The following is an 87,484-nucleotide window of genomic DNA, read 5'->3' as shown; positions in this document are numbered from 1 at the left end:
CATCTCTACCTGACGAGTCAGACATCAATACCGGAGGCGGCGTAAAGCTGATATAGTCCAACTATCGCGTGTCCGTGAAACGGGCAGCACCTCACCTCCACCTACTGGGTCGGCCGGGTCCGCTGACCCTGTCCCGGCGCAGAAGGATCGGACCCATGGCCTGCCAGCCGACCAGCTCCCCGTCAGGCAGACTGGACCCGTGAGCGCCCGGCCCCATGGAAAGACCACCGCTGCCGGGCTGCCGCTGTTCCTGCTCGCCGTACCCGTCCTGCTGGGCATTCTGCTCATGCATGGCGGCCTGTCCGCGCACCTGGCGCACGGCCTGCACGCCGACACCACCGACCAGATCGGGTCGTCGGTGATGTACGGGGCGGACATGTACCCCCCACCGTCGGCCCTGCCGGTGAGCCACCCCGATCCACGGCACGTCATGACACCGCCCGCAACAGAGATGGATCACGACGGGCACGGTGGTGCGATGTGCCTGGCGTTTCTCCGCCTGACGCTCCTGCTGGTCATCGCGTTGCTGCTCACCCGGCTGCTCTCCTCGACGTCGGTGAGACGTGCAGTCCTACGCGCAGCGTCCCCCCACCGCGGGCGGGCGCCCCCAGATCGCTCGTTGCTCCACCGACCCTCACTCGCCTCGCTCTGCGTGCTCCGTCTGTAGACCGACACGTCCTGCCCGGGCCACCCGGGCTCCTGCGACGTGCGCCGAACTTCTTCGGACTACAGACCTCCGGCAGACGAGGAACCAGCATGAGACGACTGACACTGCTCATCGCGGCGGCCCTGGCCGCGATCGTTCTCACCGCCTGCGGCAACGACGGAAGCAACGGCAGCACGAGCACCGGTGCCGCCGATCACAACGCCGCCGACGTCACCTTCGCCCAGAACATGATCCCCCACCACCGACAGGCCATCGACATGGCCGATCTGGCCGAAACCCGCGCCAGTCACCCGGAGGTGAAAACCCTCGCCCGCCAGATCCGCGCGGCGCAGGCCCCGGAAATCGCCACCATGGTCGGGTGGCTCAACGCCTGGAAGCAGCCCACAGTGCCCCCCGGCGGCGACAGCGGTTCCGGGCACGGTATGGGTGACCACGGCTCGACCACCATGATGCCGGGCGGCACCATGACCGGGATGATGCCGGGCGGGCCCATGGCCGGCATGATGAGCGACGATGACATGGCGAGATTGAAGATGGGGACCGGACCCGCCTTCGACAAAATGTTCCTCACCATGATGATCGCGCATCATCGAGGTGCCATCACCATGGCGAAGACGGAAACCCGCGACGGACTTTACACACCGGCGAAACGACTCGCCGAGAATATCCAGAACACCCAGAACACCCAGATCACGACCATGCAGACCCTGCTCACCAAGGTCTGACGCCCACGGAGGTGGTGGCGCGCACCATGAATCCGCGCCACCACCTCATCTCCGTGGACTGCACTCGCGGGGTTACTCGGCAAGGTGCTACTGATAGCCAGGTGCGACACGGTGGCAGCCGCCGTCACACCGCATTGATCGTTTCCGGCTACCGCCGAGACATGCACACCGGTCAAGGTCATGATCTCGGCACGCATGCCCACGCCCACGGCCGCTCTGATCACACCCGGCCTGGTGGGTTTCGTCGGGAACGAGATCGTGGCCTGCAGCCGTCTCAAGGTAGGCCGCCAGATCGGTTCGGACGCACTCGTCGCCGCTGGGCTGCACGCCCGAACGGATGGATTCACCAGCCTCGCGGTCCTGCTCGGCGTGTCCCGCCCAGCACCATTCCGCCGCCCCTCGGCCCCGTAAAGCAGTGCGATCCGGTCAACGCCGCCAGCACACAGCGCAAAGATGATCGTGATCGCTTCAGTCTGCGTTTCTGATCATCACATCGCCAGCAAACCGGCCACCGTACACTCGGATTCCGATATCGGTTTCATCACTGCCGGGCCGGCGGCGTGGAGGCGGGTGGGGTGCGGGAGTTCCAGCGAGGCGCGGTGCGGCTGCACATCCTTCATCACGCGGCCGAACAGGAGATCCACGGTGCGTGGATGACCGAGGAGCTGGCCCGGCACGGCCATCACATCAGCCCCGGCACGCTGTATCCGACGCTGCACCGGCTGGAAGCCGACGGTCTGTTGGCTTCCGAGCAGCGGGTGATTGACGGACGCACCCGGCGAATGTACCGGGCGACCGAGGCCGGGAAGCGTGCTTTGGCTGAAGATCGTAGAGCGTTGGCGGAGCTGGCCCGTGAGGTCCTCGGCCGCGACACTTCTCCCTGACGGCGCCAGAGATTGGCGTCGCGCCGAGTCCACTGGACGGGGTGACGCAGCGTTCCTGTGCAAGGAGGCCCCGTCGGGTGCCCGCACGTCGGGTGCCTGCGCGTCGGGTGCCTGCGCGTCGGGTGCCTGCGCGTCGGGTGGGGCTCTATGTCCGCGTCTGGGCGATGGTGATCCGGCGAATGCCGTAGGCGGCGGCGCCGACGACGAGCACCGTGGCCCCGGAGACCACCGAGGACAGTGGCAGGGCGAAGGCCAGGGTCAGGCAGCCGGCGAGCCCGACCGCGGGCACGACGCGCGGTGGACGCCCTTCGTCCGGGGTGAGGGTCCAGGCACTCGCGTTGGCGATGGCGTAGTAGCCCAGCACGCCGAAGGAGGAGAAACCGATCGCCCCACGCACGTCCGTGGTCGCGGTGAGGACCGCCACCACAGCGCCGATCAGAAGCTCAGCACGGTGCGGCACCGCGAACCGGGGATGGACCGCAGCCAGGGCATGAGGCAGGTGCCGGTCACGGGCCATCGCCAGGGTGGTGCGCGAAACCCCGAGAATCAGCGCGAGCAGGGAACCCAGCGCGGCGACCGCCGCACCGCCCCGGACGATCGGCGCCAGCCAGCCGACGCCTGCGGCGCGCACCGTGTCCGACAGCGGCGCGGTGGCCTCCGCCAGCCGCTGGGGACCCAACACCATCAGGGCCCCGACCGCCACAGCGGCATAGACGGCCAAGGTGATGCCGAGGGCGGTCGGGATGGCGCGGGGGATGGTTCGGGCCGGGTCACGGACCTCCTCGCCGAGGGTGGCGACGCGGGCGTATCCCGCGAACGCGAAGAACAGCAGGCCAGCCGCCTGAAGCACCCCGCCGAACGTGGCGTCCGCGCCGATGTCCAACCGGGCAGCGTCCGACGTGGCCGAGGTGACGGCGGCGACCACCACCGCGGCGAGCACGGTCAGGACGACCGCGACGATCACACGGGTGAGCCAGGCGGACTTCTGTACCCCGACGTAGTTCACCGCGGTCAGCGCCACCACCGCCACCACCGCCACCGCATGGGCCTGGCCTGGCCAGACGTAGAAGCCGACGGTGAGAGCCATCGCCGCACAGGAAGCGGTCTTTCCGACGACGAAAGCCCACCCGGCCAGATAGCCCCAGAAGACACCGAGCCGTTCACGGCCGTAAACGTAAGTGCCGCCCGAGGCCGGATAGCAGGCTGCCAACCGTGCGGACGACGTCGCGTTGCAGTAGGCGACCACTGCGGCGAAGGCCAGCCCGAGCAGCAGCCCGGATCCGGCCGCCTGCGCCGCCGGTCCCACCGCGGCGAAGACCCCCGCGCCGATCATCGCCCCCAGGCCGATCATCACCGCGTCGAACATCCCCAACCGCCGCTGCAACTCCTGCGGCATCGCTGTCGACGGCACGCTCATGGCCACCCCTCCGCGGCACGCGGCAAACTTACGTCTGCCGATATCGGCAGACGATATGCCATTCGGGGGTGGGAGCCGCCATGCGACGGCCCCTCGAACTCGGCCGGGAAAGCCGTCACCGGATGGTCGAGCGGCGGCCCTCGATTCACCGACCATGCAGATGCCGATCCAGATGCTGTCCGTCGACCGGTAGCGCCCGCCGGGGCGTGCACGGCACCCGGCCCGTCCCAGCGCCCACTCGCAAGAGAGATGCTCACCCGGGCGCGCGGCACACGGGAAATCCTCCGGGCCCGACGGTAGCGGTGTACGCAGCGCTGTAGCTTCGCGAGGAAGTCGTCCGTCCAGAGCGGCCTGCTGGACGGTCATCGTCCAGCAGGCCGATTCCACAGACCGGGGGCACACCGGTCGCCGTCTCGCCTCAGCACGTCCCTTCGGTGTTCGTGGCGCACGCTCAGTCGCACACACGGCGTTGGCGGGGCTCCGGCCGCACGTCGGCGGAAGCGTCATCAAACCGACGCCTGCCGGCGTATGGCAACGGAAAGTACCACCGAGGTCCCCTTCTGATCCAGCCACGGACTGATAAACGGCGGGGTGGCCGAGTTGAGCCACGTGGCCTGGTACTGGACCTGGAAACTGCCTCCGGCGCTCGGCGACCAGACTCCCGACAGATACACCTGCCTCCACCGAGCGCGCGTAATGTCGCCTTGTGAGCCACCTCGTGCGGACAGTGGCCGGACCTCGTCGCGAGCCCGCTGTCCCGCCCCCGGAACTGCGCGATGCCCTGTCCGCGGTGGACGGCGCCTGGACGCAGTGGGAGGCGCAGTCCACCTCCTTGCGGGGGCTTTACATCGCCTGGATGGACGGCTCGCGGCTCGGCCCCGTGCGCCGCCGCCGAGCCCGGCGGACCGCCGAGTACGCCGCCCGTGGCACGCTCGAACGCTCCTTGCAACCCGCAACCGGTGGCGCCCGCGAGCACCTGATCGGCGGAGTTGTCGCCGCGCTCTTCGCTGGCGCCGCCGAGCTGACAGCCGGTGTTGTCGGCGACGAAGTCGAGGATCCCGGCCTCGCCCCCGCCGTCATTCTCGTCACCGCGGTGATCCTCTTCTGGATCCGCCGGTGCCGGCAACGAGCATGTGGCCCCAGCGCCGAGGGCACCTGACCGAGCACCGTCTGCGGACACCCCCGGTGGATCTCGCCACGTGGCCGCGTCGCTCTGCCGCGTCGCCGCAGCGGCCCTCGGTCGCCGGCGCCCAGCCTCGTAGGTGTTAACAGTCCTTCCGAGCGCAGTGCACTGCGCTTGACGAACGAGTGTGGCGTCCGTAATCTGCATACGTCGGACGGAGTGCGCAGGTTCGGCCCGAAGCGAACACCGACACCAGCCACGCGCAGCGAAGGCGCCGCAGTGGGCCGTCGAGGCTGCCCAACGCGCCCAAAAAAGCCGTGCCCCGGGCGGCATGCATAGCAGAGGCGTGCCCGGGGCCTACGAGGTCCACTCTACCAAGCACCGCCCGGCCGCGAGCCGTCGATCCGCGGGAGTGTTCCATGATCACCGAACAACCTGACTGGATCCACCGCCTGCTTTCGCCCCCACGACTGCGTTCCTACTTGCATGCGACCGACGGTTCGTCGGACGCGGCGATACGCCTCTACTGGTGGAACGCGGCGGTCTCCGCTGCTTTCTACGGGCCCTTGCACTGCCTGGAGATAGGGCTGCGGAACGCGCTGCACGGCCGGCTCTGCACGCACTATGGGCGACCCGACTGGTGGTCCGTCGCGAAACTTGCCGACGAGGACGCTCGTAAGGTCAGGCAGGCCGGTGACAAGCTCCGCCGGGCAAACACCCGACCGCCGACTTCCGACGATGTCGTCGCCGCCCTGACATTCGGCTTCTGGGTCGCGCTGCTGAGCCGCGGCAGGTCGTACGACCGGACGCTGTGGGTCCCGGCTCTCCACCAGGCGTTCCCGTACTACACGGGAAGGCGCGATGAGTTGCACCGAAATCTGGTGACGATGCTCTATCTCCGAAACCGGGTCATGCACTACGAACCGATCCATCACCGGGATCTCGGCGCCGACCGCGCGAAGATCTACCGCCTGCTGGGCTACCTGTCGCCCGAGGCAGTGCGAGAGGTCGAGCTGCTTGATCGCATACCCGAGATCCTGGCCCGCCGGGACGGAATCTGGAGTGGGGACGATCATGTACGGTTCTGACCACCGGGATGGGTCTTACGGACCGCGTAGTAGAGGCGGGCCACCTGAAGCTCCGATCAAACAGTGCACGCCCGGATGGGACTTCGGTGCGCAGTGACCGGATCCGTGCGCCTCGTCACGGCCGCCGAGATCGCCCGGCTCGCCGAGGTGAAACCGGCGGCGGTCAGCAACTGGAGACGTCGGCATCCGGATTTTCCCGCGGCCGAACGGCGTATGGGACGGGAGGTCTACCCCGCCCCAGAGGTAGCCGCCTGGCTCGATCATCGGATCGTTGCGGAAAAAGATCGACAGCCTACTGAGGATGCGGGGATCACCTATGGGATCCGGTTCCGTCGAAACCTGGGATCGCCCGAGCGGGTCGCCCCTCCCCCGGATACCGGTCGACGGCTCTGGCGGGCGTTCGCAGCCTACCGCAACTTCGGCGGGATCAATGGGACCGAGGCGTCGATGTTGGCTTTCGGGCTGCTCTACCTCCGCTTTCACGACGCGTCACGATGGTCGGAGCTCAGGGAACTCAGGTACGCCCCCGACCGTGACCTGCCCCGACGAGCGGATGATCTGGTCAACAGCGCGCTGTTGGCAGGCGGGCATGAACCGCTGCCGCGGCATGCGTGGACCACTGGCGGGCCCTCTGCCGACCACGCAGATCTGGCGACGGCCATCCAGATCCTAGATCGTCTGGATCCGTCGTCGGGGCCGGATGGCATCCGAGACGCGCCGATCGCCGGCTGGCTCGCCGATGATCTGCTGTCCCGGTTCGCGGCTGCCGACGGCCGGCGGGGGCATCTCACGCCGGACTCGGTGGTTCGGTTGGCAGTTCGCCTGACGAACCCGATCGGCGGCGAGCGAATTCATGATCCATTCTGTCATCTGGGCGAGTTCCTCGTAGGCGCCGTCGACCATGTCCGGACCCGGTGCGGAGCGCCCGCGAAGCTGAAGGTCAGCGGTGGCACGGTTGGCCACCTGGGATGGCTCGCGGGGATGAACCTGACGCTGCACGACATCGCTACCCGCGAGGTGCGGGTCGAGCCGCCCCTGTACCGCTGGGACACACAGCGGCGCTTCGATCTGGTGCTGACCAATCCACCGTTCAACATGTCGGACTGGACTGACGGTTACCACGTCGGTGACCTGCGCTGGCGATATGGCATTCCGCCGCGACACAACGCGAACTTCGCCTGGCTGCAGCACGCCTTGGCCCTGCTCACCGAGGGCGGCCGTGCCGCCGTCCTCATGCCCCACGGCGCCGGATCATCCGAGAACTCCCGGGAGCGGGCCATCCGGGCCGCCATGGTCGAGGACGGTGTGGTCGATGCCGTCATCGCGCTGCCACCTCAACTGTTCCACTCCACCGCGATCGCCGTGACGCTCTGGCTGCTGCGGGGTCGGGGGTCGGACGGTGACGACGATGTCTTCTTCGTTGACGCTCACGCGGCCGGCACCATGGACGGCCGCAACCATCGGGTCCTGCGCGAGGAGGATCTGGAGCGCATCACGGCGGCGTACCGCGATCGATCGACGTTCACCTCGGGTGACGTGCTGTCGCGGGCCGTGGCCCGAGATCGGCTACGAGACGACGGATACGTGCTGAATCCCGGCCGCTATCTGATCGCCGCCTCGGCTCCCGTCGATCTCGATCGGAACCGGGCCGACGCCGATGACCTGCGCCACAGCCTACGCAACCTGCTACAGCGGTCGATCGACTCGCACGAGCGGGCGGAACGTCAGATAGATACCGCCGCCGATCTGCTCTACGGGACTCCCGCCGGTTGGAGCCGGTGCCAGTTGGGTGAGGTGTGCGACGTGCTCGCCGGCCCTTCCGGCGCGGTGAGCTCCGGGGGAGGGAACTCCTCCGATGTTCCCGTCATCAAGCCGAGGAACATCAGCGAGAACCGGATCGTGCGGGATCACCTCGACTTCGTCGATCCGTCAGTGGCCGAGACGCTGGATCGTTACCTGCTGGCACCGGGCGACGTCGTATGTACCAGAACCGGCGAGATCGGCCGGTGCGGGCTGGTGACCGAGGAGCACGACGGCTGGTTGCTCGGCACGTCCTGCCTGCGTCTGCGACCGGACGCGTCCCTCGACCCGAGCTATCTGGTCTTTTATCTGGGACATCCCCGCGTACAGCGGTGGCTGGTCGGCAATGCCGGCGGCTCGACCGTTCGATCGCTGACCGCCGCGACCATGCGCGCCCTGCCGCTCCTCCTTCCGGACACCGACCGGCAGCGGCGCATCGGCGCGGCGATGGGCGCACTGGACGAACAGTTGGCGATCCACGATCGGATCCGGCGCACCACATCGGCGCTGCGGGAGTCGCTGGTACCGCTGTACCTCCAGGACACGCTCCTTGACGAGGCGCCCGAGGAGATCTGAGTCCGCTGCTTTCGGCCACCGGCATCGCGGCAGATCGTCCCACGGCTGCCACTGCGCGCAGAGTGGCGCACCGGCCACAGACCGGCGCGGACGCGAATACAATCACCAACCTAGGTGCATTATTTTCACCTTTGGCTGCCGGCAGCCGCGGACGAGTATCGGAGACCCATGACGCAAGGCGACGCCCACCCACATCCGTTGGCACAGGCGAGCAGCCAGCCGCCCGTCGACTGGGCCTCGGAATGAGATGAGACGATCGCGGCCACATCTGTTCATATCACTGGGCGTACCGATGGCAGTTTACGGCTGCATCGTGCTCGTGATTCGACATGAGCTCCTTCTGGGCTCCATGCACTGCGCGTTCGGACTCTCCCTCCTCTTTCAGGGAACAAGAGCGAGGAACAGTTCGCACCCACGAGGCCCGGCTTCGTAAGGATGGCCAAACGGTTGGACACCAGGAAACGCGCCAGAATCTGCGGCACACTTCTCCTGCTACTCACCGCGGTCATAGTCTCCTTCGAAATCTTTGCGTTCGACGACACGAGGTCCGCCATCACCGCCGGCAGCTCCGGGATTCTTGCGTGCACCCTGATCTTCAAAGCAGCAAAATCACCAACCAGATAGGTCGAAGCTCCAGCGGACTGTGCGGTGGTAGGACGCCTGGTCGGGCGGGGGAGGACGTCACGGTGAGACGAGCGACGGGCGTGCGGGCGAGGTGGTGGGCGGCCGGGCCGGTTCGCGCAGGTCGTAGGTGACTCCGGTGAGCCGCTCGGACTCCTCCCACAGCCGGCGCTGCCGGCGGACGTCCGCAGCGCGCGCGCTGGCCTCGGTGACGACGGGCAGACCGGTGCTGCCCAGCAGTCCGCCGGGGCCGTAGTACTCGCCGCCGCGGGCACCCGGATCGACCGCGGCCCGGACCGTCGCCAACGCGCCGACCCGCGGACCCTGGATGAGCCAGGACATCACCGGTGCCATGCGCGCGCCCAGGAACACCCGGGCCGCGGGCGTGAGACCGCGGCCCAGTTCGGTCCGGGCGATGCCCGGATGCGCGGCCACCGCGATGGTCGACCCGCCGGCCTGCGCAAGGCGGCGTTGCAGCTCGAAGGTGAACATCACGTTGGCGAGCTTCGAATCCGGGTAGGGCCGACGGGAGCGCCTGCGACCGCCCGGCCGCTCGCCCGACGGCAGCCGGCGCAGGTGATCGACGTCGATCCGCCCGTACCGGTGAACGAGGCTGCTCACGGTGACAATCCGCGATCCCGCCGTCGCCACCAGCCGGTCGAGCAGCAGGCCGGTCAGGGCGAAGTGACCGAGATGATTGATGCCGAACGTCGGCTCGAAGCCGTCCTCGGTGCGCCCCGGGGGCGGACACATGACCCCGGCGTTGTTGATGAGCAGATCCAGGCGCGGGTGTGCCGCCCGGATCCGCTCGGCCGCCGAGCGCACGGAGGCAAGGGAGGCCAGATCCAGCTGTTCCACCCGGACATCCGACGCGGGAATGCCGACCCGGATGCGCGCCGCGGCCAGTCGGGCCCGCGCCGCGTCGCGGCAGACCAGGATGACGGTGGCGCCATGCTCGGCGAGCACCCTCGCCGTCTCGAAGCCGAGGCCGGAGTTGGCGCCGGTGACGATGGCCGTGCGTCCACGCTGATCGGGCACGTCGGCCACGGTCCAGCGCGGGTTGTCGGTGTGGAGAACCTTCCTCACTCCCTCGGTCTCACGCTGTCCACCGGAACCCCGGGCAGCGTACGGTTCGGCCGGTCGATCAGCTCGGTTCCAGCAGGACCAGCGGGATCACCCGGTCCGTCCTCGACTGGTAGCCCCTGTACCAGCGGTTGTCGGCGATGACGCGCGGCCACAGTCGTTCGCGCTCCGCCGGGGTGGCCGCCCGGGCCCGCATCGGCCGCCACGGGCCGCCCCCGGCTCGCACCGTCACCTCCGGGTTCGCACAGACATTCAGGAACCAGTCCGGATGACGGTCATCGCCTGCCCGCGACGCAACCAGGACGATGGTCGATCCCTCGCGCAGCGGCGAGGTCACCAGGAGGGTGTGGGGGTGGCCGCTGCGGCGGCCCGTGGTGGTCAGTTCCAGGACGGGCATCCCGCCCGCCCGCCAGCCGAGCCGGCCACGGGTGACCTTCACGAGAGCCCGGTGCACGGTGTTCAGCGTCTTCAGCGTCCGAGTGGTCGGCATGCCTCGCCCCTCGTTCCGTCCTCGTCCTGTCCCGGCCTTCCGGACCCGGCGATCCTGCGCACGTCCGCCCGGATGTCCACCTGGCGCCCGGATGTCCGCCTAGCGCCCGGATGTCCATCTGCGCGAGAGCATGCCGTCTCCGGGGGACATCGTGCACGAACCGTCGTGAACCGGACGGCAACCGCTGATCATTTTCCGTGTGCACTCAGCCACTCGACGACTCCGCCGACGGTGTCCCCCGGTATTCATGGGAGTAAGGCGCCGGGTCGGGCGGCAGAGGGCGAGGACATCGACGTGGCAGAGCTCACGAACGAGATCATCGTCGCTGCGCAGGCCGGCGGCGGGCACGATCTCGCCGCCGCTGACGTGGCCGCTGCGCGCTACGAGCCGGACTGGGTGCAGACGTTGTTCACCCTCCCGGAGCTGCTGCGGGTGCTCGACCTGACGCCGGCGCTGCCCACGACGGCGGCGCGGTGCGTGCCGAGCGGGCACGGGGGTGTCCTCGGCGCGCAGCAGCTCGGCCAGCAGGTCGTCCTCGCCGAGCGGCTGGCGTCCGGCAAGCGGCTGCACACCCTGCAGACGGTCTTCATCCATGGCGGCCGCGCCGACCTGCCGCTGGAGATCGACGTGGAGCGGCTCGCCGGAGGCCGGTCGGTGGAGTCGTTCGCCCTGTCCCTGCGCCAGGGCGGCGACCAGCTCAGCCGGGCGCAGGTGATGCTCACCGGGGACGCCCCCGACTTGCACCGGTTCGACTCCCCCGCCGCGGACCTCGGACGCCCGGCCGACGCCGAACCCGTCCGCCGCGCGCTGCTGCCCTGGGAGGCGGCGATCATGCCGCGCCGGGCGCCACGCCAGCTCGACCTGTGGACCCGCATCGCCGACGCCCCGGAGGACCCGACCTTCTGGCGGGCCCTGATCGCGCACACCGTGGAAACGCTCGCCATCGCCGACGGGATGCTCCACGGCGGGATACCGCTGCCACCCCGCGCCGAGCTGCAGGCGGTGGTCCTCACGCAGACCGTCACCTACCTCGACGACCTCGACGTCCGCGACTGGCACCTCTACCGGGTCCACACTCCGCAGGCGGCCCGGGGACGGATCCTCGGCCGCGGCGAGCTCTACGGCGCCGACGGCGGGCTGCGGGCGGTCTTCGAGACCGTCAACCTCGTGCGGCCCGCCCGAACCCGGCCGGGTCAGGCAGGGCAGGCGGGTCAGGCAGAGCAGCCGGGTCAGTAGCGACGGTTGGTGTTGCCCTGGTCGACGGGCAGGACGACGCCACTGATCCAGCGGGCCTCGTCGCTGGACAGGAACACCACGGCCTGCGAGATGTCCTCGGGTTCGAGCCACGGCCGGCCCATCGGCATCGACGCGGCGAAGCCCTCCCGGCAGTCGTCCACCGTCGGGTTCGGCAGGTCCGGGCGGAACAGGTGGAACTGCTGGGTGTTCTCGGTGACCATCGGGGTGTTCACCGTGCCCGGTGCGATGACGTTCACCCGGATCTGGCGGTGGGCCACCTCGTTGGCCAGTGACATCGCCATCCCGATCACGCCGTTCTTCGTGGTGACGTAGTCGGACAGGTTCGGGACGCGGTTGAGCGCCGCGCCCGAGCTGATGACGATGATCGACCCGCCCCTGCGCCCGGCGAGCAGGTGCGGGACGGACGCGGCGAGGGTGTGGAAGACGCCGGTGAGGTTGATGCCGATCACGTCGTCCCACTGCTCCGGCGGGATCTCCCACAGCCGGCGCGCGGGCGGGGAGATTCCGGCGCTCGCCACGACGATGTCCAGACCGCCGAGTTCGCGCACGCCGGTGGCGAGCAGATCCACGATCGCCGCCCGGTCGCGCACGTCGCCCACCCGGGCGATGATCCGCCGGCCGGCCTTCTCGACCAGGGCGACGGTCTCGGCGAGCTCGTCGGCGGTGCCCAGCGGGTAGCCCATCGTCGCGACGTCGGCGGCCCGGTCGATGCCGATGATGTCCGCGCCCTCGCGGGCGAGCGCGACCGCGTGGGAGCGGCCCTGCCCGCGGGCGATTCCGGTGATGAAGGCGACCTTGCCGGCGAGGCGTCCCGCGGCGGCGGGCGCCGTCACCGCCGCGCTCCCGGCCAGGTCGTCGCCGCGCGTCCCATCGTCATGGTGTCCTCCCGCTTGCGTCGTCACCGGGCCGTTCGCGTCGCACGCACCCCTCCGATAGTCATATCGTTTAAACATTCGCCCGTCACCCGAAGGAGCCCCGGCGGTGGAAGAACCCAAGTTCGTCCGGGTCGAGATCGCTGACCGCATCGCCACGGTCACGCTCGCCCGCCCCCCGCGCAACGCGCTGAGCGCGCCGATGATGCGCGAGATCGGGCAGGTGTTCACCGAGCTCGGTCGGGGGGATGAGGCCGCCGTCGCGATCCTCGCCTCGGACTTCGAGCGTGTCTTCTGCGCCGGCGCCGACATCACCGAGTCCGAACGCCGCTACACCCGCCGGGAGCTGCTGCCCGAGGAGAGCCTGACCGACCTGATCGATCCCGGCTCCGTCGTGCGCGGCTGCCTCGCCGGCATCCGCGACGGCGGGCTGCCGGTCGTCGCGGCGGTCGGCGGCGCGTGCGTCGGCGCCGGGGCCGCCCTGGTCGGCTGCTGCGACCTGGTGGTCCTCGCCGAGGAGGCGTTCTTCTCCCTGCCGGAGATCGACGTGGGCGTCCTCGGTGGCACCCGGCACGTGCAGCGCCTCGTCGGGCCGATGAAGACCCGCGAGATGGCGCTGACGGGCCGGCGCGTGCCCGCGGCCGAGTTCTACCGGCTCGGCGCCGCCGCCGCGTTGGTGCCCCGCGCGGAGCTCGCCGCCACCGCGCGCGCCCTGGCCGCGGAGGTCGCGGCGAAGAGCCCGCTGGCGCTGCGGCTGTCCAAGGAGTCGATGAACCGGGTCGAGGACCTCCCCCTCGACGAGGGCTACCGGCTGGAGCAGGACTACACCGCGCGGGTCAGCCGCCTCGACGACGCCGGGGAGGCTCGCCGCGCCTACCTGGAGAAGCGCGAGCCGCACTGGACCTGGCGCTGACGCTGTTCGCCGGGCGGCGCCGCGGCAACGTCGGCGGCGCCGCCCGGCGTTCGGTCAGGCGACGTGCCAGCCGGTGTCCGCGGCGATCCTGGCGGCGTTGACGAGCACGGCGGCGTCCGAGCACAGCCAGACGACGACCTCGGCGATCTCCTCGGGGCGGCTGAGCCGGCGGATCGGCTGGGCCTGCTCCATCGCCCGCAACTGCTCCGGCGTCAGGTACTGGCGGGCCCGCTCGACGATGCCGGTGTCCACGTTGCCGGGCGCCACGGCGTTGACCCGGATGTTGCGCCGGGCGTACTGCAGGGCGGCGGCCGTGGTCAGGCCCACCACGCCGTGCTTGCTGGCCGTGTAGCCGATGTCGGCGACGTTGCCCTTGTAGGTGGACTCCGACGCCACGTTGACGATGGCCCCGCCGCCGCGCTCCAGCATCCGCGGGATCTCGTACTTCAGGCACAGGAAGACGCTGGTCAGGTTGGTGCGCAGGATCCGCTCCCAGAGCTGTTCCGGGTAGCTGACGACCGGGTCCTGGGACTCGACGATGCCGGCGTTGTTGTGGGCGTAGTCCAGGCCCCCGTAGGTGGCGACGGTGCGGTCGACCATGTCCCGCACGGCGTCCGGCTCACCGACGTCGGCGTGGACGAACGTCGCCTGCCCACCCGCGGCCCGGATCAGCTCGACCGTCTCCGCCCCCGTGTCCGGGTTGATGTCGGCGACGACCACCGCCGCGCCGCACTCGGCGAACCGCCGGGCCGAGGCCCGTCCCATCCCGTAGCCGCCGCCGGTGACCAGCGCGACCTTGCCAGACATGTCGATGTGCACCGTGGCCGTCATCGGGGTCTCCTTCTGCTGGTCAGGACCGGCTCACGGCGCCGGACGGGTCGAAGTCCAGCTCGGGCAGGGGGGCGCCGGTGATCGCGGCCGGGTCGAGGTCGTCGGCGAGCGGGGGGAACGACGCGGGACGCTTCGCCAGGAAGCTGTCGATGCCCTCGCGGAAGTCCGGGCCGACGGCGGCGGCGGCCATCGCCCGGTAGGTGCGGCCGAGCGCCGCGTCGAGCTCGCCGGTGCTGTCCGTGCGCAGCTGGTGGCGGATCAGCGCCAGCGACACCGGCGAGCAGTTCGCCGCGATGTCCGCGGCATAGGCGCGCGCGGCGGGCAGGAGCTGCGCGGGCTCCACGACCCGGGTGACGACGCCGAGCTCGCGGGCCTCGTCGGCGTCGAACACCCGCGACGACAGCAGCAGGTCCGCCGCCCGTTCCTGCCCGATGAGGCGGGGCAGCAGCCAGGTGATGCCGAACTCGCCGGCCAGCCCGCGGCGGGCGAAGGCGGTGGTGAACCGCGCACCGCGGGCGGCGAACCGCACGTCGCACAGCAGGGCCTGGACCAGGCCCATGCCGGCGCAGGCCCCGTTGACAGCGGCGATCATGGGCTTGCGCACCGACCAGGCCCGCACCGGTGAGCGGCGGCCGGTGGTGTCCATCGGCTTGCCGGCGATCTGGCCGAGCCGGCCGGTGTCGACCCCCGGGCAGAACGTGGTGCCCGCGCCGGTGACGATCAGCACGCGGATCGCCGGGTCGCGATCGGCCTGCGCGAGGACGTCGAAGTACCGGTTCTCCATCTCGGGGTTCCAGCCGTTGCGCCGCTCCGGCCGGTTCAGCGTCACCACCCCGACGCCGTCGCCGCCCACGTCGAGCAGCACCGGCCCCTCGGCCACCACCGACCGGTCCGCCGCCGCCTCGCCCGCCGCCGCCTTGTCCGCCGCCGCCTCGCCCGCCGCCGTCTCGCCCGCCGCCGTCTCGCCCGCGGTCGTCTCGCCCGCGGTCGTCGTCGATTCCGTCGTCACCGCCGCCTCCCACCTGTAGCTGTAGCGCGAGGGCCAGCATTTCCCGTCGACGGGCGCAGTGTCGAGCGATGCGCATAATTCACTACATTCTTTAGCGATCGAGTCCCATCGGGCCTCCCCCGGCCCCCTCCCGGGCCGCCGCCATGGGCACCGCCTCGGCCGGTCGGCGGCGATCTCTCGCCGGCCGGTGGGCCCCGTGCGCCGCCTACGATGGCGTGATGATCAGTTATCCGTCAGCGGGGCACCCGACCGGCCCGCCCGCACTGGTGGGCGAGACGCACGCGTGCGCCGACTGCGGCTTCTCCTACCCGACGCGCACCGTGGACGATGTCCTGGCGGAACTCGCGACGCTGCCGGCGCGGGTGGCGCAGGCCGTCACCGCCGCCGGCCCCGATCTGCTGCGGCAACGGCTCTCGCCCGGCACGTGGTCCGTCCTCGAGTACGCCTGCCACCTGCGGGACGTCCTCGCGACCTCCACCATCCGGCTGCACCGGGCCCGCACCGAGGTCCGGCCCGTCGTCGAGCCGATGCTCAACGACCTGCGCGCCCGCCGGTTCCGCTACAACGAGCTCGACCCGGCGGCGGTGCTGGCCGAGCTCGCCGCCAACGCTCAGGGCCTGCGCGACGAAGCCGGCCGGGTCGAGCCGCAGGACTGGGAACGGACGGTGGCGCGCCTACCCGGCGAGGAACGCACCGCCCGCTGGCTGCTCCGCAACGCGCTGCACGAGGGGATCCATCACCTGGCCGACATCCAGCGGGGGTCAGGGGCGGCGTAGCGCGTCGATGGCGACGTCGAGGGCCGCCTCGAGATGGGTGGTGCTGCCGGTGGACAGCAGCATGAGCACGCCGCCCTGAATGCCGGCGATCAGCGCCGCGGCGTGGCGCTCGGCGTCCAGCAGCGGGGAGATCTCGCCTGCCCGCGCCATCGCGCGGATGCCGGTGGCGATCTGCGCCTGCCACTGGTTCATCAGCTCCGTGACGACCGCCTGAGCGCCGGGGGTGCTCCGCCCGAGCTGCGACACCAGGACGCTCAGCGGGCAGTGCCGCCCCTGCTCGCGGTAGCGGGCGACGACCTTGTCCCGCCACACGAGCCACGCCGGCCACGAGGTGAGCTCGCCGAGCTGGGGCTGCTGGTCGGCGAGGACCCGGTCGGCCTCGAAGCGGGCCACGGCCAGCAGTAGCTCCTCCTTGCCGGTCGGGAAGTAGTGGAAGAGCTGGCTCTTGCTGGTGCCGGTGCGGGCGCGGACGTCGTCCAGCGTGGTCGCCATGACCCCGCGCTCGCGGATCTCGGCCGCCGCCCCCTCGATGATCCGTTGCCGGGTCGCGCTGCCCTTCGACGTCAGCCTGGTCGGCACGTCCGCTCCTCCCGCCAGCCATTTCTGGACTTGCGGGTCCAGTTTATCCCGGGCAGATTGGGCCGCGCACCAGCCGACGCCCACGACCTGCAGCGGTGGAGCAGACCACCGCCGGAAGGAACCCCGAATGTCGATCACACCCCTGGCCGGACGCAGCGCTCTCGTCACCGGCTCGACCGACGGCATCGGCGCGGCGATCGCCGCCGAGCTCGCCGCAGCCGGTGCCCACGTGGTGGTCAGCGGTCGTGACGCCGGGCGCGGCGCCGAGGTCACCCGGGCGATCTGCGCGGCCGGTGGGCGGGCCACGTTCGTCCCCGCCGACCTCGCCGCCGGTGCGCCCGCCGTGCAGGCGCTCGCCGACGCCGCCCGCGACGCCGTCGGTGGCGTGCCGGACATCCTCGTCAACAACGCGGCTATGATCATCTCGCCGAAGCCCACCGCGGAGGTGGGCGAGGCATTCATCACCGCCGCGCTCGCCCTCAACGTCACGGCGACGTTCCTGCTCACCGGCGTCGTCGCACCCGCCATGGCGGCCCGCGGCAGCGGAGCCGTCATCAACATCGGCTCCATCAACGGCCTGGTCGGGATGGGCGGGTCGGCCCTGTACAGCGCGACGAAGGCGGCCGTGCACTCGCTGACGAAGTCGTGGGCCGCCGAGTACGGTCCGGCGGGCGTGCGGGTGAACACCGTCGCACCCGGCCCCACGCTGACCCGCCGCATCGAGCAGTACGCCGACCGCATCGCGCCCCTGGTCGCGCGGGCGCCCTCGCGGCGACCCAGCAGGCCGGCGGAGATCGGCCGCGCGGTGGTGTTCCTCGCCGGCGACGACGCCGCCAACATTCACGGGGCGACGCTGAGCGTCGACGGCGGCTGGTCNGCCGTCTGACGATGTGCACCGCAGGAAATCTGACGATGTGCACCGCAGGAAAGAGGAAGCCTCCGCGGCGGAGGGGATCCACGGAGGCTTCGTGATGCCGCGACTCCCGGACGGAAGCAGGCCGCGGTCCGCGGCGGGCTACCGGGAGGAACGGAGAACCGGAAAAGCGAGGTCGGGCCTGACGGTGGGCCTTCTCCGGCGCAGCGCTCAGGCGGAGTGCTCAGGCGGAGCGGAACGACCCCGCGTCGGCGTGCTCGCGCGACGCCCCCCCGCGCCGCTGCGACGGAACGGCGACGGAAGTCCGAACGTCCTCGTCGCGGGTGAGGATCGCCACCATCTCCTGACGGGTGGACGGCGAGAGCTCGGGGTCGGACAGCAGCATCGCCACTTCGCGACGCTGGGCCCGCGCAGCACGGTGCGAGGTGAGCGACGTACGCAGGGAGGAAACAACGGAATTCTGGGTACGCATGAAGAACTCCTTGAAGTTATTGCCACGGGAGGGTGGGCCACTGTCACCCTCCGGCTTCCATTGTGCGCCCGCTGGGCGACTTTCGACAGCGCCGTGGACGTGATCTGGACTGCAGTCCGACACTTCCGGACAGCCGCTATGACCCGGCCCACAGTAATGGCGCTCACAATCGCTGCGATTCGTAACACCGGTCACACCCATTAAGGCAGGGACAATGTGTCCGCGTCGCGCGGGTCACAATTCCCCCCTCGGCCGGGCCGGTCGGCATCGCACCGGCCGGCCATTCGGCTCGTAGTCCAGGTCACATTCCCCCACACCGGAGCAACCTTGCGACCGGGAATCGCGTCGGGCCTTCTTGACCGCAAGCAGCCAGCCGGACGCCTGGCGGTCGCCAGCACCAGGGATCGGTGCTGCGGCACCAGGCCGGCGTCACAGCACCAGGCCGGGTGGTGCGAGGGTCCTGGCCGGGCCCCGGCGGCCCCCGCCATGCCCGGAAAGCCCGTCGGCGGCCGAGCCGGACAATCACGAACAAATGAATGAAGACCCGGGTCGTGCACTGCACCCCGAAGACGCCCCACCGGCCCGTCCCCGCACCTAATGCCGTGACGGCGAAAGGCGGTCGCACCATGGATGTCCGGGATGCGCGAAGGCGAGCGCGTCAACGAGCCATCGGCGCCGCGCCGCGGTGAGGACCGGCGGCGCCGCGACCAGGTCGCGCTCGCCCTTCGGCTGCAGTGCCGCCGCCTTGTAGAACAACTGCACCTCGGGGGCGAGATAGGGGGCGAGGTAGAGAATGCCGTCCGGGGTGACGTTCCTCAGCGCTGCGACCGTACGGCGGACCCGCCGGTCACACCGGCCTTCCCAGTAACCGTCCCGCGCCGCAGGACGGCCACGTCGATATCTCCGTGCTCACGGAGACCCCGGCCGACCGCGCTTTGAATCGCGTAGCCACCCGCGATCCACCACGGCTCGGCCAGCACCGCGAACAGCACCGTCACCTCCGGCGGATCCGTCGGCTCCCATCGCCCCCAGGGGCCCTCGGTGCGCATCCGACGATCCCGCGCTCCAGGCCCGCCGTCCGCTCCGGGCCCGCGTCGACGGCACCGGCCGGTCGGACTCCCCCGCACCGCACAGCGCCGCGGGTGAGGCAGGTGCGACGCGCCACCGAGGAGGATCACCAAGAGATCAACCGGTGACGCCCGCCGCGACGATCAGCCCACGCCTCCATAGACTCTCGTGCTAACGTCCCTCTGCAGGGGGCCTCGTCAACCCATGATGGGGTGACGAGGGCGGGTCGGTAGCACTGCAGTGATCTTCGTACGCAGCGTTACCCAAGAAGATCATCTTCACCCGCGGAGATCATCGTTACACGCGGAGCACGCGGAGATCGTCGTTACCCGAGGAGGTCGTCCGATGCTCACGTCCGGCACGATGACCGAGTTCGACCGGGGGGCGGGCAGTCTCTGTCTCGACTTCGTCGCGACCGTGCGCGACTGGCCGGGGCGCCGCGTCGAGCTGCTCGCCACCCCGGCGGAGCTGACCGGCTGGTTCGAGGAACAGGGGCTGCCGGCCGCCGCCGGCGGACTCACCGAGCCGGACCTGCTCGCCGCACGTGACCTGCGGGGGGCGGTGAACGAGACCACCCGCGGTCTGATCGCCAGCCGGCCGCCCACCCCCGAGGACATCCGGCTGATCAACGCGGCGGGCCGGCGTCCGACACCGGTGTTCCTGCTCGGCCCGGGGGGCCGGACACGGACCCCGGTCCCGGAACCCGACGCGGGCGCCGCGCTCTCCGTCATCGCCCGCGACGCGATCAACCTGCTCACCGGGCCGGATCTCGGTCGCGTCCGGGCCTGCGACAGCGACGGCTGCGCGACGCTGTTCCTCGACCGTTCGCCCTCCGGGCGGCGGCGCTGGTGTTCGATGCGCCGCTGCGGGGGCAGGGCCGCCGCAGCGAACTACCGACGCCGGCGCGCCGCACGCTCCCAGCCCTGACCGTCGACCCCGAACCGACTCCCTCTCGGAGGTTCTCATGTCCACGCCGCCCGCGGACAGCTTCCATCAGCGGCTGCATCAGGTCACGCCCGCCGGCCTGTCCAACCGGACCTCGCAGACCGCCGGGATGAGCCGGGTCGAGGCGTTGTCCGGGAAGACCGTCGGGTCCGTCGACCTGTGGATGGGGCAGACCCACGTCGCCGCGGCGACCTCCTCCGCAAACCACCATCACGGCCGCTCGGAAACGGGCATCTACGTCGTCTCCGGCCACCCGAGCTTCGTCTTCCTGGAGCACGAGGAGGAGATCCGGCTCGACACGAACCCGGGCGACTACATCTACGTGCCGCCGTGGGTGCCGCACCGGGAGGAGAACCCGGACCCCGACGAGGAGGCCGTCGTCGTCATCGCCCGGACCACCCAGGAGGCGATCGTCGTGAACCTCCCGGACCTGCGTTGGGTCGGGCCCGTCGCCACCGGCAACGTCGGCCCCGCCCGTCGGAAGTGGCACACCTACTGACCGCGGTTCAGCGGGGGGTGCCCGTCGCTCGCGACGGGTCGGCGGCGGGCGCGCCGCCGGGGAAGGGCGGCTCGGCCGCGGGCTTGTCCCGGCCGCGGCGGATCGCCGCGATCTGCGCGAGCAGGCGCGTGCGCGCCTCGTCGGCGGCCAGGCCGAACAGGTCGAACGACACCACGCCGCCGAGCAGGCCGGGCCGAGGGCAGTCCTCCACCCGAACCGGGACCAGCCGGCGGGCGAAGCCGGCGGGGTCCGCCTGGTACGCCCCCTCCCACTCGGCCTGCCCGTAGACCGAGCGCAGGTAGGCGCGGGACAGCACCGCCAGGGTGCGGGCACAGGCGCGAATGCCCTCGTCCATCCGGCTCGCCCAATGGCTGCCGGGCACGAAGTCCCAGGCCTGCACCAGCACCGTGTACCCCGCGACCTCGAGGTGCCAGGCGATCCACTCCGCCCACTCCCGGTCAGCGGCGGTGTAGGAGATGAAGAAGTCCCATCGCGCCGCGGATTCGGTCGACTCCGCATCCATACCGGACGGCCGTTCGCCGCCGCGTCCAGGCGCATTCATCGCACAATCTTGCCACGATTCGTCACCACGCCCCAGACACGCTGGTCGCCGTCGTCAGCACCCCGGTTGCGGCGGGTCGACGGCTCTGCGGCTTCGGTTTCCCGACCGACATGGCGCATCGACAACGATTGGGTGTCAGTTGAGCTAAAAGCCTGCGCCGGGATGGTCAAGGTCGATGTGCTGTGACAAAGGCGGCCCGCCCGGGCCGCCCGGACGGGGGCGGGCGACATGACGGTGAAACGGTCCCGGGACGCGGTGCGCACCGCGATGGCCAGCGGGTGGCGGCGGATCTGTCTGCTCGTGGCGGGGCTGCTCGCGCTCGTGGTCACGCAGCCGGGCACGGCGCGGGCCGCGGACACCATCGGGTTCACCGGCGACGCCGGCCGGGGCAACGGTGTCGCCGTGCCGTTCGAGGGGTTCACCGACCGGCGCGGCGGCCCCGTCCCGATCGGCGGCGCGGTCGGCGTCGACCTGGTGCTCGGCTCGACGGCCCGGCCCTACCTGCCCTGCCAGCACTACGACCCGCGGACCCGGACCGGGGACACGTTCGTCAACGCCTGCCAGGAGCGGGGCAGCTACGCCACCTACACCCGGTTCCCGGCCGGTGGCGGGCTGGTCTTCCCGGCCGGCTACTTCATGGGCAACGTCCAACCCGACCTGGTCCGCGGGGGCGGCCTGTCGACCGGCTGGGGGTCGCGCACGGCGGGGCTGTCGTTCGAGTTCTACCCGGAGCTGCGTCGCGACGGCGACTACGTCCACTCCCGGTTCTACCTCGACCGCTTCACCCACCGGGCCAACGGCTGGGCCTACTCCGCGGCCGTCGGTCGGATCGCGCTCACCACGCTCGCCGACCCGGGCACTGCCCGCCTCGGCGGCCGGATGACCGTCGGCGGCCGGGCGCCCGCCCCCGGCCGGGCGAAGGTCGTCATCTTCGGCGGGGCGGCCCGCTCGTCGACGGGCTACCCGATCTCCTCGTTCGCCGTTCACACCGGCAGCGGGGCGCCCACCTGGATCTCCAGCCCGCTCTACGCGGGCAACCAGCGGATCACCGTCACCGACACCACGACCGGCCGCAGTTGCGTCCTGGATCGCTACGGCGTCCGCGGACCGAACAACGTCGTCGACTTCGACCTGGCCGCCCCGGGCTTCGGCCACCCGGACAGCGTCTGCACGTCCTGACCGCCGCCCCCGCCCGCCGACTCCGCCCCCCGCCCCCAGGCCCCCCGTCGTCCCACCGGGTGCGGGTCACCAGGTGACCGGCAGCGACCGCAGGCCGTAGACCACGGAGTGCGGGCGGAACTCGACCTGCTCGTACGGCACCGCGAGCGCGAGCCCCGGAAACCGGCGCAGCAGCGCCGGCAGGCCGACGCGCAGCTCCAACCGGGCCAGCGGCGCGCCGAGGCAGTGGTGCAGCCCGAAGCCGAAGGCGACATGGCCGACGGCACCGCGGGTGATGTCGAGGCGGTCGGGATCGTCGAGGAACGCCGGATCCCGGTTGGCGGCCGGCAGCGACAGCAGGACGTGATCGCCCTTCGCGATCGTGCGCCCCGCGATCGTCACGTCGGCCCGCGCCGTGCGTGGCGCGCCGGCGTGCACGATCGACAGCCAGCGCAGCAGCTCCTCCACGGCCGGGCCGACGCGGGCCGGGTCGTCGCGCACCACGGCAAGCTGGTCGGGATGGCGCAGCAGGGCCAGGGTGCCGAGCGCGAGCATGTTCGCCGTGGTCTCGTGCCCGGCGATGAGCAGCAGGTTGGCGATGCCGACGAGTTCGGCGGTGCTCAGCTCGTCGCCGTGCTCGCGCACCAGCATGCCGAGCATGTCCTCGCCCGGCGCGTTACGGGCCCGCGCGACGAGGTGGGCCATGTACTCCCGGTTCTCGCCGATCAGCGCGAGCCGCTGCGCGGCGGGCAGCGACGCGTCGAGCTGACGGCGCGTGCGGCCCTGGAACTGCGCCCGGTCGGCGTACGGCACGCCGAGCAGCTCGCAGATCACCAGGGACGGCACCGGCAGGGCGAAGGTGGACACCAGGTCCGCCGGGCGACCGGCGCGTTCGGTGTCGTCGAGGGCACCCTCGACGATGGCGGCGACGCGGGGTTCCAGCCGGCGCATCCGCTGGCCGGTGAACTCCGGCGTCAGCATCCGGCGCAGCCGCGTGTGGTCGGGCGGATCGTAGGCGAGCAGGTGACCGGCGCGCAGATCCGCCAGCCGCTCCCCGTGCGGCCCGCGCCCGGTGTGCTGGCCGGCTTCGGCGACGGCGGCGGCCGCGGCGCCGAAGACGCCCGTCTCGGCGTTGCTGAACCGGGACGCGTTGGCGAGCACCGCGCGGACGTCGTCGTACCGGCTCACCAGCTCGGCGGACAGCCCGAACGGGGTCATCACCGGGCAGCCGCCGCCGGCGTCCCGGGAACGAATGATCTCGGGATNGGGATCGANCCCCNCCCGCCGCAGGTAGAGCGGCGCCGTCTGCTGATCGGTCATGGTGATCGCGTCCCCCCCACGGTCCGTCGACTCCAGGCCTACTACCCTCGGTACCGACGCAGACACCTCTCGCGTTCGGGACGGTGGGGGCGTCACCCGTCCAGACGGCAACCGGGTCGACGTCGGGCCGCCTCCAGAGGGCTCCTCGCAGGCGCCCAACGATTCCTGTCCACCACCTCAGTCCAACCCGTCTTGAGATCTGCAGGTCTAACCCATTCGAACCCTTACCAGCACTCCTCGCCCCTTGGACCCGATCGAAGCTCGACGACGCGAGTCGACAGCCTGACAGCGAGATAGTCGACGTCATAGGCTGCTCAGTGCAGAGTTTCTGCGTAGAGTCGCTCACGACGCGACCAGCGACCGTGTCAGCCGGGAGGGTGACCATGCTCCTCCACTTTCGAGTGACCAACCACCGGTCGATCCGCGACGAACACGAGCTCTCCTTGATCAGCACCGAGTTCAACGAGGGCACGGCGCGCGCCACGCCGCTGCGCTCCCAGGGACGGTCGGTGAGCGTGCTCCCCGTTCTCGGCGTCTTCGGGGCCAACGCGTCCGGGAAGTCGAACCTCCTCAACGCCTTCCGCTTCATGCGCGAGGCGGTCCGCAGTTCGGTCGCCGACTGGGCGAAGGCTCCCGGGGCCGTCCCGCGTGAACCGTTCGGACTCGACCCGAGTTGCCGAGAGGAAACGAGCCTCTTCGAAGTGGATCTTCTACTCGGTAGCGAACCCATCCGCTACACCTATGGATTCGAGCTGTCCGACGAGCGCGTAGAAGCCGAATGGCTCCACGCGTACCCGCGAGGGAAGCGCAATGTCTGGTTCGACCGAGAAGCCGGGCGGGCCGACGACGGCGGGGAGGAATTCGTTTTCAAAGGAAGCGGATTCAAGGGCACGCGTGATGCCCTCGTCCAGTTCACCCGCCCCAACGCGCTTTTCCTCACGGTCGGGGCGACTCTCAACGATCCGCAGCTCTCGGCGCTGTACCGCTGGTTCACGGACAACCTGTGGCTGGTGACACCGGGCGCCGACATCGCCGCACGTACCCAGTGGACGCAGCGCCTACTGACCGACGCGAAGAAGTCCGCCAGCTACCGAGATCGGATCATTCGCCTGCTGGCCGTGGCGGACCTCGGCCTCACCGGCATCGACGTCGACCGGGATAGCGGGAAGGTGAGTCTTCGTCATCGCGCGCCGCACGGCGGTGAGGTCTCGCTGGACTTCCTCACCGAGGAGTCGCTGGGGACCCACGCCTGGTTCGCCTTCCTCGGCCCTCTGCTGACCGTCCTGGACGAAGGAACGGTGCTTTTGGTCGACGAACTGGACTCCAGCCTTCATCCGACGTTGGCCGCCGAGGTCGTAAGGATCTTCCAGGATCCCGAATCCAACCCCCGCGATGCCCAGCTGATCTTCACGACGCATGACGCGACGCTGCTGGGTAACGCGGTGCTGGACCGCCCCCTCGACCGCGACCAGGTGTGGATTACGACGAAGCGACGCTCCGGAGAGACCGAGCTCTACGCCCTGACCGAGGCCAAGCCGCGCAAGGAGGAGAACCTGGAACGCGGCTATCTGCGCGGCCGGTACGGTGGGACTCCGCGGCTCACAGCGGGAGAGTTGATGCGTGAACTGGCCCGGCAGGAGGCGAGGGCGTCGGCGTGAGTGCGCGAGGTGGGCGGGGTGCCCGTCACGCCGGCGGAGCGTCGCAGCGGCGGCGCCGACGCGGGTCAGTCGACGACGAACGCTCTCTGGATCGCGGACCGGGTCTCAGGTCCCGGCGAGTCCGGGTCATCTACGTCGCTGTCGAGGGAGAGTCCACCGAACCCGGCTATCTGGACTATCTGAACAAGGAGTTCGGAGACGGCGACAAGGACCGCCCGCCCTTCCGCATCCAACCGATCTGGCAGCGCAACGGCATGCTGCCCACCGCGACGGTGGCAGCGGCCCGTCAGCATGCGGAGCCGGAGGACGAGGCGTGGGTGCTCTTCGACCGGGACGGCACCGACCGTGACGCCGACATCCAGCGAGCCTTCCAGGACGCCGCCGAGGCCAAGGCCGAGATCGGTTTCTCCCATCCGTCCTTCGATCTCTGGCTGCTCCTGCACTTCCAGCCGTTCTCCGGCGCACAGAGCGGCAGCAGTAAGATCGTGGTCGAGAAGCTACGCAGCGCTCTGGGCGCCGAAGCGTTCCAAGATTACGACAAGCGAAACGATAAGAGCATCACGTCTCGACGGCGCGATGCCCTTCGCGGCAGAGAGCGGGCAGCGGTCGCCAACGCGCGAGCACTCGTCAACGCCTGTGCGCACAGCGGTTGCAGCGCCAGCCAGGCAAGCGTCGACCGGGTGGATCATGGTTCTGCCGGTGCCCCGCCGCTGGCCTGGCCGGCGTGGTCTGCGCGTTCCGGCCACGCTCTGGACTGTCCGCCGCTGCGACAGGACCCGTCGACCGGTGTCTGGCGGCTGCTGGTCTCGCTCGGCATCGTCCCCGCTGCCCGCTGACGAAGGCCACGGGTGGATGGCATACCTTCGCGGACGGTCGCCATCCGGACTCGTCAGAGCCCCCTCTGTTCAGAAGTGATCAGCCAAAGGACATCGCGCGTGGTTCTGCTCACTCTCCCCCAGCTGGAGCGCCATCTCTTCGGTGCCGCCGACGTCCTTCGCGGGCGCATGACCGGCCCGGAGTACCGGGACTACATCTTCGGGATGCTCTTCCTCAAGCGCAGCTCGGACGAGTTCCAGGAGGAGTACGAACGCCGCTACCAGAAGCGCCTCGAAGACACCGGCTCCGCCGAGACAGCCAGGAAGCACGCCGAGCGCCACTCGACCTACCCGGATCACTTGTTTGTGCCGGCGAGGGCACGGTGGTGGGCAGGGCCGAAGTCTAAGCATCCGGCCCTCTACGAGACCCGGGGCGGTTCAGTGTCGACGTACTGGCTGGCCTGGAGGGTGAACAGTTCGCGGTAGATGCCGGGTCGGGACATCAGCTCGGCGTGATTGCCCTGGTCCGTGACGAGGCCGCCGTCGAGGACGTAGATGCGGTCGGCGGTGCGGACGCTGGCGAGGCGGTGGGTGATGAGCAGGACGGTGCGGTCCCGGCCCAGCTCGCGGATGAGGGTGAACAGGGTCTGTTCGGCGCGGGCGTCGAGGGCGGCGGACGGCTCGTCGGCGATGAGGACCGGGGCGTCCCGGTAGACCGCCCGCGCGCAGGCGATCCGCTGCCACTGGCCCCCGGACAGGTCGTGGCCGGAGTTGTACTGGCGGGCCAGCGACGTGTCGTAGCCGTGCGGAAGCTTCTCGATCACCTCGTCGGCCTCGGTCGCGCGGGCCGCGGGGATGACGCTGTCCGGGCCGTCCGCGAGGAGCCGGCCGATCCGGCCGACGGCGATGTTGAGCCGGGCCGACATCGGCCACTGCGTGTAGTCCTGCGGGATCACGGAGATGCTCTCCCGGACGCTGTCCGGGTCGACGCCGGCGAGGTCGACGCCGTCCCAGCTCACCGTCCCGGTGTCCGGTTCGTACAGGCCGGCGAGGATCTTCGCCAGGGTCGACTTGCCGCTGCCGTTCACCCCGACGAAGGCGACGACCTCGCCGCGGCGCAGCTCGACGGTGACGCCGCGCAGGGCCGGGGTGTCGGTGCGCGGGTAGGTGTAGGCGACGTTCTCGGCCCGGACGACCGCCGGCCGCGGCGGCGCCGCATGGTCGCGCGGCTCGGGCACCAGCCCGCTGGCCTGCGCGATCCAGGCGCGATACTCATCGAAGTAGAGGAAGTTCTCGTACGCGGTGTTGAGGGTGGTCAGCGCCGAGGCGAGTGCGCTGCGGCCGGTGCGGATCGCGAGCACCGCGGTGCCGCCGGCGGCCAGTGGCATCACCCCGGCGTTGAGCAACAGGATCAGCGTCCCGTAGACGACGCCGAGGGCGAGCCCGGACACCGCCTCCCCGGTCAGCCGGTACCGCGCCTGTCCGCGGCCCACGCGGACCTGCTCGGCCTCCTGCTCGCGGGCAAGGATCGTGTACTCGTCGAGCAGGAAACGACCGAGCCCGAACGAGCGGATCTCCGCGGCACACTCCCGCGCGGTCATGTGGTACCGGAGCATGTACTGGCGCCGGACCTGGCGCAGCCGGCCCAGCCAGGAGGCGTGGGCGAGCCGAGCCGAGCGCATCGACGCCCAGCCGTCCGGCAGGATCGACAGCACCAGCAGGGGCAGCAGCACCGGGTGCAGCACGCCCAGCACACCTCCCGCGGCGGCGATATGGACGGCGGACGTCAGCATCTCGATCGCGTTGTCGACGAGCTGGCGCCCGCTGGCGGCGCCCCGCTCCGCGGCGTCAAGGTCGTCGACGAAGCGCGGATCGTCGAAGGCCATGATCGACGTGCGGGTGGACAGGTCGAGCAGCCGAACGTGGCAGACCCGGTCCACCCGGGGGCCCAGACGGACCCGCACCAGGTTGGTCGCCGCCGCCAGGCCGCTGCGCAGCGTTCCGGCGGCGACGACGAGGATGAGGGCGGGCAGGGCGTCGTGCAGCCGCTGCGGCGTCGGGCCGTCGCGCAGCACGGCGGTCAGCACGCCGGCGACCGCGAGCAGGCCGGCCGCCTCGATCACCCCGGCGAGCACCCGCAGGACGACCATGACGACGAGGCCGCGCCGATCGGCCTCCCAGGCCAGCGACCAGGCGAGCCGCAGCAGTCCGGGCAGCCGCCGGGCCATCGTGCGCACCCCGGTCTGCGCCATCGTCCGGTCGTGGCGCGCCCACGGCCGGACCCCGTCGTCGTCCTCCTTGCCGTAGGTGAGCACCGGATCGTGTTCGGCGGCGAGCGGCGCCGACGGTGCCTTCCGCTGGGTGGGAACCGGGCCGTTCTCGGAAGTGCGTTCCACATCCGCGAGGGTCGCCCTTCCCGCGCCCGCTCACCCCCGCTTTGGAGGGGATCGGCGTGTCTTCGCGTGGATCGGCGGCTGTTACGCCGAGCCGGCCCGCCTCCCGGTGCCGATACCCCGAACGGGCGGCACCGCCGAGCATTTCGCCGGTGCCGGATAATGAAGCGATGGACGGGCCGGACGAGCGGGCGCTGGACGCCTACGAGCGGCTGGCGGCCCGCTGCGCGCGAACCTGAACACCGGCGCATGGCCACGAGAATCGACAGGCCATGGCTTTCGATCGCCCGCCGGGGCTGCCAGACCGGCACGATTGTGGAAGCCTGATACCGGCTGACTAGACTTCACCAGAGGCAGCCTATGAAATAGATTTATGCGCGCCCGACAATAGCAGGGATGGGGCCGGTTTGTCAACAGATGACATTGCATCCGAGCAGGCATACGTCTCTGCTCTCTACGATCGGCTCGACGGGATTCGCCGGCGCACCACGTCCCGGCTGCGGACGGTTCTCCGGCACTCCGAGAGCCTGCCCCGGGCCCGGTTCGAGCGGGACGCGGCCAGCGCCGAGTGCGCGGCGACGCTGGCCCGGATCACCGCCGCGGAGAACGGCCTGTGCTTCGGCCGGCTGGACCTCGACGGCGGCGAGCGGCGCTACGTCGGCCGGATGGGCATCTTCGACGAGGACGCGGACTACGAGCCCCTGCTGATCGACTGGCGCACCCCGGCCGCCCGGCCGTTCTACGTGGCGACCGGGGCCGCGCGGCTCGGCGTCCGGCGCCGGCGGCACATCACGACCCGCCGCCGGGAGGTGACCGGCCTCGACGACGACGTCTTCGAGCTGGCCGTCCGGGAGCCGAGTGCCACCGAGCTGGTCGGCGAGCCGGCGCTGTTCGCCACCCTCAACGCCGCGCGCACCGGCCGGATGAGCGACATCGTCGAGACCATCCAGGCCGAGCAGGACCGGATCATCCGCTCGGACCACCGCGGGATCCTCGTCGTGCAGGGCGGGCCGGGGACCGGCAAGACCGCGGTCGCCCTGCACCGCGCCGCCTACCTGCTCTACACCCACCGCGACCGGCTCGCCCGCAGCGGCGTGCTGGTCGTCGGGCCGCACCCGACGTTCCTGCGCTACATCGAGAACGTGCTGCCGTCGCTGGGCGAGACCAGCGTGGTCAGTGCGACGGTCGAGGCGCTCTACCCGGGAGCGCGGGCCGACCGGCCGGAGGAGCCGGCGCTGGCCGAGCTCAAGGGCCGGGCGGTGCTGGCCGACGTCCTCGCCGCGGCCGTCCGCGACCGACAGCGGCTGCCCCGCGGGCAGACGCTGGAGATCCACACCGAGGAACGCCTGCTGCTGCTCGAGCGCAGCACCTGTGCCCGGGCCCGCGCGCTCGCCCGGGAATCCGGTGAGCTGCACAACCAGGCCCGGACCATCTTCGTGCGGGCCGTGATCGAGGCGCTGGCCCGCCAGGTCGCCGACGGCTACGCCGCCGAGACGATCACCGTGCAGGTGCTGGAGGCGGACCCGGAGGCGCTCGACCTGCTGGCCCCGGCCGGCTTCGGCGGCACCAGCCTGCTCGACGACGAGGACCTGGCCCAGTTGCGCCGGGAGCTGCGCGCCGATCCGGCCGTGCGGGCGGCGCTGGACGAGCTGTGGCCGGTGCTGAGCCCCGAGCAGCTCGTCGCCGAGCTGTACGCGGACCCCGGCACGCTGGCGTCCGCGGCGCCGGAGCTGACCGCCGCCGAACGCCGCCTGCTGCACCGGCCGCTCGCCGAGGACGGCACCGACCCGGACGACGCCTGGCTGCGCGACCTGCGCGACGCCACCGCCGGCGCCGCGGCGTCGACGGGCCCCGGCGCGGACGGCACGACCGGCGCTGACCCCGGCGCGGACGGCGGACCCGCGGCCGGCACCGGCACCGGCACCGGCACCGAGAGTGTCAGCGGCGATGTCAGCGGCGACGGCGNTGAGCCCGGCCCCGGCGAGGGGCCGCGACCGGCCGGCGGTTGGACGGCGGCGGACATCCCGCTGCTCGACGAGGCGGCGGAGCTGCTCGGTGAGGACGACCGCGCGGCCCGCGCCGCGGCGCTGCGCGACCGGCTGGCCCGGGTGGCCTACGCCCAGGGCGTGCTCGACATCATCTCCCGCGACGTCGAGGACGACCCCGAGATCATGATGGCGACCGACCTGATCGACGCGTCCCGGCTCGCCGACCGGCACGAGGACGCCGACCTGCGGACGATCGCCGAGCGGGCGCTGGCGGACCGGACGTGGACGTTCGGTCACGTCGTCGTCGACGAGGCGCAGGAGCTGTCGCAGATGGCGTGGCGGATGGTGATGCGCCGCTGCCCGACCCGGTCGATGACGATCGTCGGGGACATTGCCCAGACCGGCGACCCGGCCGGCACGACGTCGTGGGAACGGGTCCTCGCCCCCTACACGGCGTCGGGCCCACGTCCGCGGCAGGAGTCGCTGACGGTGAACTACCGGACTCCCGCGGAGATCATGGCGGTGGCCGCCGACGTGCTCGCGACGCTGCGACCGCCGCAGCAGCCGCCGCGGTCGGTGCGCGCGCTCGGCCTCGAGCCCTGGCGGCTGCGGGTCAGCGAGGGTGAACTCGGCCCGGTACTCGCCCGGACGGTCCTGGCCGAGTTGGACCGGCTGACCGCCGGCCAGCTTGCCGTGCTGGTGCCGGCGGGGCGGCTCGCCGAGCTGACCGCCGCGGTGCGGGCGGCCGTGCCGGACGCCGAGACCGGCGGCGGCGCCCGGTTGTCCGCGCCGGTCGTCGTGCTCGGGATCCGGGAGGCCAAGGGGCTGGAGTTCGACACGGTGCTCGTCGTGGATCCGGACCGGATCCTCGCCGAGTCCCCGCGCGGCGCGCACGACCTCTACGTCGCGCTGACCCGGGCGACGCGGTCCCTCGGCGTCCTGCACACCAGCGAGGTGCCGGCGATGCTTGACCGCCTGTCCGCGGCTGGGCCGCCGCCGGACCTGCCGTCACCGGGGCTCGCGACACCGGAGCTGGCGACACCGGAGCGGCGTGCGTCCACGTCCCCGACGGCGGTCCCGGGCCGCGGGGACGTGGACGCCTGAGCGCCGGCTATCCCGTCGGAGCCGACCTGCGCCCGCGGCGAGCGCCCGACGCGGCCGGTGACGCCTGCTCGACGGCGGCGGTGTCCTGGCCGTCGAGTGCTGTCATTCCGCGTGCCGGCGTGTCCCAGCGCCGACCCGGGCCCTGGTCGGCGGGTGCCTTGGCCCGGGCATCCGCCGGGTCGACGAAGCGTCCGGTCTCCTCGTCGAGGACCGAGATCTGTGCGGCGCCGATGTCGAAGTACATGCCGACGAGCTCGAGCGTGCCGTCCTCGAGGGCCCGGCGCACGGCCGGATGCTCGCGCAGGTTGTCGAGCTGCTGCGCGACGTTGGCCCGGCCGAGGCGCTCGACCGGCGCGAGGTCCTCCGTCCCCGCCGGGGGCGTGCGGGTCAGCGACGCGGCGGCGTGGGACAGCCAGCCGGCGAGCGCCGACTCCGGCTGACCGTGCAGCGCGCCGGTCAGCAGCGCGTTCATGGCGCCACAGCCGGAGTGGCCGCAGACGACGATCGCGGGTACCCGCAGCACGTCGACGGCGTAGTCGAGCGCGGCCGTGACGGACAGGTCGCCGGACACCGGCAGGCCGAAGCGGAGCCCCGAGGCGGCACCGGGTGGCAGTTCCACCCCGGGCGCGATGCTCACGCCGGCGGCCATGCCGACGCCCGAGGCCATGCCGACGCCGGTGCCGGTCGGGCTGGCTGAGGCGAGTCGGCCCAGGTCGCGGGCGAGGGGCCGGCCAAGCGGCGGACGGTGACTCGCGTGCCGCGGAACGATGTTGCCGACGTTGCGGACGGTGAACAGGTCGCCGGGCCCGCTGCTGGTGATGATGTTGGGGACGATGCGCGAGTCGGCGCAGGTGAGGAACAGCGCGGAGGGCTGCTGTCCTTCGGCGAGGCCGTCGAAGGTGCCGCGCAGCAGCGGCGCGGCGCGGCGGTGGAACTCGTTGACGCCGACGAGCATCGTGCCGACGTGGTCGACCTGGACCGCCGCGGACGGCGCGTGGTCGGCCGTCCCGGCCTCCTGGTGGTCGATCTCGTCCAGCTCCTGCCACTGCGACCAGGGGGCGAACCAGCGCGGCAGGTTCGGCGTCACCGAACGGCGCCGTTCGGTGTGGTCGGACCGACGGAACCAGACCTGGCCGATCTCGTCGATGCTGACCACTCCGCCGGACGCCTCGTGGTTGGCGCACCAGCCGCGCAGGTGCTCGAAGGCGGCGTGGTCGAGGTAGTCGACGATGAGCTCGATCGAGACGGGTGCGCCGAGCGGGATCCGGCCGAGGACGCGGGCCAGGCGCGGCAGCGACAGGAAGCTCAGCGTCCCCTCGACCTCCACCTGCCACAGCTCACCGGAGCGCACCAGGCGGACGCTCGACCACAGGACCCGACGCAGGACCAGCCCCAGCGCGGTGACCAGCCCGAGCGCGACACCCTGCAGCAGGTCCAGCGAGACGACGCCGACCAGCGTCACCAGGTAGACGGGCAGCTCGCCGTGCCGGCGGACATGACGCAGGTGGGCCACGTCGACCAGGCGCAGCCCGACGACGACGAGCAGGCCGGCCAGGGCCGCCAGCGGAATCCACTCCACGGCGAACCCGAGGAACAGCGCGAACGCCAGCACCCAGAGGCCGTGCAGGATCGCCGAGGCGCGGGTGCGCCCGCCGGAGATGACATTGGTCGAGCTGCGCACGATGACGCCGGTGATCGGCAGACCGCCGATGAGGCCGGAGACGAGGTTGGCCGTGCCCTGGCCCAGCAGCTCGCGGTCCAGGTCGGCCCGCGGCCCCCGCCAGCCCTTCGAGGTCGCGAGCTGGTCGACGGCGACGGCGGACAGCAGCGACTCCACGCTGGCGACGATCGCCACGGTGAAGATCCCCAGCGCGATGCCGGACCAGTCGCCGTGGGGGAACTCGGGCAGGGCTATCGAGTCGAACAGGGAGGCGGGCAGCTCGACGCGTGGGACGTCGAAGCCGACGGCGGCGGCGAACGCGGTGCCCACGACGACGGCGACGAGGTAGGCCGGGATGCGGCGGAGGGCACCCGGGACGGCCTGCGGCAGCCGCGGCCAGAGCAGGATCGTCGCGATCGTGACCAGGCCGACGACGGTCGCCGGGCCGTGCGGGCTCATGATCGCCTCGGGTATCGCCCGGATGTTCTCCAGGGCGTGACTGTCGGCCTTCCCGCCGAGCACGACGTGGATCTGGCCGAGGACGATGGTGAGGCCGATGCCGCCGAGCATGCCGTGGACGATGGCGGGTGAGACGGCGAGGGAGGCCCGGGCGACGCGGCACAGGCCAAGCAGGATCTGCAGCAGGCCGGCGGCCGCGGTGATCATGCAGGTGACCCGCCACCCGTAGGTGTTGACGAGATCGGCGACGATCACGGTCAGACCCGCGGCGGGCCCACTGACCTGCAACGGGGCGCCACCGAGGGCCCCCGCGACGATGCCGCCGACCACCGCGGCGAGCAGGCCGGCCGCGACCGGGGCACCGGAGGCGACGGCGATGCCCAGCGACAGCGGCAGGGCGACGACGAAGACGACGAGGGAGGCCTGCAGGTCGGGACGCCACCCCTCCCGGCGGGCCGCCTCCCGCCGCGACCGGCGCGAGCCGCGCGGCGGGGTCTTCCGGCTCGCCTCGACCGGCGGCGAGTGGCTGTGCCGCGACGGCGACGGCGGGGTGACCGGTGGGGTCATGTCCAAACTCCTCGAGGATCGGCGCAATGAAGGGGGTCACCCAAACGGGCGGCCCGAGGGTGGCGTCGTAGCCGATGGTTCTCGTTCTGGTCACTACCAGCAGTCAGCGGTGCACGACGCCCACCTGGTCTACCGCGGATGGTGACGGGGTTTGCACTGAACCCAACGATCCGGACGGCGGACGAGTTTCTTTCTGTGATGGTCCACCCAGTCGCGCGTAACCATTGGACAGCAACGCCCGGCGCTGTCCCAGGGATCGGGCGGACCGCCGTCATAGGACATCAGGTATATATTTCCCAAGTAGGAACGTATGGGACATATATGACAGAAGGCTATAGAAGTCGCCGCCCTCGGCGGGTTCGCGCCGCCCGAAATGGGCGGGTCCGGGTCCCCACCTGGCGACCGATCCGTCGCTGTCGCCCATACTTGTCGTGACATGGGTGAGAATTTCGCCCCGGACGGCAGTCTGCGCGCCCGCCGGGGCGCGGGCGGGGGACGTCGCGCATGCATCGTCGTGGCCGGCTCGCCCGGCTCCTGCTCGTGGCGGGGTTCGGCCTGCTGCTCGCGGCGTGGGTCGGCAGCAACGCGCCGGGCTTCGGGCCGGACGAGCCGGCGAACTTCGTCAAGGAGGTCGGCGCCGGCACCGGCCAGTGGTCGGGCACGCCCGGGCGGCTCGCGCATCCGGCGTTCGGGGCGCAGCCCGGGGCCCCGGAGCGCATCGACTGGATCAACCGCAACAGCCGGGTCTTCCGACTGCCGGCCGGGCTCGACCCGGGCCGGGCCGGTTTCCCCTGCAACCTGTTCCGCAACTGGCTGTCGGTGAGCTGCCTGGACCGGCCGCACCCCCGCCCACCGGCGACGCGAGCCCTGAGCTATGTCGGGACCTACGAGCCGTATGTCTACGCCGTCCCGGGCGCGGCGATGGCGCACACCGACACGGCGCTCGGCGCGCTCTACACCGGGCGGGCGGTCACCGCCGCCCTCGTGGCCGGGCTGCTCGCCGTCGCGGTCGCCGCGGCGTGGAGCGGGCCGGCCGGCCCGCTCTCGGTCGCCGGGGTGCTGCTGGCCGCGTCGCCCATGGTGCTGTTCATGGGCTCCGTGCTCGGCACCAACGGCATCGAGATCGCGGCCTGCACCGCGCTGTTCGCGCTGGTGCTGCGGATGGGCCGCGCGACGGGTCCGCCCCGCTGGGCCTGGCCGGCGGTGGGCGTCGTCGGCGCACTGCTGGCGCTGTCGCGACCCACCGGACCCGCCTGGGTGCTGCTCGCCCCGCTCGTCGGCCTGGTGCTCGCCCAGCGGCGCGCGGGCCGGTGGCGGAGCGCGGACCGGTGGCGGAGCGCGGACCGGTGGCGGAGCGCGACCCGGTGGCGGCGGGCGTGGCCGGTGCTCTGGCTGGGGCTGGCTGCCGGCGGCGTCGTGGCGACGGCGCTGTGGGAACGGGCCGTGCAGCCGCATCCGGGGATCCGCCGGGCGCTGGTCGTCGAGGGGCTGCATCGCCTGCCCCACGACGCCGACGCCTGGGTGCGGCAGTGGGTCGGCGTGTTCGGCTGGGCGAGCCTGCCGATGCCCACGTACGCGTACCGGATCTGGTGGCTCGCCGTCGTCGTCCTCGCCCTGGTGGCGCTGGCCACCGGTCCGTGGCGGGCCCGGCTGGGGTTCGTGGCCGTGCTCGTCGGCGCCGCGGTGGTGGCCGTCGGCCTCGACGTCGTGGTGCTGCGCCAGACCCGCTTCCCGGTGTATGGGCGTTACCTGCTGCCCCTCGCGGTGTTGCTGCCGCTCGCCGCCGGGGAGATCGTCACCCGGCAGGCGGCCCGGCTGCCGGGGGCGGTCCGCCGGCTGATCCAGGTCGCGGTGCCGCTGGCGGTCGCCGCGGTCCACCTCGTCGGGCTGTGGGCGAACGCCCGCCGTTACGCCGTCGGCACGGGCGGACCCGTCTGGTTCCTCGGCCGGTCGCAGTGGAACCCCCCGGGCGGCTGGTCGCCGTGGTTCGCGCTCGCCGCGGCCGGAACCCTCTGTCTGGTCGCATTCGCCCTGACCGGCCTGCGCGCGACCCCGGCCACGCCCGGGGCGCAGACCGCCGGCGGGCCCGACACCGGCGACCTCACCGCCTACCCGACCGAGACCGGCGACGGCCACACAAGCGACGACGGCTACGCAAGCGACGACGGCTACGCAAGCGACGACGGCTACGCAAGCGACGACGGCTACGCAAGTGACGACGACTACGCAAGCGACGACGGCTACGCAAGTGACGACGACTATTCGACCAACGACGGCTACGCAGGCGACGACCACCGAGCCTCCCGTCACGAGGACGCGGCCCGAAGGGCATCCGGTGCGGAGGTGGCGGGCACCACCGGCCGAACTGCCCCGGGGAAACCGACCGACCCCGGCAGGCACCGAGCCTTCCCGACGGGCGACGACTGAAAGCAGGATCGACGTGGACTACCGGACGATGGGCCGGTCCGGCCTCAAGGTCTCCCAGGCGTGCCTCGGCGCGATGAACTTCGGCGCGGTCGGCCTCGCGTCCTGCGACGAGACCGAGGCCACCCGGATCATCAATGCCTTCCTGGACGCCGGGCACAATTTCATCGACACCGCCGACATCTACAGCGGCGGGCAGTCGGAGCAGATCGTCGGACGCGCCATCGCCGCCCGCCGTGACGAGGTCGTCCTCGCCACCAAGGGACACATGCCCGCCGGCCCCGGCCCGAACGGCCGCGGCTCGTCCCGGGTGCACCTGACCCGCGCCCTGGACGCGAGCCTGAGCCGGCTCGGCACCGACTACGTCGACCTGTACCAGGTGCACCAGCCGGACGACGAGACGCCCATCGAGGAGACGATGGCGACCCTGGACGGATTCGTCCGCGCCGGCAAGGTGCGCTACCTCGGCTGCTCGAACTACAGCGCCAGCCGGATCGTCGAGGCGCAGTGGGCGGCCGAACGCATTCACGGAACGGCGTTCGTGAGCCTTCAGCCGCAGTACTCCCTCGTCGCGCGCGGCATCGAGGCCGAGGTCCTGCCCGTCTGCGCCCGCCACGGCGTGGGCACCCTGATCTACAGTCCCCTGGCCGGCGGGATCCTCGCCGGGCGCTATCGCCGCGGCGCAGATCCGGACGCCGACACCCGCGTCGCCCGCCTGCGCGCGTGGGGCGCCCCGGCCGCCCGGCGTTTCGCCGATGGGATCGTCACCGAGCGCGGGCTGGGCATCGCCGAGGCGGTGGCCGTGGTCGCCGCCGAGCTCGACACGACGCCCGCGGCGGTGGCGCTCGCCTGGGCCGCCGCCCGTCCCGGCGTCACATCGGTCATCATCGGACCGCGCACCTTCGCACAGTACGAACAGAATCTCGCCGGATTCGACCTTGCCCTGCCCGAGGAGCACGCCGCCCGCCTCGAGGAGATCTCCGGTCCCGCGCCGGGCCCGCTGGACGGCCGCGACGCCGACCGCTGAAACGCCCGGCCAACCGGCCGCACCGCCGGCCGCATCGCCGGCGTGGTCGCCGCCTGGCAGATCGGCGACGGTGGGCGGCGGCCGGACGTCGGCTCAGAGATGGCCGGCGTCCGTCGGCTCGGGGTGACCGGTGCTGAGCTCGGTGCGAGCGTGCGCGAGGGTCTCCTGGACGTGCCGTTCGATCTCGGCGGGGTCCAGGCCGAGGGCGCGGCCGATGTGCACGGACCAGATCTCGGCGCGCAGGTTGGTCTCGAAGTCCAGATCGGCGCGCAGGTTCTGCCGGGTGGCCTCCCGGTTCTGGCTGACCATGACGAACGTCGACAGGAAGATCGCCTCCAAGCTGACGATCATCGTGAGGAGGCCGAACGGGTAGCGGTCGAACACCGCGCCGTCACCGAACACGCCCTCGTTGAGCAGGATCCAGCCGGTGAACCAGACGGCGTGCAGGTACACGAAGGGCAGCGATCCGGCGAACGCCGTGATCAGGTCCGCCGCGCGGTCCTGGGGGGAGCTCATCCGGGTGAAGACGACCCGCTCGTTGCGGATGCGGGCGCGGGAACGGGAACGGCCGGCAGCGCCAGGGTGTCGGTGCTGGTCGTGAGCGTCGGCGGGGGAACTCATGGCCTCCATGCTGATGTCCGACCGGCCGGACACCGCCCCCGGCCCCGCGGCGGCGGCCGGGGGGCGCCCGGCCTCCCGCCGCGGGGCCCGCCCGGGCACCGATGCCGACCCGTGACCGGGCGACATCGCCAGGTTGCGGAAGGTAATGATCACTCCTACAGTTCAGAGGTGCCGATCGGCCGAGGCGGATATCGACCTCTGTATTCGGCCGACCTTTTCGCCCGGCGCGGTCCGGAGCCGGCCGGTGCATCGATCCGCGCGCGCGTCGCGCACCCGAGCGATCCGAACGGAGCCAGATGATGAGCACCGGCAGCGGACTGAACGCCGCCGACCTGGCCCGGGAACAGGCGGAGCTGCTACCCGACCGCCTCACCCTCGCCGCCGTCGAGATCAACCGCAACGAGTTCGATCCGAGCAACTACCCGGTCAATTCGCCGGGCAGCAACAACTCCTACATCGAGAACCACAGCGAACCCCAAATCGCCTACAGCAGCGGATCGGTCGTCGAGTCCATCGTCAACAGTTGGAGCCAGGTCAACCAGTGGTGACACTGTCCACCGACGCGCGTGCCGGCCACAGTGCAATTAAACCGTACGCAGATGACCGCGTGACACGCCCGGCTGAAATCCCCGCCGCCAGGTTCTCGTGCGGCTAGCGTGCCACCCGTCCGAGCAGTCATAAAGACTGGATCACGACGGGGGAAGAATGCGCTATAATTCACCTGATGGGCTCGGCGTGGAACACCCGGAGTTCATCCTGGAGAAGGCGGAGCTGCTACCCGAAAGACTGACTCTGGCGGCCGTGGAGATCGGCCGCCGGGAATTCGATCCCACCTTTTTCCCGGTCAACTCGCCCTGGTCGAACATGGCCCACATCGACGCGCACGGCGAACCACAGATCCTCGGCGGGATCCTGCCGATCCTCATCTCGCTGGTACCCAGCATCAACATCATCTTCCAGTTCGACAAATCCTGACCAACCTGCGACGACGGACGGCCGAGAATGACCGAGATCCGCCCGCTGTCCACGCCCGGCACGGTGCCCGCCCGACCGTGCCGGGCGGACGGCCTGGCCCTGCTCGGCGAGTTCGCCGGCTCCGGCCTGGACCGACCGGTCCAGCTCGCCCGCCGCGGCGACGGCCAGGTCGTCGCGCTCACCGAGCTGCTCGCACACATCCTGGCGGCGGCCGACGGCACCCGCGACATCGAGGCGATCGCCGGCCGGGTGGCCGCGCGCGACGGGCGAACGGTCAGCGGGGCCGACGTCCGCTACCTGATCGCCGACCGGCTGATGCCGCTGGGCCTCATCGCCGCCGCGGCCGGTGCCACCCCGACGCCCCGGGCGGCGGCGATGTTCACCCTCGCCGGACGGCGGACCCTGCTGCCCGCGCCGGTGGTGACCCGGTTGGGCGGGGTCCTCGCCGTGCTGTTCCGGCCGCCGGTCGTCGCCGGACTGCTCACCCTGCTGGTGGCGGCGGACGGCTGGATGCTGCGCCGGCACAGCGTCGCCGACAGCGCGGCCACGGTGCTGGCCACCCCGACGCTGATGCTGGCCGTCGTCGGGCTGACCCTGGCCGGCGCCCTGGTCCACGAGTGTGGGCACGCCGCCGCCTGCCGCTACGGCGGCGCCCGGCCCGGGGTGATCGGCTTCGGCATGTACCTGGTGTGGCCGGCGTTCTTCACCGACGTCACGGACTCCTACCGGCTCTCCCGGCGTGGCCGCCTGCGCACCGACCTCGGCGGCATCTACTTCAACGGGCTGTACGCGCTGATGCTGTGCGGCGCGCTCGCGGTCAGCCACGCCGAGGTCCTGGTGACCGCGATCGTGCTCGCCCACCTCGACGCCGCCCGCCAGCTCGCGCCGTTCGTCCGACTGGACGGCTACTACATCATGGGCGACCTCGCCGGCGTCCCCGACCTGTTCAGCCGGATGATCCCGGCGCTGCGCTCCGCCCGGCCCGCCCGGCGCCGGCCGCCGTCCCCCGGAGAGCCGGCCGGCGGCAGCGCCACCCCGGCGGGCGGTGCCAGCGGTGCCGGGCAGGCCGGCGGCGCGGGGTCTGCCGGACCGGGCGGCGGTGCGCGGTTGACCGGCCTGACCCGGCGCGCTCGGCTGGTGGTGACCGCCTGGGCGCTGCTGGCCGCGCCCGCGATTCTGGTCAACCTGGTGCTGCTCCTCGTGTCGGTGCCGTTCGTCGTGCCCCGCACCGCGCGTGCCGTCTGGGCGCAGCTCGCGCCGGCGGGTTCGGCACTCGGTGACGGGCAGGTGCTGACCGCCGTCGCCGACGCCGCAGCCGCCGTCATCCTGGCGCTGCCGGCCGCCGGCATGCTGTTCGTGCTGTTCCTGCTCGGCCGGGCGGTGGCCCGCGGCCTCGCCGCGCACCACCACCGTGGCCGCGATCGCCGGCCCCGCAGGGTCAGGCGTCGCGGCGTTGCAGGCAGCGACAGGCGGCACCGAGAAACAAGGCCAGCCACGCCGCGACCACGGGCACGGCGACACCGGGCGACAGAAAGCCGGCGTCGTCCGACCCGGTCAGGGAGAGGCTGTCGCTCGCCGGGCCCGGCAGATAGCTGAGCACGTGTGCCGCCCACCAGGCCGGAAGCAGCCCGCCTGCGATCGCGGGGGCGAACAGCAAGGCGAGCACCGAGGTGAGGGCCCCGGCCGCGCTGCGGGTGAGGACTGCCAGGGCCAGCCCGATCAACGGAAAGACCGGGGCCAGCCCGATGGCCGCGGCGAGCGTGCGCACCTCGCTGCCGGCGGCGAGGTCGGCGTTGGTCACGTACGGCAGGCCGTAGGCGTGAAACACCGGCTGCGCCGCGAGCGCCGCCAGCGCGGTGACGGCCGTGAAGCCCACCCAGCTCGCCACCGCGATCACGACGATCTTGGCCAGCAACACCCGACCACGGCGCGGCGTCACCGTGAGGGTCAGTCGCACCAGCCCCGCCCGGTACTCGCAGGCGCCGGCCCGCACCCCGAGAACGACGAGCAGGACGCCACTGACAATCCCCGAGACCAACGGGAACAGGACGGGGTCGAACTCGGCGCGGTCCTGCTCGGACCAGCCGTCCGACTCGAGGCCGACCGCGACGGCGAGCAGCACGCACAGCGCCGTCCCGAGGATCGGGCCGAGACAGGCGATCACCAGGGTCCCGCGCATCGCGCGCAGCTTAAGCCATTCCCCGGCGACCGTGGCCGTCCACCGCGGCGGGGCGGCGGGGGCCCGGCTCATGGTTTCTCCCCCCGGCGGCCGACCTCCCGGTGACCGGTCCCCTGGTGGTTGACAACTCGCCGGTCGACGGCTTGGTACTCGACGGTGTCGTCGGTGAGCTCGATGAAGGCGTCCTCCAGCGTTGCCCGCCGCTCGGTCAGCTCGTGCAGGGCGAACCCGCGGCCGGCGGCGAGATCGCCGATGGCCGGCGCCGTCATGCCGGTGACCAGTAGCGCGCCGTCGGCGTCCGGTGCCGGGGTCACCGAGGCACCGGCTGCCCGCAGCGCCGCCGCGAGCTCGGGGGCACGCGGCGATGCCACCCGGATGTGGGTGCCGGCACCCGCCCGGGTGATCTCGGTGACGCTGCCATGGGCGAGCAGGCGGCCGCGGCCGAGGACCAGGACCTCGTCGGCGGTCTGGTCCATCTCGCTGAGCAGATGGCTGGAGACGACCACGGTGCGCCCCTCGGCGGCGCAGCGCCGCAGCAGCCCGCGGACCCAGCGGACGCCGTCGAGGTCGAGGCCGTTCACCGGCTCGTCCAGGATCAGCACCGCCGGGTCGCCGAGAAGCGCGGCGGCGATGCCGAGCCGTTGGAGCATGCCGAGCGAGAACCCGCCGACACGGCGCCTGCCGAGGTCGGCAAGGCCGACCTCGGCGAGCACCTCGTCGACCCTCCGGGCGGGCACGCCGCCAGCCCGGGCGAGCCAGGCCAGGTGCTGGCGGGCCCGCAGGCCGGCCGGCGCGGCCCTCGCGTCGAGGAGCACCCCGACCTCGTGCATCGGCGCGGCGAGATCGCGCAACGCGCGGCCTCCGATCGTCGCCCGGCCGCTGGTGGGCCGGTCAAGGCCGACTATCAGGCGCAAGGTGGTTGACTTGCCGGAGCCGTTCGGGCCGAGGAACCCGGTCACGACGCCAGGCGTCACGTCGAAGGTCAACCGGTCCACCGCGACCGTGTCGCCGTGCACCTTCGTCAGCTCGCGTACCTGGATCACCGCTCGGCGTTCCCGTCCCACGGGTCGTCGCCGTCCGGCGCGGGAGAACCCGACGCCGGCAGCGTGGGAGAACCCGGCAGCGTGGGAGAACCCGACGGCGGGGCGGACGGGGCAGGCAGCGCCGGTCCGGGGGACGCGTTCGGAGCCGACGGGCCGCGGGGCGCAGGCGAGTGCCGGCCGGCGGAACGGTCCGCCGACCTGCGGTGCCGGCTGTACTCACCGAACGCGGCGGCGAGCACGAACAGCCCGAGCAGGGCGATCCGCACCGGCCGGAGCGCGTCGAAGGTTCCGCGGACCCAGTCGGGCGGCTCGATATCTGGCAGGTCGATCGCGGGCAGGCCGACGTGCGGCAGGTCGCCGGCCAGCCTGGGCAGAATGTTGACGGCGGCGACGAGCAGCCCGACCACGACGGCCGAGGCGACCCTGGCAAGCCGCCAACGCGCCCAATCGGCCGGGCGACCGAACCAACCGAGGCCGCCCGGCCGCGGACCGTTGGCAGTCGCAGGCGGGTCGACCGATCCTGAACCGGCAGGCACGGGCGGCACGGAACGCACGGGCGGCACGGCAGGCACGGGCAAGACGGCTGGCACCGGCTCGTGGGCGGCGGGGTCGTCGGGTTCGTCCATGCTCGGGAAGCTAGATCCACGGTGGTCCGGGCACATCCGCCGCAGGTATGGACCTGCCTCCTACTACAGTCGCAGTCCGCCGGTCGGATGCCCCGAGGCGCCGGGCCGCTCGGGCGAGGTCGCCCACGGCCGGTCGCCCACGGCGGGTCAGTTCGGCCGGGGGCGCACCAGCCCGTGGTCGTAGGCGAAGACGACGGCCTGTACGCGGTCGCGCAGGCCGAGCTTGCGCAGCACGGCCGACACATGCGTCTTGACGGTCGCCTCGGTGAGCACGAGCTCGGCGGCGATCTCGGCGTTCGACAGGGCGAGCGCGACGAGCCGGAGCACCACCGCCTCCCGCTCGGTCAGTTCCTCCAGCCCGATCCGGATCCGGGCGCCCCGCCCGGCTTCCCCGCCGACTTCGGGCGGGGAGACCGCACGGACCGGGCGGTCGAGGGAGCCGGCGCCGGCGCGGCGGCGCCCGGCCGGACCGTCGGGAGACGGGGCATCGGCGACGGACGGCAGCGTCTGCGCGAAGCGGTCGAGCAGCCGCCGCGTCACCGTGGGCGCGAGCAGCGCGTCCCCACGGGCGACGACGCGGACGGCGTCGACGAGCTCGGCGGGCCGCACGTCCTTGAGCATGAACCCGCTGGCGCCCGCCCGCAGCGCCGCGAAGACGTACTCGTCGAGGTCATACGTGGTCAGGATGATGACCCGCGCCGCGCTGCCCGAGGCGGCGATGCGCCGGGTCGCCTCGACGCCGTCCATCGTCGGCATCCGCACGTCCATGAGCACGACATCGGGTGTGCTCCCGCCGACGAGCTCGACCGCCTCGGCCCCGTCGCCGGCCTCACCAACCACCTCGATACCGGGCCGCGCATCGAGGATCATGCGGAACCCGCCTCGGACAAGCGCCTGGTCATCGGCCAGCAGCACCCGAATCGCCGGGGTCGCCTCGGTCGTCATACCGGTCTCCCGCCGAGTTCGGTCGGCAGCGGAAGGCTCGCCCGGACCCGGAATCCGCCGCCGTCACGCGGGCCGACCTCCAGGCTTCCGCCGAGCATGGCCGCGCGTTCCCGCATGCCGATGATGCCGTGCCCGCCGCCCCTGCCTGTCGGCGCCGGCGCCGTCGTGATCGTCGCGGCGCGCCGGCCGGCGCGGACGACCGGTTCAGGGCCGCCTTCGGAACCAGCACCGGTGCCGATGGCCGCACCGGTGCTGATGGCCGCACCGGTTGCGGCACCTGTGGTGGGCCACGGGGTCGGCGCGCCTCCGCCGGAGAACCCCGTGCCCGGCGTGCCGACGCCGTCGTCGACGATCTCCAGGTCGAGGGTGGCCGCGGTGTAGGCGAGAGTGACCTCGACGTGGGACGCGCGTGCGTGGCGCAGGGTGTTGGTCAGCGCCTCGCCGACGATGCGGTAGGACGAGACGTCCACCCCGGCGGGCAGCGGGCGTGCCGCGCCGATCACGCGAATCGCGACCTGCAGCCCGGCGGCGCGCAGCGGCTCACCCAGCTCGTCCACCCGGGCCAGGCCGGGCTGCGGGCGCACCGGGCCCACCTCGTCGCCGCCGGGACGGACGACGGCGAGCAGGCGGCGTAGCTCCGCCAGCGCATCCCGCCCGGTGGTCTCGATCGAGCGCAGGGCGCGGCGGGCCTGGTCGGGACGGGTGTCGAAGACGTCGTCGGCGGCCGCTGCCTGCACGATGATCACCGACACGCTGTGCGCGACGACATCGTGGATCTCCCGGGCGATGCGGGCCCGCTCCTCGGCGACCGCCCGCCGGGCCTCCCCCTCGATGGCGGCCCGGCGATTACGGGCGATCTCTCCGATGGCCCAGGCGGCGATGGCCAGGACGATCGTGAAGTACGTGTCCTCGCGGCTGGCGGAAGCGAAGTCGACCGCGCACACGCCGAGCAGCGCTGTCAGCGCGGGCAGGGATCGCAGTGGCGGTCGGGCGGCGGCGAACGAGCTGATGGCGATCAGGGCCGCGATCGGGATCACGACCGAGGGGACGAGGATCTGGATGATGAGGCCGCCGACCAGCGCGGCGGCGAGCGTGGCTCCGGGCCGGGTACGGCGCCAGTACAGCGCGAGCGACTGGCCGACCCCGAGCGGCAGGCCAAGGACGATCAACAGCGGCTCACGGGTGCGGTCGTGCTCGTCCAGCACCACCGCGACCAGGAACAGGCCGATCAGGAGCACGATCCCGACGTCGGTGGCGCGCCGCAGCCGCCCGCGCCATCTCCCGCCCACCGTCCGATCATGCCCGACGCTCCCGCCGGCGGACACGGTGTCGCGCCGTGGCTTGAGACCCGCCGCGGCTTGAGACCCGCCGCCAGCGAAAGCTGGTCACCGTCGATCGCGAACCGACGTGTCGGAACGGCTCCACTCAGTAGGTGTTCTGGGAAAGCATGGCGGCGACCTTCTGCGCGCCACCGAGATGCACTCGGGGCACCTCGAAACGCCATGCCGTCCCGTCGTGAAGGTGAATCTCGAACACGCCGGCCACCTTTGCCTTGTTGAGCTGGGCGAGTCGCACTGCGGGTCGCGGCGCCGCCGCGATCATCGTTTCGGTGGGCTTCGGCCGGAAGGCGCCCCGCTTGGCGGCAAACAGGATGACCTCGCCGGGGAACACTCCGAGGTAGCCGATCTGGCCTCGGGCCAGCATCGCGCCGTCCGCGGAGCCGCTCGCGGCCACGGCCGCGCCCACGGCACCCCCGATCGCGCCGCCCACCGCCGACCGGACCATGCCGATCGGCTCGACAAACGTGCCCACGATCGCCACCCGATGATTCGCCACAACAGCCCTCCTGTTTCTCGTCCTGATGCTCGTCCGGCCGAGGCCGCGCCTGACGGCCGTCGCCGACCGGTTCCGACCTCGGCCGTCGTCCGTCTGGGCGTGCCGCGGATGTGCCACGGGTGTGCCGCCGCCGGCGCGTCGCGCTGACGACAGGGCGATCCACGGGCGCCCGGGCGTTCCTAGGATCGGCGGGAGTGGCCGCGTTCGGCCGCGTCGGCGTGCTGCGCAGGGGCATGGTGGGGAGAGGGCGACGTTGGCACTGGACCGCCTGGGCGCCGCCGTCGTGCTGTCCCACCCCGCGCTGTCCCAGCCGGTGCTGCCCCAGCCGGTGCCGCCCCAACCCGTGTTGCTCCGCCCGGTCGCGCGTCCCGCCGACGAGAACCCGGCCCGGGAGCCGGGCGCCGCGGGGGTGTTCGTCGGACGCCGGGAGGAGTTGGCGCTGCTGGCCCGGCTCGCGGCGCGGGCGGCGGCGGGGCGGCGTCAGGTCGTCGTCGTCTCCGGCGAGGCGGGGATCGGCAAGACGTACCTGTGCGAACGGGCCGCCGAGCAGGCCGAGCAGGCCGGTCTGCGGGTCGAGTGGGGACGCTGCTGGCCCTACGGTGGCGCGCCGCCCCTGTGGCCCTGGCCTGCGGTGCTGGCGGCGGTGAGCGGCACGCCGGGCGGCCATTCGCTGGCCGAGGGACTCGGCGGCGAGGCGGCCGCCCCGGAGCGGTTCACCCGGTTCCAGGCGGTCGCCGATCTGGTGGCGCGGCGACTGGCCGGCCGGCCCACCATGATCGTGCTGGACGATGTGCACGCTGCCGACGCCGACGCCTTGCTGCTGACCCGTTTCCTCGCCCGGGCGCTGGACCGGGTTCCGCTGCTGCTGGTGCTCACGCGCCGCCCCGACGACCAGGGCGACCCGGCGCTGGCCCGGCTCGCCGCCGACGTGGAGCGCGAGGCGACGGTCCTCGCCCTGCGCCGGTTCACCCTCCCCGACGCGGAGGACTACCTCGCCGCGCACGGCCTGCACGACCTACGGGCGGCCGACGCCCCTCCGGTCGGCTCCCTCGACCTGATCAGTGCCGGCGACCCGATCAGTGCCGGCGACCCGATCAGTGCCGGCCACCGGGTGGGTGCCGGCGACCCCGCCCGTACCACCGGTGCAGGCGGCGGGGGGCACCGCGCGGGACAGGACCTGGCCCGGACGGTACTCGCCATCACCGGCGGCAATCCGCTGTACGTCAGCCGGGTCGTCACGCACGGCTCCCCGCAGTCGGGCCTCGCCGGCGTGGAGCAGGCGGTGGCGGACAGTATCGGCCGGCTCGGCGCGGACAGCCGCCGAACGCTGGCCCTGGCCGCCGTGCTCGGCCGGATCGTGGCCATCCACGACGTCGCCGCGCTGGCCGATCGGCCCGTCCCCGCCGTCCTTGACGCCCTCGCCGACGCGCGGCGGATCGGGCTCGTCGAGCCGGCGGGCACCGACCGCTTCCGGTTCGGGCACGACGTCATCCTCGGCGCCGCTGCCGCGACGCTGCGACCACGGGAGCGCCTGGACGCCCATGCCACCGCCGCGGCTCTGATCGGCGCGTCGGACCGGGCGGACCGGCTGGCGCTGCGTGCCCATCACGCGTTGCGGGCGGCCGCCCGCTCCGGCGAGGACGCGCAGCGCGCCGTGGGCGCCTGCCGGGCGGCGGCCCGATCCATGCGCCGCGGCTCCGACTATCAGCAGGCCGCGGCGTTGCTCGACGCCGCCGTCGCCGTGTCCGATCCGTGGCCGGCCGTAGCGGGGCGGGCCGCGCTGCTGGTCGAGCGGGCCGAGGCGATCCTCGCCTGCGGTCGGCTGTCCGCCGCCCGCGACGCCTTCGCCCGCGCGGCCGAGGCCCTCGACGGATCCGACGACCCGATCCTGCTGGCCCGCGCGGCGCTGGGCCTGGGCGGCGTCTGGCTCAACGAGCACCGCGATCCCATTGACCGTCGACGCGTGCTGGCCCTGCAACGCAGCGCCCTCGACGCCCTGGCCGCGGCCGTCCCCGCAGCCGGCGCGTCAGCCCGCTGCGCGACCGTGACGGCGCACGGCGGAGCAGCGGTGACCAGTGGGACAGCGGTGACCAGTGGGACAGCGGTGACCAGTGGGACAGCGGTGGACGGCGCGGCGACGGGTTCGGGGGCGGTGAGTGACTCGTCTCTGCGGCAGGTGGTGTCGCTGCGGGGGCGGCTGGCGGTCCGGCTCGCCGCCGAGTCGGTCTACGACGGCGCGACGCCCGCGCGGGCGCTGGCGGAGCTGGCGGCGATCCGGGCGACGGGCGACGCCCCGGCCCTGGCGGAGGCGCTGTCGCTGACCCATCACGCGATGCTCGGACCCGAGCACAACCCGGTGAAGCTGGCCCTCGCGCAGGAGCTGCTCACGGTCGCCGCGAGCACCGGGGACGGCATGCTGGCGCTGCTGGGACTGCTGTGGCGGACGGTGGACCTGTTCCACCTCGGCGACGCGCGGGCCGAGCGGTCGCTCGCCGAGCTGCGGGCGCGGGCCGACGCCCTGGCCTGCCAGAGCGTCCTCTACATCGTCGCGGCGATGGACGTCATGCGGCTGGTGCGCGCGGGCCGGCTGGCGCAGGCCGAGGCCGCGGCCGGCACCTGCCTGGAGCTCGGCCTCGCCGTCGGGGACGCGGACGCCGAGGCGTTCTACGGCGCGCAGCTCGCCAGCATCCGCTGGATGCAGGGCCGCGACGGGGAGCTGCTCGATCTCGCGGCCGAGGCGGCCGCCTCCCCGACGCTGGCCGCGGGCGACTTCGCCTTCGCCGCCGGCGCCGCGATGATGGCGGCCCGCGCCGGCCGACTCGACGAGGCCCGCGCCGCGCTGCACCGGCTCGTAGCCGGCGACGGTGGGCTGGCCGCCCTGCCCACGTCCAGCAGTTGGCTGACCGGGATGGTCGCCGTCGCCGAGGCCGCCGGCCTGCTCGGCGAGCGGGCGATCGCGGAGCAGGTCCGCGGGCTCGTGGAACCGTTCGCCGACCTGCCGGTCATGCCGTCGCTCGCCGTCACCTGCTTCGGCTCCACCGAGCGGGCCCTCGGTCTGATCGCCCTGGCACTCGGCGACGCCGACGGGGCCGTGCGCCACCACGAACGCGCCGTGGCCGCGAACCGGCGGTTCGGCAACCGTCCGGGCACCGCTCTGTCCCGCGTCGACCTCGCCGCCGCCCTCACCGCCCGGGCCGGCTCCGGGGACCGCCCGCGGGCACGTACGCTCCTGGCCGCTGCCCACGCCGAGGCGGAGGCGATGGACCTGCCGGTCCGCGCCGCCCAGTGGGCCGCCCTGCTACGCGCGGCCGACGCCTCCGCCGACGCCGACGCCAAGCCCGCCGACGCCAAGCCCGCCGACGCCAAGCCCGCCGACGCCGAGGCCGAGGCCGAGGCCGCCGAGACGACCGCCGGGTCGTCGATCCCCACGGCCGAGGCGGGGCGCACCGGTCGCACGGGGACGCTGACACGCCAGGGCGACGGGTGGACGCTGGCCGCCGACGGCCGGCGACTGTTCCTGGCCGACCTGCAGGGGCTGCACCATCTCGCGGTGCTGCTGGAACGCCCCGGCGAGGGGGTGACGGCGCTGGCCCTCTGCGGCGCGGCGCCGTTCGACGCCGGCCACCACGAGGTGGTCGACCGGCAGGCCCTGGACGCCTACCGGCGGCGGCTGCGCGAACTCGACGAGGAACGTCAGGACGCCGAGGCCGACGGCGACACCGACCGAGCCCGCACACTCCAGGCCGACTGGGATGCCCTGACCGACCACCTGCGCACCGTCGCCGGCCTCGGCGGGCGCAGCCGGGCGTTCCGCACCTCGGCCGAACGCGCTCGCACCGCCGTGCGCAAGACGGTCAGGCGCGCCCTGGACGCGATCACCGCCGCCGATCCGGACCTCGGCGCCGAACTGCAGGCCACCATCACCACCGGCCTGACCTGCCGCCACATCCCGACGACGACCAACCCCCGCCGCTGGACCGTCCGCCGCTGACCGGGACCGCATCGCAGCACACATCCGGACGTGTCGCGGGCCCTGCCGGTCAGGCCTCGTCCGCCGGGGAACCTCCGCCCACCTGGCCGTTCCACTCGCGAAGATTCTGCACGACCTCCTCGTAGAACTTCTCCAACGTCTCCGTCACGGACGTGACGAACGTTCCCTTCCCGACCCCGCGTTTTGTCCCGAGCGGAGCGCTCAGGGAAATGCGGAAAGCACGTATCTCGCGCCCGGAGTCGGAAATCATGATCTCCGGCTTCTGGCGGACGAGGGCGAGCAGCTCGGCGCGGGCCGCCTCCCGCGAGCCCTGTTCGAAGGACTCGATGCGCAGGTTTCCATTCGCATCGCCGAGCTGTCGCAGAATCCACCTGATCCGTGTCGTCGGGCGACCCTGCCGTGGTGCGTCGATGTTCACCGCCCAGACGAGCCGACCGGCCCGCAGGTCCGCGCTGACCGCCAGCGGACCGACCGTTCCGGGAATCCGCAGCGCGGCGGAGAGCGTTCCTTGCCGGCACAGCTCGTCAGCCAGCGCCTGCCGCCGCACCGCGGCGTCGGCGCGACGGCCCGCCTGCGGAAGCACCTCGACGCCGAGCAACCCGCCGAGGTGCAGACACAGGAAGTGGACAAGTTGATCGAAGCGTTCCGCGACCGACGGCAGACCCCGATCGGTCGGCAGCAGCGTGCCCGCCGCCACACTGTCCCGCACCGGCACCCACGAAGATCCCATGTCCTCAAACGTCTGCGCGCCGGAGCGGGCGTGGTCCAGATAGCGGAAGAATTCCCCCAGAACATACTCCTGGGTGCGATCCGCCACCAGGTCGTTTTCAAGGAGAAGCTGACAGCGGAATCGGATGTCGGCCCATGAGAGGTGGTGCACCGCCACCTTTCTGGTCCTGCGCCCATCGATGCCGACCGGATGCCTCTCATCCGCGGTCGTAATCAGGTTCGAGATGGTGATCACCGCGTCGAACTGCTGGTCCCGGGCGATGTCGAGATACGCGCCGACCTGATCCGCGGTGAGTTCGCCGGCTCCGGTCTTGACCTCGACCAGCGCCGTCCAGCTCCGCTGGCCTCTCGTGACTCTGATCAGTCCATCCGGAATGTAGGGCTTGTCATCCCGATTGAAGGGCACCTCGATGAACGTCGTTATCTGACCGGCGGGCGCACCGAACCGCGTCGTCATCGAGCGTCCGAACTCCCGGACCGAGCCGATCACGGCAAGCAACGCGGAGGTCGCGCGCCGTTCCTGCTCCGCAGCCCCCCCGATGCCCGCCACCGGAAAGAGCCGGGCGGGCTGCCACCGGTCCTCCGAACCCGCCTCGAGGGCCCGCCGTCCCTTGGAGGCCGACAGTCGACGAGCGGGCAGTCGCTTACGCGTCGTCACCGTGTGGGCGCGACGTCCTCCAGCCCGCGTCTCCCGCGCCGCGGCGGCACCCGAGTCGACCGGACCCGACACGCCGGCGATCTCTCGCGGCTCGACGACTGGAGGGTCCACCGGGGCCGGATCCGTGCGGCCCGCGCCCGGTTCGCCGCCCTCGGCCACGCCACCGTCGCTCGCCTCGTCCTCGGTGTCGACCTCGACGCCGTATTCCGTGACGAGGGTACCGAGCCCGGTGTCATAGCCCTGTCCCACCGCGCGGAACTTCCACTGCCCGGCGCGGCGGTAGATCTCGCCGAGAACGAAGGCGGTCTCCCGATGGGCAGCCGCGACAGTAAAACTGAGCAGCTCTACCGCGTCCGAGCCACGCAGCATACGAAGTCGGAGATAGTCGAGTTCCTGAATGGACCCCTCGGCGCCGTCGAGGCTCGCCGCAAGCAGTACCCGCTCGACGCTGTCGGGCACGTCGTCCATGTCGACGTCGACAATGTCGGAGTACGCCACCGAAGGACCTTCCGGGGTCCGGGTCTTGCCCCGCAGCCTGACCGCACCACCCGCCCCCGACGGCTGATTGTAAAAAATCAGATCGTCGTTGGAACGAACCTTGCCATCATCCCCCAGCAGGAGAACGCTGACATCGGCATCGAGCGGATACTCCGCCCTGATGGCCCATTCCAGGATGACCGAGATGGAACCGAGTTCGTCGGCCAGGGCACTGAGGACAACGTTTTCCCCCTTGCGCGTGGCCGCAACCGTCGCAGCGCACATGTCGGGATGTTATCCCCGCAGCAAGCGAGACCGGCATTGTCATCGCAAGAACAACGGACCACCTCGGTCATCTACGGTTGGCCACGCACATCGCACCCGATGGGGGTTGTCCGGAATCCGACCGACGTCAACGTCAGAAGGCCGAATGTGAACCGATTAGGACAATTCGGNCATTCACCGCACCTGCTCGGTGGGGCGGATGAGGATCTCGTTGACGGCGACGCGGCGGGGGCGGGTGACGATGTAAGCGATCGCGTCGGCGATGTCCTCCGCCTCGAGTTTCTCGACGTCGGTGAACACGCGCATCGCCGTCTCGCGGATCTCCTCGCGCAGGTGGTCGGCGAGCTCGGTGACGGTCGCGCCGGGCTCGACCACGGACACCCGCACGTGCCGTTCGGTGACCTCCTGGCGCAGCGACTCGGTGAAGGCGTTCACGCCGAACTTGGTGAGGTTGTAGACGCCGGAGTTCGGCGTCGCCCGCCGGCCCGCCACGGAGCTGACGTTGACCAGGTCCGCCACGTTGCGGGGGCCGGAGTCGGCGGCGGTGAGCAGGTGGGGCAGCGCGGCGTGCGCGACGTACAGCAGCCCCTGCAGGTTGAGCGCGACCATCCGGTCCCACTCCGCGGTGGGGGCGTCGACGATCGGGCCGAGCAGCATGACCCCGGCGTTGTTCACGACGGTGTCCAGCCGGCCGAGTTCGGCGACGGTCCGCTCGACCGCGTCGATCGCCTGCCGCTGGTCGGTGATGTCGGTATCGAGGACGAGCGCCTTCCCGCCCTCGCCCTGGATCTCGGCGGCGAGCTGCTCCAGCCGCTCCTTGCGGCGCGCGACGAGCGCGACCGCCGCACCCCGGCGGGCCAGCTCCCGACCGGTCGCGGCTCCGATGCCGCTGCTCGCCCCGGTCACGAGTGCGACGGTGCCAGTCAGATGTTCAGCCATCATGTCCTCCTGCGCCTGCTCGCTGGCACGAATGCGTGCTCGGTGAGGACGCTATTGATTCGAGCGCACGCCAAGTCAACGCAGGCAAAGACGCTGTGCGCCGAAAAGAGCCATGCGTACGTCACGTCATTGCGGGCGGCGGGCCTCGATGAGGAAGCGGGTGGTACGGGCGGTGAACGGGCCGGTCGTGCGGATCCGCTCGTGCAGTGCGGCGAGGCGCTCGCGGTACCGCTCGATGGTGAATCCGGGAACGATCCAGATCACCTTGCGCAGGAAGTAGATGACGGCGCCGATGTCGCGGAACTCGGTGTGCAGCGACTCCATCCGCAGGTCGACGACCTCCAGTCCGGCGGCGCGGGCGGCGTCGCGCGCGCCGTCAGGATGGCGCCGGCCACGTACGGCGGCCGGCTGGGGCCCGAGGAAGTACTCGGACAGCTCGCCGACGCTGGCCGGGCCGACCTGCTGGGACAGATAACCGCCGCCGGGGCGCAGCACCCGGGCGATCTCCGACCAGCAGGTGGCCACCGGGTGCCGGCTGACGACGAGATCGAACGTCGCGTCGGCGAACGGAAGGGTGTGATCACTGTCCGCGGCGACGAGATGGACGCCGCGGGGGCGTAGCAGCGCCGCCGCCCGGGCGATGTTCGGCGGCCAGGACTCGACGGCGACCGTGTGCCGCGCCAGGTGCTCGACCCCGGCGAGCACCTCACCGCCGCCGGTCTGCACGTCGAGGGCGACATCGGCGCGGGCCATCCGCTCGCCCATCAGGCGGGCATACCCCCACGACGGCCGCTGCTCGCTGGCCCGGCCGTCCAGCCAGGAGAAGTCCCACCCATCGACGGGCGCTGCGGCGGCCTCGTCGACCAGCTCCTCGAACCCGCGCGGCATCGCCCGATCATGGCAGACAGGTCGACCGCTGACGACCGAGTTTCCGCCGGTCACCGGTCACGCCATGCAGCGGCCCACGACCACGACCACGCCCCGGCCACGACCATGGCCGGACCGGACCGGACCCACGAACCGGCGGTTCCGCGGAACCGCGGAACCGCGGAACCGGCGGCCAGTGGCCGGTGGCGCGCTCAGTCGCGGCGCAGTGCGGCGATCACCGGGGCGAACGCCTCCAGCGCGGGCTGCAGCACGGTGAAGTAGGTGATGCCGAACCGCTCGCGCAGGCCGCGCACCTGGTCGGCGATCTGCTCGACGGAGCCGACCAGTAGCGCCGGCACCGTGGGGATCTCCTTGGCGCTCAGGTACGGCAGCCGGGACGCCCAGGCCGCCAGTGCCGCCTCCTGGTCGTCGGTGACGGCGACATCCTGGAAGAGCAGGTTGCGCTCCACCTCGCCGGCCCGGTCGCCGGCGACCTTCTCGAAGAACGCGATCCGCTCGGCGAACGCGGCGCCGGACAGCAGCCGCAGGTTCGTCGGGTTCGCCGGGTCGGAGGAGGCGCCGGTGAACGCGGCGATGTTCGCCCGGCGCGCCGCCAGGGTGAGCATCCGGTTTCCGTTGCAGCCAATGACCAGCGGCACCGGCCGCTGCACCGGCTGCGGCGCGCTGGCGGGGTCGCCCAGCACGCCGTACACCGCGTCGATGACCCGCTCGAGGGTATCGACGCGGTCCCGCGCGGTGCCGAACGGGATGCCGGCGGCGGTGAACTCCTCGGCGACGTAACCCGTGCCGACGCCGAGCTCCAGGCGCCCCGCCGTCAGCACGTCGGTGGTCGCGACCTCGCGGGCCAGCAGCACCGGATTGTGGAAGGCCGCGTTGAGGACGAAGGTGCCAAGCCGCAGGCCGGTGGCGGCCCCGGCCGCGACCAGCGCGGGGAAAGGCGCGGGCAGCCCGAGGTGGTCGGGGATGAGCAGAACGTCGTAGCCCAGCTCCTCGGCCCGGCGGGCAGCCGTCGACCACTCCCCCGGCGCCGAGACCGCGAACATGTTCACTCCGAACCGGAACGGCCGCACGGTCGACTTCCCCTCTGGCCCGCCTGCCGTCGTCGCGCCGGTTCCCGGGGCTCCCCGCCCGCGCATCCACACCGATCGGCAGCGTCACGATTACCCTACTGCGCCAACGACCGCAGCATGATCATCGTCTGCCACGGGCCGACAGGGACATCCGTCGCATCACCCGCCGAACCGACGCACAGCGGTCGGGCTCGGTGTTGTATACCGGCGTGACCGCGACCCGCGCCGCCCGGCTCCGACCATGGGCACGACGGCTGAGCGTCGCCGTCGCCGTCGCCTCCACCCCGGTCGTCCTCGCCGAGGCGCTGAGCTGGGTGGCGTCGCGCCAGCTGCGCGGCGATGGACGGGCCCACCCGGCGGGGCGGGGCGCTCAGGCGGTCATCGTCCTCGGTTTCCCGTCGACCCGCGCGGGCACGCTGCATCCGCTCCAACGCTGGCGCACGGAGATCGGCGTGCGCTCCCTCGCCCCGGACGCGGACAGCCTGCTGATCTTCACCGGCGGCGGGCCGCCCGGCGCGGTGACCGAGGCACAGGCCATGGCCGGGTACGCACGGGACACGCTCGGCGTGCCCGCGGCGAAGATCCGGCTGGAGACCGCGGCCCGCACCACCTGGGAGAACATCACGTTCGCGGTGCCGATCGCCGAGTCGGCACGGACGCTCACGATCGCCTCGGATCCGCTGCACGCGGCGCGCGGGCGGCGGTACCTGCACCGGCTACGGCCCGACCTCGCTGACCGGCTCGTGCCCGCCGACGACTACCAGGTGCTCGACCACTGGTGGCTCAAACTGCCCATCGCCGGCTACGAGCTCGCCCGGGCGGCGCTGCGCGCGGCCCAGCGGCACGCACCGGCCACGCTGCCCAAGGCCCATCGCCCTCGGGGTTCGTAGAGTCGCGCCTATGGCGCCACCGGAGGACTCCGTCCGGGCCGACACGTGGATCTGGTGCGTGCGGCTGGTCAAGACCCGCGCGCAGGCAACGGAGGCCTGCCGCGCCGGCCACGTCCGACTCAACGGCGAGCGGATCAAGCCCGCGCACCTGGTGCGCGCGGGAGACGAGATCCGGATCCGGCTCGCCGGGCGGGAACGGATCGTCGTCATCACGAAGGTGCTGCGCAAGCGGGTCGGGGCGCCGGTCGCGGCCGAGTGCTTCGTCGACCACAGCCCCCCGGTGCTGCGCGATCCGACCCCGACGGTGGCCGTGCGCGACCGGGGCGCGGGCCGGCCGACCAAGCGCGACCGCCGGGTGCTGGAACGGCTGCGCGACCAGCCCCGCCCGCCGGGACCGCTCTGACCGTCCAGCGCCCCCGGACGGTCGGGGGCGAGGTGCAGGATTACGGCCTGCGGGAATGTCCCAGGGCGATGTTCCGTGCCGCGTTCACGTCGGCATTCGCCTGACACCCGCAGGCCCGGCGAGCGCGGTCACCTGGCTGAGTCGAGTCGAGTTGCATCGAGTTGCGTCGGATCAGGTGTCGGCCAGCCGCTGCGTTCGAGCCGGTCGAGGATGCCGGTCATTGTGGCCGGGTGTAGCCCGACGCGGCGCGCGAGGGCGTTCGGGCTGAGCGGACCAAACCGATCGGCGAGGTCGAGGCAGTCGAGATCGATGTCCTTGCGCTCAGGGTGCGTTCCGACGTGATCGTTGAGCACCGACGACTGGATGCCCAGCTCCCGCAGTAATTCCTTGATCGAAACGTCCAGCCGTCGTCGGTGACACTTCACGTCCGCGTCTGGCCTCCTATGGTGATACCGTGCCCATATCGCCCATATCGTATCGTATGGGGTGTTAAGGACAAGGTACCCGGATCACCGATACCGGCGCGGGTCCAGCGGCAGGAAGAACATTTCATGATCTTGCTTGCCGGAGTTCTTCACCTCGACGCACGGAAAGGCACCGACCATGTCTGTTTCGCAGCAAGAAGAGCTCGATTTCAGCATGATGTACGCGACGCACGACGCCTTCCGGCGGGACCTCAAGCGTTTCGAGGCCGCGGCTGCCGCAGGGAAGGGCGGCAACCCCAAGATCCTGGCCGGCTGGGAGAACTTCAAGACCCAGCTCCTCATCCACCACGGCGTCGAGGATTCCTACCTGTGGCCGCGCGTGGAAAACGCCGTGGCGGGACGGGCCCACGACCTGGCCCTGCTGAAGGACATGAAGGACGAGCATGCCCAGCTCGACCCGTTGCTCGCCAGAGTCGACGAGGCGCTGGCCGGCCGGGCGGCCGACCTCGCCGACCGGATCCGCGATGTCGCGGCGGTACTCGGCGATCATCTGACGCACGAGGAGGATAGTGCCCTTCCGCTCATCCAGGCCGTCCTGCCGCGTGCGGAATGGGACGGGATGAGTGGCGCCATGGCTCGCCGCGAGGGCGTCAAGGGGGCTGCCTATTTCGTTCCGTGGGTCCTCGAGGAGAAATCACCGGCCGAGCGGCAGCGGATCCTCGCGAGGCTGCCCGCCCCCGCCCGGCTCCTCAACCGACTGCTGTGGCAGCCGCGTTACCTGCGGCGCAATCTTTGGAACGGCTGACCCGCGGAACCCGTCGGAACGGCTGGCCCGCAGTTCCCGTCGACCACGACTGCAATGCCGGGACCCGCGATCCCACGCCGGCGATGCGCATCGGCCTTCGGCGACCGCGGCTGGTCCTTCGATGATGACGAGAACCGGCTGAGTCGGACCACTGCGGACGCGCTTCTCGCCTGACGGTCCACCGGTGGCGGCCAAAGGTCAGCCGATCCCGCCCACGTGGTCGGGATGCCGGACCGGACCGGCCCGGCCGGTCAGATCAGGCCGACCGCGCCGCGCACAAGCCGCTGGGTGGCCCGGACAAGGCGGTCGTCGCTGAGCCGGTAGTCATGCCGGAACGCCCTGTCGAAGGCGTGCATGGTCGTGAAGAACAGCACCGCGGTCGCCTCCACGTCCTCGACGTGGTACGCGCCGGCGGCAACACCGGCGGTGAGCAGAGCGGCGATCGCCTCGACGAGGCGGTGATGGGCGGCGGTGTGGCCCAACTCCTGCGCGGCGGGACCCTCCCGGGGGTCCGCGTGGGCGCCGGGCAGATGCTGGAACAGCACGTCGTGCAGCTTCTCTTCGGCCCGGAAATGCTCGCAGCACACCAGAACCGCGGCGTCGAGCTTGCCCGGCCAGTCCGACCGCTCGGCTGCCGCGGTCGTGACGTGCGCGGCGAACTCGATGGCGAACTTCTCCTGTAGCGCGAAGACCAGTCCGTCCTTGGACGGGAAGTACTGGTAGAACAGGCCCTTGGAGACTCCGGCCCGCCGGGTGATGTCGTCAAGCGTGGCCGCCGCGACCCCCTTGGCCATGAAGATCTCGGCTCCCGCAGCCAGCAGGTCCGCCCGCCGCTCGTCGGCTGGCTTGGTTCTGGGCATCGGCCCACCTCCACCCACGCCCGCCCATGATACGGAGCCCGACTGACCGCCGGTCATTCCATTGACTGACGGTCAGTCGGACCGTAGTCTGCACCCGACGGAGATCAGTTCGTCGCGGACCGCAGCCAGCAGGCAACCTTCGGCCAGGCAAGCCACCGGCCGCAGAACCACCAACCACAGAACCACCGACCGCAGAACCACCGACCCAGGGCAGGACAGCCATGGACGAACGTCTCGCGCGATTCATCGGTGACCACCCGGACGCCGCCATGATCACGTTGCGGCCGGACGGGTCGGCGCACGCCGCGCGCATCGAGGTGGCGCTCGTGGAGGGCCGCCTGTGGAGTTCCGGCGCCCAGGCCCTGACACGGACCGGGAACCTGCGCCGCGACCCGCGCGGGACGCTGTTCGTTTTTGCCCCGCCGCCGGATCCTCGCTGGGCCGGACTGGCGACGACCGTTCGGCTGCTCGACGATCCGGACGCGCCGGACCTGCATGTCCGCCTCATGCGGGCCCGCCACGGCGACGCCGCCCCCGCCGGGATGCTCCTCGCCCACGACGACGCGGTCGGCGGCGACCGTCCCTGGCTGCCGGACGAGTACCGGACGCACGTCCAGGCCGAGCGGCGACTCATCTATGACTTCACCGTGACCCGGGCATACGGGAACTACTGATCTCACCTTCGCCGACCCCACCGTCACGGCCCTGCCACCGCCGCACCCGGTCCCCGGTCACCTCGGGCCGGCGCGAAACGTCAGACCATCACCGTCCGCCGCCGCGGGCGCTCCGGCCGGTTCCGGCAGTCCGGACGCGGCGCGCGGCAAACGATGTTCCAGGCCTCAGGGAGAGCTATGGATCGGAAGTGGTGGACGCTGCTGGTCGTCTGCGGCGCCACGTTCATGCTGTTGCTCGACGTGACGATCGTGATCGTCGCGCTGCCCGAGATCCAGAGCGGTCTGCACGCCGGCTTCGCCGACGTCCAGTGGGTCATCGACGCCTATGCGCTGACCCTGGCGGCGCTGCTGCTGACCGCCGGCTCGCTCGCCGATCTCTACGGGCGCCGGCTGCTGTTCACCATCGGGTTCACGATCTTCACGGCGGGGTCGCTGCTGTGCGGGCTCTCGCAGTCGGCGATCATGCTGATCATCTCGCGGGGCGTGCAGGGCGTGGGCGGCGCCGTGCTGTTCGCGACGTCGCTGGCGCTGCTCGCCCACAGCTTCCGCGGCCGGGACCGGGGAATCGCGTTCGGGGTGTGGGGTGCGGTCACCGGCGTCGCCACGTCGCTGGGGCCCATCCTCGGCGGCCTGATCACCAGCGGCATCAGCTGGCGGGGCATCTTCCTGGTCAACGTGCCGATCGGGATCGTCGCCGTCGCCCTGACAGTGTGGAAGGTCGAGGAGTCCCGGCCGCCGGCGGCGCACCGCCCCGACTGGCCCGGTTTCGCGGTGCTCACCGCGGGGCTCGCCGGCGTGGTCTACGGCCTGATCCGGGCGGGCGAGACGGCCTGGTCGGACACCGGCGTCGTGATCAGCCTGGGCCTGGGCGTCGCGTTCCTCGTCGCGTTCATCGCCGTGGAGGCCAGGGTCGCGCACCCGATGTTCGACCTGTCGCTGCTGCGCACCCCGACGTTCCTCGGCGGGTCGCTCGCGGCGGTCGCGATGAACGGTTCGCTGTTCGCGATGTTCGTCTACCTCGTCCTCTACCTGCAGAACGACCTGGGCTACTCCGCACTCGGGTCGGGCGTGCGGCTGCTGATCGTGAGCGCGGGCAGCTTCGTCGCCGCGACCGCGGCCGGGCGGCTGAGCAGCGTGGTGCCGGCGCGCTGGCTCATCGGTCCCGGCCTGGCGTTGGTCGGCGTCGGCCTGCTGCTCATGTCCGGCCTGGACGCGGGCAGCTCCTGGACGCACCTGATCCCGGGCTTCGTCCTGGCGGGCATCGGCAGCGGGATGGTGAATCCGCCGCTGGCCTCCACCGCCGTCGGGGTGGTGCCGCCGGCGCGTTCCGGCATGGCGTCGGGCGCGAACACCACGTTCCGCCAGATCGGCATGGCGATCAGCATCGCGGCCCTGGGTTCGATCTTCGCGGCCCGGTTGGAAAGCGGCATCAACGGTGCCCTGCGCGGGGTCCCGGCGCTGCGCGGGCAGGGTGGGCGGATCGCCGACACGCTGCGCCGCGGCGACACCGACCAGCTCTTCGCCGCCACGCCCCCGAGCGCCCGCGGCCCGCTGGCCGGCGCGGTCAAGGCCGGCTTCGCCGGTGCGATCAACGACCTGCTCCTCGTCACCGGGATCGTCGCGCTCGTGGGCGCGGTCTGCGCGCTCATCCTCATCCGCCGCAAGGACTTCGTCGCCCAGGGCCAGGCCGACCCCGCTCCGGCCGGCCCCACCTCGACCGGCGGCACGCCCGAGGATTCCCGGACGCCCTCGACCGTCGGTCCCGGGCCGCGACCGGGCGGCTGACCCGCTCACCGGTACCCGGCGTCCGGCCGGACGCCGGCCCGCTCAGCGGATGGGGTCGGGGATGACCGCGACCGGGCATCGCGCGTGGTGCACGCACTGGTGGGCGACCGAGCCCAGCAGCAGGCCGGCGAAACCGCCCTGACCACGGGCGCCGAGGACGAGCAGCCGGGCGTCGGCGGCCTCGGCGAGCAGGCTCCGCGCCGGCCCGCCGAGCGCCAGCCGGGTGTCGAGGGTGACGTCCGCCAGCCCCTCGTCGACCAGTCCCTTGCTGACGCTGTCGTCGAGGACGGCGTGCGCGGACTGTTCGAGCGCCGCCCGGTCGCGCGCGGCGCGGTGACCGGTGGGCAGCAGTGGTGGCTGCCAGGCGTGCACGACCCGCAGCGGTGCCGCGTGCAGCGCGGCCTGCTCGGCGGCCCAGCGCAACGCGGCCAGCGACGCCGCCGATCCGTCCACGCCGACCAGCACGGGCCGGCCGCTGCGGTCGTCCTCGGCGCTGCGGCCGTCCTCGGCGCTGCGGCCGTCCTCGGCGCTGCGGCCGTCCGCCCGGACGACGACGACCGGCCGGGTCGCCTGATGCAGGCAGGCGGCGGAGACCGACCCGACCAGGTACCGGCGCAGCCGGCTGGTCCCCCGGTAGCCGACGACGATCATGTCTGCGCCCGCGCCGGCCGACAGCAACGCCTCGACGGCGTCGGCGTAGACGGCCCGCTCGGTGACGGGCACCGGCCGGCGCGGGTCCTGGGTCCGCTGGACGCACTCCCGCAGCAGCGCCAGGGCGGTTTCCTCGATCGTGTGGGGGCCCGGCGCATAGGCGCGGTCGAGTACCTCGCGCGGGCAGTCGTCCGGGGTCCAGGCCAGGATCGCCTCGAGGCGGTCGCGGCGCAGCCACGCCTCTCCGGCGGCCCAGCGCAGCGCCGCGTCGGCGTCTCTGGATCCGTCCACTCCCACCACGATGCAGCCCGACACCACAAGCTCCAGATCCCCGATTGCCGGCTCCCCGGTCTCCATTCCAGGATGCCTGCCGCGACCCGGGCCGGCGAGTGCGCGGTGGCCCCCGCGGGGGATCCGAACGGCCCGCCGCCGGGGGTGCGTTCGGCCGCCGTCTCCTCCCCGTTCGGGGGGTACCGTGCGGCCGCGAGACCACCTCGGCTGGCCCGATCGGGGCAGGCAGTCCACTCCCCCGCCCGGTCGGGCGGGGCGGCGGCCCGTCCGGGGCATGGTCCGACGACCCGGCCGGTGAAGCCGGCGTCCGCAACGGACGCCCTGGCAGCGAGGGGTGGCAGGCCGCCCTGGGCCGGTCTGGGCCGGTCTGCGGCCGGCACGGTGCGGATCGCAGGGTAGGAAGTGCTCCACGATGTGCGCCTAAGGTCCCTGGGCGCCGGGGTGGGGCGGGGCCGAACATGGCAGATGACGTGTTGACCCGCCGCAGGTCGACCCGGGGCGCGCTGAGGCCGACCGCGCAGCGGCGAAACGGCGAAAGGCGCGCGGCGGGCCGGGATGGCTGACCCGGTGCCTTGGCCGCCGGTCCGGGCTCCGGTCGGTCGACGTGGTGGACAGGAGGCTACCCGTTGAGGGTGCGCGAAGTGAGGACGACGCGGATGCATGCCGTCGAGGCCACGGGACGAACCGCGCAAGCCGAACAGGCCGGGCGTGCCGGGCGTGCCGGGCGTGCCGGGCAGACGCGAACCCCCGCGGAACCGCCCGCGCCAACTCCACGATGACGTGGCGCCCACCACGGACGGATGGCCCCCGCCGGGACCCGCGGCCCATCCTCGCCGGGAACGTCTCGGCCGCGATCCGGATCTCGGCCGCCGCTCGGCGCGGATCGGTTATCGTGCTGGAAGCATGGAGTCCGAACGGGACCTCGCGCCGGCCGGCGCAGGGACCTCCGGGGCGGCCTGCGGGCAGACCTCCCCGTCAGGGTCGTCGGGAGATCTGATCTTCCCCGCTGTCGCTCGGCTCGAACTGGACGAGCTTCTCTCCCAACTGGTGGAGCGGGCCCAGGATGTGTTGGCCACCCAGGGCCGGCTGCGAGGTCTGCTGCGGGCCAACCGGATGGTCACCGCCGACCTCAGCCTCGACGTGGTGCTGCGACGCATCGTCGAGTCCGCCTGCGAGCTGGTCGACGCCCGCTACGGCGCGCTCGGCGTCATCGCCCGCGACGGTCACCTCGAACAGTTCATCCACGTCGGGATGGACCCGGGCCGCGTCGAGGCGATCGGCCGGACCCCCCGCGGCGACGGGGTGCTCGGCCTGCTCATCGCCGAGCCGGGGCCGGTGCGCCTCGACGACATCGCCGACCATCCCCGTGCCGTCGGCTTCCCCGCGGGGCACCCGCCGATGCGGGCGTTCCTCGGCGTGCCGATCAGGGTCCGCAACGAGGTCTTCGGCAACCTCTACCTGACCGAGAAGCGCGGCGGGCGGATCTTCACGGCCGAGGACGAGGAGCTCGTGCTGGCGCTCGCCGCCAACGCCGGCGTGGCGATCGACAACGCCCGCCTGTTCGGCGAGGCCCAGCACCGTCAGCAGTGGTCGCAGGCGTCGGCGGACATCACCCGCCACCTGCTCGCCGACGGCGACGACCCGTTGGAGCTGATCGTCCAACGGGCCCGCGACGTCGCCAGGGCGGACACGACGGCGCTGGCCCTGTGCGACCCGACGGCGCGGGAGCTGTCCTTCGACGTCGCCGAGGGCAACGACGCCGACCTGCTGCGCGGCCAGCGGGTGCCGCTGGAGACGTCGCTGGCGGGGCGGGCGGTGCACGACCGGGCCCCGCTCGTCGTCGCCGATGTGCGCACGCTGGGCGGCTCCGAGATCGACAAGCTCGACGTCGGCCCGATCATGATCGTGCCGCTGATCGCCTCACAGGTCACCTCCGGGGCGCTGATCCTCGGCCGGCGCCGCGGCGGCATCCTGTTCAGCGACGAGGACCTCGAACTCGCCGCCGCGTTCGCCGCCCACGTGGCGCTCGCTCTGGAACTGGCCCGCTCGCGGGCGGCGCGAGGCCGGCTGTCGCTGCTGGAGGACCGCGACCGGATCGCCCGCGACCTGCACGACCACGTGATGCAGCGATTGTTCGCGGTGGCGATGGGCCTGCAGGGCCTGGCCGCCAGCGAGGAGCGGGCGGCGCGCGCGGAGCGGATGAGCACCTATGTCGAGGACCTCGACGAGACCGTGCGGGAGATCCGCCAGACGATCTTCGAGCTGCGCGGCCGGGCCACCCCGGCCACGGGCAGCGGGCTGCGGGCGCAGATCCTCGGGATCATCGACGACATGGCCGGGGCGTTCGGCTTCACCCCGCGGCTGCACCTCGACGGCCCTGTCGACACGGCGATCGACGCCGCCGTCGGCGACCACCTCATCGCCGTGGTGCGCGAGACCCTGTCGAACGCCGCCCGCCACGCCCACGCCCGCGCCGTCGAGGTGACGGTGGCCGTCGCGGACGGCCGGGTGAGCGTGGACGTGGTGGACGACGGGGTCGGCCTGGGACCGACGACGCGGCGCAGCGGGCTGGCGAACCTGCGCGGCCGGGCCGAGAGCCTGGGCGGAACCTTCGCCGTGGAGCCCGGCCCCGCCGGCGGCACCCGGGTGCGCTGGTCGGCGCCCACCGGCTGAACCGGGCGCACCCGCCCCCCGGGCTGCGCCGGCGCGAGTCGCCCGCCGAAACGCCGCCACCCCGCCCCTCCCCCTCGGGCGGAACGGGGAAGGGACGGGGTGCGACGGGGTCGGCTGCGGAGTCGGGTGTCAGGCGCTGCCGCTGCCCGCCGCTGCGCCCGAGACGGCGGCCGCATCGGACTCGACCTCTTCGTCTGCGAACTCGTTGTCACGGGACTCGCCGTCCCGCCGCGGGCCCGCGTTCGTGGTGACGCCGTTCGTGGTGGCGCCGCTGGCGGGGGCGCCGCTGGCGGGGGCATCGCTGGCGGGGGCATCGCTCGTGGTGACGTGGTGCGGGCGGGTGCCGGCGGCGGCCTCGGCCTGCTCGGCCTGGCGGGCCGCCATCGCCGCGCCCTGCGCGGCCAGCATCATCGAGACCGGCTTGCCGCGCTCGGCCCGCAGCCGGGTGCGGCGGTTGAAGAACGGCCGGCCGACCGCGGTGAGCACGATGCCGACCGCCGCGTAGACGCCGATGACCGTCGCGCCGCGGCCGATCCCCGGCCCGGCGTCGTACACGATGCCGCGCAGCACGTCGAGGACACCGGTGCCGAACACGTACGGATGCAGCCACTTGAAGGGCTCCGGCACGAACGCGGCCGGGAACGCCCCGCCCGACGCCGGGATGTTGAGGAAGACGAACAGGATGAGCGCGGCGCCGGTGACGAACCGGCCGATGAAGTAGGACAGGCCGTTGACCACCAGGCCGACCGAGATCGTCGTCAGCCAGCCGAGCAGCCACAGCGACAGGAAGTGGCCGTGCACGGCGCCCACCACCGGACCGGCGAACAGCGTGCCAAGCAGCGAGAACACGAAGCCGGATCCGACGATCAGGCCGAGGCGGACGTGGTGCTTGAGCGTCTGGCCCATCATCCCGATGAACATGCCGACCATGTAGCCGGCGATGGTCCAGACCAGCGCGAGGTAGAAGCCCGAGGTGCCGTAGGAGTCGTGCTTGGGCAGCGGGGCGAGGTCGTCGACGGCGAGGGTGGTGCCCTCGGCCGCCGCCACGGGGGCGAACGTCTGCTGGACGACCTCGGCGAGCTGGAACTGCGCGCCGCTGGCGATGAGCAGCCGGGCCGGCTGGTTCGCCGCGCCGGGGGTGAAGGCCGCCGCCAGGTCGCCGTCGCGCACGTCGCTGCGGGCGGCGTCGACCGAGCCCGCCATCGACACCGACAGCATGCCGTTGCTCGTGCCCTCCAGCCGATCGGCGAGGGTCGCCGCCGCCGGGCCCGTCCCGACCACCGCGACCTTGATGTCCTTCGGCGTCGGCTGGTGGAAGGCGTTGATGTAGCACAGGCAGAAGGCGATGACGAAGACCAGCGGCAGCCAGAGCTGCAGGCCGATCATCTGGACCGGCGGCGAGAGCCGGGAGTACTGCCGCCGGAAGCGCATCCACGGGCCGAGCCCGGTCGCGGGCGCCCCGCTGGACGCCATGGTCTCCGCAGTCATAGGTCACTTTCCCGCGCGTGAAGTCCGATGAGGGGTACAGGAGGGCCAGCGGGCCGGCGCTGTGCCCGGGATGTCGCCCGGGGCTCGGTTCGCTGGGAGGTTCGAGTTCGCTGGGGAGGTTCGACCGGTGGTCGCAGCGAAACTGTAGCCCAAAGATGAGACTCAGTCCAACATGTGAGCCGGGATGCCGGATCTGGTATCCTCGTTTCGTGGTGAAGAACCCCGCGGCAGTCCCCGCCGACGCCGCAACCCCCGCGCGGGGCACCGATCTGCGCAGCCGGACGAGGCGGGCGTTGCAGGCGGAGATCACGGCCGTCGCCTTCGACCTGTTCGACCGACAGGGCTTCGAATGCACGACGATCAACCAGATCGCCGCCGAGGCCGGCCTGTCGCGCAGCAGCTTCTTCCGCTACTTCGCCACCAAGGAGGACGTGGTCCTGCTCGGGGTGGAGGAACGCGGCCTGGTCCTGCGCGACGCGCTCGCCGGCCGTCCCGCGGACGAGACGCCGTGGCAGGCGCTGCGTCAGGCGCTCAACGCGATCATCGGTTTCAACGTCGAGAACCCCGAACGGGCCCTGCGGCTGTCCCGGATGATGGTCGACANGCCGTCGTTGCAGGGCCGCCAGTTGCAGCGCCAGAACAGTTGGCAGCGGCTACTCGCCCCCGAGCTCGCCCGGCGCCTCGCCATCCCGCCGACGGACACGGCCGACCCGCGCCCACGCGCACTGGCCTCCGCGGCGCTCGGCTGCTACGACGCCGCCCTGACGGTCTGGCGCGACTGCGACGGGACGGCCGACCTCGCCGCCCTGCTCGATCAGGCGATGTCCGTCCTGACCGGCTGAGTCCCTGACCGGCTGACCGCGACGGTCAGGGATGCGTGGGCACGCCGTCGACGGACACCGTCACGCGTTCGTCGTAGAAGCAGACCAGGCCGGTGATCCGGGCGCTCTCCGGCAGCGGCGTGCGGTAGGTCCACACGACGTCGTCGTGGCGCCGGCCGTCGACCTCCACCGAGAAGTACTCGGCGTTGCCCTTGTACGGGCAGTGCGTGCGGGTGTCCGAGGGGCGCAGCAGCTCCTGACGGACGTCGACCAGGGGCAGGTAGTAGCGCGGCACCAGGCCGGTCTCGAACAGGATGACCGGGCGGTGGGAGTCTGCGACGACCACCCCGTCGATCTCGACCCGGACGTGCCGGGAGCTGGGCAACGCGTCGATGCGGGTGTAGGGGCTGCGCGGGTGGACGTAGACGGGCTCGTCCTCCTCCAGCCAGCGGTCCATTGCGGCCCAGTCGAAGCGGACCAGGTCCCGCAGTCCCTCCAGCGGGGACTGCGGGTACGCCCAGGCCGCCGCCGGCGCGGTGTGCCCCTCGACGACCACGTCGTAGTAGACGGCCTCGCCGCGGCTCGGGGAGTGCTCCGTGCGGGCGGTAGGCACCAGTTCGGCGACGACGTCGACCCGCGGCAGGTAGTAGGCCGGATAGTGCGGGTTCTCCCAGACCAGCGCCGGGCTGGTGGTGTCGACGACCAGCCGCCCGGCGAGGTAGGCGCGGACCCGCTTGCGCCCCTGCTCCAGCCGGACCCGGCCCCGCGCCTGCTGCGTCGTCGTCATCGGATCTCCCTCCCGTCGCCTCGCCTCAGCGCGCTCGCGTCGGCCCGCTGGTGGGCCTGTCCGCGCCGCGGCGGCGGGCGTCATCGGCCTCGTTCCGAGCAACCGGCGACAGGCCGGGAGCCTTCCCGTGATCCGGCCGGCGCCGGCCACGGGGAACCGGTGCCCGCCCGGGCGGGCTGGTCGGCGACGGGGGCCGTGGCCCGCGTGGGCGGGGCGAACTCGGCGGCCAGCAGGGCGACGTCGTCCCCCAGGGTCGCCTCGGTCCAGCGCCGCAGCGCCGCGACGAGATCGGCCAGTCCCGCGTCGAGCCGCCGGGCCGGGGCGAAGGCGGCCTGGGCGGCCGGCAGCATCGGGAAGAACTCCCGGGTTCGTGGGTGGCGGGCCTCGGCCAGGCCGTCGGTGTAGAACAGGAGCCGGTCGCCCGCGACGAGGCGGCTGCGTACGACGGTGGTGCCGGCCGCACCCAGGCCGAGCGGGGTACGCCGACCGGTCGCGTCGAGCAGGCGCGGCGCGCCCCGGCGCAGCAGCACCGGGTCGGGATGGCCCGCGTTGACCATCTCCAGCCGGGCGCCGTCGATCTGCGCGAACACGGCGGTGACGAAGTCCTCCGGCCCGCCCGAGCGGACCACCTCGGCGTCGAGGGCGGCCACGATCTCCTCCGGGTCGGCCAGGTGGCGGGCGAGAACCCGGAAGGTGGCCATCACCCGGCTGGCAAGCCGGACGGCGTCGAGCCCCTTGCCCCGGGCGTCGCCGACGAGGATCCGCACCCCCCACCGGGTCTGGGTCACCTCGTAGAGATCCCCGCCGACCCGGGCCTGCGCGGCGGCGCTGTCGTAGTTCACGGCCAGGCGCAGATCGCCCAGTCGGGCGGGGACGACGCCGAGGATGGCCCGCTGCGCCACGTCGGCCACCCGGGTGACGTCGCGCAGCTGCGCCTCGCGCAGCTGCCGGTCCCGGCTGGCGGCGACCGCGATGGCGCCGCCGACCGCGATCACCGCCAGCCGGATCAGCTGGGCAACGGGGCTCTCGTGGCCGACCCCGGTGTAGTAGCCGAGCGGGATGGCCTGCAGCGCGCCGAACAGCAGTGCCGCGCCGGCATAGGCGGCGGTCACCCGCGGCCCGGTCAGCGCCGCGGCGAGCAGCGGGCTGATCACCAGACTGGTGATGATCACATAGCGCCGGTCGCCGGTGAGGTCCATGACGACCACGGCGAGCAGGACGACCAGGGGGATGAGCGACCGCCCCCAGCTCGCCTCGGACGAGCCCACCGGCCGCCGCTCGGCGCCACGGCGGCTCGCTGACCTTCTGTCACGAATCACTACTACGAGTATGCGCGCCCCCGCCGCGGCGAGCCCGCCCGAACGGTGGCGAGGTTGCGCCGAGTGGCACGTCTACGGACGAAAATCCGCAATGGCCGTCGGCCCTCGGATGCGCAAGTCTGGCGGGACGGCAGCCGGCGTGGCGCCGGGCTGTGGGTGTCACCGCGCGTCGGGCCCGGCTACATCCGGCACCGAGCGACCAGCGGCTCGACGTCCCTGGAGGGCACCACCATGCAGACCGAGAAGACGCTCGACGCCACCGACGCCGCGAAGATCTTCGATGCGCAACGCCGGCACCGCTGGGTTACGAAGACGTCGACTGTCGAGGAGCGCACCGCGCATCTCACCCGACTGCGGACGGCGATCACCGATCATCTCGACGAGATCCGGGCCGCGCTGCACGCCGACCTGCTGCGCCCCCCGCGCCCGCGAATCCCGTCCGAGGTGGCGGCGGTGCTCGCCGACATCGACGACGCCGTCGCCCACCTCGCCGAGTGGACGGCGCCCACCCCGCTGACCCCGCCGCCGTACCTCGGCACCGGGGCCGCGGAGTTCGTGCAGTACGAGGCCCGCGGGATCTGCCTGCTGTTCGCGCCGTGGAACTTCCCGTTCGGCCTGCTGTTCCAGCCGCTGGTACCGATCATCGCCGCTGGGAACACCGCCATCGTCAAGCCGAACGAGCTCGCCCCGGCCACCTCCGCCATCAGCGCGCGGATCATCCGGGAGGTCTTCGACCCGGAGCACGTCGCCGTGTTCACCGGCGGGGTCGAGCTGGCGAACACGCTGCTGGAGCTGCCCGTCGACCACGTCTTCTTCACCGGCAGCCCCACGGTGGGGCGGGTGGTGATGGCCGGCGCGGCCCGCCATCTCGCCTCGGTCACCCTCGAACTCGGCGGGAAGTGTCCGGCGATCGTCGACGGGACCACCGACCTCGCGACGGCCGCGGCCCAGATCGCGCAGGCCAAGCACACCAACGCCGGGCAGATCTGTCTGTCGCCGGACCATCTGTGGGTGCGCCCGGAAGTCCGCGACGCATTCCTCCGCCATTACCAGACGTGGGTCGACCAGAACCTCTACCGCGAGGGGAGCCTCGTGCCCGAGGCTCTCGGGCGGATCGTCGACCGGCGCAACCTGGAGCGGCTGACCGGCTACCTCGACGACGCGGTCGCCCGGGGCGCGACGCTGGTCGGCGGCGGGGCGCCGGATCCCACCGGGACCGTCCTGCCGCCCTCGGTCCTGCTCGACGTGACCCCCGACATGAAGATCATGACCGAGGAGATCTTCGGGCCGATCCTGCCCGTGCTGACCTTCACCGACCCGGCGCAGGTCGTCGAGCATGTCCGCGCGGGTGGCAAGCCGCTGGCGATGTACGTCTACAGCGACGACCGGGGCCTGGTCGACGCGGTGCTCGCGGGCACGTCATCCGGCGGGGTCACCGTCAACGGCTGGGCACTGCACTTCGTCGACAGCCAGCTCCCCTTCGGCGGGATCGGCACCAGCGGGATGGGCAGCTACCACGGCGTACACGGATTCCGGGAGCTCTCCCACGCCCGATCGGTGTTCCTCGCGCCCGCCCCGCCCGCGCCGACGCCGGCCGGTACGGCGGCATGACCACCGTTCCGCCGCTCGCCGACCCTGTCGGCCCGGCCGGCCCCGCAGTCCCCACCGATCCCGCCGACCTGCGGCTCGATCACCAGCGCAGTGCGCCGAGGCGGTGCGCGGGCTGCTGACCGGCCCGGGTGCCGGCCCGGCTGCCGGCCCGGTCCTGCTGACCCGGGCCGAGCCCGACCAGGCTCGCGCGGCGCTCGCCGCCAACCCCGGCGGGACGGCCACCGGCACCGGGCCGCGGCACGTCCTGCTCGCCTGGCGGCCCGCACCGGCCCGGCCCGGCTTCGTGCCGGTGCTGACGGCCGGCACCGCGGACCTGCCGGTCGCCCGCGAGGTCGCCACCGGGCTCGGCGCCTACGGCTACGAGCCCCAGCTGGTCGGCGACGTCGGCGACGTCGGCGTGGCCGGGCTGCACCGGGTGCTCGCCGAGGCCGACCGCATCCGCGACGCCGACGTGCTGGTCGTCGTGGCCGGCATGGAGGGCGCGCTCGCCAGCGTCGCGGCCGGGCTGACGGCCGCGCCCGTCATCGCGGTCCCACGAGCACGGGGTACGGATCGGGGCTGGACGGTGTCATCGCCCTGCTCGCGATGCACGCCTCGTGCAGCCAAGGCTCAGGTGCGGGCGGCGTCGCGGGCCTGGGGGCTGGTGACGGCAGACAAGCCGGCCGCGGCCTGCCTGTCCAGCCGGATCGCCTACGGGCTGAGCACGCCCACAACCCGGACGCCGACGGCCGATGAACGTGTCATCAGGTGTCATCTTCGGCGTAAGGTGACACGTCGGGCGTCGCGCGATCCCGCCTTCGCGGCTGCACGCCCAGCAGACAGCCAACCCACAGCGGACAGGAGCGGCCGTGCGAGTTCTGGTCACCGGATCCCGAGGCAAGATCGGCTCCCGCGTCGTGGCGCGGCTGGGCGCCGACGGCCACCAGGTCGCCGGGACGGACATCGTCGCCGCCCACTACGGCCCGCCGTTCGACCCCTACCTGCGCGCCGACCTCACCGACTACGGGCAGGCCATCGCCGTTGTCCTGCGCACCCGTCCCGACGTCGTCATCCACACCGCGGGCATCCCCGAGCCCTCGCACGACCCCGGGCACGTCATCTTCGCGACCAACACCCAGTCGACGTACAACATCGCCGAGGCGATCGCCCGGACCGGCGTGCGCCGCCTGATCTACACCTCCAGCGAGACCGCCCCCGGCTTCGTCACCGCCGAGCGGCCGTTCCTACCCGACTACCTGCCCGTCGACGAGGACCACCCGCTGCGCCCCCAGGACGCCTACGGCCTGTCCAAGGCCCTCGGGGAGAACATCTGCGATGCGCTCGTCCGCCGCAGCGACGCCACCGCCGTCTCCGTGCGCCCCAGCCTCGTGCTGACCCCCGACGCCTACGAGTCCGTCCACGCCGGCGTGACCACCGATCCGCGCCGGGGTGCGTTCAACCAGTGGTCCTACGTCGACGCCGACGACCTCGCCGACCTGATCGCCCTCGCCGCGACCGCCGACACCGCCGGCCACGAGGTCGTCTACGCCGCCCAACCCGACAACATCGCCGGCCGCCCGCTCGCCGAGCTCGCCGCCGAGGTGTTCGGCCCGGACGCCCCACCGCTGCGGGAGCTGGACCGCCCCGACGCCGGCGGCATCTCCATCACGAAGGCCCGCGCCCTGTTCGGCTGGAAGCCCGGCCGCTCGTGGCGCGACCACGCGCACGACGGCGGCTGATCCCCCGACCCGACCCGTGATCCCCCGACCCGACCCGCGGACGCTCCGACGAAGGATGACGCCGATGAAGCACGTACGGCTAGGCCGGACCGGCCTGCACGTCTCCCGCCTGTGCCTGGGCACGATGACCTTCGGCCTGCAGTGCGACGAGGAACGCTCCCGGGCCATCCTCGTCGTCCGCGCGGGCAAGGTCCGCTACGTCGGTGTCTCGAACTACCTCGCCTACCAGCTCGCCCGCGCGATCGGCCGCAGCGAGACGCTCAACCTCGTCCGCTTCGACTCCGCCCAGCCCCGCCACAGCCTGCTGTTCCGCGAGGTCGAACGCGAGCTGTTCCCCCTGTGCCAGGAGGAGGGCGTCGGGGTCATCCCCTACAACCCGCTGGCCGGCGGACTGCTGTCCGGCAAGCACGACCGCACGAAGCCCCCGGCCGACGGCAGCCGGTTCACCCTCGGCACCGCCGCCGACCGCTACCAGCAGCGCTACTGGCAGGAGCGGATGTTCGACACCATCGACGAACTCGCCGCCGTCGCCGCGGACCTCGGCGTGACCCTGCCGACCCTGGCGGTCGCCTGGTCGCTGAGCCAGCCCGCGATCATCGCGCCGATCATCGGCGCCAGCCGCCCCGAGCAACTCGACGCCACCCTCGCCGCCGTGGACCTGCACCTCGACGACGCGACCCGGGAACGCCTCGACAAGATCACCATCGAATACCGCCGCGGTGACGCCGGGATCTGACCGCCGCGGGCGCCCCGTCCCCGATGGCCGTCCCCGGTCGGTGTCCCGGACCACCCCGATGGCAACCCGACGGCGACCCGTTCAGCGACCCCTTCGGCAATCCAATGGCTGACCCCTTCGGCAACAAGGAGTGACGATGAAGGTCGGTGACCTGAACGTTCAGCCCGTGTGGGACGGCGACGCCCGGGTGCGAGCCCGCGACGTACTCACCCCGCCTGGCGGCGACGAGGCCCACTGGGAGTGCAACGCCGAGCACTTCACCGCCGCCGGCGAGTTCGAGATGGCGCTCGGCGGCTTCCTGATCCGCACCGGCGACCAGGTCGTCCTCGTCGACGCCGGACTCGGCCCGCTCTCCGCCCGCGGCTTCCACGGCGGCCACCTCCTCGACAGCCTCACCGCGCTCGGCGTGCGGCCCGCCGACGTCACCGACGTGCTGCTCACCCACCTGCACGGTGACCACACCGGCTGGACCGCGCTCGAGGACCGGCCGGTCTTCCCGAACGCCACCTACCGCTGCCACGCCGCCGACTGGCACCACTTCGTCGACGGGCCGCAGCCCGACCGGCGCACCGCGGCGAAGCTGGCGCCGATCACCGGACAGGTCGAGCTGTTCGACACCGACCTCACCCTCGCCCCCGGCATCGACGCCCGCCACACCCCCGGCCACACCCCCGGCTCGACGATCTTCGTCGTCTCCAGCGGCCAGCACCGCGCCCTGCTGCTCGGCGACGTCGCCCACTCCCCCCTCGAACTCCTCGACGCCGGCTGGGAGACCGTCTACGACACCGACAGCCTCGCCGCCCAGGCCGCCCGCGCCCGCCTCATCGACGAGATCGAGTCCGACGGCACCCCCGTCGCCTCCCCGCACTTCGCCGGCCTGCGCTTCGGCCGCGTCCTCGCCGGCACCACCAGCCGCCGCTGGCTCTACCTCGACCACTGACGATCTTCGACTCCCGACGGCCTCGCCCCACCGACGCCGATCGCGGTGGGGCGGCCGGTTTTGACAGCGGGTCGCCGCTCATGGTCCCGTGAGACCGCTATGGAGATCGGACAGCTCAGAGCCTTCGTCACCGTCGCCGAGGAGGGCAACGTCGGCCGCGCGGCGACGCGGCTGCACCTGACTCCGTCGCCGGTCAGCCGCAGCATCCGCGCGCTGGAGCATGAACTGGGCGTGGAGCTGTTCGCCCGCGGCCATCACTCGCTGACGCTCACCGAGGCGGGCCGAGCCGCACTGCCTCGGATCGAGGCGGCGCTGCGCAGTCTGGAGGAGGCGCGCTTCGCCGCCCGCCAGGCCGCCGGCCACGTCGCGCCGCTGCGCCTGGGATCCACCCACTTCGCGCCGCCGCACGTCGTCGACCGCGTCGTCGACCGCGTCGTCGCGACCATCACCGCGTTCCCGACCGGCGCGCCGGGCCAGACCCCCACCTCGGACGTCCCGGACGCTCCGAGCGGCGGTCTGGCGGAGCTGGTCCACGGCCCGTCCAGCGAACTGCTGCCGACCCTGGCCCGTGGCGAGCTCGACCTCGCCCTGGTGCACCTGCCCGTCGACGATCCGTCACTGGATGTGCTGCCCCTGGTCACCTACCGGTTCCGCGTCGCGATGCGCGCCGACGATGAGCTGGCGGCCCGCACCTGCCTGTACCTGGCCGACCTGCGCGACCGGGAGATCCTGCTGACCCCCACCCGACTGCAGCCCATCGCCATGCGCCGGCTGCAGGACCGACTGGAGCAGGCGGGTCACGCGCACGTCGTCACCATGCGCGAGCAGGACCTGCTGCTGCTCGCGACCACCATCCGCCGATCCCGTCAGCTCACCCTGACCGGCTCGGCCAACTCCGGGCCCGCCGGACGGGTGTTCGCCGACCCGGCGTTCGCCCTGGTCCCACTGGCTCCCGGCGAGATCGACTTCCAGCTCGGCCTGGTCTGGTCGCGCGCCACGGCCGCCCGTGATCCACGGATCACCGCCGCCGTCGACCACCTGCGCGCCGCGTTCCCGTCCCGGTAGGACCGCCGCGCCGCACTGCGTCGGTCCGGAGTCCCTGCGGGCCGATCCGCCGGGTACGTCAAGCAGGCAGGCCGCCAACGCGTCGACAGACGTCACGGAACGCCGTCGTCATCGAGGTGATCGGCGGATGGATCCCGGCCTGACGCCACCCCCATCGCGCCACGTATACGGGGAATCTCGTCGACACCCCTCAAGGTAAGCCAATAACCCATACGTGTTACTTTCCGCACTACGTCGGACCCTGCCCGCAGGGCCCCTCGAGGAAAGGCGGGAAGTGACCGCACCGCACCTGCAGTACGACGCCGTGGACAGCGCGAGGGTCCTCCCGCCCCGGTTGGATCCGCGGGGGTCAGGACCCGGCCGGTCGGGACGTGGCGCGGGGCCCGGCGGGCCTCCCCCCCGGCGCCGACGCGGGTTGCTGGCCTTCCTCTCTCTCGTGTCCTGCTGCGTGCTGCTGGTCACGGTCGGCGGCTGGGCCGCCTACTCGTTCATCAACGGCAAGGTCAACCGCATCGATCTCGGCCTCTCCGACGGCGGCTCGAGCGGGGTGGGGGTGGCGAACTACCTGCTGGTCGGCACCGACAGCCGGGCCGGCACCGGTGGGGAGTACGGCGACGTCGAGGGGCAGCGCTCCGACACGACGATCCTCGCCCACCTGGACAAGGACGGGACCACGACGATGATCTCGTTCCCCCGGGACATGTACGTGACGATCCCCGAGTACACCGACACGAACGGCAAGCGCCACGCGTCGACGAAGGACAAGTTCAACGCGGCCATCTCCTCGGGCGGCCCGCCGCTGCTGGTCAGGACCATCGAGAGCCTCACGGGCATGCAGGTGGACCACTACATCTCGATGGACCTGCAGGGCTTCAAGAAGATCACCGATGCCATCGGCGGCGTCGAGGTCTGCATCAAACCGTCGAACGCGCCGCCCCAGCGCTTCCAGGACGACAACGGCCGGTGGCGGGTCAGCACGAACACCAACGACCCGATGAGCGGCTTCCGCGGAGGCCCGGGAACCATCCAGGTCAACGGGGACCAGGCGTTGGCCTTCGTCCGCCAGCGCCACGGCCTGCCCGCCGGCGACACCGACCGGATCAGCCGCCAGCAGCAGTTCATCGGCGCCATGTTCCACAAGATCATGAATGGCGACACGCTGTCGAATCCCATCAAGGCCGAACGGCTGGTGTCGACCGCGGCGGGCGCGCTCACCCTCGACGAGCACACGACCATCGCCGACCTGCGCGGCCTCGCGACCCGCATCAAGGGCCTCACCAACGGCGGGATCCGGATGCAGACCGTGCCCACCCACGCCCCGACCCGCGCCGAGGGCGCCGTCGACGACATGGGCGACATCCGCCTGCACGGCACCCGCGCGTCGGTGCAGTTCTACCAGCCCGACGACCTGCTGCGGATCGTCAGCCCACTCGGCGGCCGCGTCGAGGGCGCCAGCTCCTCGGGCGACGCGGGCGCGGGCGCGGGCCCCGCGCTCGCCCCGGGCGCCACCGCGGCCCCGTCGCAGGTGCGCGTCACCGTCTACAACGGCTCCTCCCGCTCCGGGCTTGCCTCCCAGGTCACCGGCGCGCTGACCAGCAAGGGCTTCCACGCGCGCAACGCCGGCAACGCCTCGGCGCTCACCCACGTGACGTCCCGGGTCATCTACGGACCGGGCCAGGATGCCGAGGCGCGCACCGTCGCCGCGGCTGTGCCGGGATCGAGCGTGCTGGCCGACTCCAGCGTGACCGGCGTCCAGCTCGTCCTCGGTTCCGGGTTCACCGAGGTCGTCACGCCGAGTGTCTCGTCGAGCGTCGGGACCTCCGGCGCCGCCCCAGCCCCGGCGGCCGGAACCGCGGCCGGCGGCGCGACGGCCGGCGTCCAAGGCCCGACCGCCCCGCCCGAGGCCCCCACCTGCACCTACTGACCAATCCCGCGCGGCCGGCGACATCGTCGCCGGGCCATTACCCCGGACATTCCTCGGGCAATGCGAAAACGGGCAATGGGAAAACTGCGACCGGATCCCATTGACGATTGGCCGAAAGTGCACCGGCGGCCACCCCGAAAAGGTAATGACGACCGCCTTACCGGCGGTTCTTCCGCGCCGGAAATCGCACGCCGAGTACGGGGCCGGCGGCGGGGGTGTCCGCGCGTCCGCTCGCCCGCGTCAGCGGCCGCCCACCGGGGTCGGGTGGGGCACCTCGGAGGGCGTGAACACCCGGCCGCGCTCGGCGGCGGCGACGAGGGTGAGCACGCCGTCGCGCCAGACGGGTCGCACGTGGTTGCGGGTGCGCAGGAGGTCCGACCGGCGGGGCTCCGCCTGCCCGGTGGGCACGACGACCCGGCCCACCGCGGTCTGCCCGAGCACGGTCTCCACCAGCACGGTGCCGCGCAGTCGGCCGACCCCCGGGTAGACGACGGCTCGCCCGCCCTGCCGGCCGGCGTGGTCCGCGACGGCCTGCGCGGCGCCGTCCGCGAGCTCGGGCGGCCCGATCCGCTCAGCCCCGCAGGCCAGCCCCACCGGCCCCGAGACCAGCGCACCGATGCCGAGGAACTCGACCATCGGCCCGGCCACCGCACCGGGCGCGCCGGCGCTGTCAAGCCCGCCGACCAGGTGTCCCGCGACCAGGTGTCCCCCGATCGGGTGCCCCCCGACCGGGTCTGCCCCGACCAGCGCGGCCGCGGCGGCGCGTCGGGCCGCCGCCAGCTCCACGATCGCGAGCTCACCGGCAAGGTGCGCCACGCGCCGCCAGCTGCCCGGCTCGCGCCACGTCGGCGGCAGCGCGAACGACAGGGCCACGTGTACACGGTGCGCGTCGACGAGGTGGGTGCAGGCGACGGTGTCCCCCGGCAGGTCCAGCAGCTCCACCAGCCGGTGGATCAGCAGGTCGGCGTCGTGCAGGGAGGCGCAGCCGGCGTCGACCCCGACGATGAGCGACCCGGTCATCGCGCGGGCGCCAGCACGGCCGGCGCCGCGGTGTCGGGCGGCGTCAGCCCACCGGCCGCGGCGGCCGGGCCCGGACGCCGACGCCCACCGCGACGATCCGCCCGGTGCTCGTGATCCCCCATGTCGATCCTTTCGATGACCGCCGCGCCGCACGTGAGCATCCGGCGCGCCGAGCAGAGGGTGGCAGCGCTGGATGAACGTCCGGCCAACAGGAGAGGGCCACACCGTTGTGACCACATCCTTTTTAGTCAGAAAACGGCAATGCGACTCGTTCCGTAGCCCATCTCGGCTATGACAAAGAGGCCGTTCCTAGTCACCTCACCTTTTGGTCAGTAGTTCCACGGATTCCGCCGGCCGATGGGGGACCACGATCGGGGGGGCGAGCCGGCGGCGCGCCACCGTGCGTCCGGTGGCACGCCCAGTCGGCACGCAACGCAATGGCGTCGACGCGACTACCGGGTGTTCGCTGGATCCGGCGCACACGATCGAGCGACGGCTCGGCCGGCAGGCGGGGATTCGTCCCCGCTCAGACCTCCTGCCAGCCGAGCGGCCAGGCAGCCGCGCGCGGTTCGCACCGCCGGCGCGGCGAAGGGAGACCCCATGACCGGTCGAACTGGGCCCCCCGGCGTGGACCTACCGCTGGCGGGGGTGCGGGTGCTGGACCTGGCGGACGGCCGCTGCGAGTCGACCGGCCGCTACCTGGCCGACCTCGGCGCCGAGGTGCTGCGAATCGAACCGCCGGGCGGCGCGGCGTCGCGACGGGTGGGGCCGTTCACCGAGGACGGGACGAGCCTGTCGTTCGCGGTCCACTCGATCAACAAGCGCGGCGTGGTGGTGGACCTGACCACGGCGGCGGGTCGGGAGCTCCTGGGCACGCTGGCGACGACCGCGGACATCCTGCTGCACACCGCCCGTCCGGACCGGCAGGCGGCGCTTGGCCTCGACCCCGAGGGCCTGCTGGCCGCCCACCCGGGCCTCGTCGTCGTCTCCATCACCGATTTCGGGCTGACGGGTCCGTACCGGGACTGGACGGGCAGCAGCGACGTGCACGTGGCGATCGGCGGCCTGCTGTCCCGCTCGGGTCTGCCCGGCCTGCCGCCGCTGCTGCCGCCGGCGTTCCTGGCCGACGAGTGCGCCGCCGCGCAGGCCGCCTGGGCCGCGCTGGTCGCGTACGCCAGCCGGCTGGACACGGGGCGCGGCGACGTCGTCGACTTCTCGGTGCTCACCGCGGTCGCCCAGGTCCTCGACCCGGGCTACGGCATCTCGGGCAGCGCCCGCGCGGGGGCGACGGTGCGCGACCTCCCGCGGGGGCGACCCGACGCCCGCCACCTGTACCCGATCTTCCCGGCGGCCGACGGCTGGGTGCGGATCTGCCTGCTCGCGGCGCGGCAGTGGCAGGGGATGTTCCGCTGGCTCGGCGAGCCGGCCCAGTTCGCCGATCCGAAATATGACAACATCGGCGTCCGCTTCGCCGCCGCCGGCGAGCTTTATCCGCTGATCGGGAAGCTGTTCGTCGAGCGCACCATGGAGACGATCGTGGCCGAGTCGATCGGGTTCGGCGTGCCCGCCGCCGCCCTGCTCGACGCCGCCGCGACGGTGGCCGGCGAGCACGTCCGCGCGCGGGGGACCTTCGTGCCCGTCGAGGTCGCCCCGGGCGTGACGGTGCCCGTCGCCGACGGCCTGGTGGAGATCGACGGCGTCCGGGCCGGCCGGCGGTACGGCCCGCCGCCGCTCGGCGAGTGCGACCCCACGGTCCTCGCCACCGCCGCGACCACGGCGGCCGCCCCGGGCCCGGGCGCCGGCGTCCCAGGGCTCCCTACCGCGCTCTCGGGGCCGGACACCGGGCGAGCGGACGTCCCAGCCGGTGCGGCGGCGGCACCACGCCATCCGTTCGCCGGGCTGCGGGTGCTCGACCTCGGGGTGATCGTCGTCGGGGCGGAACTGGGTCGGCTGTTCGCCGATCACGGCGCCGAGGTCATCAAGGTCGAGAACAGGGCGTTCCCGGACGGCTCGCGGCAGAACCGCAGCGGCGGGGAGATCAGCGAGAGCTTCGCCTGGGGCCATCGCAACAAGTCGAGCCTCGGGCTGAACCTGCGCGACCCGCGTGGCCAGGCGATCTTCCTGCGGCTGGCCGCGTCCGCCGACGTCGTGCTGTCGAACTTCAAGCCCGGCACGATGGAGTCGCTCGGACTCGGCTACGACGAGCTCGCCCGGGTGAACCCGGGGATCATCGTCGCTGACAGCAGCGCGTTCGGCTCGACCGGGCCGTGGAGCCGCCGCCTCGGCTACGGGCCGCTGGTGCGGGCCACCGCCGGTCTCAGCAAGCTGTGGCGCTACCCGGACCTCCCGGACGGGTTCTGCGACGCGATCACGATCTACCCCGATCATGTCGCCGCCAGGGTGAGCGCGGTGGCGGTGCTGGCGCTGCTGCTGCGCCGGCGGCGCACCGGCCGCGGCGGCACGATGAGTGCCGCCCAGATCGAGACGATCTTCTACCAGATGGGGGTCGGTCTCGCCGAGGAGTACCTGCGCCCGGGGTCGGTCCGCGCGGAGGGCAACGACCGGCGCGGCGACGCCCCACGCGGGCTGTTCGCCTGCGCCGGGGACGACGAGTGGTGCGTCGTCGACGTGAACGCCGGCGGCGACGGCGACGGGACGTTCGGCCGGCTCGCCGACGTCGTGGGCGAGCCGCGGTGGCGGGACGACCCCCGGTTCGCCACCGCGGCCGGCCGCGACGCCCACCGGGCGGAGATCAACGCCGTGGTGGGCCGCTGGACCGCGGCCCGCACCCCGGCGCAGGCCGCCCGCCGGCTGCAGGAACACGGCGTGCCCGCCGGGCAGATGCTGCGGGTGCACGAGCTGCCGGCCGATCCGCAGCTCGCCGCCCGGCGCCTCCTCGTCGAGCAGGACCAGCCCCAGCTTCCGCCGCCGCTGCTGACGCTGGGCGGTGCGGCCCACTACCGGGACGTCGCCGACCCGCTCGTCGGCCCGGCGCCGCTGGTCGCCGAGCACACCCGCGAGCTGGCCGAACGCCTGCTCGGGCTGTCCCCCGCGGAGGTGGACGAGCTGGTCGCCGCGGGCGTCCTCGAAGCGCCGCGAACCGCTCCACCCGTGCCTTGACGCGGGATCGGCCCGCGCCCGTCCGCGCAGGCAGAGTGACCAGCCACGTTCGGCACAACCAGGAGAAGCGATGAGCGCCCTCGACGGTCTTGATCCCGCGACCCCGGTGCTGGTCGGGGTCGGCCAGCACGCCGAGCAGCCCGGCCAGCCCGGCTACGCGCGGCTGTCCGCGGTGGAGCTGGCGGCGGCGGCGGCCCGGCGGGCGCTCGAGGATGCCGGCATCGATCCGGCCGCGATCGACACGATCGCCGGGGTCCGCCAGTTCGAGATCTCCGGCCCGCGGGCGAAGGCCCCGCTGGGCCGGTCGGACAACTACCCGCGCTCGGTCGCCGCCCGCCTCGGCGCCGACCCGGCGCACGCCGTGCTGGAGGTCGTCGGCGGCCAGTCGCCCCAGCACCTCGTCAACGAGNTCGCCGCCGCGATCGCGACCGGCACCGGACCCGACGTCGTGCTCCTGGTCGGCTCGGAGGCGATCTCCACCACGCGGGCACTCGCCGACGCCCCCGACCGGCCCGACTTCACCGAGCACGTCGGCGGCCAGCTCGACGACCGCGGCTACGGGCTGGCCGGGCTGTCGTCGCGCTACCACGCCGCCCACGGCCTGCTCGGCGCGCCCAGCCAGTACGCGCTGTTCGAGAACGCGCGGCGCGCCCGACTGAAGCTGTCCCGCGCCGACTACGCCCTCGCCATGGGCGCGCTGTTCGCCCCGTTCACGACGGTCGCCGCCGCCAACCCCTACGCCGCCGCCCCCGTCGAACGCGACGCCACCGAACTCGCCACCGTCACCGAACGCAACCGGATAATCGCCGATCCCTACCCACGGTTCGTCGTCGCCCGTGACCAGGTCAACCAGGGCGCCGCCGTCCTGCTCACCTCCGCCGGCACCGCCCGCCGCCTCGGCGTCCCACCCGAAAAACGGATCTTCCTCGCCGGCCACGCCGACCTGCGCGAACGTGACCTGCTCGCCCGCGCCGACCTGTCGGCCAGTCCCGCCGCGGTGCTGGCCGTCCGCCACGCCCTCGACGTCGCCGGCCGCGCCCTCGACGAGATCAGCACCTTCGACCTGTACAGCTGCTTCCCCATCGCCGTGTTCAACATCCTCGACGGCCTCGGCCTCTCCCCCGACGACCCCCGCGGGTTCACCCTCACCGGCGGCCTGCCGTTCTTCGGTGGCGCCGGCAACAACTACTCGATGCACGCCATCGCCGAGACCGTCACCCGCCTGCGCGCCACCGGCGGCCACGGCCTCGTCGGCGCCAACGGCGGCTCGCTGTCGAAGTACTCCGTCGGCGTCTACACCACCACCCCCACGCCCTGGCGGCCCGACGGCAGCGCCACCCTGCAGGCGGAGGTCAACTCCTGGGAGCCCGTCGAGGTGGCGACCCGCGCCGACGGCCCGGCGACGATCGAGACGTTCACCATCACCCACGGCCGCGACGGACGGCGCACCGGCATCCTCGTCGGCCGCCTCGACCACGACCACCGGCGCTTCCTCGCCACCACCGTGCGCGGCGACACCGACCTGCTCGATCTGCTGGCCGGCGAGTCCCCGTTCGGGGAACGGATCTTCGTGCGCGCCACCGCGGACGGCAACCGGGCCGCCGTCAGCCGCGCCGCCCTGACCGCCCTGCTACCCACCCGCAGCCCTGGTTTCCGCGACAGCTACGAGCACATCCTCGTCCGCCGAGACGGCCACCTGCTCGAGGTCACCATCAACCGGCCGCAGGCCCGCAACGCGCTGCATCCGCCGGCGAACACCGAGCTGGCCGAGGTCTTCGACGCCTACTTCGCCGACCCCGACCTGTGGGTCGCGATCATCACCGGTGCCGGGGACAAGGCGTTCAGCGCCGGCAACGACCTGGTCTGGACAGCCAGCGGCAAACGCGGCTCGGTGCCGCTGACCGGCTTCGCCGGGCTCACCAGCCGCCGGGACATGACCAAACCCGTCATCGCCGCCGTCAACGGCTACGCCCTCGGCGGCGGCTGCGAGATCGCCCTCGCCTGCCACCTCGTCGTCGCCGACACCACCGCCCGGTTCGCCCTGAGCGAGGTCCGTGTCGGCCTCGTCGCCGGCGCCGGCGGCCTGGTCCGCCTCCCCCGCGCCCTGCCGCCGAAGCTCGCCACCGAGATGATCCTCACCGGCCGCCGCCTCGACGCCGCCGAAGCCCACGCCCACGGCCTTGTCAACCGGATCGTGCCCGCCGGCACCGCCCTCGACGGCGCCCGCGCGCTCGCCGCCGAGATCCTCGCCGGTTCACCCACCTCGGTACGCGTCTCCCTGCAGATCATGAACGAGACCGCCGGGATCACCGACCCCCACGACGCCGTCGCCCACGACTCCCCCGCCATGGACGATCTTCTTCTCAGCGAGGACATGCTCGAAGGCCTCACGGCCTTCGCCGAGAAGCGCACCCCCCACTGGCGCAACCGCTGACCGCACTCAGCCGTTGGTGTAGGTCGGCGGGCGCTTCTCGCGGAACGCCGAGATCTGCTCGGTGTGGTCGCGGGTGAAGGCGGTCATGACCTGGGTGCGGTTCTCCAGGTCGATGCCGGCCTGCAGGCTGCCGACCTCGAGCTGGCTCCAGGCCACCTCCTTGGTCATCCACACGCCCATCGGGCTGTTCGCCGTGATCTGGGCGGCGATCTCCAGGGCGGCGTCGAGGGTCTCGCCGTCGGGGACGACCCGGCTGACCAGGCCGAGCCGCTCCGCCTCGGCGGCGTCGACGAGCCGGCCGGTGAGCAGCAGCTCGTGTGACCGCCCGGCGCCGATCAGCCGGGGCAGCAGCCAGCTCACCCCGATGTCGCAGCCGGACAGGCCGATGCGGACGAACGCGGCGTTGAACCGGGCGGAGGTGGCGGCGACCCGGATGTCCGCGGCCAGCGCCAGGCCGAATCCGCCGCCGGCCGCCGGCCCGTTCACCGCGGCGATCACCGGCTGTGCGAGGTTGCGCAGCCGGGGGACGAGAGCGGCGATGGCCTGTTGGGTGTGCAGGCGGGCCTGCGGGGAGGCGTCGGCCTCGCCCGCCCGCCTGCCCGGCATGCTGAACAGGTCCAGGCCGGCGCAGAACCCCCGCCCGGCGCCCGTGAGGACCACGACCCGGCAGTCCTCGTCGGCAGCCACGTCGTCGAGGGCATGGTGCAGGTCGCGGATCAGCTCCCCGGACAGTGCGTTGAGCCGCTGCGGCCGGTTCATCGTCAGCACGCGCACACCCGGCGCGGGCTCGGTCACCAGCACCGTGCGGCCCTCGGCCTCGGTGTCACGCAGATACAGATCGCCGTTGAGGTACACGGGCCCGCCCTTCGCTCGGATCGGCCGTCTCGGATCGCCAGCGCCGGCGCCGCGCCTTCGGGCACCGTGGGCGGCGCCGGCCCGGTCGGGTCAGCCCGTCGTCGGGGGCATCGGCCTCGGCCGGCTGGACTCGCGGTGGACGCGGAAGAGCGCCTCCTGGCTCAGGCTCGCGCCGAGGACCCCGTCGGCGGTGTGGATCGTGCCGGAGTACAGCCCGCGTCCCCCCGCCGCCGAGTTCGGGACCAGGTCGAGCAGCACCCAGTCGTCCATCCGGATCGGCCGGTGGAACCAGACGGCGTGGTCGAGGCTCGCGCCCGAGAGGGCCGCGCCGCCGGGGAACGCCGCGAGGCCGGTGAAGGTGTCCGACAGGTACGTCAGGACGCAGGCGTGCAGCAGCCGGTCGTCGGGCAGCGCGACGGTGCTGCGCGCCCACACCCGGGTGGGCCACCCGGAGTCCTCGTAGGGCTGCTTCGGCAGCCGGCCCTCGATCGAGAACAGCCGACCAAAGCGCAGCTGTTCGGCCGTGTCCGGGGCGCCGGCGTCGGGCATCGGGTCGACCTGATGGTCGGCGCCGTCCTCCGGGACCTGGAACGACACCGACATGTTGAAGATGACCTTGCCGCCCTGGACGGCGACGACCCGGCGGGCGGAGAACGACCGGCCGTCCCGGTCCCGCTCCACCCGGAAGATCGTCGGCCGAGAGGCGTCCCCACTGCGCAGGTAGTAGCCGTGCAGGGAGTGCGGGACGCGCCCGGCGGGCACCGTGCGTCCGGCGGCGAGCAGCGCCTGGGCGGCGACCTGCCCGCCGTAGAGGGAGTAGGGGTCCTGGAACACCGTCAGGGCCCGGTAGAGGTCCTGGTCCAGCTCCTCCAGCTCCAGCAGATCGAGAATCGAGGTCGTCGGCTCGGCCGGCGGCGGCACGCTGTTCACATTCGTCTCCTGCGTCAGCCGGCGGTGGCCAGGCCCCAGGCCTGTCTCACCTGAGCGAGGGTGGAACTGCCCACGGCCGGCCCCATCTCGGCGACCCGCCCCGGGGTGCGGGAGAAGCGCGGCGCCGGGGCCGGGGCCACCTCGTCGCCCAGGTCGACGAACACCCCCCGGGCGGCCAGGTGCGGGTGCGCACGAGCCTCCGACCAGCTCAGCACGGGCGCCGCGCAGGCGTCGGTGCCGTCGAACACCTGCTCCCACTCCGCCCGGGTGCGGCTGGCGAACACGGCGGCGAACGCCGCGCGCATCTGCGGCCAGCGGCTGGCGTCGTCCTGGAAGTCCGCCCACTCCGGCAGGCCCAGCAGCTCCACGAGCTTGGCGTAGAACTGCGCCTCGATGGCGCCGACGGAGAACCAGCCGCCGTCGGCGGTCTCGTAGACGTCGTACCAGGGCCGGCCAGTGTCCAGCATGTTCGTGCCCCGCGGCTCGCCCCACTCCTTGCGGGAGATCATCGACCACATCATCGCCGACAGCGACGCCACCCCGTCGACGATGGCACAGTCGACGACCTGCCCCCGGCCGGAGTCGCGGGCCTCGTGCAGCGCGGCGAGGATGCCGACGACGAGGTACAGCGCGCCGCCGCCGAAGTCGCCGACCAGGTTCAGCGGCACCTGCGGCGGCCCGCCCGCCCGGCCGATGGCGCCCAGCGCCCCGGTGATCGCGACGTAGTTGATGTCGTGGCCGGCGGAGCGCGACCAGGGACCCTCCTGGCCCCAGCCGGTCATCCGGCCGTAGACCAGCGCGGGGTTGCGGGCGAGCAGCGCCTCGGGGCCGAGGCCGAGCCGCTCGGTGACCCCCGGCCGGTAGCCCTCGATGAACACGTGCGCGGCGTCGAGCAGTTCCAGCAGCCCGGCGTGGTCGTCGGGGTTCTTCAGGTCGAGCGCGATGGACGGCCGACCGCGGGTCAGCCAGTCGGGCTGCGTGCCCACGGTGGCCGGCTTGTCCACCCGGATGACGTCCGCGCCGAGCTCGGTGAGCAGCGTGGCCGCGAACGGCGCCGGGCCGATGCCGGCCAGCTCGATGACCCGCACGCCGTGCAACGGGCCGTACGCAGCCGCGGGAGTGGGGGTCGAGGTGTCGGGCATCATCGCTCCTTCGGGTGGATCGCACCGACGAGGTGGATCGCGGCTTGCGGGTTGATCACGGCTTCGGGATGGATCATGACTTCGGGTGAAACGGGTCCTCCGCTCGGATCATGCCGTCCCCGCCCGCATGATGCCTGCTCAGCCGGCGGTGGGGACGCCGGAGGCGGCCGGCGCCGGGACGGCCGGAGCAGGTGTCCGAGCCCGCAGGAGACGCCGGGCGATGGCGTGCTTGTGCACCTCGGTCGGGCCGTCGTACAGGCGGAACGCCCGAATGTCCCGGAAGATCATCTCGACGACGGTCTCGTCGGTCACGCCGATGCCGCCGAGGACCTGCACGCAGCGGTCGGCGACGCGGAACAGCTCCTCGGACACGTAGCACTTGACCTTCGACGCCTCATGCCGGCCCTGCTCCCCCTGGTCGAGCAGCCAGCAGGCGCGCCAGATCGCCAGCCGGCAGTTGTCCAGCGCGATCTCGTTGTCCGCGAGCTGGAAGCCGACGCCCTGGTGCTCCCCGATCGGCCGGCCGAACGCCGTGCGGGTGCGGGCGTGCTCGACGGCGATGCTGTGCGCCCGGTCCGCCGCGCCCAGCCAGCGCATGCAGTGCGTCAACCGGGCCGGGGTGAGCCGGAGCTGGGCGTAGCGGAAGGCGTCGCCGGGCGTGCCGAGCACCGCCGAGGCGGGCAGCCGCAGGTCACGGAAGTTCACCACGCCATGTCCCTCGACGTAGTTGCGGTCCATGGTGTTCATGACCCGCTCCACCTCGATGCCGGGTGTGTCCCCCCGGGTGAGGAACAGCGTCGGGCCGCCCAGCCCGTCGGCGCCGGGGGCCAGCCGAGCCATGATGATCCAGGTCTGCGCGCCGTTCGCCCCGGTGATCAGCCACTTGCGCCCGTTGAGCACGTAGTCGTCGCCATCGCGGACGGCCTCGGTGAGCAACTGGTTCGGGTCGGAGCCGGCGCCGCCGGGCTCGGTCATCGCGAACACCGAGCGCGCCCCGCCCTCGATGACCGGCCGCAGGAACTCCTCCTGCTGTTCCGGGTCGGCGATCTTCGCCAGCAGCCCCATGTTCGCCTCGTCCGGGGCGGCGCAGTTCATCGCCACCGGCCCGAGCGTCGACCAGCCGGCCGCCTCGTAGACCACCGCCTGCTCGA

At 72.5% G+C, this 87,484-nt stretch carries 74 protein-coding genes and 3 pseudogenes (1 of these 77 running past the window's edge); 41 read left to right on the top strand and 36 right to left on the bottom strand.

Features of this window, described 5'->3' with window-relative positions:
* The first annotated feature begins 199 nt into the window (after positions 1-199).
* The 4 genes from FF36_RS10890 to FF36_RS10875 all read left to right on the top strand — a co-directional run bounded on the left by FF36_RS10890 (position 200) and on the right by FF36_RS10875 (position 2,276).
* Complete coding sequence (locus tag FF36_RS10890; protein WP_052681045.1) at positions 200-667, top strand: DUF6153 family protein; 468 nt, start codon at positions 200-202, stop codon at positions 665-667.
* Between the two features lie 89 nt (positions 668-756).
* A complete protein-coding gene (locus FF36_RS10885; RefSeq protein WP_044884881.1) occupies positions 757-1,392 on the top strand; it encodes a DUF305 domain-containing protein in 636 nt (211 codons plus the stop codon).
* Positions 1,393-1,587: 195 nt separating this feature from the next.
* Positions 1,588-1,803 carry a cation efflux transmembrane domain-containing protein gene (locus FF36_RS10880; protein WP_055407948.1) on the top strand — a complete coding sequence of 72 codons (216 nt, stop codon included), beginning with the start codon at positions 1,588-1,590 and terminating at the stop codon, positions 1,801-1,803.
* Between the two features lie 164 nt (positions 1,804-1,967).
* Entirely contained in the window at positions 1,968-2,276 is a 309-nt protein-coding gene (locus FF36_RS10875) for an Rv3488 family transcriptional regulator (protein WP_044884879.1), read from the top strand.
* Between the two features lie 145 nt (positions 2,277-2,421).
* Here the strand turns inward: FF36_RS10875 and FF36_RS10870 are convergent, their stop codons facing one another.
* On the bottom strand, positions 2,422-3,693 hold the full coding sequence (locus FF36_RS10870; protein ID WP_044884878.1) for an APC family permease: 1,272 nt from the start codon (positions 3,691-3,693) through the stop codon (positions 2,422-2,424).
* A 727-nt stretch (positions 3,694-4,420) separates the two neighbouring features.
* Between FF36_RS10870 and FF36_RS31460 the strand changes: the two genes are divergently transcribed.
* Together FF36_RS31460 and FF36_RS10860 are read left to right on the top strand one after the other, a co-directional pair.
* A complete protein-coding gene (locus FF36_RS31460) occupies positions 4,421-4,852 on the top strand; it encodes a YdeI/OmpD-associated family protein (protein ID WP_206778451.1) in 432 nt (143 codons plus the stop codon).
* Between the two features lie 383 nt (positions 4,853-5,235).
* Positions 5,236-5,904, top strand: a complete 669-nt coding sequence (locus tag FF36_RS10860; protein ID WP_044884877.1) for a hypothetical protein — start codon at positions 5,236-5,238, stop codon at positions 5,902-5,904.
* Between the two features lie 669 nt (positions 5,905-6,573).
* On the opposite strand, the gene FF36_RS37675 is transcribed toward FF36_RS10860, so the two are convergent.
* Positions 6,574-6,807 carry a hypothetical protein gene (locus tag FF36_RS37675; RefSeq protein WP_242418669.1) on the bottom strand — a complete coding sequence of 78 codons (234 nt, stop codon included), beginning with the start codon at positions 6,805-6,807 and terminating at the stop codon, positions 6,574-6,576.
* Between FF36_RS37675 and FF36_RS10855 the strand changes: the two genes are divergently transcribed.
* A complete protein-coding gene (locus FF36_RS10855; RefSeq protein ID WP_242422426.1) occupies positions 6,706-8,280 on the top strand; it encodes an N-6 DNA methylase in 1,575 nt (524 codons plus the stop codon). The two genes, FF36_RS37675 and FF36_RS10855, sit on opposite strands and share 102 nt — an antisense overlap.
* 681 nt (positions 8,281-8,961) lie before the next feature.
* On the opposite strand, the gene FF36_RS10850 is transcribed toward FF36_RS10855, so the two are convergent.
* Both FF36_RS10850 and FF36_RS10845 read right to left on the bottom strand, forming a co-directional pair.
* Positions 8,962-9,987, bottom strand: coding sequence for an oxidoreductase (locus FF36_RS10850; RefSeq protein ID WP_044884875.1), 1,026 nt, complete (start codon positions 9,985-9,987; stop codon positions 8,962-8,964).
* Positions 9,988-10,045: 58 nt separating this feature from the next.
* Positions 10,046-10,474: a nitroreductase/quinone reductase family protein gene (locus FF36_RS10845; protein ID WP_044884874.1), complete on the bottom strand. Its 429-nt coding sequence runs from the start codon at positions 10,472-10,474 to the stop codon at positions 10,046-10,048.
* Positions 10,475-10,768: 294 nt separating this feature from the next.
* Here FF36_RS10845 and FF36_RS10840 point away from each other — a divergent pair, with 294 nt between their 5' ends.
* The gene (locus FF36_RS10840) at positions 10,769-11,710 is read left to right on the top strand and encodes an acyl-CoA thioesterase (RefSeq protein WP_044884873.1); all 942 of its coding nucleotides are present in this window, start codon (positions 10,769-10,771) and stop codon (positions 11,708-11,710) included.
* On the opposite strand, the gene FF36_RS10835 is transcribed toward FF36_RS10840, so the two are convergent.
* The gene (locus FF36_RS10835; protein ID WP_044884872.1) at positions 11,704-12,564 is read right to left on the bottom strand and encodes a mycofactocin-coupled SDR family oxidoreductase; all 861 of its coding nucleotides are present in this window, start codon (positions 12,562-12,564) and stop codon (positions 11,704-11,706) included. The two genes, FF36_RS10840 and FF36_RS10835, sit on opposite strands and share 7 nt — an antisense overlap.
* Positions 12,565-12,712: 148 nt before the next feature.
* Here FF36_RS10835 and FF36_RS10830 point away from each other — a divergent pair, with 148 nt between their 5' ends.
* A complete protein-coding gene (locus FF36_RS10830) occupies positions 12,713-13,516 on the top strand; it encodes an enoyl-CoA hydratase-related protein (RefSeq protein ID WP_044884871.1) in 804 nt (267 codons plus the stop codon).
* A gap of 54 nt (positions 13,517-13,570) precedes the next feature.
* Here the strand turns inward: FF36_RS10830 and FF36_RS10825 are convergent, their stop codons facing one another.
* Positions 13,571-14,347: an SDR family NAD(P)-dependent oxidoreductase gene (locus FF36_RS10825; protein ID WP_044884870.1), complete on the bottom strand. Its 777-nt coding sequence runs from the start codon at positions 14,345-14,347 to the stop codon at positions 13,571-13,573.
* A gap of 19 nt (positions 14,348-14,366) precedes the next feature.
* Positions 14,367-15,356 carry an enoyl-CoA hydratase-related protein gene (locus FF36_RS10820; RefSeq protein ID WP_063870379.1) on the bottom strand — a complete coding sequence of 330 codons (990 nt, stop codon included), beginning with the start codon at positions 15,354-15,356 and terminating at the stop codon, positions 14,367-14,369.
* 218 nt (positions 15,357-15,574) lie between these two features.
* On the opposite strand from FF36_RS10820, the gene FF36_RS10815 reads away from it, so the two are divergent.
* On the top strand, positions 15,575-16,132 hold the full coding sequence (locus FF36_RS10815; RefSeq protein WP_044884916.1) for a DinB family protein: 558 nt from the start codon (positions 15,575-15,577) through the stop codon (positions 16,130-16,132).
* Here the strand turns inward: FF36_RS10815 and FF36_RS10810 are convergent.
* Entirely contained in the window at positions 16,118-16,711 is a 594-nt protein-coding gene (locus FF36_RS10810) for a TetR/AcrR family transcriptional regulator (protein WP_044884869.1), read from the bottom strand. The genes FF36_RS10815 and FF36_RS10810 overlap by 15 nt on opposite strands.
* Here FF36_RS10810 and FF36_RS10805 point away from each other — a divergent pair.
* Positions 16,623-17,587 (top strand): annotated as a pseudogene (locus FF36_RS10805) (SDR family NAD(P)-dependent oxidoreductase); the annotation flags it as partial. The gene FF36_RS10810 and the pseudogene FF36_RS10805 overlap by 89 nt on opposite strands.
* A 221-nt stretch (positions 17,588-17,808) precedes the next feature.
* On the opposite strand, the gene FF36_RS34870 reads toward FF36_RS10805, so the two are convergent.
* Together FF36_RS34870 and FF36_RS35905 are read right to left on the bottom strand one after the other, a co-directional pair.
* Positions 17,809-18,057 (bottom strand): hypothetical protein, encoded by a 249-nt coding sequence (locus FF36_RS34870; RefSeq protein ID WP_128423290.1) that lies wholly within the window; start codon positions 18,055-18,057, stop codon positions 17,809-17,811.
* Between the two features lie 815 nt (positions 18,058-18,872).
* Complete coding sequence (locus FF36_RS35905) at positions 18,873-19,106, bottom strand: nucleotidyltransferase domain-containing protein (protein ID WP_044884867.1); 234 nt, start codon at positions 19,104-19,106, stop codon at positions 18,873-18,875.
* Positions 19,107-19,470: 364 nt separating this feature from the next.
* Here FF36_RS35905 and FF36_RS10795 point away from each other — a divergent pair, with 364 nt between their 5' ends.
* Positions 19,471-20,052, top strand: a complete 582-nt coding sequence (locus FF36_RS10795) for a CGNR zinc finger domain-containing protein (protein ID WP_044884866.1) — start codon at positions 19,471-19,473, stop codon at positions 20,050-20,052.
* Between the two features lie 37 nt (positions 20,053-20,089).
* Entirely contained in the window at positions 20,090-20,569 is a 480-nt protein-coding gene (locus FF36_RS10790; protein WP_044884865.1) for a cupin domain-containing protein, read from the top strand.
* Positions 20,570-20,576: 7 nt separating this feature from the next.
* Here the strand turns inward: FF36_RS10790 and FF36_RS10785 are convergent, their stop codons facing one another.
* Positions 20,577-21,092, bottom strand: coding sequence for a toll/interleukin-1 receptor domain-containing protein (locus FF36_RS10785; RefSeq protein ID WP_044884864.1), 516 nt, complete (start codon positions 21,090-21,092; stop codon positions 20,577-20,579).
* Between the two features lie 267 nt (positions 21,093-21,359).
* On the opposite strand from FF36_RS10785, the gene FF36_RS10780 reads away from it, so the two are divergent.
* Positions 21,360-22,310, top strand: a complete 951-nt coding sequence (locus FF36_RS10780) for a hypothetical protein (protein WP_044884863.1) — start codon at positions 21,360-21,362, stop codon at positions 22,308-22,310.
* A gap of 66 nt (positions 22,311-22,376) precedes the next feature.
* Here the strand turns inward: FF36_RS10780 and FF36_RS41435 are convergent, their stop codons facing one another.
* Entirely contained in the window at positions 22,377-22,940 is a 564-nt protein-coding gene (locus tag FF36_RS41435; protein WP_242422425.1) for a cytochrome P450, read from the bottom strand.
* A gap of 1,112 nt (positions 22,941-24,052) precedes the next feature.
* Between FF36_RS41435 and FF36_RS10770 the strand changes: the two genes are divergently transcribed.
* From FF36_RS10770 to FF36_RS32625, 3 genes are all read left to right on the top strand, one after another.
* Complete coding sequence (locus FF36_RS10770) at positions 24,053-25,267, top strand: AAA family ATPase (protein ID WP_199865368.1); 1,215 nt, start codon at positions 24,053-24,055, stop codon at positions 25,265-25,267.
* Positions 25,264-26,103 carry an RloB family protein gene (locus FF36_RS10765; RefSeq protein ID WP_044884861.1) on the top strand — a complete coding sequence of 280 codons (840 nt, stop codon included), beginning with the start codon at positions 25,264-25,266 and terminating at the stop codon, positions 26,101-26,103. Before FF36_RS10770 ends, FF36_RS10765 begins: the two co-directional genes overlap by 4 nt.
* A 99-nt stretch (positions 26,104-26,202) precedes the next feature.
* Positions 26,203-26,568 carry a type I restriction-modification system subunit M N-terminal domain-containing protein gene (locus tag FF36_RS32625; protein WP_055866318.1) on the top strand — a complete coding sequence of 122 codons (366 nt, stop codon included), beginning with the start codon at positions 26,203-26,205 and terminating at the stop codon, positions 26,566-26,568.
* On the opposite strand, the gene FF36_RS10755 is transcribed toward FF36_RS32625, so the two are convergent.
* Positions 26,502-28,478 carry an ABC transporter ATP-binding protein gene (locus FF36_RS10755; protein WP_044884859.1) on the bottom strand — a complete coding sequence of 659 codons (1,977 nt, stop codon included), beginning with the start codon at positions 28,476-28,478 and terminating at the stop codon, positions 26,502-26,504. The genes FF36_RS32625 and FF36_RS10755 overlap by 67 nt on opposite strands.
* Positions 28,479-30,646: 2,168 nt before the next feature.
* On the opposite strand from FF36_RS10755, the gene FF36_RS37665 reads away from it, so the two are divergent.
* Positions 30,647-31,567 (top strand): ATP-binding domain-containing protein, encoded by a 921-nt coding sequence (locus FF36_RS37665; protein ID WP_339325603.1) that lies wholly within the window; start codon positions 30,647-30,649, stop codon positions 31,565-31,567.
* Positions 31,568-31,574: 7 nt separating this feature from the next.
* On the opposite strand, the gene FF36_RS10745 is transcribed toward FF36_RS37665, so the two are convergent.
* Entirely contained in the window at positions 31,575-34,253 is a 2,679-nt protein-coding gene (locus FF36_RS10745) for a SulP family inorganic anion transporter (protein WP_052681043.1), read from the bottom strand.
* Between the two features lie 504 nt (positions 34,254-34,757).
* On the opposite strand from FF36_RS10745, the gene FF36_RS10740 reads away from it, so the two are divergent.
* Positions 34,758-36,680, top strand: a complete 1,923-nt coding sequence (locus tag FF36_RS10740) for a DUF2142 domain-containing protein (RefSeq protein ID WP_044884857.1) — start codon at positions 34,758-34,760, stop codon at positions 36,678-36,680.
* A 13-nt stretch (positions 36,681-36,693) separates the two neighbouring features.
* Complete coding sequence (locus tag FF36_RS10735; protein WP_044884856.1) at positions 36,694-37,704, top strand: aldo/keto reductase; 1,011 nt, start codon at positions 36,694-36,696, stop codon at positions 37,702-37,704.
* Positions 37,705-37,797: 93 nt separating this feature from the next.
* Here the strand turns inward: FF36_RS10735 and FF36_RS10730 are convergent, their stop codons facing one another.
* Positions 37,798-38,325, bottom strand: a complete 528-nt coding sequence (locus FF36_RS10730; RefSeq protein WP_199865367.1) for a DUF1003 domain-containing protein — start codon at positions 38,323-38,325, stop codon at positions 37,798-37,800.
* A 299-nt stretch (positions 38,326-38,624) separates the two neighbouring features.
* Here FF36_RS10730 and FF36_RS10725 point away from each other — a divergent pair, with 299 nt between their 5' ends.
* The 3 genes from FF36_RS10725 (at position 38,625) to FF36_RS10715 (ending at position 40,896) form a co-directional block, all read left to right on the top strand.
* Positions 38,625-38,873: a hypothetical protein gene (locus FF36_RS10725; protein WP_044884912.1), complete on the top strand. Its 249-nt coding sequence runs from the start codon at positions 38,625-38,627 to the stop codon at positions 38,871-38,873.
* 157 nt (positions 38,874-39,030) lie between these two features.
* On the top strand, positions 39,031-39,300 hold the full coding sequence (locus FF36_RS10720) for a hypothetical protein (protein ID WP_044884855.1): 270 nt from the start codon (positions 39,031-39,033) through the stop codon (positions 39,298-39,300).
* A 27-nt stretch (positions 39,301-39,327) separates the two neighbouring features.
* On the top strand, positions 39,328-40,896 hold the full coding sequence (locus FF36_RS10715) for a hypothetical protein (protein WP_044884854.1): 1,569 nt from the start codon (positions 39,328-39,330) through the stop codon (positions 40,894-40,896).
* 651 nt (positions 40,897-41,547) lie between these two features.
* Here FF36_RS10715 and FF36_RS10705 read toward each other — a convergent pair.
* The 5 genes from FF36_RS10705 to FF36_RS10685 form a co-directional block, all read right to left on the bottom strand.
* Positions 41,548-42,522 (bottom strand): ABC transporter ATP-binding protein, encoded by a 975-nt coding sequence (locus FF36_RS10705; RefSeq protein WP_044884910.1) that lies wholly within the window; start codon positions 42,520-42,522, stop codon positions 41,548-41,550.
* Positions 42,519-42,929: a hypothetical protein gene (locus FF36_RS10700; RefSeq protein WP_128423528.1), complete on the bottom strand. Its 411-nt coding sequence runs from the start codon at positions 42,927-42,929 to the stop codon at positions 42,519-42,521. The genes FF36_RS10705 and FF36_RS10700 overlap by 4 nt, the downstream gene beginning before the upstream one ends.
* Positions 42,930-43,295: 366 nt before the next feature.
* Positions 43,296-44,093, bottom strand: coding sequence for a response regulator (locus FF36_RS10695; RefSeq protein ID WP_044884852.1), 798 nt, complete (start codon positions 44,091-44,093; stop codon positions 43,296-43,298).
* The gene (locus FF36_RS10690; RefSeq protein WP_044884851.1) at positions 44,090-45,382 is read right to left on the bottom strand and encodes a sensor histidine kinase; all 1,293 of its coding nucleotides are present in this window, start codon (positions 45,380-45,382) and stop codon (positions 44,090-44,092) included. Before FF36_RS10690 ends, FF36_RS10695 begins: the two co-directional genes overlap by 4 nt.
* A gap of 136 nt (positions 45,383-45,518) precedes the next feature.
* Positions 45,519-45,929 (bottom strand): hypothetical protein, encoded by a 411-nt coding sequence (locus tag FF36_RS10685; RefSeq protein ID WP_044884850.1) that lies wholly within the window; start codon positions 45,927-45,929, stop codon positions 45,519-45,521.
* A 253-nt stretch (positions 45,930-46,182) separates the two neighbouring features.
* Between FF36_RS10685 and FF36_RS39920 the strand changes: the two genes are divergently transcribed.
* The gene (locus tag FF36_RS39920; protein ID WP_052681042.1) at positions 46,183-49,920 is read left to right on the top strand and encodes an AAA family ATPase; all 3,738 of its coding nucleotides are present in this window, start codon (positions 46,183-46,185) and stop codon (positions 49,918-49,920) included.
* A 49-nt stretch (positions 49,921-49,969) separates the two neighbouring features.
* Here FF36_RS39920 and FF36_RS10675 read toward each other — a convergent pair whose 3' ends face one another.
* The 4 genes from FF36_RS10675 to FF36_RS10660 form a co-directional block, all read right to left on the bottom strand.
* Entirely contained in the window at positions 49,970-52,069 is a 2,100-nt protein-coding gene (locus FF36_RS10675) for a TerD family protein (protein ID WP_044884849.1), read from the bottom strand.
* Between the two features lie 174 nt (positions 52,070-52,243).
* On the bottom strand, positions 52,244-53,008 hold the full coding sequence (locus FF36_RS10670; RefSeq protein WP_044884908.1) for an SDR family oxidoreductase: 765 nt from the start codon (positions 53,006-53,008) through the stop codon (positions 52,244-52,246).
* A gap of 126 nt (positions 53,009-53,134) precedes the next feature.
* Entirely contained in the window at positions 53,135-53,896 is a 762-nt protein-coding gene (locus FF36_RS10665) for a class I SAM-dependent methyltransferase (RefSeq protein WP_044884848.1), read from the bottom strand.
* A 191-nt stretch (positions 53,897-54,087) separates the two neighbouring features.
* Positions 54,088-54,966: a TIGR03621 family F420-dependent LLM class oxidoreductase gene (locus tag FF36_RS10660; protein ID WP_082121818.1), complete on the bottom strand. Its 879-nt coding sequence runs from the start codon at positions 54,964-54,966 to the stop codon at positions 54,088-54,090.
* 209 nt (positions 54,967-55,175) lie between these two features.
* Here FF36_RS10660 and FF36_RS10655 point away from each other — a divergent pair, with 209 nt between their 5' ends.
* Together FF36_RS10655 and FF36_RS10650 are read left to right on the top strand one after the other, a co-directional pair.
* Positions 55,176-55,856, top strand: coding sequence for a YdcF family protein (locus tag FF36_RS10655; RefSeq protein ID WP_044884847.1), 681 nt, complete (start codon positions 55,176-55,178; stop codon positions 55,854-55,856).
* 10 nt (positions 55,857-55,866) lie between these two features.
* Positions 55,867-56,259 (top strand): RNA-binding S4 domain-containing protein, encoded by a 393-nt coding sequence (locus FF36_RS10650; RefSeq protein WP_044884846.1) that lies wholly within the window; start codon positions 55,867-55,869, stop codon positions 56,257-56,259.
* A gap of 128 nt (positions 56,260-56,387) precedes the next feature.
* On the opposite strand, the gene FF36_RS10645 is transcribed toward FF36_RS10650, so the two are convergent.
* Positions 56,388-56,684, bottom strand: coding sequence for a MarR family transcriptional regulator (locus FF36_RS10645; RefSeq protein ID WP_082121817.1), 297 nt, complete (start codon positions 56,682-56,684; stop codon positions 56,388-56,390).
* A 136-nt stretch (positions 56,685-56,820) separates the two neighbouring features.
* Here FF36_RS10645 and FF36_RS10640 point away from each other — a divergent pair, with 136 nt between their 5' ends.
* Positions 56,821-57,489: a hemerythrin domain-containing protein gene (locus FF36_RS10640; protein ID WP_199865366.1), complete on the top strand. Its 669-nt coding sequence runs from the start codon at positions 56,821-56,823 to the stop codon at positions 57,487-57,489.
* A gap of 251 nt (positions 57,490-57,740) precedes the next feature.
* Here FF36_RS10640 and FF36_RS31450 read toward each other — a convergent pair whose 3' ends face one another.
* A complete protein-coding gene (locus FF36_RS31450) occupies positions 57,741-58,349 on the bottom strand; it encodes a TetR/AcrR family transcriptional regulator (RefSeq protein WP_052681040.1) in 609 nt (202 codons plus the stop codon).
* A 221-nt stretch (positions 58,350-58,570) separates the two neighbouring features.
* On the opposite strand from FF36_RS31450, the gene FF36_RS10630 reads away from it, so the two are divergent.
* Positions 58,571-59,023 carry a pyridoxamine 5'-phosphate oxidase family protein gene (locus FF36_RS10630; protein ID WP_044884845.1) on the top strand — a complete coding sequence of 151 codons (453 nt, stop codon included), beginning with the start codon at positions 58,571-58,573 and terminating at the stop codon, positions 59,021-59,023.
* 177 nt (positions 59,024-59,200) lie between these two features.
* Entirely contained in the window at positions 59,201-60,808 is a 1,608-nt protein-coding gene (locus FF36_RS10625; RefSeq protein ID WP_044884844.1) for an MFS transporter, read from the top strand.
* A 42-nt stretch (positions 60,809-60,850) separates the two neighbouring features.
* Here FF36_RS10625 and FF36_RS10620 read toward each other — a convergent pair whose 3' ends face one another.
* Positions 60,851-61,750 (bottom strand): universal stress protein, encoded by a 900-nt coding sequence (locus FF36_RS10620; RefSeq protein ID WP_242418642.1) that lies wholly within the window; start codon positions 61,748-61,750, stop codon positions 60,851-60,853.
* A gap of 903 nt (positions 61,751-62,653) precedes the next feature.
* On the opposite strand from FF36_RS10620, the gene FF36_RS10615 reads away from it, so the two are divergent.
* A complete protein-coding gene (locus FF36_RS10615) occupies positions 62,654-64,423 on the top strand; it encodes a GAF domain-containing sensor histidine kinase (RefSeq protein ID WP_044884843.1) in 1,770 nt (589 codons plus the stop codon).
* Between the two features lie 129 nt (positions 64,424-64,552).
* On the opposite strand, the gene FF36_RS10610 is transcribed toward FF36_RS10615, so the two are convergent.
* On the bottom strand, positions 64,553-65,911 hold the full coding sequence (locus tag FF36_RS10610) for an ABC transporter permease (RefSeq protein WP_044884842.1): 1,359 nt from the start codon (positions 65,909-65,911) through the stop codon (positions 64,553-64,555).
* A gap of 155 nt (positions 65,912-66,066) precedes the next feature.
* Between FF36_RS10610 and FF36_RS37650 the strand changes: the two are divergent.
* Both FF36_RS37650 and FF36_RS37645 read left to right on the top strand, forming a co-directional pair.
* Positions 66,067-66,514, top strand: a pseudogene (locus FF36_RS37650) (TetR/AcrR family transcriptional regulator); the annotation flags it as partial.
* 1 nt (position 66,515) lies between these two features.
* Positions 66,516-66,753 (top strand): acyl-CoA-like ligand-binding transcription factor (locus FF36_RS37645; protein WP_479686779.1); only part of this gene is annotated, 238 nt, incomplete at its 5' end.
* 25 nt (positions 66,754-66,778) lie between these two features.
* On the opposite strand, the gene FF36_RS10600 is transcribed toward FF36_RS37645, so the two are convergent.
* Together FF36_RS10600 and FF36_RS10595 are read right to left on the bottom strand one after the other, a co-directional pair.
* Positions 66,779-67,519: a DUF427 domain-containing protein gene (locus tag FF36_RS10600; protein WP_044884840.1), complete on the bottom strand. Its 741-nt coding sequence runs from the start codon at positions 67,517-67,519 to the stop codon at positions 66,779-66,781.
* Positions 67,520-67,599: 80 nt separating this feature from the next.
* Positions 67,600-68,787: a PP2C family protein-serine/threonine phosphatase gene (locus FF36_RS10595; protein WP_044884839.1), complete on the bottom strand. Its 1,188-nt coding sequence runs from the start codon at positions 68,785-68,787 to the stop codon at positions 67,600-67,602.
* A 282-nt stretch (positions 68,788-69,069) separates the two neighbouring features.
* Between FF36_RS10595 and FF36_RS10590 the strand changes: the two genes are divergently transcribed.
* The gene (locus FF36_RS10590; RefSeq protein ID WP_044884902.1) at positions 69,070-70,449 is read left to right on the top strand and encodes an aldehyde dehydrogenase family protein; all 1,380 of its coding nucleotides are present in this window, start codon (positions 69,070-69,072) and stop codon (positions 70,447-70,449) included.
* Positions 70,450-70,528: 79 nt separating this feature from the next.
* Here FF36_RS10590 and FF36_RS34865 read toward each other — a convergent pair whose 3' ends face one another.
* Positions 70,529-70,861: a hypothetical protein gene (locus FF36_RS34865; protein WP_044884838.1), complete on the bottom strand. Its 333-nt coding sequence runs from the start codon at positions 70,859-70,861 to the stop codon at positions 70,529-70,531.
* Positions 70,862-71,297: 436 nt separating this feature from the next.
* On the opposite strand from FF36_RS34865, the gene FF36_RS10580 reads away from it, so the two are divergent.
* The 5 genes from FF36_RS10580 to FF36_RS10560 all read left to right on the top strand — a co-directional run bounded on the left by FF36_RS10580 (position 71,298) and on the right by FF36_RS10560 (position 76,832).
* Entirely contained in the window at positions 71,298-72,167 is an 870-nt protein-coding gene (locus tag FF36_RS10580; protein ID WP_044884837.1) for an NAD-dependent epimerase/dehydratase family protein, read from the top strand.
* 64 nt (positions 72,168-72,231) lie between these two features.
* Complete coding sequence (locus FF36_RS10575; RefSeq protein WP_044884901.1) at positions 72,232-72,903, top strand: aldo/keto reductase; 672 nt, start codon at positions 72,232-72,234, stop codon at positions 72,901-72,903.
* A gap of 136 nt (positions 72,904-73,039) precedes the next feature.
* Complete coding sequence (locus FF36_RS10570) at positions 73,040-73,843, top strand: MBL fold metallo-hydrolase (RefSeq protein ID WP_044884836.1); 804 nt, start codon at positions 73,040-73,042, stop codon at positions 73,841-73,843.
* Positions 73,844-73,942: 99 nt separating this feature from the next.
* A complete protein-coding gene (locus FF36_RS10565) occupies positions 73,943-74,908 on the top strand; it encodes a LysR family transcriptional regulator (protein WP_044884835.1) in 966 nt (321 codons plus the stop codon).
* Positions 74,909-75,323: 415 nt separating this feature from the next.
* Positions 75,324-76,832, top strand: a complete 1,509-nt coding sequence (locus FF36_RS10560; protein ID WP_063870380.1) for an LCP family protein — start codon at positions 75,324-75,326, stop codon at positions 76,830-76,832.
* A gap of 240 nt (positions 76,833-77,072) precedes the next feature.
* Here the strand turns inward: FF36_RS10560 and FF36_RS10555 are convergent, their stop codons facing one another.
* The gene (locus tag FF36_RS10555) at positions 77,073-77,852 is read right to left on the bottom strand and encodes a hypothetical protein (RefSeq protein ID WP_044884833.1); all 780 of its coding nucleotides are present in this window, start codon (positions 77,850-77,852) and stop codon (positions 77,073-77,075) included.
* A gap of 600 nt (positions 77,853-78,452) precedes the next feature.
* Here FF36_RS10555 and FF36_RS10550 point away from each other — a divergent pair.
* From FF36_RS10550 to FF36_RS10545, 3 genes and pseudogenes are all read left to right on the top strand, one after another.
* The gene (locus FF36_RS10550) at positions 78,453-80,972 is read left to right on the top strand and encodes a CaiB/BaiF CoA-transferase family protein (RefSeq protein WP_242422421.1); all 2,520 of its coding nucleotides are present in this window, start codon (positions 78,453-78,455) and stop codon (positions 80,970-80,972) included.
* A 70-nt stretch (positions 80,973-81,042) separates the two neighbouring features.
* A pseudogene (locus FF36_RS37640) lies at positions 81,043-81,381 on the top strand (acetyl-CoA acetyltransferase); the annotation flags it as partial.
* A 1-nt stretch (position 81,382) separates the two neighbouring features.
* On the top strand, positions 81,383-83,406 hold a 2,024-nt coding region (locus FF36_RS10545), incomplete at its 5' end, for an enoyl-CoA hydratase-related protein (protein ID WP_242422420.1).
* A gap of 6 nt (positions 83,407-83,412) precedes the next feature.
* Here the strand turns inward: FF36_RS10545 and FF36_RS10540 are convergent.
* The 4 genes from FF36_RS10540 to FF36_RS10525 form a co-directional block, all read right to left on the bottom strand.
* A complete protein-coding gene (locus FF36_RS10540) occupies positions 83,413-84,261 on the bottom strand; it encodes an enoyl-CoA hydratase/isomerase family protein (protein ID WP_082121815.1) in 849 nt (282 codons plus the stop codon).
* Between the two features lie 90 nt (positions 84,262-84,351).
* Positions 84,352-85,191: an acyl-CoA thioesterase gene (locus tag FF36_RS10535; protein ID WP_044884830.1), complete on the bottom strand. Its 840-nt coding sequence runs from the start codon at positions 85,189-85,191 to the stop codon at positions 84,352-84,354.
* A gap of 14 nt (positions 85,192-85,205) precedes the next feature.
* Positions 85,206-86,333, bottom strand: coding sequence for a CaiB/BaiF CoA transferase family protein (locus FF36_RS10530; protein ID WP_044884899.1), 1,128 nt, complete (start codon positions 86,331-86,333; stop codon positions 85,206-85,208).
* A 138-nt stretch (positions 86,334-86,471) separates the two neighbouring features.
* A protein-coding gene (locus FF36_RS10525) for an acyl-CoA dehydrogenase family protein (RefSeq protein ID WP_044884829.1) crosses the window boundary here: on the bottom strand, positions 86,472-87,484 show its 3' portion. 217 nt of this gene lie beyond the right edge of the window; 1,013 of the gene's 1,230 nt are visible here — the last part of the coding sequence; its start codon lies beyond the right edge, outside the window; the stop codon is at positions 86,472-86,474.

This window comes from Frankia torreyi (genome assembly GCF_000948395.1).
In the GTDB taxonomy this organism is placed as follows: domain Bacteria; phylum Actinomycetota; class Actinomycetes; order Frankiales; family Frankiaceae; genus Frankia; species Frankia torreyi.
This window is presented reverse-complemented; position numbering and strand designations above follow the sequence as displayed.

Excerpts from the sequence above, each read along its gene's own strand:
- FF36_RS10885 (WP_044884881.1), top strand. The coding sequence starts at position 757 with ATGAGACGACTGACACTGCTCATCGCGGCGGCCCTGGCCGCGATCGTT.
- FF36_RS10880 (WP_055407948.1), top strand. The coding sequence starts at position 1,588 with ATGCCCACGCCCACGGCCGCTCTGATCACACCCGGCCTGGTGGGTTTC.
- FF36_RS10870 (WP_044884878.1), bottom strand. The coding sequence starts at position 3,693 with ATGAGCGTGCCGTCGACAGCGATGCCGCAGGAGTTGCAGCGGCGGTTG.
- FF36_RS10860 (WP_044884877.1), top strand. The coding sequence starts at position 5,236 with ATGATCACCGAACAACCTGACTGGATCCACCGCCTGCTTTCGCCCCCA.
- FF36_RS37675 (WP_242418669.1), bottom strand. The coding sequence starts at position 6,807 with ATGGTCGACGGCGCCTACGAGGAACTCGCCCAGATGACAGAATGGATC.
- FF36_RS10845 (WP_044884874.1), bottom strand. The coding sequence starts at position 10,474 with ATGCCGACCACTCGGACGCTGAAGACGCTGAACACCGTGCACCGGGCT.
- FF36_RS10825 (WP_044884870.1), bottom strand. The coding sequence starts at position 14,347 with ATGACGGCCACGGTGCACATCGACATGTCTGGCAAGGTCGCGCTGGTC.
- FF36_RS10815 (WP_044884916.1), top strand. The coding sequence starts at position 15,575 with ATGATCAGTTATCCGTCAGCGGGGCACCCGACCGGCCCGCCCGCACTG.
- FF36_RS34870 (WP_128423290.1), bottom strand. The coding sequence starts at position 18,057 with ATGCGTACCCAGAATTCCGTTGTTTCCTCCCTGCGTACGTCGCTCACC.
- FF36_RS35905 (WP_044884867.1), bottom strand. The coding sequence starts at position 19,106 with ATGCGCACCGAGGGCCCCTGGGGGCGATGGGAGCCGACGGATCCGCCG.
- FF36_RS10795 (WP_044884866.1), top strand. The coding sequence starts at position 19,471 with ATGCTCACGTCCGGCACGATGACCGAGTTCGACCGGGGGGCGGGCAGT.
- FF36_RS10790 (WP_044884865.1), top strand. The coding sequence starts at position 20,090 with ATGTCCACGCCGCCCGCGGACAGCTTCCATCAGCGGCTGCATCAGGTC.
- FF36_RS10785 (WP_044884864.1), bottom strand. The coding sequence starts at position 21,092 with ATGGATGCGGAGTCGACCGAATCCGCGGCGCGATGGGACTTCTTCATC.
- FF36_RS10780 (WP_044884863.1), top strand. The coding sequence starts at position 21,360 with ATGACGGTGAAACGGTCCCGGGACGCGGTGCGCACCGCGATGGCCAGC.
- FF36_RS41435 (WP_242422425.1), bottom strand. The coding sequence starts at position 22,940 with ATGCTGGTGCGCGAGCACGGCGACGAGCTGAGCACCGCCGAACTCGTC.
- FF36_RS37665 (WP_339325603.1), top strand. The coding sequence starts at position 30,647 with ATGATGGCGACCGACCTGATCGACGCGTCCCGGCTCGCCGACCGGCAC.
- FF36_RS10745 (WP_052681043.1), bottom strand. The coding sequence starts at position 34,253 with ATGACCCCACCGGTCACCCCGCCGTCGCCGTCGCGGCACAGCCACTCG.
- FF36_RS10740 (WP_044884857.1), top strand. The coding sequence starts at position 34,758 with ATGCATCGTCGTGGCCGGCTCGCCCGGCTCCTGCTCGTGGCGGGGTTC.
- FF36_RS10730 (WP_199865367.1), bottom strand. The coding sequence starts at position 38,325 with ATGAGTTCCCCCGCCGACGCTCACGACCAGCACCGACACCCTGGCGCT.
- FF36_RS10725 (WP_044884912.1), top strand. The coding sequence starts at position 38,625 with ATGAGCACCGGCAGCGGACTGAACGCCGCCGACCTGGCCCGGGAACAG.
- FF36_RS10720 (WP_044884855.1), top strand. The coding sequence starts at position 39,031 with ATGCGCTATAATTCACCTGATGGGCTCGGCGTGGAACACCCGGAGTTC.
- FF36_RS10715 (WP_044884854.1), top strand. The coding sequence starts at position 39,328 with ATGACCGAGATCCGCCCGCTGTCCACGCCCGGCACGGTGCCCGCCCGA.
- FF36_RS10695 (WP_044884852.1), bottom strand. The coding sequence starts at position 44,093 with ATGACGACCGAGGCGACCCCGGCGATTCGGGTGCTGCTGGCCGATGAC.
- FF36_RS10675 (WP_044884849.1), bottom strand. The coding sequence starts at position 52,069 with ATGTGCGCTGCGACGGTTGCGGCCACGCGCAAGGGGGAAAACGTTGTC.
- FF36_RS10670 (WP_044884908.1), bottom strand. The coding sequence starts at position 53,008 with ATGGCTGAACATCTGACTGGCACCGTCGCACTCGTGACCGGGGCGAGC.
- FF36_RS10665 (WP_044884848.1), bottom strand. The coding sequence starts at position 53,896 with ATGCCGCGCGGGTTCGAGGAGCTGGTCGACGAGGCCGCCGCAGCGCCC.
- FF36_RS10650 (WP_044884846.1), top strand. The coding sequence starts at position 55,867 with ATGGCGCCACCGGAGGACTCCGTCCGGGCCGACACGTGGATCTGGTGC.
- FF36_RS31450 (WP_052681040.1), bottom strand. The coding sequence starts at position 58,349 with ATGCCCAGAACCAAGCCAGCCGACGAGCGGCGGGCGGACCTGCTGGCT.
- FF36_RS10630 (WP_044884845.1), top strand. The coding sequence starts at position 58,571 with ATGGACGAACGTCTCGCGCGATTCATCGGTGACCACCCGGACGCCGCC.
- FF36_RS10625 (WP_044884844.1), top strand. The coding sequence starts at position 59,201 with ATGGATCGGAAGTGGTGGACGCTGCTGGTCGTCTGCGGCGCCACGTTC.
- FF36_RS10615 (WP_044884843.1), top strand. The coding sequence starts at position 62,654 with ATGGAGTCCGAACGGGACCTCGCGCCGGCCGGCGCAGGGACCTCCGGG.
- FF36_RS10610 (WP_044884842.1), bottom strand. The coding sequence starts at position 65,911 with ATGACTGCGGAGACCATGGCGTCCAGCGGGGCGCCCGCGACCGGGCTC.
- FF36_RS10600 (WP_044884840.1), bottom strand. The coding sequence starts at position 67,519 with ATGACGACGACGCAGCAGGCGCGGGGCCGGGTCCGGCTGGAGCAGGGG.
- FF36_RS10590 (WP_044884902.1), top strand. The coding sequence starts at position 69,070 with ATGCAGACCGAGAAGACGCTCGACGCCACCGACGCCGCGAAGATCTTC.
- FF36_RS10575 (WP_044884901.1), top strand. The coding sequence starts at position 72,232 with ATGAAGCACGTACGGCTAGGCCGGACCGGCCTGCACGTCTCCCGCCTG.
- FF36_RS10570 (WP_044884836.1), top strand. The coding sequence starts at position 73,040 with ATGAAGGTCGGTGACCTGAACGTTCAGCCCGTGTGGGACGGCGACGCC.
- FF36_RS10565 (WP_044884835.1), top strand. The coding sequence starts at position 73,943 with ATGGAGATCGGACAGCTCAGAGCCTTCGTCACCGTCGCCGAGGAGGGC.
- FF36_RS10555 (WP_044884833.1), bottom strand. The coding sequence starts at position 77,852 with ATGACCGGGTCGCTCATCGTCGGGGTCGACGCCGGCTGCGCCTCCCTG.
- FF36_RS10550 (WP_242422421.1), top strand. The coding sequence starts at position 78,453 with ATGACCGGTCGAACTGGGCCCCCCGGCGTGGACCTACCGCTGGCGGGG.
- FF36_RS10530 (WP_044884899.1), bottom strand. The coding sequence starts at position 86,333 with ATGCCCGACACCTCGACCCCCACTCCCGCGGCTGCGTACGGCCCGTTG.